Consider the following 115343-nt stretch of genomic DNA (forward strand, 5'->3'; position numbering starts at 1 on the left):
TCCAGGATTTTATTGGAAACAGGCGACTGGTAAAACTCTATTTTTATGGTGCATTAGCAGGGTCCGCTGCCTTTCTATTAGTGATGAATACGGTGAGTTTTTTCATTTCCAAAGGACCTACATTTCTAAACGGAGCATCCGCAGGTGTATTTGCCGTCGTGGTAGCTGCAGCAACTATACGACCGAACTACCAAGTTCATTTGTTGTTATTGGGACCAGTTCGCATCAAATATATTTCAGCATTTTATATCCTTTGGTCTTTCATTGAAACGACTGGGTCGAATGCGGGTGGGAACATTGCACATTTAGGTGGAGCGATTTTAGGATTTATTATTGCCAAAAACTTTTTAGCGGCCTACCGCCCACAAGCCATTTTTGAAATAAAAATAAAAGAGTTTGCGCAGGCTGTACACCAAAAAGTCCAACCTAGAAAAGAACCAGAAACCGTACCGGAGGAGGAACTGAATGCGATTTTGGACAAAATATCACAATCTGGTTACGACAGTTTATCAGACTACGAACAAAAAAGATTATTCAAAGCGAGTCAAAAAAATGACTAAGGCTTAAAAACATTTTTACCTTTGTAAGGTTAATCTTTCACTATACATCATCAAACGCGTCTATGCAATTTGAAGCCGGTCCTTTACTTAGCCAAATCAACACTCCGGAGGATTTGCGTAAGTTACCGAAATCAGACTTACCTCAAGTTTGTGACGAATTGCGGCAATTTATTATTGATAACGTATCGGTGAATGGGGGCCATTTTGGTGCCTCTTTGGGCGTAACCGAGTTAACGGTTGCCTTGCATTATGTGTTTAATACACCTGATGACCAATTAGTCTGGGATGTAGGACACCAAGCGTACGGGCACAAAATCCTAACCGGACGTAGAGAAAATTTCCATACAAATCGCTTAATGGGCGGTATTTCGGGCTTTCCAAAACGTTCCGAAAGCCCCTTTGACACCTTTGGCGTAGGGCACTCCTCTACTTCCATCTCAGCAGCGCTGGGGATGGCCGTAGCATCCGGTTACAAAAAAGAAACACATAGACAACACATCGCGGTAATCGGCGATGGCTCGATGACGGCGGGAATGGCTTTCGAAGCCATGAACCACGCAGGCGATATCCCGAATAACATGTTGATTATCCTGAACGATAACTGCATGGCGATCGACCCGAATGTAGGTGCCTTAAAAGAATACTTAACAGATATCACTACTTCGCACACCTACAACAAGGTGAAAGACGACGTGTGGAATCTGTTAGGCAAGATGTCCAAGTTCGGCAAAACGGCCCAAGAGATCGTTTCTAAGATCGAGAATGGGCTGAAAGCGACCTTATTAAAGCAAAGCAACCTGTTTGAATCCTTGAATTTGCGGTATTTTGGCCCTATCGACGGCCACGATATCGATAATTTAACAACGGTTTTAAACGACTTAAAAGATATTCCTGGCCCTAAAATTTTGCATTGCATTACGACTAAAGGCAAAGGATATTCGCTAGCCGAAAAAGATCAAACCTTGTGGCACGCTCCAGGCAAATTCGATAAGACGACCGGAGAAATACACAAAAAGACCTATGATGATCCTCAGCCCCCTAAATACCAGGAGGTTTTTGGCCATACCTTACTAGAATTAGCCGAGAAAAATCCGAAAATCATGGGCATCACCCCAGCGATGCCGTCAGGATCCTCTTTGAATATTATGATGCGGGCGATGCCTGATCGCGCTTTTGACGTAGGAATCGCGGAACAACATGCGGTCACTTTCTCTGCGGGATTAGCGACACAGGGCTTAACCGTTTTCTGTAATATCTATAGTTCGTTCATGCAACGCGGTTACGACCAAGTCGTACACGATGTCTGCTTGCAAAAATTACCCGTCATTTTCTGTTTAGACCGCGCTGGTTTAGCGGGAGCTGATGGCCCTACCCACCATGGATTATTAGATTTAGCTTTCATGCGCTGTGTGCCAAACATGATTGTGTCAGCTCCTCGCAACGAGCAAGAACTGCGTAATATCATGTACACCGCTTCTTTAGACTCTTTCAAAAACCACGAAAAAGCCATCACTATTCGCTATCCACGTGGTGAGGGCGTAATGCCAGCTTGGAGAACGGATTTTGAGGAAATCGAAATCGGGAAAGGGGTTCAATTGGTAGAGGGAGAAGAAATAGCCATTTTATCTATTGGACACATCGGAAATGAAGCAATAGCAGCTTGCGAAATGGCGCGTGAACAGGGACTGAAACCAGCCTTGTTCGATATGCGTTTTGTGAAGCCACTAGACGAGGAATTATTGCACCGCGTATTTACGCAATTCAAGAAGGTGATCACGGTAGAAGACGCAGCTATTCAGGGTGGATTTGGATCAGCGATCGCGGAATTTATGGTAGATCACAATTATACTTCACAACTTATTCGCCTCGGAATTGCAGATGAAATCGTCGAGCACGGCGAGCAAAAAGAATTGTATGCCCTATGTGGAATCGACGCAAACGGCATTTTAGCAAAAATCCAAGCGAACGTCTCCACGCAAACAGCGAAAAATAATCCGAAAGCACTTGTTTCTTAAAGTGTTAATAGTACTTTTCAAAGAAATAATCCCTACCTTTGCACCTTGAATTTCCCAATTAAAGGAATTTCGTTTCATTCAACGAATACATTTTTATGCAAAGCATTCGCAACATTGCCATTATTGCCCACGTTGACCACGGTAAAACGACCCTAGTTGACAAAATCATTCATGCATCCAAGATTTTTAGAGAAAATCAAGAATTTGGAGATTTGATCCTTGACAATAACGACTTAGAGAGAGAAAGAGGAATTACAATTACGTCTAAAAACGTATCTGTTCGTTACAACGGAGTAAAAATCAACATTATCGATACACCTGGTCACGCCGACTTTGGCGGTGAGGTAGAACGCGTTCTACGTATGGCTGATGGCGTTATCTTGTTAGTGGATGCTTTCGAAGGCCCGATGCCTCAAACACGTTTCGTACTTTCAAAAGCGATTGCGTTAGGATTAAAGCCTATCGTTATTGTAAACAAAGTAGATAAAGAGAACTGTCGTCCAGACGAAGTACACGAAAGTGTTTTCGACTTGATGTTTAACTTAGAAGCAACAGAAGATCAATTAGACTTCCCTTGTATTTATGGTTCATCTAAGCAAGGATGGATGAGTACTGATTGGAAACAACCAACAGATAACATCATTCCATTGTTAGATGCGATCATCGAGCACATTCCAGCTTCTAAAGTACAAGAAGGTACTCCTCAAATGCAGATTACGTCATTAGATTACTCTTCATTCGTAGGTCGTATCGCGATCGGACGTTTAGAGCGTGGTACGTTGACAGAAGGGATGCAAATCTCACTTTGCAAAGCGGATGGTACAACGAAGAAAATGCGTATTAAAGAACTTCAAGTTTTCGAAGGCCTAGGAAAAGTAAAAGTAGAGAAAGTAGAGTGTGGTGAAATTTGCGCGGTGACAGGTATCGAAGATTTCGAAATCGGTGACACGATTGCTGATGCAGAAAATCCAGAGGCATTAGCGCGTATCGCGATTGATGAGCCTACGATGAATATGTTGTTCACGATTAACAACTCTCCATTCTTTGGTAAAGAAGGTAAATTAGTTACGTCTCGTCACTTACGTGATCGTCTTTTCAAAGAGACAGAGAAAAACTTAGCCTTGAAAGTGGTTACAACGGAAAGCGAAGATAAATTCTTAGTATTTGGACGTGGTATTCTTCACTTATCTGTATTGATCGAAACGATGCGTCGTGAAGGGTATGAGTTACAAGTAGGTCAGCCTCAGGTTATCTTCAAAGAAGGAGAAAACGGCGAGCGTTTAGAACCAGTAGAATCATTAGTAGTAGACGTTCCAGCAGAGGTAGCAGGTAAAGTGATCGAATTAGCGACTCAAGGTAAAGGTGAGTTGTTGATTATGGAACCTAAAGGTGACTTACAACACTTAGAATTCAACATTCCATCTCGTGGTTTGATTGGTTTACGTTCTAAAGTATTGACGGCGACTTTTGGTGAGGCGATTATGGCTCACCGTTTCATCGCTTACGAACCATTCAAAGGAGCGATTCCAGGCCGTATCAACGGATCATTGATCTCCATGAACACAGGTCCTGCGATTCCTTACGCGATTGATAAATTACAAGATAGAGGGGTGTTCTTCATCGATCCAGGTGAAGAAGTATACACAGGGATGGTAGTAGGTGAGCACAATCGCCAAAACGACATCGAGGTGAACCTTCAAGCTGCGAAGCAATTAACGAATATGCGTGCTTCAGGTACGGATTCAAATACCAAAATTGCTCCTAAATTAAACTTCTCATTAGAAGAGTGTATGGAATTTATCCAAAAGGATGAATACTTAGAAATCACTCCTAAGTCTTTACGTATGCGTAAAATTTGGTTAGATCCAAGTGAGCGTAAGCGTAACGAAAAGAAGCCAAGCTAATAATCGAAAGGCTACCCTCACCGGTAGCCTTTTTTTATAGTACAACGGCGGGCCTCTCATCTAAAAAATAATAGTCCTTAGGCAAATAAGGCTTCAACTCTCCCAACCAATACGCCGATGGTTTCTGTAAAAAATACCAGGTGGCCTGTCGCCAACTTTTCAGCCATTCCTTATCTCGGTATTCCACTTCTTTTCCTAAGATCAGATGATGTTGCGCTCTACTTTCTGTAGGAATCCTAACATAAGCGTACGTTTCACTTCTGTATTTCCATTGTAGATTGCCCTTTAAAGGCCACCTACGCGTCAACGTATCTTTCACCCCTACGTTCGCCCACATGGGACTAAGGTGCGCCTGAATCCAGGCAGGATCCGTACTCGCTGGCAAAGAAGCGATGGATCTCGCCCCATCATTCTCTACCCAAACCGCTTCTCCCCTAAACGTACTTAAATAAGCCTGAGGTTTTGATTCCGGATTTTGCCAAAACAGTAGCGAGAGGCATGCCCCCACTTTCCAACGACGCGGCGCCCAAACGAGTAAGGCAATCGTCACGAAATAAATAGACATTTCAAGCGGCGAAATCCGCAAAAAAGGCATAACCGAAGTAACGCGTTCCACCCAACTAAACATTAGGCCATGTAGCAGTTGAAAGCTTGTTTTCAATAAAAAAGCCAACGGATGAAAAGCCCAATCAGGCAAAAAAGAGCCAATTGCCAGCAGCAAAAAACCTAAAAACAAAGCGATAGAAGAGCCTAAAATCAAGAAAGGGTTCAATAGAAAGAAAGACAGCGGATGGGGCAATTGATGAAAATAATAAACGATCAAGGGCCAGGTAAATACTTGCGCTGCTAAGGCGACGCAGGTCAATTCCCAGATTTGGGTCATCGGCCAGCTTAGCCAACCAGAGAACTTGAAAATAGAAGCCCAGCGTTGCTGAAACGCAATTAATCCCCAAACCGCTAAATAGGATAACTGAAAACCCGCATCAAATAAGGATGCAGGATGGAGAAACAACAAAACAAAAGCGCTAAAAGCTAGAGTATTCAGGCTCTGTTGTCTATGAAGAAAGGTTTTAGCAAATAAAATCACCGAAAACATCCAAGCGGACCTCAGCACAGGCAAAGAAAAGCCACTAATCCCTGCATAGCACCATAACAAAGCCATCATCAATCCAAAAAATACATAGGGTCCAGCCGGCCTCCGTTTAAGCAAAAAACCCAATAAAAGGCTTAATCCCATATACAAAAGCCCCACGTGCAAACCTGAAACAGACAAAATATGAATCGCCCCCAAGGCGGAATAGGCCGACAAGGTTTCAAAATCAATCTTCGTCTTCACTCCTAGCAGCATGGCCTCAGCCACATCACGATCTCTGCCAGGTTCAAAAGCTCTCTCCAATAAATGCACGAAATGAGATTGAGTCCGTTCGAAAAAAGAGGCCTCTTCCAGCCTTTTTTCAATCAGCTGAATTCGATCGAGTGGAACATAAGCGGATCCACCTATGCCCTTTTGGGTAAAATAGGCACCCCAATCCTTTTCAAAAGGGAAAAGGGGCAATGGAAATGATTTGACGGCTTGCCGCACGGCATACACATTACCAGCCTGGGGTTTAGGTAGTTGCTTAGCTAGGTATAAGCGTATCGAACTTGGTGTGGGAGTCCACACACCAGATGAATCTCTGAGCCCTATACACCTCGCTAATACAGACCAAGACTTAGGTTTAGCTTCCACCATGCCTTGCACGCGAATGACAAAACCATCAACTGGCAGTGCGGACTTCTCGGATTTGAGGTAGTTAGTCCAAGCCATCGCAAAAACAACCACCAAAGTGGATATGCCGATACTTTTAAAAATTCTCCCCGGTAGCATAAAGCCCAAGCAACCCAAAAGAGGCCAGTAGGGAAATGCTGAAAGCAGAATCCCGGTCATCCAAATAAGCAAAATTCGGACAAAAGGAAAACGAGAAAAATAGGAGATCATTGATTAGGCGGAAAGGCCTAAAGGTAGAATTTTTTGGACGAGATTAGGGCCTCCACCTCATCAGGAACTAGATATTTAATCGACTGCCCATGTTGTATACAAGATCTGATATACGTAGCTGAAATATGCAATACGGGCGCCTCAATGCGTTGAACGTTCTTATGTGCCCATAAATCCGATACCGGTTCTTCGCCCCGTGGATACACGTAGAGGCCATAATAATCAAGTATTTGGTGGTAGTTTTTCCAGCTCTTAAACTGCTCCAAATTATCCCCACCTATAATCAGCTTGAATTCAGTTTCGGGATGACGCTCAGCCAAATGCACTAGCGTATCAATCGTATAAGAAGGACGGGGTAATTGAAACTCAATATCAGATGACTTGAAAGAATAATTATCTGCGATAGCCCGATCTACGAGATCTAGGCGATCAAATTCATGCAACAGGGATTTACTTTTCTTCTGGGGATTTTGGGGAGAAACAACGAACCAGATTTGGTCTACTTCCATCTGATTCAGCACGGCCTGCGCAATAATCAAATGCCCCTGATGAATGGGGTTAAACGAACCAAAAAACAGGCCAACTTTCATTATTTCGTTAATTTATCAAACAACGCTTGGGCTTCTGCCACCGCAACATCTAATTTATCATTCACTAAAATAACATCAAATTGCTCTTGGAACGACCACTCAAATTTCATCTTGAAAATCCGTTTAGATAAGGCCTCCTCGTCTTCTGTACCACGAGAACGCAAACGTTCTTCGAGTATTTCCAAAGTAGGTACTTTGACGAAAACAGCCAGTGCTCGATCTCCATAATACTTCTTCAAGGCTAATCCTCCGCGCACATCTACATCAAAAATCACGTGTTTCCCTGAAGCCCAAATACGTTCAATCTCGGATTTCAACGTACCATAATAGGCACCAGCATATACCTCTTCCCACTCTACAAATTCATCATTTGCAATTCTTTCGCGGAAATCATCCGGCGTTAAAAAATAATAATCTTTCCCGTGTTCTTCGTGACGACCACGCTTATCACGCGTACAAGCTGAAATAGAGAAGCCTAAATTCGCATTACGCGCCAATAATTCTTTAACAATGGTGGTTTTACCTGAGCCCGATGGAGCTGAAAATATGATGAGTTTGCCTTCCAAAAATTTCGATGATTAAATGAACCAACAAAATAAGGGAATTAAGAGCAATATAAGCAGTAGAATCGACGATATTTTTGTGCGAATACTATCAATTAATCCGGACGGACAGCTAGAGGTACATTTGGATTTTAAGGCTTTACGAAGAGCGAGTTCTAGTTCATACCCCTCTGTACATGGTAAACAGCTATTTTTATTCGCTAAAAAACGGGCTTCTTCCTCCGTGGACGCTTCCTTGTCCAAGATGCGTTGGATCAGCTTCATGCATTCGGGTTGATGGGAACAATTCGTCTTCATAGTTTTTTTAACAGCGATAGTCGTAAAATAGTTCCGAGCTAAGCTGACAACATGTCAGTTTTATAGCCTTTTTTAGCCGCATAGGTAGCTAAGGTTTCTTTTAACATGGTACGCGCACGGTGCAAGCGGGACCGCACAGTTCCGATGGGAATATTGAGAATTTTGGCCATTTCTTCGTAGCTAAATTCCTCTAAATCACATAGTATGATGATCATTCTAAAATCTACCGGTAAAGCTTGAATCGCCGAGGTGATTTCATCCCCTAACATGTCATTGACTGTTTCGGCTTGTAAATCTGCTTGAAAAGCTGGTTCCGGATCGTCATCCCCTGCGAAAGATTGCTCCACCCATTCAAATTCGACTTTTGCTGGGCCCCGGGATTTTTTACGATAATCGTTGATGAAATTATTCTTGAGAATGCGAAACAACCACGCTTTGGCATACGTCCCTGGCTCAAAAGAACCGATAAAACGGAATGCGCGAACACAGGTATCCTGAACTAAATCATGTGCATCGTCCACGTCATTCGTTAATCGAAGAGCAAAATTATACATCGCATCTAGATGCGGCACAAACTCCTTTTCGAAGAGTGCTTTGGCTTGGGCTTCAGTCAAAGCGGTGGATGAACTAGTTTCTGTACTCATGGCGGTTTATCTATTAGATACCACTATGCTTACAATTTAAACGCCAAAAATGAAAGATGACAAAAAGGCTTATTTACCCTTATTGAATAATTCCAATAAGGTAAACACGATTGCGCCTAAGATAGTGCTCAAAAAGGCTTTCCATAGACTAAGCCCGAATAAACTTGACTCACTTGCTTCTAACTGAAATAATACGAAATGGTGCGTAAACAACATTAAACCGAGATACGGAAAAAACCACATCCATTTCATCTCAGCTAAGCTAATGGTAGATCGCTCATCGTAGCCATTCGCAGGAGTTAAGATTTTAAAGAAAGTAGGACGAAGCCAAGCTACTAATACCGTTGAAAAGGCATGCATTCCGTGGGTATTGTAAAACATATCCAATAACCAACCCAGGGCAAAACCACCTAGAATTAAGTAAACAGGAGGTGTGTCTATCGGAGCCTTGAAAATCGCCCATAAATAGATGAAGCAGAAACCATAATAGAATAGGGCCAAATCGCGTAAAAACAATAATTGTATAACGACGGCCAAAACACCACTTATCAACCATTTATATTGAAAATTACTTCCCATTTTAGTCAATTTTAGGTTTAGCCTGTTCCAATTTTGCCTGTTGGCCAGCAAATTTATTCTCAATTACATAGACATAGCGCAGGGTAGAAAAATGAGTTAATAACATCACTTTAATGTCATGAAAGGTGCCATCGTCTTGTAATCCTACTTTAGCCACAATTCCAATAGGTACGTTAGGGGGGTAAACTGCATTATAATCAGAGGTGACGATCGTGTCGCCTTTCGCTACTTTTTTGTATTTAGAAACATCCATTAACTCAGCGACCTCCGGCTGGTAACCAGGCCATTTGATGTAACCAAGCTCGCCAGAAGATTTGATTTTGGCAGAAACCGTATTACCCGTATGCAATACGGAAACAATGAGAGCTAAATTTTCTGTACAAGATATAACCTTTCCTACCACGCCCGTCGAGGAAATAACAGCCATTCCAGGCTTAATCCCGTCTTGGGAACCTTTCTCGATCGTTAAATAATTCTGGGAATTTCGGGTACTCTGATCAATGACTTTACAAGCGATAGGCTTGTAACGATCGAGGGATGATTTGCTGAAAAAGAGAGGTAAATCCGCTTTCTGTTGAACCTGCGCCTGTAGTTGAAAAACTTGCTGATGCAGCTTTTGATTCTCTAAAGCTAATTCGCCATTAATTTCCCGCAATTGATGGTAGGTTGCCACTTCTTTACGAGTGGACAAAATAGACGCCGCCCAAGCATTTGTGGTATTGAAATAGAGGGTATGTTGGTAATTATTGTACGTAAACACAGACCAAAGACTGATCAACTGCAGCAGAACAAACAATAGCAGGTTTCGCTGACGCAATAAGAACTCAAACAGTTGATTCATCCCCTACTAGGTAATCAATACCGGACGGTATTTCTCTAAGTTTTTCAAGATTTCGCCCGTACCACGGATAACGGCTTTCAACGGATCGTCAGCCACGTGTACTTTTAACTGAGTCTTCTTCTCAATACGCTTATCTAATCCGTGCAACATCGCGCCACCACCGGCTAAGTGAATACCGTTATGGAAGATATCTCCTGATAATTCCGCTGGAGCTCTTTGCAAAGTCTCCATAATCGCCACCTCAATTTTCGTAATTGAGCTATCTAAAGCATAAGCGATTTCTGAATAGTTAATCAAGATTTCTTTCGGGATACCTGTCATTTGATCACGTCCACGGATCTCGAAGTCAGCAGGAGGATTCTCTAATTCTGGCAAAGCAGATCCTACTTGAATTTTAATTTGCTCCGCTGAACGCTCCCCAATAACCAGCTTGTGCTCACGTAGCAAATAATCTTTAATATCACGCGTAAACTCATCTCCAGCCACACGAATCGAGTTTTCAACCACAATTCCACTTAAAGAAATGATAGCTACTTCGGTAGTACCACCCCCAATATCCACTACTAAGGATCCATTCGGTTGTTCAATATCAATTCCGATACCGATTGCGGCAGCAATGGGTTCGTGTACCATATACACTTCACGTGCTCCAGCATGTTCTGCGGAGTCTTTTACGGCTCTTTTTTCTACCTCTGTAATACCTGATGGAATACAAATCACCATTCTTAACGCCGGAGAAAAGAATGAATTTCCTTTGTCCATCATTTTAATCAAACCACGCATCATCAATTCGGCAGCGGTAAAATCCGCAATTACACCGTCTTTTAGTGGGCGAATAGTCTTGATATTGTCATTTGTTTTCTCGTGCATCATCATGGCTTGGCGACCTACGGCTAATACTTTATTCGTATTGCGGTCCAAAGCAATGATCGATGGTTCGTCTACAACAACCTGATCTTTGTGAATAATCAAGGTATTTGCCGTACCTAAGTCCATGGCAATATCCTTCGAAAGAAAATTAAATAAGCCCATCTGATTTTGTGATAGTAAAACACAAATTTACATAAAATTTGAGGTAAAATTTGAAAAAAAATGAATTTTACTATTTCCTCGAAATAATTATAAAATTGACCAAAGAACTTACTTCCATTTACTTCCTTTAAAGTATCCGCTTCTTATTGATATATTACAAATAAATACCTGAAAAAAAACAGCTTTAATTCCTCAAATTAATCGACGAAATAATTTGGAATTATTATCTGATTTATTAGTTTTGTCCAAGTTTATTTGGAAAATCGTATTAATTACTCCGTTTGGCGATAAATTATGGAAGATTACAACAAGATCATCGAGTCCTTAGGTGTTAAATTCATCAAAGCGCGAAACATTAGAATATTACAACCAATACGTATCAAGAATTTCTATGACGTAGAAAATTCACTCTTGATATTGTACAAAGGGGAGGTTTCTTTTGGTGAAGAGGAGACTCCGGTCGAAGAGGGCGATATGCTTTTTATTCCAGGAGGCAAAATGATCAGCGTAACTTACGGAAACGCAGAAAAACCGAAAGCGGTGAACAATGAAGAGTTCATGACACATCGGGAATTATATTTTGACCAAAACACAGATGCTTCACTTATAGGAACACAACCGAACTCCTTCGGAATGGTAGCCTTCGAAGCGAAAGTTTTCGATTCAGTGAACTTCTTTACTTCGCTAGACATTCCTCCGTTCTTAATCAAACGGGACGATAAATTAGCGGCAACTATCCGCGAAATCTTAGAAGAAGATTTATCAGACGCGATCGGTAAAGGACGTATCATTAAGATCAAAACAGAAGAGATCGTCATTGAAGTGATTCGTTACATCATTGAGAACCGTTTATTCGTAGAGCAATTAGCGACTAACTCGACTTACTTTAAAGATCCACGCTTAATCGATATCTTCGCTTACATCAAGGATCATTTGGGTGGTGATTTATCTAATAAGGTTTTGGCAAACGTTGCTAATGTATCTGAAGATTACGTAGGTCAATATTTCAAGATGCTAACGGGTATCAACCCACAAGATTATATCGAGTACCAACGCATGGAAGCAGCGGTAGGTTTACTTCGCACGACGAAGAAGTCTATCCGCGCCATCGGCTCCGAAGTGGGCTACAAAGACACGGCGTATTTCTGCCGTCGTTTCAAGATGATGTTTGGTATTCCAGCTGGAAAGATGAGACGCAGAGAGTCGTTGATGAATATTTAACAAAAAAGCCTGCTGAAATCAGCAGGCTTTTTTGTTAGTAGACAGTCGGCAGTGGTCAGTCGACAGTCAAAGCGATTTATAAACCGTAAGAGACTAAGTCCGAAGGACGACTAAGCGACGAAGTCGCGACTCTTTGACGAAATCGCGAAGCGATGACTGAGCCGCCGAAGGCGGCGACTACATCAAATACTTCAACTTCACTAATTCTCTTTCCGTCAAGAATCTCCAGCTTCCGCGTGGAAGATCTTTCTTCGTTAAGCCAGCGAAAGTAGTGCGGTCTAGTTTAGTCACTTCGTAACCCAAGTGTTCGAAAATACGACGAACGATGCGGTTTTTACCTGAGTGAATTTTCACACCGATGACATAACCATCTGGAGTTACTTTAGCTAAATCATCTACTTTAATTTCGCCATCCTCCAGGGTTAAACCCTCTTTGATTTTCTCGAAATCTTCGTCCGTCAATGGCTTATCTAATTCCGCTTGGTAAATCTTCTCGATTTCGTTCGATGGGTGCGTCAATTTATCCGCTAATTCACCATCATTCGTAATTAACAATAAACCAGTCGTGTTTCTATCCAAACGTCCTACCGGATAAATGCGCGATTCTGTCGCATTCTTCACTAATTCCATCACGGTCTTGCGATCGTTTGGATCTTCGGTCGTTGTTAAGAAATCTTTAGGCTTATTTAATAATAAGTAAACGGGTTTTTCGCGGTTCAACTTGCGGTTACCGTATTTCACGATGTCCGTAGGATTCACCTGGTAGCCCATTTCGGTTACCACCTTGTTATTTACCTTGATTTCGCCTGCCTCAATCAATTTATCGGCGTCACGACGAGAACAAATTCCCGCGTTAGCGATGTAGCGATTTAGACGAATAACGTCAGAACGACGATCGGTTTGGGCGATTTTCTTTTGAATTTTAGAAGGAGCGCGCTCCTTGTAACGATCTAATTTGTATTGTGGTTCGTAAGCAGGACCGGCATCAAAACGCGAGCGACTTTTAAAGGTCTCACGATCTGAATAACGTGGATTGCGAGCACCTTCTGGGCGCTCTTCACGGTCTGCAAAACGTTCTGTACGCTCCTCGTAACGACGCTCGATGCGCGCTGTTGGATTCTCATCACGCGGTGTCGTCGATTCTTCCGAACCTTCTACCTTAGGGGCCGCATTGCGATCCCAGCGATTATCTCCTTTATAGGGTGTACGTGTTGGGTTTTCAGTTCTGCCAAAAGGCTTGCGTTCGCCGCCTTGATACGGTTTGCGTTCTCCACCTTGGTATGGCTTGCGCTCGCCATCAAATGGCTTACGATCCCCGAATGAACGACGCTCTCCGCCACCTTCGCGGTTATCCCGATTGAATGGTTTGCGTTCTCCACCTTGATATGGCTTGCGCTCTCCATCAAATGGTTTGCGTTCTCCTGAAAAACGATTGGATGATTCTGAACGTGGTGCACGTGGGGCACCTGAATCGTTGCGTGGGCCTCTGAACTCACGTGGAGCTCCTGAGTCACTACGTGTTCCTCTAAACTCGCGAGGGCTATCTGATCTGCCGGCAGATCTTCCTGTGGATGCACGACCTTCTGAAGGTCGGCTGTCACGACGGTTATCGTCGTTTGAAATTCTTTTTCTCATAATGGTACAACATCACTGCTGGAATAAAAGAGGACGAACGTTTGTCATCTTGGTTTCGATTGTCGAAATTTAGGCAAAGGTACAGAAAATAATCCGGTTTGTATTTATTTTTACGTTACATTAGTCCACTATGAAATTCGTAAAGCCATTTAATTCAAGCATTTACCTCTTTTTGATCGTAATCACAGGCATGCTAAGCGGCTGTAATTATGACGCCCGATTGTTCAAAAAGGCGAAGCAAAATTTTGAATTGGGGGAATATGAGTGGACAATTCGAGAGGTGAAGCCTTTGGCACAACGCTACTATAGAGCCAAAGAAACGAACTACTTCGTGGCGGAATCCTACCGCCTTTCGAACCGCATTCAATACGCGACACCCTATTATTTGATTGCCAAAGAAAAGGGCTATGACGACAAAAACATTAATCTACACCTCGCATACGCGGCAAAAGCGAACGGAAAATACGCCGATGCGCGTAAATACCTGAAAGAATTTATCGATTCAAAACCCTCTCGGGAGCTCGTAGTCAAAGCAGAAATTGAATTAGAGAATTTACCGGCGGTGGAAGAATACAGCAAAAAGCCGAGTCCAGTGAAGATTCAAGGATTGGTCGGGAATACGAATCAGGCGGAATTTGGTCCTATTAAAATAGGCGACGAGCTGATTTTGACGAGTTCGAAGAAACCGTTGATTTATAAAAATAATGGTTTGCCTTTTTTAGGCTTGTATAAGGCACGCCTGAAGAGTCCTGGGGAAATTGAAAAACTAGAATTATTTAGTGCGAATTTGCTAGATGCAAATGCAAATGAGGGAACGCCCGCCTTTTCAAAGGATGGCAATACCATGGTTTTTGCGCGCGGAAATTCAGGGAAAAGCAAGGACCCCTCACCTGATGTGGATTTGTATATTTCGACTAAAAGAGATGGCAACTGGTCTACTCCTGAACGATTAGCGATCTCTGACTCGATTGGCTGGGATGGAAGTCCGGCGTTCTCGAGAGATGGCAAGACTTTGTATTTTGCCTCGAATAGACGAGGAGGAAAAGGGGGATTGGATTTGTACCGAGCGCCCATGGATAATTCGGGGCGTTTTGGCAGACCTATCAATTTAGGTTCTACTATTAATACGCGTGGTAACGAACTCTTTCCCTATGTTTCTGAAGATGGGAAGTTGTACTTCTCCTCAGACGGCCATCCAAGTCTGGGAGGCTTAGATATGTTTGTGGCGAGCCGTAGTGGTGATGATATCCAAATCGAACATTTAGGGATTCCGATAAACTCTGTAGGGGATGATTTTGGCCTTTTCTTATCGGACGTTAGCCAGGGATATTTTAGTTCAAACCGAGTAGGCGGCAAAGGCGACGACGATATCTATTATTTCGAATCAACAGGTGCTGAGGATCGCTGGTGGTCGAATGAAATAATGATCTCAGAGAGCGGCGAGCCGGCAAAAGTTGCCTTGTATCACCTAAGAACACAAATTGTCAATGCGCGTAATAAGCCGATTGCGAATGTAAAAGTGGGAGTTAAGCGTAACGGAGAGATTCAACCAGTCCAATTTAGTGATGCAGAGGGCTATATCGACATGATGGATTTAAATCCAGCCGACCAAATCAGCTTCAACGCCAGCAAAGAGAAATACTTGACCAAGCGCAGTGAATTCTTGATGGATGGCCGCGAGATTCCGAAGCAATTATTAAAAAAGGAATTAACCGACACGACTTTTGACCACACCATCACGTTAAATCAAGCCGAGGTGGGGGAAGAGTTAGGCGCCTTATTTGACGTAAATCCGATTTATTATGATTTAGACAAGTCGAATATTCGTCCAGACGCAGCGGCAGAATTAGACAAAATCGTTCAAGTGTTAAAGGACAATCCAGACATTTCGATCGAATTAGGATCGCACACGGATGCCCGGGCAAGTGCAAGTTATAACCTGAAATTATCCCAAAGAAGAGCTGAATCAGCCGTAAAATACATCATCGAGCACGGAATCGAGGCGTCACGCATTAAGGCCAAAGGCTATGGCGAAACGCAACTCATCAACGGTTGCTCCGATGGCGTCGATTGCAGCGAAGAAGCGCACCAAGAAAACCGCCGAACTGAATTTAAAATCACTGATCTGAATGACTAATTACGTCTTAAAAAATGCCCAAATCGTTAATGAGGGGCGCATCATTTCCTCCGACATACGTATCGAAAATGGCCGCATAGCTAAAATTGCGGCAGACATTAGCCCTGCTGTTGGGGATGTTGTTTTAGACCTACATGGGAAACACGTTTTTCCTGGGATGATTGACGATCAAGTCCATTTTAGAGAGCCAGGTTTAACCCACAAAGCGACGATTGCCAGCGAGGCGCGGGCAGCTGTGGCGGGTGGTGTGACAAGTTTTATGGAAATGCCGAACACGGTGCCTAACGCATTAACGCAAGAATTACTGGCGGATAAATACGCGATAGCGGCGGCTGGATCTTTGGCCAACTACTCCTTCTTTATGGGCGCCGGCAACGACAACCTAGAAGAGGTGTTAAAAACCAATTCCCGCGACGTGTGCGGCATCAAAATTTTTATGGGATCGTCCACCGGAAATATGCTCGTGGACAATACCCAAACCTTAGAAAAACTATTTTCTAGCTGCGAAATGTTGATCGCAACGCACTGCGAAGATGAGCCTACTGTACGCGCACGCACAGAACTTTTCAAGGAAAAATACCCAGAAGACGCCCCTGCCTACATCCACCCATTGGTGCGAAATGAAGAGGCTTGCTATCTTTCATCTTCGATGGCGGTCGATTTAGCGAAGAAAAACAACACGCGCTTGCACATCTTGCACATTTCGACAGAGGAAGAATTAGCCTTGTTCGAGACCGGTAAAGCGGTGAAAGACAAGAAAATCACGGCAGAAGTTTGTGTACACCACTTGTGGTTCGATGCGGCACAATATGACACGCTGGGCAATCAAATTAAATGCAATCCGGCCATCAAAGATGCGCGTCACAAGACGGCATTGCGCAAGGCTTTAGTGACGGGAGAATTGGATATTATTGCAACGGATCACGCGCCACACACCTGGGAGGAGAAATCTCAAGGTTTTTGGAAGTCGCCGTCGGGCCTGCCTTTAGTCCAGCATCCTTTATTGTTGATGATTGATTTGGCCAAAGAGGGTCACATCAGCCTCGAGCTCATCGCTGAAAAAACGGCGCATGCAGTGGCGGATTGTTTCCAAATTGAGGAGCGCGGGTATATCCGAGAAGGGTATTGGGCAGATTTAGCGATCGTAGATCTGAACAAACCATTGACTGTATCAAAAGAGAATATTCTATATCAATGTGGTTGGTCTCCTTTAGAGGGACACACGTTGTCAGCTTCAGTGGAACACACGTTTGTTTCTGGTCATTTGGCTTATTCACAGGGTTCTTTCGACGAGAGCAAAACGGGTAAGCGCTTATTATTTAACCGCTAAGATGTCGACGCTCCTCCCCTTTTATGCGCCTGTCGGGCTGGAAGCTGGCTTAGATGAAGCAGGGAGAGGTTGTTTAGCGGGGCCCGTTGTGGCGGCGGCAGTGATTTTACCCCGGGATTTTCACCATCCGTTCTTGACGGATTCGAAGCAGATGACGCTGCGCCAACGCAACGAACTAAAACGTTTAGTGCGGGAATATGCGATTGATTATGCCATCGCAGAAGTGGATGCGGCAAAAATTGATGAAATCAATATTTTAAAGGCGAGTATTTTGGCGATGCATCTGGCGGTGGATCAATTGACACATCGTCCGGAGCACTTATTGGTCGATGGGAACCGCTTTTACAGCTATCCCTTAACTCCGCATACGTGTATCGTGAAAGGGGATTCGAAATATTTCTCGATTGCAGCGGCCTCCATTCTTGCTAAAACATACCGAGATGAACTGATGGAAAAGATGGCGCAAGAACACCCAGGCTATGGTTGGGAACGAAATGCGGGCTATCCCACCTTGCAACACCGCAAAGCCATTCTCGAAAAAGGTTTAACAAATTACCACCGAAAAACGTTTAAGGTAGAGATTAAATAATTGCGTAAATTGAACGCTATATGAAAGGTAAACTAGTACTTCTTTTCTTGTTAAGTTTTTCCACTTGGGCACAAGATGCTTTCAGGAAAGAGCGCGCCTTGCGATTTGGAATGCAACAAGATTCCATCTACCGCGGGGCTCAAGCCTTAGCAAAAAAAAGAGGTATTCCGCTTCAGTTGAATTTAGGCAAAGACAAAACCCTCCAATTTCAAGGATTTTCTGAAATAGGCGAAGCACTGTATTTAAAAACAGAATCCAATGCACAAGCCGCTAAGATGACGAAAACAAATCTGCTCTATCCTGGCGCCTCATTAAATTTGGGGTTGACTGGAAAATCAGACTCTATTAAAGGAAAACTAGGTATGTGGGACGGTGGTGGCGTTTTAGCGAGTCACCAGGAGTTTGGGGGGAGAGCAACGGCCGCACAAACCATTACGAGCACGAATGACCACGCGACGCACGTAGCCGGCATTTTAGTGGCTGCAGGCATTAGTCCAACCGCTAGAGGAATGGCGTATGAGGCGGATCTGAAGTTTTGGGATTATTCAAACGATAACTCTGAAATGAGTACTGCTTCCACCTCCCTGTTAATTAGTAATCATTCCTATGGGTACCAAGCGGGCTGGGTCTACGATGAAACCAAGAAAAAATGGCAATGGTGGGGAAATGATGCTGTCAGTACAGAGGAAGATTACAAGTTTGGACTTTATGATGCTAATACCCAAACCTGGGATCGAATCGCTTACACCGCGCCTAATTACCTAATTATCAAATCAGCGGGCAATAGCCGAAATCAAAATGGGCCCGCGTCCGGAGAATATTATTTATTGCGTTCCACAAGTGATTCTTCCAATAAAGCAAGGGCAAAAAATGATGGATTTGATATTATTTCAACGTCAGGAACTGCTAAAAACATCTTAACCGTAGGGGCTGCGACTCTTTCTTCCCTGATTCCGACCAAAGGTTCCGATGTAGGCATTTCGAATTTTACGAGCTGGGGCCCTACCGATGATGGAAGGGTAAAACCGGATGTAATGGCGATAGGCACGAGTATGTTTTCCACGACTAATTCAAACGATAAAGCATATGCCACCCAGAGCGGCACTTCGATGTCTTCTCCCCAGGCGGCTGGATCGCTATATTTAATTCAACAATTATATAATCGTCTAAATAGAAATACCTTTATGCTCTCGTCCACCCTAAAAGCGGTGGCCATTCATACCGCGATGGATATGGATGCAGCTGGACCTGATTACAAAACTGGGTATGGATTGATTCAACTAGATAGGGCTGCGGCACTCGTAAAAAATGAAGGAAATCTCCATTTATTAAAAGAAGAAAAATTGAACCAAGCAGAGACTAAAACGTACACGTTCACAAGTTCTGGTAACGGCCCCTTAAAGGCCACCATCGCTTGGACAGACCCTGAGGCGACCACATCCTCTGCTCTAAACGACCGAACACCTCGCTTAGTTAATGACCTAGATATTCGTTTAACAAGTGGTTCCTCTACCTTTTTGCCATTTACGTTGAATCCAGCTGCTCCTGATGCCCTGGCTGTTCCTGGGGACAATATTCGAGATAATGTGGAACAAATCGTCATCAACAACACGATGCCGGGTCAAACATTTACGCTGACGGTAAGTCACAAAGGTGTCCTAAAAAATAGCATCCAGGATTACGGCTTAGCGGTTTCAGGAATAGGTGGATCAGCCTATTGTGCTTTGTCACCTAGTACAACTACCTCTAACTTTCAAAAATTAACGCTGGGGGCAACAAAAGATTCTACCGGACTTAGCCCTACTTTCACAGCAGAATTAGGAGCGACCCTACCGCTTGCCTTCCAATTTGCAGGATCTGGAACGAGAAATACTAGCCTTTACGCTGACTGGAATCAAGACGGTGATTTTACTGATGCGGGAGAAGAATTGTACAGCTCGTCGACCGGCGCAACATCTATCAGCATTCCAAGCACCTTAAAACAAGACAACTTCTACCGTATCAGATGGGTATCGTCCTCAGGAGCAACCACATCCTGTGGAAGCGTTTCTTCCGGTGAAACAAAGGATTATGCCTTGCAAATCTTGCAGGCCTCAAAAGACTTCTCTTCTACGTCAATCTCCCAATCAAATACTGGAATTTGCGCAAACTCTGGGAGCGCTAGCTTTGTGGCAAGAGTAAAAAATGTGGGTTCATTGACACAGACAAATGTTCCCGTTCTACTAGAAATCAAATCTGGCACGGCAATAGTAGGCACGGCAACTGGGACCATAACAACGTTAGCGTCCGGAAGAGAAATGGATGTCAATTTGAGTGGAAATGCTGATTTAATTGCTGGAGCTAGTTATTCATTTGTATTGAAAACACAATTAACAGGGGACCAAAACTCCGGCAACGATGCTTTGACCGTTAACAAAACGATCGAAAACCCGGCTGCCCCTGTTGTAACGGGCACGATATGTAGTGGAGCATCAGAGTTAAGTTTAGCCTCGACGAATGGAAGTCCGCTGTGGTATAATGGAACTACACTATTAGGCGCTGGAGCTTCGTTGAAGACTCCATCTACAGGCACTTTTTATGCTGCATTTGACAATTTGAGTACAACGATGGGACCTGCGACAAAGGCGGCGTTTGGCGGGGGAACTTATTACTCCAATTTTGGCCCAGAACCCATCTTCGTTGTAACGCAACCAACAATATTAGAATCTGCAACCGTATATATCGGAACCTCCGGAACCGTGACTTTCGGAATTTTTGACAAAGACACTGGCGAGTTAATTGCCTCCGTTTCTAAAGACCTAACTGCGACCAGAACCTCGGCAAATTCCACTACGGTCAACAGCCAATTAATAGACGACAAAAATGACCCCGGTCAAAAAGTGATCTTAAACCTACCCTTTCCAAAGGCTGGAAATTATATCCTTTCCCACGCCTGCTCTAATGGAGCGTCGATTTTCCGCAGCAATCGAACAGCTGCTGATACTGTCAATGCACCGACCAACATAGGATACCCCTATTCAATTCCGGGGGTATTAAAATTGACGGGGGCCTTATTTAGTGGCGCTGAAATACAATCTGGCTACTACTATTTGTATGGAATGAAATTCAAATCTTACGCCTGCCCTAGCCCGAAAGTACAAGTGAACGTAACAACAGGCCAAAGCCCAGTCGTAGCCGTTAGCCCTACAGGTTCTACAACCCTTTGTGCCGGAGACAAAATTACGCTAACGGGCACTCCTGCCTCCGGAACTCCTACCTACCAATGGTTCAAAAATGGGTCCGCCATCACAGGGGCGACTACCAACAAACTAGAAGTCAGCACATCTGGTTCTTATATGCTGAATTCGAGCTTTGATGGTATTTGTCCCGTTGAATCACCCGCGGCTTCGGTGACAACGACTAACCCCTTAGAACCTTTAATTACCTTTAATCAAGGTACGCTAACTACATCCGCTGGAAATGACATCCAATGGTACTTTAATGACGTGGCAATTTCTGGCGCAACTGGCACCACCTACAAACCCACAGCCAATGGCGTTTACAAAGTAAAATTAAAAGACATCAACGGGTGCTTGGCTACAGCGAGTTATGGCATTACTATTCTAGCAGCCACAGCAGACAATCCGTATTCGACTTTCTTTGCGTTCCCTAACCCGGCGACTGACGTGTTGCATATTGGAATTCCTAGTGCTTTTCAGGCTGCTAAGATTCGAGTTCGCCTGAGTGATATGCAAGGAAAGGAGATAAGAGATGTTAGAGCAGAGTGTAGAGAGAATCGATTATCGCTCGATATTTCGACACTTCCGACAGGTAATTATGTGATCAGTTTTCCAGAATTAGAGAACCAAGTAAGCATTAAATTTCAGAAGAATTAATTCGATTTTTTAGTCCAGGTAAAGATCATACGAGGCGAAGTTGCCTCGTCGAAAGAAGCTAAGGAGTAATCGCCTTGCAGATCAACTAAACTTAGACCAGCCTGTGCGGCGTAAGATATGAAGTCGTTCTTCGCGACCAATTCCACCTTTTCTATGAAAGAAAAATCCTTACCCTGATCGCTGAAATCAATGGATTTGTACAAGTAACCCGCCGCTGACCAACGTTTGATTTGGAACGAAATACCTTGGCGTTCCACTCGTTCAGTTGGCACCAAATTCGCAACTACATAGGTGGGATTAAAAAAGTCTAAAACGAGCAGTCCATTTTCCTTAAGGCCTCCAGCGAATGTATTAAAGGCTTTTTGATTGTCTTGTTGATCATCAAAATACCCGAAACTGGTAAAGAAATTAAAAATCGCATCGTACTTATTTTGTAAGGGCAAGGGCTCCCGCAAATCATGTACAAAAAATAGCAAATCCTTATTTTCAAAAGCCTGAGCAGCCTCAATATTGGAGGGGGATAAGTCAAACGCGTCCACCATAAACCCTAACTGCTGTAGCGTAATAGCGTGACGCCCTTTTCCACAGGCTGCATCTAAAACGCGGGAGCCTAGGGCTAAATGCAACTTTTGCTGCAGAGAGGCGATGAAATCCGCCGCTTCACTCTCATCCCGCTTCGCATATAGGATATGGTAATAAGGGGAATCAAACCAGGTACTAAACCACTCTTTTCCCTCCATTATTTGCGAATACTAACATTCGTTAAGAAATCTTGGTATGCGAGCGCGATCCCCTCTTTCAATTCAATTTTATGTTTCCAACCCAAGGAATGTAATTTAGATACATCCATCAATTTACGAGGTGTGCCGTCAGGTCGTGAGGTATCCCATTGGATAGAGCCCGTAAAACCCACAATTTCTTTCACGGTCTCCGCTAATTCTTTAATTGTCACGTCGATTCCTGTACCGATATTTACCAGTTCTGAGTCGCTATACGTTTCCATTAAATAGACGCATGCCTCCGCTAAGTCATCTGCATGCAAGAATTCACGCATCGGAGAGCCTGAGCCCCAAAGTGTCATCGATCCATCCCCGCGTTCTTTGGCCTCCTGAAACTTGCGGATCATGGCGGGTAAAACATGGGAATTTTCTAAATCGTAATTATCGTTCGGGCCATACAGATTTGTAGGCATCACAGAAATGAAATCACAACCATATTGTGCGCGATAGGCCTCGCACATTTTAATGCCCGCGATCTTCGCAATGGCATAGGGCTCATTCGTTTCTTCTAAGTATCCACTTAATAAATAGGACTCCTTCAAAGGCTGAGGGGCTAATTTAGGGTATATACACGAAGATCCTAAGAACTGCAGTTTCTTTACCTTGTTTACAAAGGAGGAATGGATGATGTTGTTTTGGATAGCCAAATTCTCATATAAGAAATCAGCGCGGTACGTATTATTCGCCACGATTCCCCCTACTTTAGCTGCTGCCAAAAAGACGTAGGCTGGTTTCTCTGCCGCAAAAAAGTCGGCCACTTTTACCTGGTCACGTAAATCTAATTCCGCTGAAGTTTTCAGCACTAAATTCGTGTACCCCTCTTTCTGTAATTTCCGAACGATAGCAGAACCCACCATTCCGCGGTGTCCGGCTACATATATTTTTGCTTGTTTTTCCAATGAATAAATCAAATAAGGCCTCAAAAAATCCTTGCAAAAATACACAAAGTCCGTCAGGTAATAAGTTTAATTCGTAGTTTTGGGAAATATTTTTAGTACTCCACTATGCGTATATGTGTTGCCCTTTTCTGTTTATTCCTTTGTTTGAACCTAGCGGTCCATGCACAGAATAGGGCTATCTCCACCAATAAGCCGCTGATAGACACCTCTGTTCATGAAAACGGTTTATTTAACGGACGCCTCTCCACTGGCTTAGAAAGTAAGGCAGCTGAAGCGAAAAAATTTAAAGAGGATAGCAAGGCCTTTATTGAGAGTTTAGGCGTCAAGGATTTGGGCAAAAAAATCGTCAAAACAACGAAGAAAAAACTTCAACCCCGAGACGAATATGCCGGCATCAAAACGGAACACAAACTAGGCAATTATGGAAGTGGTGTTCGCATGACCGTGGAAGAAGTGAACGTCGTAAAATATGTCGAAGACGAGGCCTTAAGTCCCTATGCTGCGGAAATTTTCATCTTTGACCCCTCGCAATCCCGAGTTGTTTCTATCCCCACGAAAGACGCCAAAAATGCACAAATCTGTCATGGCCCTTTCAAGAAATATGTCAACCAAAAACTTATCGAAGAGGGCTTCTATTTTATGGGGGTAAAAGATGGGCGCTGGGAAACCTATGGTCCAGAAAATGAATTAGAGAACAAGGTATATTACGAGAAAGGCTATACCACTGGCTCCACTATTCACTATTACGACACTACTAATAAGAAGATCAAAGAGATCATTCCTCGTTTATATGGCAAGGTACGCGGCACTTATTTCGCCTTTTACCCGAGTGGGAGTTTGAAAGAAGATGGACGCTTGGACGATAGCGTGAAAGTGGGCCGTTGGAGAGAATACCACGAGTTTGGGAGTGGTGGACGATTAAAAAAAGAATGGAAATACGGTAAGGACAAATTCGATCCGACGGAGCCTTTGTTGATTCAGGAAAGAGATCAACAATCAAAGGTAATTTTCCAGGCTAAAGAACCCATTTCACAACGTAAGCCTTTACAGGTTCCCCCAATGGACTCCGATGACGAAGATTCTGAAGATGAGGATTCAACAGAGGATGCAGATATCATTCGCCATACCTCATTTAATGTACTGACCCATTACTTTGGGCTAACAAAAGCGCCCGACCTGCGATTCGATCTTTCTGCAGGGTATTTCAATATTCCCTTAACGCCGCCCGATTTAGATGTTTAATTTGACCTACATAACTCATTAATTAAACAACCTTATGAAACAATCAGAATACATTCAATCCTTTCTAAAAGGGGATTGGAAATCAGGAATAGCGGTCTTTTTAGTCGCATTACCCCTATGTTTGGGAATTGCATTAGCTTCAGGTGCTCCATTATTAGCAGGTCTTGTCGCAGGAATTGTGGGCGGAACGCTCGTTTCGTTTTTATCCGGATCAGAACTTTCAGTGAGCGGCCCTGCAGCAGGCTTAACCATTATTGTCGCCACGGCTATTGGTGACTTAGGATCTTTTCCAGGATTTTTAGTAGCTGTTATCGTTGCCGGTCTTATTCAAGTCGCCTTAGGATTTTTAAAAATGGGAAAAATTGGCGGTTTTTTCCCCTCATCGGTTATACGAGGAATGTTAGTGGCAATTGGAATCGTCATTATTTTGAAACAAATTCCGCATGCGATCGGAGATGATTTAGACTTTATAGGAGAATTTGAATTTGACCAAAAAGATGGAGAAAATACCTTTACCGAAATTTTAAAGTCGCTCGCTTCTATCAAAATGGGCGCACTACTTATTTCCGTTATAGGGCTTGTTATTTTATTTTCTTGGACAAAATTAGGCCAAAAATTCTCCTGGATGAATGCCCTACCAGCTTCTTTATTTGTGGTTTTGGCTGGTGTTGGAATTAACGAGGGATTAGCACTTTGGAACCCAGCCTGGTATTTGGGTGATTCGAAAGACCACATGGTTAACTTGCCCATTTTTGCTTCAAGTAGCGAAATATTGAGCGGTTTGGTTTCCCCTGACTGGAGTTTTATTACGAATCCCAAAGTGTATTCAGTCGCCATCACTTTGGCCATCGTAGCCTCTTTAGAATCCTTATTGTCGTTAGAAGCGACAGATTCTTTGGACCCCTTAAAACGAATTTCATCGCCAGATAGAGAGCTATTAGCGCAAGGAATAGGAAACATAACTAGTGGATTACTCGGTGGAATCCCTATCACTTCTGTGATCGTTCGATCATCCACGAACATTTATGCCGGTGGAAAGACCCGTATGTCTGGATTTTTTCATGGTGTCTTATTACTCGTAGCGGTACTAGCTTTGCCATTCTATTTAAACAGAATTCCACTTTCCTGCCTAGCGAGTATTTTATTATATACAGGATATAAATTAGCACATCCTAAGGAGTTCAAAAAAGTATTTGCGGAGGGTTGGAAGCAATGGGTTCCCTTTTTAGTGACCGTGGCCGTGGTGGTTGGTGTCGATTTATTGTGGGGAATATTCGTAGGAACCTTAGTAGGTTTGGCATTTGTAGTCATTACAAATTATTCTTCCGTGTTTACCGTTTTCAAAAATGGCAATGAAATTTTAATTAAATTCCAGAAAGATGTGACGTTCTTGCATAAAATGCAGCTAAAAGAAACCTTGCGTAAAATACCTGTGGGATCAGAAGTCTATATCGATACCACGAAGGTGCATTTTATGGACCATGACATTAACTTATTGATTCAAGAGTTTATCAGTACAGCACAGGAGCGCGGCATCGAAGTCGACCTTAAAAAGAAATAAGATGAAAGAATATAAAAAATTACTGCTAAGCAATAAAGCTTGGGCAAGCGAGCGCCTCGAATTAGATCCTAGCTATTTTGACAATTTATCGAAAGACCAAAATCCACTTTTTCTTTGGATCGGCTGTGCTGATAGCCGCGTTCCAGCAGAAGAAATTACACATGCGGATCCAGGTGATATTTTTGTGCACCGCAATGTGGCCAATATGGTCGTGCATACGGACATCAATTTACTATCTGTTTTGCAATATGCGGTGGAAGTTTTAGAGGTAAAACACATCATCGTTTGCGGCCACTATAACTGTGGAGGGGTAAAGGCAGCGATGACGAACCATGATTTTGGATTAATCAACAAGTGGCTTCGTAATATTAAAGAGGTATACGAGAAGCACTATACCGACTTACATGAAATTGCGGATGAGACGGCGCGATTCAATCGCTTAGTTGAGTTGAATGTGGCGGAACAGATTCAGAATTTGGCTAAAACGACCATCGTTCAAAAGGCCTGGGAAAAACGCAAGTTCCCTCATTTACATGGCTGGGTTTTTGATATTCACCACGGTGAAATCAAGGAGGTATTGAATATTAACGCGGGCGAATGGACGAGTCCCGTTTTTCATTACGATTTTTAAGCTTACAAGTTTGCATAAAAAAAGGGGGCCGCTGCGCGGCCCCCCTTTTTTTTCCTATCTAATCGACTAAACCGTCGTCTTAATCTTCAATTCATCTAACTGCGCTTGCGCTAGTGGAGATGGTGAATCGATCATCACGTCGCGCCCAGCGTTGTTCTTAGGGAAAGCGATATAATCACGAATTGAATCTGTTCCTCCAAATAAAGAGCAAAGACGGTCAAAACCAAAGGCCAAACCACCATGCGGCGGCGCCCCATATTCAAAGGCATCTAATAAGAATCCGAATTGTGCTTGCGCCTCTTCTGGAGTGAATCCAAGGACTTCGAACATTTTGGATTGTAGGTCTTTTTGGAAGATACGAATCGAACCTCCTCCTACTTCTACACCATTCACGACTAAATCGTAAGCGTTTGCGCGAACCTTGCCGAATTCTCCGGCTAACATCAATGGAATATCTTCTGGCTTAGGGCTCGTGAACGGATGGTGCATCGCAAACCAACGATCCTCTTCCTCTCCGTACTCTAATAATGGGAAATCCACTACCCAGTGTACGGTATAATTATTAGGGTCACGTAAACCCATACGCGTTCCCATCTCTAAACGAAGTTCGTTTAATTGCTTGCGCACTTTATCTCCGTCTCCTGAAAGCACTAAAATTAAGTCTCCTAGCTCTGCATTAAATGCCGCAGCCCAAGTAGCTAAATCTGCTTCTGAGTAGAATTTATCTACAGATGATTTCACTACGCCGTCCGCTTGAACGCGTGCGTAAATCAATCCTTTCGCACCGATTTGTGGGCGGCGAACGAAATCAGTTAATTCATCGATTTGCTTGCGGGTGTATTCGGCTGCGCCTTTCACGCAAATACCTACCACCGTGTTCGCTGCATCGAAAACTTGGAAATCTTTGCCAGACGTCAAATCCACGCCCTCGCCTTTCAATTCCACGAATTTCATATCGAAACGAATGTCTGGCTTATCAGAACCGTAGTATTTCATCGCGTCCGCATAAGTCATGCGAGGCACTTCGCCGATGTCGAGGCCTTTCACGTTTTGGAACAAATGGCGAATCAATCCCTCAAACATATTCAGGATATCTTCTTGCTCCACGAACGACATTTCGCAGTCGATTTGGGTAAATTCTGGCTGGCGATCTGCACGCAAATCTTCGTCACGGAAACACTTTACAATTTGGTAGTAACGGTCAAAACCGGATACCATCAATAATTGCTTAAAGGTTTGTGGAGATTGCGGCAAGGCATAAAATTCGCCTGGATTCATCCGAGAAGGAACCACGAAATCGCGCGCACCCTCTGGCGTTGATTTAATTAAAACGGGTGTTTCCACCTCGATAAAATCTTGCTTATCTAAGTAATTACGCACTTCACGGCCCACGTGGTGGCGCAATTGCAAACTTTCGCGAATGGGATTACGGCGCAAGTCTAAATAACGGTATTTCATACGGATATCATCGCCGCCATCTGTCTCGTCCTCGATCAAGAAAGGAGGCAATTTTGCCGGATTCAATACGCGCAATTCTTTTACTTTGATTTCGATGTCGCCAGTGGGCATTTTGTCGTTTTTGGACAAACGCTCTACCACGATTCCTTTCGCTTCTACGACGAATTCACGGCCTAATCCTCTCGCTAATGCCAAAGCCTCCGCAGACGATTTCCCCTCTTCTAACATCAATTGAGTGACCCCGTAACGATCCCGAAGATCCACCCAAATCATCCCCCCTTTATCACGTGAACGCTGAACCCAGCCACAAAGAGTTACCTCGGTGCCCGCGTGTTCGATGCGCAATTCGCCATTTGTATGTGTACGTAGCATAGAAAATTTTAAAATTCGGGCAAAATTACGGAAAAGCGCAGGGAGAGAAAAACATTTAGGGCTTTATTCTTTTTTACTTAATTTTGAATTATGTCAAAAATTGGGATTGTTGGATCAGGAATGGGTAGTTTGGGCTTTGCCATTCGCAGCGCGGTGGCGGGCCACCAAGTCAGCGTTTTCGATGCGAATTCTTATCCTGGAGGCAAATTAGCCCAAATCGAAACGAACGGATTTCGTTTTGACGCCGGCCCCTCCCTTTTCACGATGCCGCATTTAGTGGACGAATTGTTCACGCTGGCAGGCAAAAATCCCCGCGATTATTTCAGTTATGAGCGATTGCCGGAGATTTGCCGTTACTTTTGGGAAGATGGCACACGCTTGCAAACGAACGCAGCGCCTGCAGAAACAGCCGCGGCGATTGCTTCGGAACTGGGCGAATCGGAGGAGAACGTAGCCCGTTTTTTACGCGAAATCGGAGAAAACTACCATATTATCAGCGATCTATTTCTCGATAATTCCTTACATTCTTTGTCGACTTGGACAGGGCGGAAAGCCCTGAAAGGCTACCTGAATATTCCGCGCCTAGGACTTTTCAACACGATGCACCGCTCCCACGCGAAGCGTTTTACTAACCCGAAAACGGTCCAACTTTTTGACCGCTACGCCACCTACAACGGCTCGGATCCTTACCAAACGCCCGCGACTTTATCGATCATTCCCCATTTAGAATACAACCTTGGTGCCTTTTTCCCAAAAGGCGGTATCATCAGTATCCCTCGAGCACTCCACCGCCTCGCCGAAGAACTAGGTGTGGACTTTCACTTCAACGAGAAAGTGTCCCGCATCACCACCGAAAATCATACCGCGACTGGATTGGAGACCGAAAAAGGAAATTACACCTTTGACTACATCGCCTGCAACGCAGACATTCGCCCGAGTTACACGAAACTGCTGGCACAGGAACCACAACCGAAAAAGCTCTTAACCCAACCCAAATCAAGCTCCGGCATCATCTTCTACTGGGGTATGAACCGCAGCTTCGACGAATTAGGTGTTCACAACATCTTCTTTTCTGACGATTATCAGGGCGAATTCAAGGCCATCTTTGAAGACAATACGATTAACGACGACCCGACCATTTACCTACATATTTCTTCGAAAGTAGAGAAATCAGATGCGCCTGCAGGTGGCGAAAACTGGTTTATCTTGATGAACGTTCCGGCGAACGAGGGACAGGATTGGGATGCGCTGGTGGCAAAAATGAGAAAAAATGTAATCGAAAAACTTTCGAGAAACTTAGGCGTAGACATCGAGCAACACATCGTCGCAGAAGACCTATTAGACCCACGCAGCATCGAGGCTAGAACTTCGTCAGCCGGTGGAGCCTTGTACGGAAATGCGTCGAACAACCGTTTCGCGGCGTTTTTGCGCCACCCGAATTACCGCAAGGCCATCAAAAACCTGTATTGGGTGGGCGGCAGCGTCCATCCGGGCGGAGGAATTCCGCTTTGTTTATCTTCGGCAAAAATTGCAGCGAAGCTTTTTGCAGAAAATGCGTAATTTCGCCTATTCATTGATATAAAATTATGATTCAAAGACCACAAACCCTTTTCTTAGCCTTAGCGATTATTGGCAATGCCATCGCAACATCGGGCATATCTATTTGGCAAAAAATAGGCTCTTCAGGCCAAAAAGCTGAGCTTTTCTCGAACCAATGGCAATTATTCCAAAATGGAAAAGAAGTAGCCGCGCACAGTAACATTGCGATTGCCCTTTTAGTGACTTTATCGACGGTTATCACGTTAGTGACGATCTTCTCATATAAAAACCGCATGCGTCAAATGATGCTAGGCCTAGTCAATTCGCTAGTTTTAGCTGGAGCGATGGGCTATGCTTTTTGGGTGATCTTTAAGGAGGCGGTGCCTACATTTGAACCAGAAATTCAGGGAAAATATGGCTACGGATTCTACGCGCTAGTGGTTTCCCTACTAGCGAATATGATTGCGAACCGCCTCATCCGCAAGGACGAGATGCTGGTGCAATCGTCGAACCGTATGCGCTAAGTTTTAGACGATACCCTCTTTCAACAGGTCGTGGAGATGCACAAATCCCACGGCCTTTTTATTTGCCGTCACCACCAGTTGTGTGATATTTTTGCTTTGCATGATGGCCAAAGCCTCCGTCGCAAATGCCTCCGCCTCAATCGTCTTCGGTGTGGTATTCATCATGTCCGCTAACACAATCGCAGACCAATCTTTCGAGTTTTCTAAAGTGCGACGAACGTCGCCATCCGTAATGATTCCGGCTAATTCTCCTTGCGCATCCAATACTGCCGTTGCACCTAGGCGCTTCGAGGAAATTTCGTGGATCGCTTCCTGGATGGAGGACGTGTGGGAGATGGCTGGGAATTCGTGAGTGGGATAAATGTCGCCCACTTTTAAATAAAGGCGTTTGCCTAGGGCGCCGCCTGGATGGTATTTGGCAAAATCCTGTGCCGTAAATCCTTTGCATTCTAACAAACAAACCGCTAACGCATCGCCTAAAGCCAAAGCCACCGTCGTCGATGTCGTAGGTGCCAGATTCAACAAATCCGCCTCTTGCTCCGCCAAAGCGTGCAAAATATAATCTGATTGCTGGCCTAAATACGAATGCTTATTCGATACCATCGCAATCAATTTCACCTGCAAACGCTTGATCAAAGGAACTAACACCTTGATTTCCGGCGTATCGCCTGACTTCGAAATACAGATCACCGCATCACCGTCCTGAATCATCCCCAAATCCCCGTGAATCGCATCCGCCGCGTGCATAAACAAGGCCGGCGTTCCGGTGGAATTCATCGTCGCTACAATTTTCTGGGCAATAATGGCCGATTTACCGATTCCCGTGAAGACAATGCGCCCCGGGATGCTCAACAAATGTTCTACACAAGCCTCAAAATCCGAATTAATTCCGGCGCTCACTTGCAGAATGGCCTCTGCTTCCTGTGTCAAAACTTTTTTTGCTGTGGATTGGATATTTTTGCTTAATTTCAATGTTAGAAGAATTTGTAGGGCAAAGATAAGTAGAAGCCCGCAGAATCTAATCATCGCCGAAACAACCCATTAATCAAATTATGCCCCATCCAATTACGATCGATAGCTTAAAGGAACAGCTAAAAAAAACCTTTGGATTTAGCCAATTTCGGGGTGAACAAGAAGCCATTATTCTAAATACCGTTCAAGGAAAGAATAGTTTCGTTCTGATGCCTACTGGGGCAGGCAAATCGCTTTGCTATCAATTACCGGCGATTGTAATGGAAGGAACAGCGATTGTTATCTCGCCTTTGATCGCATTGATGAAGAATCAGGTAGATCAAATGTTGGCTTTTGGCATCAATGCTCAATTCTTAAATTCCTCTTTAACCCGTGCTGAAATCAACCGGGTAAAGGCCGAAGTGATCTCTGGAGCCGTGAAATTATTGTACATCGCCCCGGAATCACTAAACAAACAAGAGAACCTGAACTTCTTAAAACAGGCTAAAATCTCCTTTGTCGCGATCGACGAGGCTCACTGTATCTCCGAATGGGGACACGATTTTAGACCGGAATACCGCAAGATTCGTACCATCATCGAGACAATCGATGAGAAAATGCCCATCATTGCTTTAACAGCGACGGCTACGCCTAAGGTACAAATCGACATCCAAAAGACCTTAAATCTGGAAGATGCGACTGTTTTCAAATCCTCTTTCAACCGCAAAAATCTCTATTATGAGATCCGCTCGAAGAAAGATATCGATAAGCAATTAATCCGTTTCATTAAGTCGCATAACGGTAAGGCGGGGATTATTTATTGCCTTTCCAGAAAGCGCGTCGAGGAAATTGCGGAATTATTACACGTGAACAGCGTGAAAGCGCTTCCTTACCACGCTGGTTTAGAACCGCAGGTACGAATGGCAAATCAAGAAGCTTTCTTGAATGAGGAAGTGGATGTGATGGTGGCGACTATCGCTTTTGGAATGGGAATCGATAAACCAGATGTGCGTTTTGTCATTCACTATGATGCTCCTAAGTCGCTAGAGGGTTATTACCAGGAAACAGGTCGCGCGGGTCGCGATGGCTTGGATGGAACATGTATCTTGTTCTATACCTACGATGACATATTGAAATTAGATAAGTTTAATAAAGATAAGGCCGTTACGGAGAAAGAGAATGCGAAAATTCTCTTGTCTGAAATGGTTTATTACACGAATTTAGGTGTTTGCCGTCGCAAGCAATTGCTTCACTATTTTGGGGAGCATATGGCTGAAAACTGCGGTTTCTGCGACAATTGCATGCATCCTACGCCTACGTTTAAGGCCGAAGAAGAGGTTAGCCTTGTGCTGAAAGCGGCGCAACAAACCGGCGAACAATTCGATGCAGAACATATCGCTGATTTCTTAGAGGGTAAATCGAATTCCTTTATTGCGAGCCACGAACAGGAGAAATTATCGCTGTTTGGCGCTGGAAAAACGGTTTCTTGGATTGCCCCAGAGGTAGACGAAGAGGAGGATGAGGACGAGGATGAAGACGGAGACGAGGATACGCCTAAGAAGCCGAAGATGCGCAAAACGCCATCAAAGCCGGTGCCTATCGAAGATGAAAAGTCCCCTTGGATCTCCTTTATCAAGCAAATGGCCATTTATGGCCTGCTAGAAAAAGACATTGAGAATTACGGAGTTCTGCGTTTAAGTGAGGCTGGACAAGCTTTCTTGAAGGAATCCTTCCCGATTACTTTCTACAAAGACCACGATTACGAAAAAGAAGCGGAGCCTGCTGAAAATGAGGATGAGGGAGCTGCTTTAGGGGCCAAAGCCTATGACGACGCCCTCTTCGACATTCTTAAAACCCTGCGTAAGAAAATCGCTAAAGAGAAAAATTTACCTCCCTATGTGATTTTCCAAGATCCATCTTTGGAAGAAATGGCGACTACTTATCCGACCACACAGGATGAAATGGCCCAAATCAACGGCGTGGGAATGGGAAAAGTCGTGAAATTTGGCAAGCCATTCCTCGATGTGATCAATCGCTACGTGGAAGAAAACGAAATCGAGACAGCGAAAGAGGTAGTGGTGAAATCGACCGTCAACAAGTCAAAAATCAAGATTTACATCATCCAACAGGTCGATCGCAAAATCGATTTAGACCTGATTGCTGAGCAAAAAGAAGTGAGCATGGCGGAATTGATCGAAGAGATCGAGACCATCTGCTTCTCGGGCACTAAACTAAACCTTGATTATTATATTAATCAAGTGATGGAACTAGATAAACAAGAAGAAATCTACGAATACTTCATGTCTGCGGACACGGATGACATCGCAGAGGCCTTGGAAACGTGTGATATCGAAGACGTGACAGAAGAAGAGCTTCGATTAATGCGCATTAAATTTTTGAGTGAATTAGCCAATTAATACATATATGAACGTTTTAATATTAGGTGCTGGAGGCCGTGAACACGCCTTTTCTTGGAAGATTAGCCAAAGCCCTATCCTAGGTAACTTATACATTGCTCCGGGTAATCCGGGAACCGCACAATGCGGCACTAATTTAGCGATTGGCGTGACCGATTTTGAGGGAATTGCTGCGGCGATTCGTAGGCATGACATAGGTTTAGTAGTTGTGGGCCCAGAAGAGCCGTTAGTAAAAGGGGTGCGTGATTTCATCGAATCACAAGCTGACCTGAAACACGTAGGAATCGTGGGACCAGGCGCAGAAGGTGCCCAAATCGAAGGAAGCAAAGACTTCTCAAAGAACTTTATGCACAAATATGGCATCCCAACAGCCGCATCGAAAACTTTCACAAAGGACACGATCGCTGATGGATTAGCCTATTTACAGACGCAATCTTTACCGATTGTATTAAAAGCGGATGGCTTAGCGGCGGGTAAAGGAGTGATTATCGCCCTGACTTTAGAGGAAGCAGAGACTGCCTTGAACGAAATGTTATTGGATGCAAAGTTCGGTGACGCCAGTTCTAAAGTGGTGATCGAGCAATTCTTACGCGGCATCGAATTATCTGTTTTCGTTCTAACAGATGGCGAAAACTATGTGGTATTACCAGAGGCGAAAGACTACAAGCGCATCGCAGAAAACGACGAAGGCTTGAATACCGGCGGTATGGGAGCCGTTTCTCCTGTTCCTTTCGCCAACGCGAAATTTATGGAAGCTGTGACACAAAAGGTGATCGAACCTACTGTTAAAGGCTTGAAAGCGGAAAATATTGACTACAAAGGATTCATCTTCATCGGTTTAATGAACCACGAAGGCGAGCCCTACGTCATCGAATACAATGCAAGAATGGGGGATCCGGAAACGGAGGTGGTTTTACCAAGAATCGAATCAGATTTCCTATCTTTGCTAATTGCAGCCTCCAATGGCACGTTGAGCGAACAAAAAATTTCTATTTTGGACCAATATGCTGTAACAACGATGTTAGTGGCAGGTGGATATCCTGAGGAATACCGCAAAGGCGATGTGTTAACTGGGATTGATAAAGTGGAAGACGCCATCGTTTTCCATGCAGGTACGACGTCAAGAGACGGCGATATTATCACCAGCGGTGGCCGTGTTATGGCGCTGACTGGAACTTCGAATACCTTGGAGCGAGCGATCCAGAAATCACAAAAGGCCGCTCAAACCATCCAATTCGAGGGTAAAAACTTTAGACGAGACATCGGATTAGATGTATTAAGATATGGCATGTAAATCGTGTTCCAGTGGGTCATGTGGCTCTACCAGCGCAGGCGGCGAAGTTAAAGGCTGTCAAAGCAATGGCGGTTGTGGCTCAGGTGGTTGCAATAAAATGAACGTGTTTGACTGGTTGTCAGATTTAGACGTTCCCTCTTTCCAGCGCTACCACATCGTGGAAGTGAAGTTCAAAGGAGGCAGAAAAGAATATTTCCGCAATGTAGATCAACTTGAATTACACACCGGAGATGCCGTTATGGTCGATTCCAGTAGCGGAACCCAGTTAGGTACTGTTTCCTTGCAAGGGGAACTTGTTCGTCTTCAATTATTAAAGAAGAATATCAAAGACGACGATAAGGTTAAAAACATCTTCCGTGTAGCGACAGAAAAAGACATCGAAAAGCACGAGCAGGCAATGGCACGTGACCTACCTACGATGTACCGTGGTCGTCAAATCATCAGCGACCTAAAACTAAATATGAAACTTTCGGATGTGGAATTCCAATCCGATGGGGCCAAAGCAATCTTCTACTATTCATCTGAAGACCGCGTCGATTTCCGCGAATTAATCAAGCTTCTAGCGACAGAATTCAAGATTCGCGTCGAAATGAAGCAGATATCTCTTCGTCAAGAGGCGGGAAGATTAGGCGGAATCGGGGTTTGCGGTCGCGAATTATGCTGCTCTACCTGGTTATCTGATTTCAAGAACGTAACTACTTCAGCGGCACGTTACCAAAACTTATCTTTGAATCCAGTCAAATTAAGTGGCCAATGTGGTCGTTTGAAATGCTGTTTGAATTACGAATTAGAAACCTATATGGATGCTTTGAAAAGCATCCCTACGATAGAGGGTAGATTAAAAACAAAACGCGGGGAAGCCATCTTGCAGAAGACGGACATTTTCAAGCGGATGATGTGGTTCGGGATTGTGGGCGAAGAGGCTATCTGGATTCCGGTGAGCTGTGATCGCGTGGCAGAAATTGTTGATTTAAATAAGAAAGGGATAATTCCAGAGTCGTTTGAAGATCTAAATCCAGATGCTCCAGCGGTGGAAAAACCTACCGTATCTGAGCTAAACTCTGATTTAGAGCGGATGGACAAGAAATACGGTGGGGTAAAATCCGGCAATCGCAACAACCGAAACAATCGAGGAAATCGCGATGGAGGAAATCGCGGACCACGCCCTGAAGGGCAAGATCGCGGGCCACGTCCAGAGAGAGGACCTCGTCCTGATCGTGGACCTCGTCCAGAGGGACAGAATAGAGTGCCACGCCCCGATGGGGAAAATCGTCCGCCTAGACCTCCAAGACCAGAAGGCGAAAACCGGGGACCGCGTCCTGAACGAGGACCTAGGCCAGAAGGCGAAAACCGTCCTCCAAGACCGGATGGAAGTGCACCTGCAACAGATGGGGCAACGGCTACACCGAAGCCATTCAAGAAGAAAAAGAAGTTTAAACCAAGACCTCCAAGAGATGGTGCAGCGCCTACCCCTGAAGCATAGTCTAGGAGTAATTTCCCTCTTGGGACTGTTGTTATTTGCCTGTAGCGATTCTAATGTGCTCTTGGATGAAACAACTAGTTTTAAAGAAGATCTGGGATGGGTTCAAAAGCAACCGATACAGTTTGCCCTAACTGTGGAGGATACGCTTTCTTCCTATGCTATGTATGTGATTGTTCGTCAAAACAACGCCTACCCCTTTTACAACTTGTATTTCAGCCCTAGTATCATCGATGGAAAAGGGAAAACCATTCAAAAAGGCTTAGCTGAAACCATTTTATACGATCCTGTTTCAGGAAAGCCTAAAGGAGATGGTTTTGGAGATATCTATGAGAAAAAATTCCTGATTTATGCTGATTTGAAATTTCCCCGTGCCGGGAAATACCAAATTCAACTAGAACAAGCGATGCGCGTTGACACATTAGCTGGAATGGTATCAATGGGACTATTGTTAGAAAAAAGAGCAAATGGCAAAAATTGATGACATCGATAAAAAGATCCTCGCATTTCTGCACGAAGATGCTTTTTTGTCCAATAAAGAAATGGCTACACGTCTAGGAATGAGTGCCACACCTATCCATGAGCGGATAAAACGGATGGAAAAAGAAGGCGTAATCACCGGATATCGGGCTATGATTAATCCCGCCAAGCTAGGAAAATCGTTGACGGTGTTTTGTGATATATCGCTTAAGGAACATGCGGCGGAGTATTTGAATCAGTTCGAAAAGGATGTAATGAATTTAGCCGAAGTGCAGGAATGTTATTGCGTGTCTGGACACAGCGATTTTCTACTTAAAATTGTTGTAACTGACATGGATGAATACAGGGAATTCATCCTGCATAAATTAGCTAGTATAAAAAATATTGGAAATGCTCAGAGTCATTTCGTTATGAATGAAGTGGAAAATGAACATTTTATGCCCTGGATTTCTAATTCTTTAACAAAATAAGCCTATAAATTAGGGTAAGCCTTTCCTCAGATTTGATTACCTTAGTATGAAAACCTAGTAACATGAATAAAATTACAAAGACGCTTCTGTCGGTATTGACCATTGCCCTGATCTTGGGTTTGGCATTTTATCCGAAAATCAAAAAGACTTTTTTCTCCGCTGAAACAAAAGAAAAAGGAAAAGAAAAAGGTGGCCCAGGTGGCAAGGGAGGCAAAACATCCGTTATAGTAACGGTGGTAAAATCGACACGTTTAGACGATATGATCAGCTCAACGGGTTCAATTTTGCCGAATGAAGAAGTCGAAATTCGTTCTGAAATAGCAGGTCGTATCATTCTATTGAATATCAAAGAGGGAGATGTGGTGGCAAAGGGGACCGTTTTACTTCGCATCAATGACGATGATTTGCAAGCACGTCTGCGCAAGCTAGGTTTTAACAAAAAATTAGCGGAGGATAATGAAGCCCGCCAAAAGGTGCTACTTCAAAAGGAAGCCATCTCTCAACGCGAATATGACATTGCGGTAAATTCAGTGAATACGATTTCAGCAGACATTGAAGACTTAAAAGCCCAGATCCTAAAAACGACGTTGCGCGCCCCATTTGCTGGTAGAATTGGCTTTCGCTATGTGAGTATGGGAAGCTACATTTCTCCTAGTACGCAAATCGCTACCTTAACAAACACAAATCCGGCTAAAATTGAATTCGCTATTCCCGCTAAATACGCTACCGAAGTAAAAAATGGAGGAACGATCGAATTTATGACGGAGAACGAGGAAAAGACGTTTATCGGTCGAGTTTATGCGATTGATCCTAAGATTGATCCACAAACAAGAACCTTGCAAATTCGGGCTCAAGCACCTAATCCGGGCAATCAATTAGTCCCAGGGGCCTTTGCTAAGGTGAATTTGATCTTAAAAACGAAAGGTTCAGCCATCATGATCCCTACAGAGGCTGTGATTCCTGAAGCGAAAGGCAATAAAGTATATGTAGTGAAAAATGGTAAATCGGTGTCGACGAAAGTGACTTTGGGAACGCGAGGCGACAAAACGGTGGAGATTCTAGATGGCCTTTCGATAGGAGACACCTTGATTACGAACGGTATTATTCAGGTAAAACCAGACGGTGACGTAGAAATTAAAGAAGTCGTAAAATAACCCCCCTATGGCATCTTTCTCAGAGATTAGTATAAAAAGACCGGTACTTTCGATTGTGATGTCCATCACGATTATCGTATTTGGCATCATCGGATATACCTATTTAGGGGTTCGTGAATATCCATCCGTTGATCCACCGGTAGTGAACGTGCAAACGTCCTATACAGGAGCAAACGCAGACATTATTGAATCCCAAATCACCGAGCCCTTAGAAGAATCGATTAACGGTATCGCTGGTATTCGTACCCTATCCAGTTCGAGTCGGGATGGCCGTTCAAGTATCACGGTAGAATTTGATCTTTCAGTAAATATAGAAGATGCTGCGAACGACGTGCGTGACCGCGTATCTCGTGCGATGGGTCAATTACCTAAAGACGTGGATCCGCCCATCGTAGCGAAAGCCGATGCGGATGCAAACCCAATTTACAACATTAACGTATTCTCTTCTACGCGTAACTTGCTTTCATTGAATGAATTAGCCACGCGAAATATCAAAGAGAAATTCCAAACGATTCCGGGCGTTAGTTCCGTACAATTGTGGGGAGAGCAGAAATATGCGATGCGTTTGCACATCGATCCGGAACGCTTAGCGTCTTTCCGTTTGACGGCGCCTGATATTGTGAACGCGTTAGCGAAACAAAACATCGAATTACCAAGTGGGAGTATCGAGGGAGCGAACACGGAATTAACCGTGAGAACTCAGGGTCGTATGACTACGGAGGAGGACTTCAATAATTTGATCATCAAGGAAGAGGGTGATCGTTCGGTAAAATTCTCTGATGTAGGGAGGGCAGAACTATCGCCAGAAAACAACAAAACATTCTTCAAGCGGGATTTAAAACCGATGATTTCCATCGCGGTAATTCCGCAACCTGGTTCGAACCAAATTCAAATCGTAGATGCCATCCACAAGAAAGTGGAGCAAATTCGCTTGACTCTGCCAGCAGATGTGGAAATGAAAGAAGGTTTCGATAATACGAAATATGTGCGTAAATCAATCGAAGAAGTGGAAGAAACCATCTTCACTGCGATTTTATTGGTAACCATTATCATCTTCTTGTTCTTGCGTGACTGGAGATCGACGATCATTCCATTGACGGCCATTCCGGTTAGTTTGATTGGGGTGTTCTTCTTTATGTATTTGGCTGGATTCTCCATCAATGTATTGACTTTATTAGGTATCGTACTTTCGATCGGACTTGTAGTGGATGATGCGATTGTGGTTTTAGAGAATATTTACACCAAAATCGAAGAGGGTCTCAGCCCCTGGGAAGCGGCCGTAGAAGGATCTAAAGAGATTTATTTTGCCGTTATTTCAACGACCGTTACATTAGCAGCCGTATTCTTGCCGGTGATTTTCTTACAAGGAATTACAGGACGTTTATTCCGGGAGTTCGGGATCGTAGTTGCTGGATCCGTGATTATTTCTGCTTTCGTTTCGTTGACTTTGACACCTATGTTGAGTTCGCGTTTATTGAAAGGAAGTCATACAAAACCTTGGTTTTACACCGTAACGGAACCATTCTTTGTAGCGTTGACAAAAGGATACGAAGACTCTTTAGCTGCCTTTATCAAAATTCGTTGGATGGCTTGGGTGATTATGTTCTCCTTATTTGGCATTATTTATGCCCTGTTTAAATTCGAAGCTATACCATCTGAATTAGCTCCTTTAGAGGATAGAGGGGGATTGCGTGTCAGTGCAACGGCCCCTGAAGGTGCGACTTTTGAGTATATGTTGAACTATACCGATGAAATGGCTAAGTTCTTGATGACGGATATTCCAGCGCACGAACGCTATGCCGTTTACTCCATTACGTCCCCACCATTTGGAAATGGCGGTTCGAATACGGGAACTATGCGCGTTATTTTAGCAGATCCGGAAGGACGTAGAACGCAGCAACAAATAGCGGATGAGATCCAGCCAAAGATCAAAAAATTCACTGGTGCTAGAGCGACCTTAATCCAAGAACCGACTCTGTCCACGGGACAACGTGGTGGCGGTGGTTTACCCGTGGCATTCGTTATTCAAGCATCAACTTTCGAGAGTTTGAAGAAGAATATTCCGTTATTTATGGCCAAAGTTCGGGAAAGTTCGAAGTTCGAGATGGCAGATGTAAACTTGAAGTTTACGAAACCAGAATTGCGCCTTGAAATCAACCGCGATAAAGCACAAAACCTAGGAGTTTCCATCCAAGATGTGGCGACGACCTTGCAATTAGGCCTTTCAGGCAGACGTTTTGGCTATTTCGTCATGGACGGAAAGCAATACCAAATCATCGGCCAGATCGACCGACCGATGCGGAATGACGTATCAGACTTGAAGTCCCTCTATGTGAAAAATAACCGGGGAGATTTGATCCAATTAGATAACCTGGTGAAGATTACAGAGCAAAGTACACCCCCTCAACTATTCCGTTACAACCGCTATGTTGCGGCTACCGTAACGGCACAAATGGCGAAAGGTGTGACCTTAGGGGAAGCTTTGAACGAAATGGACAAATTAGCGAAAGAGACGTTCGACGTATCATTCTCTACTGCGTATGATGGTCAAAGTAAGGAATTCAAAGAGTCTAGCTCTTCTCTACTTTTCGCTTTCGCTCTAGCCATTTTATTGATCTATTTGATCCTTTCAGCCCAATTCGAAAGCTTCGTAGATCCATTTATCATCTTGTTTACCGTTCCTTTAGCGGTAGCTGGAGCATTATTAACGCTTTGGGATTTCAGTCAAACGTTGAATATCTTCTCTCAAATCGGCATCATCGTTCTTATCGGTCTGGTGACGAAAAACGGTATCTTAATCGTGGAATTTGCAAACCAACGTAAAGAAGCTGGATCAGAGAAAGTAAAAGCCGTACAAGAAGCAGCTGTTGCTCGTTTCCGTCCCATCATTATGACTTCGCTTTGTACAATTTTAGGTATTTTACCAATCGCCTTAGCGTTAGGTTCTGGATCACAAAGTAGGGTTTCGATGGGTATAGCCGTTGTAGGTGGCATGTTATTCTCTACGACCTTAACATTATACATCATTCCTGCGATTTACAGCTATTTATCGAGTAACCGAAAACCAGTTAATGCCGAATAAAGAAATTTGGATGCAGCGCGCTTTCGACCTAGCCTTGTTAGGTTCAGGGCGCGTTGCCCCTAATCCTTTGGTCGGCTGTGTGATTGTCAAAGATGACCGCATCATTGGCGAAGGATATCACCAACAGTATGGAGGTCCGCATGCAGAAGTAAATGCAGTTGCGAATGCAACCACCTCTGTGAAAGGCGCAACGGCCTATGTGACCTTAGAGCCTTGCTCCCATTTTGGCAAAACCCCTCCTTGTGCTGATTTACTGATTCAATCTGGTATAACCACTATCTATATAGCAAACCTAGATCCTAATCCGCTCGTAGCAGGAAAAGGAGTAGAAAAACTAGAATCCGCGGGAATCACTTGTCACATCGGATTAGGCGCTAAAACAGGCGAATGGATTAACCGACACTTCTTCACTTTTCACCGCATGAAAAGGCCTTACATTACATTTAAATATGCCGTTAGCGCAGATGGATTCATCGCTGGCCTAAGGGGTGTGCCGGTTCAGTTGTCTACTGAATTATCGGCCATACGTGTACATCAAATGCGCGCTGAACACCAAGGAATTTTAGTGGGTGTCCAAACCATTATTAACGACAATCCAACGCTAACGACTCGATTAGTACCGGGTACAAATCCTGTACGCATTGTGCTAGATCCATCCGATAGAATTCCGGTGAAATCAAACGTTTTAACAGATGGCGGAGAGACAATCATTTTGCGTTCATCAGCGGAAGTAGCTGCCCTACCTCTTCAATCGATCCTAGTAGAAGGCGGTGCGAAAACGATGGAAATGTTGTTTGCCCACGGGCTTGTGGATGAAGTTTGGAAAATCAGAAGCCCCAAAACGCTTAATGAAGGAATCCCTGAACCTAAACTGCCGTTGAAATGGCGAGCTATTGACTACCTAGGTGACGATACTTGGTTTAAAGGAATCCTAAAACCTGCCCCAGCAAGTACATATTCAGACCCAAAATAATCGAGGTTATCACCCAAACAATTCCTTGCAATAGCGATGAATTCGCAAATTTCCCCATCTTCTGTTTATCCCCAGTAAATAATACCAGCGGAATCACCGCGAAACTTAACTGCATCGAAAGTACCACTTGAGAGAAGACCAACAGCTCCCCAATTTTCGATTCACCGTAGATCCAAGTGATGAAGAAAGCCGGAATAATGGCAATCAAGCGAGTAATCAACCGTCTCAACCAAGGGGCGATCCGTAGATCAAGGAATCCCTCCATCACGATTTGGCCGGCAAGCGTACCGGTCAACGTTGCATTTTGTCCAGATGCTAACAAGGCCACGGCAAATAAGATACTCGCTAATTTACTACCTAATACGGGGTCTAATAACTGATATGCATCACGTATATCCGCCACATGCTGCAAGTTGTTCCCGTGAAAGGCTGCCGCCGCTAAAATCAGAATACCGGCATTAATAAAAAAGGCTAAACCCAAAGATATGGTCGAATCCCAGGTGGCATATTTAATCGCTTTTTCTTTGTCTTCATCCGTATCTTTGATGGCACGGGTTTGAACAATACTCGAATGCAGATATAAATTATGTGGCATCACCGTTGCCCCTAAAATTCCGATAGCTACGTACAATTGGCTAGGGTTCATTACCACTGAAGTTTGCGGAACTAATCCACCTAGGATTCCAGCAATGGAAGGTTGTGAGATGAATAACTCGTAGGCAAAACAGCAAACGATGATAATCAAAAGGGACAAAACGATGGATTCGATGACTTTGAACCCTTTGTTTTGGAAATATAATATCAAGAAAACATCTAAAATCGTAATGACGATACCCGCTAAAATCGGGATACCAAACAACAATTGAAGTGCCAATGCTGAGCCTATCACCTCCGCTAAATCGCACGCAGCAATCGCTATCTCACAAACCAACCACAGAAAAATAGCGACTGGCTTCGAAAATGCATCTCCACAAGCCTGTGCTAAATCGCGTCCTGAAGCTACCCCCAATTTTAAAGCCAAATGCTGCAAAATGATAGCAAATATGCTCGAGACAAGAATGACAGACAATAGAGTGTAGCCGAAAGAGGCGCCTCCTGCTAAATCGGTTGCCCAATTACCTGGATCCATATAGCCCACAGCGACCAAAAAGCCTGGTCCCATAAAGGCGCGCAAGTTTTTCCAAAATCCGTTCCCAGAGGGTACAGGAATCGTCCCAAACACTTCGGAAAGGGATTTCATTTTCGGATTGGAACGCCAAGGACTCGACATAAGGTAAAATTTTACACAATTTAAAAATATTTTTTAGATTAACCTAAAAAATAAATTTACTACCTTTACCTTATGGCCATTTCATTCACAGAAGAAAACTACTTAAAGGTAATCCACCGACTCTCAGAGGCGACTTCGGAGGACATTTCTACGAACGCGGTAGCGGAATTGATGCAGACAAAAGCGGCATCGGTGACCGACATGTTGCGGAAACTAGCCGAAAAAGGCTGGGTGAATTACCAAAAATACCAAGGCGTTCGCTTAAGTGCAGAGGGCGAGAAAATTGCGTTGTCGATTGTGCGTAAGCACCGACTTTGGGAGGTATTCTTAGTGGACAAAATGGACTTTAATTGGGACGAGGTGCACGAAATCGCGGAACAACTGGAGCATATAGAATCGGATCAATTAATCAATAAATTAGATGAATACCTGGGATTCCCTAAAACTGATCCACACGGCGATCCTATTCCAAACAAAGAGGGTGTTCTACCAGAATTAGCCTATTCTCATCTATCTGATATTAAGGAAAGCAAAACGTGTAAATTGATGGGGGTGGCACAGGATTCGGCGGTCTTCTTACAACTGCTAACGAAGTTGAATTTGAGTTTAGGCGCAAAACTAGACATCCAGGAGATCAACGAATTCGATCGATCCATCTTCGTTTCCATCAACGAAGCTGCGCCCATCTTCATCAGTCATGAAGTGGCAAAAAACATTTTGGTAAAAATCTTAGCTTAGTAAATCCAGTACTTCATCCTCGCTTAGAGCGCGTAGGATACTCTCATCAGAAGTCACTAGCTCTGAAGCTAAATCCTTTTTGCGTTGCTGCAACGCGAGGATCTTCTCTTCCACCGTTTCTTTCGAAATGAACTTATAGGTGAATACGGTTTTCTTTTGGCCGATCCGGTGCGCACGGTCGATAGCCTGAGCCTCCGCAGCTGGATTCCACCAAGGATCTAACAAGAATACATAATCTGCCGCGGTCAAGTTTAGACCTACCCCACCCGCTTTTAGGGAGATAAGGAAAACAGATTGCCCGTCCTCTTTTTGGAAACTTTCTACTTGACCCTTACGATCCACCGTACTTCCATCTAAATAGGCATACGGAATTTCGCGTTCCTCTAAGGCGGTTTTTATCAAGTTCAAATGCTGAACAAATTGACTAAAAATTAATACTTTGTGATGCTGCTCTAAAACGGTCTCTAATTTTTCTAACACAGCCTCCATCTTACCTGAATCGCCTGCATATCCCTCTTCACATAGCGATGGATGGTTCGCTAACTGACGTAATTTCGTCAAACCTTGTAACACTGAGAAGCGCGATTTCTGTAAACCCTCGTCCTTAATCTGTTTCAACAACACATCCCGGTAGAATGATTTAGTCTTATCATACAAGCGCTCTTGTTCCTCGGTCATCGAGCAATAGGTCACTGATTCCATTTTTTCTGGTAAATCAGCAGCTACTTGACGCTTCTCACGACGCAACAGATAGGGCTTAATTAGGAAATAAAGGCGCTTTTTCTTCTCCATATCCGCTTTCTTCTCGATAGGCAATTGGAAATGGTCTTTGAAATAGCGCTGCGTTCCTAATAGTCCACTGTTTACGAAATTCATTTGGGACCAAAGGTCCATCGTCGAATTCTCGAGCGGAGTCCCTGTCATCACGAGACGGAATTTCGCATTTAATTTCTGAACGGCTTTGGTAATATTCGCTAACGGATTCTTTATCGCCTGCGACTCATCTAAAATCACATAGGAAAATGCTTGCTTTTCGAACCATTCGATGTCCGAACGCACCATCCCGAAGGAACACAGAATCAAATCAACTTTCCCAATTTGCGCCTGCAACTTCTCTCTTTGAGGTCCGCTATAGACTAATACACGTAACTGCGGCGTAAATTTCTTCGCCTCCATTTCCCAGTTATATAACAAGGATGTAGGCATCACGAGCAAGGTAGGCAAGGTCTCGCCTTGCTCTTTCAAGCTCTGCAATAAACAAAGTGTTTGTACGGTCTTACCTAGACCCATATCATCCGCCAAACAAGCCCCTAAACCAGCAGCCTGACGTGTGCGCATCCAACGGTAGCCCTCTAATTGGTAAGGACGCAACGTTCCTTTGAAGTTCTTAGGCACCGGGTATTCCTTTGCCTCAAGGGCTAAATCGTTTACTGTTTTAGCTCTCAGTGCGGTTTTTACCAAATCTTGGTTCTCCCATTCCTGCACGAGCTGGTAATGCTGGCGACGTAAGAACACGCCCTCCTCGCCGGGACGCGTCTCAGAGAAGTAGAAAAGATCTTGATAATCGTGGAACCAGTTGTCTGGGATCATCGCGATGGAACCATCCGGCAAATGGAATTCTTTCTTCTTTTGTAAAATCAATTGGCGAATTTTCAAGAAAGGAATTTGAAATTCCCCAAACGAAATAACCGCCTGAATATCGAACCAGTCTAGTTTTTCACCTATACGAATCTTAATTTCTGGCTTTCCTAAGAAATAGCGTGGAGCTTGTCCGTCGCCCTTAAACTGTACCACAAAGCCTGCTTGATCTAGCGCTTCTTTATTCGCAGTTAACCATTGAACCGCATCACCACGTTGTAGAAAGGCACGACCATCCTGCTCCATCTTTAACCCTAAGGTTTTTAGCTGTTGGAATGCCCGTTTCTCTTTGACGTGGGAACGCATGATTTTTTGGAACGCATAGCTGTCCCCTTTTTTCTCAAAAAGGACATTTGCCTCGGACGATAATCCATCCCAGGGGAAACGGTTATTGCCATATTGAAATGATAACACGAAGTTCCAGCGATCCGCAGCCTCTAGTGCTGCTTTCTTTTTCAAGGTCTCTTCGTCCTCTATTTTAGGGGCCGTAGGGCCGTAGGAAAGCAAGAATTGAACTGGTTTTTCCGTATTCGTAATCTCGAATCCTTTTGCATGAACAGGATATCGTGCCACCATCGCCTTCACGAATTTGCGGAAGTAATCCTCCTCCATATTCTTCGGGATCGCGACAAACTTCTTGTTCAAGAATGGGCGCAATTTCTTGCCCTCCAGTTCAGGATTGAAGTGATATAACTTTTGGTTCATCAGCATCCAAGCCGGCTCATCACATAATACGACTGCGTCTTTGTACTGGAACTCTAGTTTATTGCCTAGGTATTTTAAGGTAGGAAAATAATGTGTGTTCTCGTCGTTTCGCATAAAGTGGAATAAGACATCCACCGCCTCCGCCTCGATTTGGACTGCCTGACGCATCGGATTTCCATCATTACCCATGATAAAAAGCGTCTTATCGGGACAAATTAAGCCAAAAACTTGGCCTCTCTTCTTCTCAATGACAGACATCACTGCCTCTTGAATCTCTTTCTCCCCTTTCTCCGCGTCCCACGTCTTTAAATAGAATTCCTCCATCGTCTTGCGCTTAGAGGTATTGAATTTTTCATACACCGCTACCGGCTTCATACTTTCAATTAACCCAACGGCCGTGCGATCACGATCATCTAAGACATGTTCAAATTCATGGAAATTACGGGAAGTAAGCGTTTGATACTCCCAAGTCAATTGACCTTTCTCATTTAACTGTACCACAAAGACGTCGAATAAATATCCGAGGCATTCATGAGACAACAAAGAATAAACAACCTGGAAAGGTTTGTTAGGGGAGATTTTCATTTTAATACGACCCGATTTCTCGGATTATAAGAGTCAAACCTTTAAAATTAAGGTTTTTTTCTCAATTGCAAGCAAGCCCAGTTGTTTTTTGATGCTTGCGCGACAAAATTAAGTTGCTGCTTTTCAGCGGATTCCAATAAAAGAGGAATGTCTTCTGTGTAAAAACCGCTTAAAAAAAGTAGTCCGCCGGGCTTAATGCGGGCACTATAATCAGCCATTTCGGCTAACAAGATATTGCGATTGATATTCGCTAAAAGCACATCATATTCCGTTTCATCTTCATCTGCGATGGTGCCTAGTCCAAAAGGAATTTCAGCGCAGTCATTCAATCCCGCATTTTCCACCGAGTTCTCCACCGACCATTCATCTATATCGAATCCTCGCACAAATCCAGCACCCCGTTTCTTGGCTACGAATGCCAAAAGTCCCGTACCTGTTCCGGCATCCAATACACTTTTACCTGTTAAATCGACATCAAATAAAGCCTTAGTCATCAGCGAAGTAGTTTCATGATGTCCAGTGCCAAATGACATTTTGGGATTAATCACCACCTCCAGCTGAAATCCTGGCTCAGACGGATGAAAACTCGCCCTAATTAACACGAGGTCTTCGATGCGAATGGGATCATAATTACTCTCCCACACTTCATTCCAGTTTTGCTTTTCAATACGATTCGTCTCGTAGGTTTCAAGACCGTAACGGGACATGATTTCAGTCAAAGCCTCTTCAGAAAAGTCTATTTCTGGGCAATAGGCGACAACACCTGTCTCAGAATCTTCAAAAATATCAAATTGAATCTCGCCTAGCTCAGCGACTAAAATTTCAGACAGCTCAGGACTGGCTGTAATTTTCACTTGAATCGTAGACATAGAAATTAATTAGATGGAGGCGTATTTTTCTTACCGAAAACAGAAATACCAATATAGCGCTTCGGTTGCAATCTAAAATCAAGCAATAGCTTATCTAGATCCAAAAGCGTTTTATTTAGGCCTAAGTAAAGGCTATCGTTTTTAATCAACTTACCTGCCGTTCCTTCGCCTCGCTCTAAACCTTGCACAATCTTTTTCAACGAAAGTACCGTCGCATCCACCTCTTTCAAGGTCTTGCCTATTTTTAATGCATTTAAGGAATCTGCCACCGTATTGAATTTGGTTAACAAGGGTCGCAATTGCTTCTCTGTCTCCACTAAATCCGCTGATAATACTTTCATATTAGCAGAGATTTGTGCCACATTTGTTCGGTTATCAGCTACGATTCCGTTAACAGAACCATTGATATTTGACACCGTTTCATTGGAGGTTTTTAACAACGTATTTAAATACGTACCTGTATGATCAAATTTGTCCGAGATTTGACGGAAAGATACTAGTAGAGAATCCGCATTTGCGATGACAGGAATAGCACGCTCTTTCAACAAGGCCGTTACCCCTACTTCCGTTTCGCCCTTTAAGAACGAATCCTCGGCTAAATTCCCTTTACCCTCTAAACGCAACCGAATAATTTTTCCGCCTAATAAGGCCCCATCCGAGAGAACAGCCACCGTTTTATCAGGAATGACTATGTCTTGGCTTAATCGCAGCGTAACTAGGATTTTATTCGCCTTAGTTGGTTGAATTTCGACTTTCTTCACTTTCCCCACCTCGATACCATTAACCATCACCTGGTTAGATACCATTAAACCATCCACATTTTCGTATTCCACATAATAAACTCGTGCGGACGAAAACACATCGTTTCCTTTCAGAAAATTAAACCCGAAATAGAGGATTAAGAAGGCTAACAATGCCAAAAACCCTACTTTCAATTCATTGCTTTTGAACATCGTATTTATTTTTCGATTTCGTCTTTGTATGATTTAAATGCGGTAGCGATTGCTGTCGCGACTTCTGACTGTCCATTTTCTGAAGCTAAATAGTTCTCTTCATCCGGGTTCGTTAAAAAGCCCGTTTCTACGAGAACACTGGGCATCGCCGTACGCCAGATCACTAAAAATCCCGCCTGCTTCACCCCAAAACTCTTACGTTTATAGGTTTTGGTAAACTGCTCTTCCACTTTAGAAGCAAATTTGACCGAACTGGCCATAAAGGCACTTTGGTAATTCGCCATCATAATATGCGCGAGCGGCGAGTTCGGATCAAAACCATCATAGGTCTTTTGGTAATCTTTCTCTTGCAAGATAACGGAGTTCTCGCGCTTCGCTACGTTCAAATTACCATCCGTTTTATGTAAACCCATGGTGTAGGTTTCTGTACCATAAGCGTTTTTGTTCAATGCGGCATTGCAATGAACAGATATAAACAAATCCGCTTTGTTGCGATTCGCTATAGCTGCCCGCTCATTTAATTCAATGAACGTATCCGTATCGCGGGTATAAATGATTTTCAGGTCAGGATGGGCTGCTTTTAACTTTCTACCCAACTCTAAAATAATTTTTAATGTCACAATACCCTCATGAGAACCTTTAGGGCCCATACAACCCGGATCTTTGCCGCCATGTCCGGCATCTAGGCAAACGACTTTAATGCGATTCTTCCCATCCGTTTTCTGAAAGCCACTCGGCGACCAAGCTGTTAGCAAGAATCCCAAGGCAAAAATTAAACTGATAGATTTTATCTGATTAAACATTATTTTGTAAATGTTACACGTTGATAACAAGCAAAAATGTAATTTTGTAGGCTTGTATTTATTAAGTACAAATATAATTTTTAAATTCCATTTGGTAAAGAAATCCACATATTACCTTTTTATTACCCTGCTTGTCCTTTTCGCTTCTATATTAGAGGCCAAAGCGCAACGCGTAATCTCGACGGATACTTTACAAAAATCTATCCCTAAGGACTCCGCAGCAGATTTACAGACGACTGTTTTCTATTCAGCGGTGGATTCTACGATTCTCGATGCAGATGCACAAGTGGTGAATTTGTATGGGGGCGCCAAAGTCAAATATGGGGAAATCTCCCTCGAAGCCAACTATATCCGCTTGGACTGGGCAAAAAACGAGGTCTACGCCATCGGAACTAAGGATACGCTCACCCAAAAGATGATCGGTTTGCCCGTATTTTTGCAAGGCAACGACAAATACGATTCGGACGAAATACGCTATAATTTTAAGACCAAACGAGCCATCATCAAAGGCATTGTGACGCAACAAGGCGAGGGCTTTGTCCAAGGTAAAAATGTCAAAAAAGACGAAGAGGAGAACCTTTACATCCGAAACGCGATCTATACCACTTGTAATTTAACCCATCCGCACTTTCACATTAAGGCAAACAAAATAAAAGTGGTAGGTAAAAAAGAGATCATCTCTGGGCCTTTTCACTTTGAGTTAAATGACATTCCATTACCCATCGGCTTGCCATTTGGCTTCTTCCCCTATTCACAGCCAAAGGAGGCCGGGAAATCCGGCATTATTATGCCCACTTATGGCGAGGAACCGAATGGACGAGGTTTCTATTTACGAGAGGGAGGCTATTATTGGGCAGCTAGCGAAAACATCGGCATTCGTTTTACTGGCCAAATCTATTCCAAAGGTGGCTGGGGTCTAGGCGCGAATTCTCAATACAATAAGCGCTATCGCTTTGCTGGAAGTTTCAATTTGGCTTTCAATCGCAATAGCAACGGGGATGAATTTGATCCTACGAAACGAACAGATTTTGCCCTACAATGGTCTCATACCCCGCGTAGCTCAGGGAATTCTAGCTTCTCCGCCTCTGTGAATATCGCCTCGAATTCCTACAATCAATACAATACATTCAATACGCAACAATACCTCTCGAATACGATTGGGTCATCCGTTCAGTATTCGCGCAATTTTGGTCAAACGGTCCGCACAAGTATTAACCTACGGATAAACCAAAATACGAGTACCCGGGTATTTGATGCCGGAACTGATTTTAACTTTGGCCTCAACCAAATCCAACCATTCAAAAAGAAAAACTCCCTAGGCGATCGCTTCATTGATCAATTCCGCATCGGCTTAGACTTTTCTGGAGGTATTTCGATGACGAATCAAGTGGGTGACCCTTATACACGTTATGAATTTGATGTCTATCCTCGATCGTCCAATTCCTTGCGAGGAACGATACAGAAACCATTTATACCGACGGGAGCAGATGATGTGCCGGCTGGGGTAATCCCGGTGGATGCGAGCACCTTGCCTATTTTATGGGAGAAAGCGCAGACAAAGTTCAACTACAGCATTCCGCTAGCTTTACCGAATTTAAAGCTAACGAAACACATTAACCTAACGCCAGGTGTTTCTTGGTCCGGGAACATGTACACGCGTTCCTATAAATACACGTATGTAGCAGCAGATTCAACGGTCCGAATAGATACAGTAGGCGGCTTGCCTAAATTCAATTCTCAGATCGCTTTTTCTGCTAGTATGAATACGCGCTTGTTTGGAACATTACGCTTCAAAAAAGGGCGTTTAGAAGCTATTCGCCACACCTTGGTTCCATCGGTTAGTTTAAGTTATACGCCGGATTATTCGGATCCAAGTTTTGGCTATTACCAAGATGTACGCATCAATAACCGTAAATTCATCAATACAGAAGGCAAAGAGCAGATTGGTGACATTCGCCGCATTAGCACATTTGATCCTCGCACAATGAGTTATGGGGGCGCATCCGGAGCTATTTCTTTTGGGTTCCAAAATACACTCGAAGCCAAGTTGAAGACTAAATCAGATACTGCTAGCGTATTGACAGAAAAGGTGCGCATCTTGGACAACTTCGGTTTGAACGGTAGCTACAATTTACTCGCAAAAGAATATGCGCTCTCGAATATCGGATTTAATTTGGCATCGCGAGTGAAAGATTTTGACATCAATATGGGAGGTAGTTTTGATCCGTATCTGTATGTGGAGGATCCCTTGTTTTTTGACATTGGACGTAGAACGCCAGACTATATGTTTAGCCAAGGCGCTGGTTTAGCCCGCTTACAAGGATTTAACTTTTCGATTGGTCGTCGTTTCTCCGCCGGAAAGCCCAAACCAAAAGAGAACAAGAATGCTAGCGAAGCACAAATGAATCAAATTAACCGAAACCTAGACGACTATGTCGACTGGAATGTGCCTTGGAATTTCTCTTTCTCCTACCAATACAGTATGAACAAGACGGGTTTAGCCTCGCCTCAAAACATCAGTGGTCTAAGCTTCCAAGGGGATTTAAGTCTATCTGAAAAATGGAAGTTCTCGGTAACGTCTGGCTTTGACTTTAAGTACAAAGGATTGACTTACACGAATATGTCCGTGCACCGCGACCTGCATTGCTGGGAAATGAACTTTAACTGGACGCCTATCGCGAGCCCATTCTATGGCCGCGCGAGTAATTATTCCTTTGATCTACGCGTAAAATCTACGCTTTTGCAAGACTTGAAATTATCTCGCAGACGGAGTTTCTACGACAAAGGAGGATTCTAGTTCAGTTTAGACTTGAACGCCTTTAAGAACTTATCCATCTTCGGTTTGATGACGATTTGGCAATAAGGCTCCGACCCATTCTCATTGAAATAGTTCTGGTGGTAATCTTCTGCGACGTAAAATTCTGATGCCGGCGTGATTTCTGTTACAATCGGATTAGGAAAAACGTGTTGTGCATTCAACTTTTGCTTCCAAGCCTCCGCTTCCTTTTGCTGCTCAGGTGTATGGAAAAACACCGCGCTACGGTATTGTGTACCCGTATCAGCTCCCTGTCTATTTAAGGTAGTGGGATCATGTGTTTGCCAAAATATCTCCAATAAGGTCGCCACATCCACTTCCTTCGGGTCATAAGCCAGCTGACATACCTCCGCGTGCCCCGTTAGTCCCGAACAAACCTCGCGATACGTCGGATTTTTTATCTTTCCGCCCATATAGCCAGAGGTCACGGTTTTCACGCCTTTCACGCGTTGAAATACCGCCTCTACACACCAGAAGCATCCCGCCCCAAACGTTATTTTATCTAATTTCTGATCCATCTTAGTTGTTTGATTTTTTTGACCTACTCCGCCTTTTTCGCCCGCACTTCCGCACGAAAAATGAAATGCACTTGTGATGATACTCAACACAATTACCGTAATTTTCGAGATCTTTTTCATCTTATTGTTTTTTAGCACTAATTTCGCTTCCCAAATTACCTAATTTTCGTTCAAACTTGAAACAAACCTGGAAAGCCGCCTTTAGTGACCGCACTTTCGCGCTTAAGTTCATTGGAGCCTTAGCTGTGTTCCTCATTTTCCCCTTTAAAGCGGATGATTATTTCCAATGGATTCAATTGCGTGAGGGCATCCAATGGAACGATCCACTACTTAACGCCATTCCGGCCCTAAATGTTTCCTATCCCATTTTTGGGATTATTTATTTGTCCGTCATTTACTTGCTATATCGACTACTACAAGATCCCAAAAGGTTCCTCTGGTTCGCCTGGGCATTCAATATAGAGACCGGGTTTCGATTTTTAACCATCTATTTCGTAGCCTTAAACCCGCCAGCAGGCTTAGTTGATTTACACGATCCATTAGCGGAAATTTTTATCTACGGGGAAAATATGGCCATCACGAAAGACCTATTCTTTTCAGGCCACACTGCCACAATGGTTTTTGTATGCTTCTTTTTGCCCAGCGTAAGAGAAAGAAGAATTGCCCTGGGCCTGAGTCTAGTCCTCGTGACCCTTTTGCTAATTCAGCACGTTCACTATAGCTTAGACATCCTAGCCGCTCCGCTCTTCACGTTAGCGGCCATCTGGATAGTAAAGAAAGCAGAGATTATTTAGTCGACTTTTTGTCTAGCGTCTCAAACACGGAATTGTTTGATTTGTATTCCGGAATGATCTCCTTGATTTTTGCGACAATAGAATTGTTATTTCCACTAGACAATAAGTGATTCAAATCATTCGTCGCTACCTCCATGTAGGCATACGATGGCGTATTAACCTCTGCGATTAAAATCTTCGGATGGTGCGTAGGAAGCGTATTTTCGTCATTATTCAATAACTCTTCATACAACTTCTCGCCTGGACGCAATCCGGTGTAACGAATCTCAATATCCTTGTCCACGCGCAAACCACTTAGGGTAATCATCTTCTTGGCTAAGTCAATAATCTTGACAGACTCACCCATATCAAAAACAAAGACTTCGCCGCCTTGCCCCATTGTCGCTGCCTCTAATACGAGTTCACATGCTTCTGGGATTGTCATGAAATAACGGGTAATTTCAGGGTGTGTCACTGTTACTGGACCACCCCGTTCAATTTGCTTCTTGAACAACGGAATAACAGAACCATTTGACCCTAATACGTTCCCAAAACGAGTCGCGATAAACTTCGTCTTCACCCCCTCTAATTGGTTCATTGACTGGGTATACATCTCAGCTAAACGCTTCGTCGCACCCATCACATTGGTTGGATTCACCGCTTTATCGGTAGAAACCATGACAAATTTCTCGACCCCTACTTCTGAAGCCAATTCCGCCAAAATTCGCGTGCCGATCACATTGGTTTTAATCGCTTCATAGGGGTTATTTTCCATCAACGGAACGTGCTTGTAGGCCGCCGCATGGAAGATAATATCCGGCCGGTGATTCTTGAAAATCTTACTCACCCTGCGCGTATCAGATACGTCCGCTACATTAACAATCAACTGAACATTAGTCGGAACCTTGCCTGCTAACTCATATTCTAAATCATACAAGGCTGATTCTGCCTGATCGACTAAGACAAGTTTAGACGGAAAATAAGCGATCAACTGGCGTACTATTTCGCTTCCAATCGATCCCGCAGCTCCTGTCACTAAAATGACTTTCCCAGATATCTCCTCCCCAATGCGCTTATTATTCATCTGAATCACTTCTCGACCCAATAAATCTTCAATCTTCACATTGTGAATCTGATTCATCGCAAACTCCCCCTCTACCCATTTATCCACTGGAGGCAACGCTTTCACCACCACACCTCTATCTAAAAAGATATCTGAAATTTTACGTTTGGATTTAGCGGACATATTATTAATGGCCATAATCACCTCTAAACCATCATTCGAGCCCACGAATTTGTCCAATACCTCAGGCAAACTGAATACTTTAATCCCCTCAATCGTCTTACCAATTTTTGATTCATTATCATCAATAAAACCTAAGATTTTATAGTTCGTGGAACGGTCTGTTTGGAATACATTCTTCGTCAACATTCCCGTATACCCTGCCCCATAAATGAGTACACCAATGGTTGGTTTAAACTGGTTGACAAAGGATTCATAGAAGCTCTTCACAAAAAAGCGAAGAATGACCATCCAGAATAGACAAATAAAGAAATCTATAATTAAGATGGAAGCAGAAAGATTAAATACGTGCTCAAAACCAAGGGTATTTCTTATTACGGCTGAGACGAGCACCGCCCCAAAAGACCCCGTAAATACCGCTTTTAAGATTAAAATAGCATCCTCAATACTCGTATGTCGAATAATACCCGCATATGACTGAAAATAGAGAAAAGCCAATAGGCGTAAGCCTAGTATAAAGATGAGTTGTGAGGCAAAAATAGAAAAATCAATTTCCAACACTTGGAAATTCATTCTTAATAACGTGGCAATCGAAAAAGAGAAGAGTACAATGAGCGAATCAAAGACTAATACGAGCCATCTAGATAGAAAGCGATTTGAATATTTCCGAATGAAGAATGATTTCGTCATAATGGGATTCTTCTAAAACACGGGTTAATAGGTAAAATTTTATCGGACAATTTCCAACATTCAAAATTACCAATTAAATCACTAAAACAAGCGCAAATTTATCAAACGGCGAATTTTGTCGACGAACGGTCTACGCTTTCCCAAAACCAGGTGCCGTCAAATCAACGATTGCATCCGATTTCATCACCATCACACGTTCATGGCTTACATTCGTCATATAACCAATGGCAGTCACATCGGCGATCTTCTCTACTTTGGGAAAATCCTCTTGAGAAACCGTAAATACTAATTCATAATCTTCACCCCCATTCAAGGCAGCCGTCAATGGACTCACATTAAATTCCGTGGCAGAAAGATAGGTCTCATCATCTATCGGTATGTTTTTCTCAAAAATACGCGCGCCTAGACCAGAGGCATTACATAAATGAATGATTTCAGAGGCTAATCCATCCGAACAATCAATCATAGAAGTAGGCACCACGCCCAAGTCCCTTAGTTCATGAATGATATCAAAGCGGGCCATCGGCTTCAGTTGACGTAAAACGACATAGCTTTTCCCCTCTAATTCTGGTTTCATATCAGGGTTAGCGAGAAACACTTGTTTTTCTCTTTCCAAAGAATGCAATCCCATCAGCGCCGCACCTAAATCGCCTGAAACACAAAGCACATCATTGGGCTTTGCAGTACCGCGTTGAACTAATTTCTCAGCTTCCGCTACACCCGTAGCTGTCATCGATATAATTAACCCCTGTGGACTAGAGGTTGTATCCCCTCCCACTAAATCCACTTTGTATTCCTCACAAGCTAGGCGAATTCCTTCATAAAGCGCGTCCACCGATTCTACAGAAAAGCGATTACTTAGGCCTAAGCCGATAGTAATTTGAGCAGGAATGGCATTCATCGCAGCGATATCAGAAAGCACAACCGAAACAACTTTAAATCCTAAATGCTGTAAGGGTGTATAACCCAAATCAAAATGAACACCCTCAATGAATAATTCTGTGGTGGTAACTACCTTATTTCCTTTAGGATCTAAAACTGCGGTATCATCTCCTATTCCCAAATCCGTCCAATCCTGTTTATCCTTAAATTGGGAGGCTATATGATTGATTAAACCAAACTCACCAATTTCTCCGATTTCTGTTCTCTTTTCCATATAACACAAAAAGCCGCCACGAGGACGGCTTCAAATTTTACTAATCAAATTAAGGATTTACCAAAGCTAACTTCACAATCGCACTGCTTGCTTTCACATACGCAGTTGTTTGCTGCAGGCTCAATGTTGTCGCCGTAGGAGTTACCAAGATGGTATAAATAATAGTTCCACCTGTACCTGTAGGAGCCCCATCAGCACTAGTCAAACCGTTTAATGTTAAGCTAAGACCATCCGTCGCCACAGTATACGTACCTGTAAAAATCTTCCCATCGAACTCTGTTAATGTCACAGAACCTGCGGTAGATAAATCTAATTTATATTGGGAATAGCCTTGAACAACGTTCGAAGTACTTGATTTTTCGTATTTAGTTACGCCATCCCATTGAGCAGAGCTGACCGTCCACACTTTCTTAACTAAAGTTGCCACGCTAACCGTAGGCGTAGGGGGCGTAGGCGTTGGGGTAGGTGCTGGATCTCCTCCACTTCCACATGCCATCACTGAAATAGTCAATAGTAATAAAATGAGGTGTTTCATCTTTGATTTTTTTGCAGTGTAAAATTAAAAATCTTTCTGAAATAAAGGCGGGTTTGGCCCTTTTTATTTAGCTTCGTATAAAATATGAAGACATATACTCGCGGACAATTAGCCCTCAGAAATGGGCAAGATAAACCTGAGATTTGGGTGGCTTTCCAGGGACTCATTTACGACATGACTCATTCCAAAATGTGGAAAAATGGGAAACATTATGAACATTGGGCTGGTCAAGATTTAACCCCAGAACTCGCAGATGCCCCTCACTCTGACAAAGTATTTGAAAAATTTACGCCCATTGGAATCTTAGCCTAGTATGATATTAATTGTTGAAAGTGGTTCGACTAAAACAGCTTGGAGACTGATAAAGGATCCAGTTTCTCCCTATGAAAGTTTCCATAGTGCGGGCATCAATCCCTACTATCAAAGCGCCGCAGAAATTAAGGAAGCACAAGAAGACGTTTTAGCTGGATTTGCGGGTCTACCTATTCAAGCCATCTATTATTATGGCACCGGAGTAACAAGCGAGGCACAATGTGAGCTAATTGCCGCCGCCTTTCGGCCCTATTTTCCCAGCACCTGTTCGCTAGAAATTCAGAACGACCTCATTGCTGCAGCCCGATCACTTTGTGGCAAAGAGGCTGGGATCGCCTGTATTTTAGGCACTGGATCTAATTCGGGGTATTGGGATGGAGGTCGTATCTCAGCCCAAATTCCACCATTAGGGTTTTGGTTAGGGGACGAGGGAAGCGGTGGACATTTAGGAAAATCCTTACTATTGAGTTATTTGCATGATCAAATGCCTGCTGAGATTCGTTCGGTTTTTGAGAAACGTTTTGGGGTACTGGATCGACTGACAGTTTTAGATAAAGCCTATAAACAAGCTTTTCCTAACCGTTGGTTTGCTGGCTTTTCCAAGTTTTTATTTGATCATCGCCGGGATGCCTTTTGTTATGGTTTGATTGAACAATCATTTGAGGCCTTTATTGCCCTCTATTTAAAACGCTACATGGAAGCACCGGTATTTCATTTTACCGGATCCGTGGCCTTTTATTACTCCGACATCTTAAAACAAGTGATGAAAAAAAAGGGTTTACCTGTTGGACATATCAGTGAGGGACCGATGGCGGGCCTTTGCTTGTATCACAAAGGGGAATTTTGGCCATAAATTCGTAAATTGCATCCATCTTCAGCAGCCTAAGACAACAAACAGAAATAATTGCCTATGACATCGCACATTAAATCCATAGGGACTAAACAAAAAGCACTTCAAATCAATTTAGACCGCAGTATTTACGGTTCCTTCGCGGAAATCGGTGCAGGTCAAGATGTAGCTGCTAATTTCTTCAAAGCAGGTGGTGCTTCAGGCACCATCGCCAAAACGATTTCTGCCTACGACATGGCCTTTTCGGATGCCATTTATGGTGAAGAGGCCTCTGGCAAGTATGTATGCGAGCCGCGTTTAATGAAAATGCTAAACCGCGAATTCAAATTATTGAATGTCCGCTTAACAGAATCTGCTTCTGAGAAACGCTTCTTTGCTTTCGCCGATACCGTTTCTGCGTTAAATTTTCAGAAAACAAATGACGCTCACGGTTGGATTGGACTTCGTTTCCAATTAACTCCGAACGGCGGCTTTAATGATGTGGTCATACACGTCAATATGCTAGATAATGACAATATCCTGCAACAACAGGCTTTAGGGGTGATTGGAGTAAATTTATTATTTGGTTGCTACCATTACCACGAAGATCCCGAGAAATTACTTTTATCTCTGTTAGATGATTTGTCGAAAGATCGGATCGAGATCGATATGATTCGATTTGAGGGTCCGGATTTTAAAGAAGTGGATAATCGCCTAATGTCGCTTTATTTAGTGAAGCACGGGTACACGCAGGCCGCGGTTTTTGGACCGGATGGTAAAGTGATGCAGCCCTATGATGCTTTGGCAAAAAAACACATCGTAGCGGTACGTGGACGTTTCCGTCCTGTGACGAATATCTTCTCGGATATGTTAAAGAAAGGCGTCGCACAGTTCGAGCAAGAGCCCGATGTGGATGATGATAAAATCTGTGTACTATCCGAATTGACGCTGAAAAGCTTAGAGAATGAGACGCACAAGATCGATGAGAAAGACTTCCTTGATCGCGTAGATATCTTGTGTTCTTTAGGCCAAACGGTATTGATCTCGAACTTCCACGAATACTTCAAATTAGTGGACTTCTTAAGTCAATTCTCTAAGTTAAAGATGGCTCTCGTAATGGGTATGCCTAATTTAGAATATATCTTTGAGGAAAAACATTACAAAGACGTTCCAGGTGGAATTATGACTGCTTTTGGTTGTTTATTTGGCCAAAATATCAAATTATATCTCTACCCCACTGTCGCCGAAAATGGAGATATTGTACAGTTAAAGAACTTCGAGCCTGAGACACATTTGAAAGGTTTATTCCAATATCTACTGGACAATGAAAAGTTAGCCGAAATCAAAAATTACGATGAAAAGCTGATGAATATTCGTACAGATCAGGTACTTGAGCTAATTCAAAGTGGAACGGATGAATGGGTTGATTATGTCCCTAAATCGGTCTCAAAACTAATTAAAGAGCATTCGCTCTTTGGCTACCAAGCCTAATAAAAAAGCCCTGATCTCTCAGGGCTTTTTTTTATTTCATTAGATCAATAAACTGATCAAATAAGTAACGAGAATCGTGTGGTCCAGGACTAGCCTCTGGGTGATGTTGCACAGAGAACGCTTTGCGTCCTTTTACGCGTAAACCTTCCACAGTTTGGTCATTCAAATTAATGTGCGTCAATTCTGCTTGATCCGATGACTTCAATTCGTCCATCTTCACGGCAAAACCGTGGTTTTGGGACGTAATTTCTGAAAGACCCGTCACTAAGTTTTTCACTGGGTGATTTAAACCGCGGTGTCCGTTGTGCATTTTGTAGGTAGATAAACCCACCACTTGTGCTAAGATTTGATGACCTAAGCAAATACCAAATACTGGTTTGTCGCTATTTAAGAATTGGGTTACCGTATCTATCGCATACGACATTACGGCAGGATCCCCTGGTCCATTCGAAACAAAGTATCCATCTGGATTCCAAGCGGAGATTTCCGCGAAAGAGGTCTTTGCTGGGAATACTTTTAAATAGCATCCACGCTCTGCGATATTTGACAAGATGCTTCTTTTCACACCTAAATCAAGCACAGCTACTTTGCGTTCCGCCTTCTCATCCCCTAAGAAGTAAGCTTCTTGCGTACATACCTGAGAAGATAATTCTAAACCCTCCATGGATGGAATTTTAGCTAGGGCAGCTTTTAAGGCTGCTTCATCAAAAATTTCTGATGATATCAAGCAGTTCATCACCCCTTTCGTACGAATGTGACGTACTAAAGCACGTGTATCAATACCTGAGATTCCTACGATTCCTGCATTCGCCAAATAGTCTTGTAAAGAACCATCTGCCGTTTCACGTGAGTGAACGCTAGCAAATTCATTACAAACCATACCGGCGATTTGAACCTTGTTCGATTCCGCCTCTTTCTCCTGCATCACCCCGTAGTTTCCGATGTGAGCCGTCGTATTAATGATAACCTGACCAGCGTAGGATGGGTCAGTATAAATTTCTTGATAACCCGTCATACCGGTGTTAAAACAGATCTCACCGCCGTGAGTACCTATTTTTCCTAGTGCTTTCCCGTGGAAAATAGTTCCGTCTTGTAAAAGTAAAACCGCTGGTGTGGACTCGGTAAATCTCATAAAAATCTGTTATAAAATAGGGGTCTAATCCTAATTGCCTAAAAAAAGGGCTTCAACGGAAAGTTGAAGCCCTTTAAAAAAATTGTAAGAGAAAGATTAAGCGTCTTCTCCTTTTTCTTCAGTGGACTCCTCAGTTGCAGGTGCTTCTGGAGCTGCTTCTTCAGCTGCTGGTGCAGCCTCTTCAGCTACAACTTCCGCTGCCGGAGCTTCTTCAACTACCTCTGCAGATGGTGCTTCAGCAGCAGCTACTGGAGCCGCAGCCTCAGTTGCTTTTGCAGCGCCACCACGACGGCTACGACGAGTTTTACCCGCTTTCTCCGCTGATGCAGCTAACATTGTTTCGTTGAAGTCAACTAATTCAATGAAGCAAATTTCTGCGTTATCACCTAAACGATTACCTAACTTGATAATACGTGTATATCCACCTGGACGATTCGCTACTTTCTCAGAAACGATAGAGAACAATTCTTTGATCGCATCCTTATTTTGTAAATAAGAGAATACCACACGACGATTGTTAGTGCTATCTGTTTTTGACTTTGTGATCATTGGCTCTACGTATTTACGTAATTCCTTAGCCTTAGCAACAGTCGTTTGAATACGCTTGTGTAAGATCAAAGATGAAGCCATGTTTGATAACAACGCTGCTCTGTGAGAGGCTGTTCTTCCTAGGTGATTAAATTTTTTACCGTGTCTCATTGTGTTATTTCGTAAGTTAAAAGCTCTTGCGAGCTGCGGTTAGTTTACCTCGCGGCATACCACCTATTACTTTGTTTAAATTATTAATTAATCTTCGTCTAAACGATATTTAGAAACATCCATTCCAAAGGTCAAACCTTTTTCCTCGATCAATTGCTCTAATTCAGTTAATGATTTCTTTCCGAAATTACGGAACTTCATCATATCAGAGATTTCTAATTTCGCTAATTCACCTAATGTGCGAACGTCAGCTGATTTCAAGCAGTTGTAAGCACGTACAGATAAATCTAAGTCGGCTAATGAAGTCTTCAATAACTTGCGCATGTGAAGTAATTCCTCATCTACTACATTATCTTCTTCTGCTTTAGGAGTTTCAAATGTCATTGTTTGATCAGAGAACAACATAAAGTGTTGGATCAAGATATACGCCGCACCTTTCAATGCATCTTCTGGGTGGATTGAACCATCCGTCTCGATATCTAAAACTAATTTCTCATAATCCGTCTTTTGCTCTACACGTGTATTCTCAATGCTGAACTTAACATTTTTGATTGGAGTGTAGATGGCATCGATAGCGATGTGACCGAATGGCAACTCGTTTGCACGAGGCTCATCAGCTGGTACATAACCACGACCTTTTTCGATTACTAAATCAATTTCAACTTCTTTCGAAGAATCTAAATTGCAAATAACCAATTCAGGGTTTAAAATTTGAAAATAAGGAGTGAACTTAGCGATGTCACCGGCAGTGATCGCTGTTTGTCCTTTAATTTTCATAGAAACTTTGTTATCCAAAATTTCTTGTGTCTTCTTGAAACGAATTTTTTTCAAGTTCAAGATGATCTCAGATACATCTTCGTGAACGCCTTCAATGGCAGAAAATTCGTGTAACACACCAGAAATCTTAACGCTTGTGATAGCATATCCTTCTAAAGAAGAAAGTAAGATTCTACGAAGTGCGTTACCAATGGTAACACCGTAACCTTTTTCGAGTGGCTTGAACTCAAATAACCCGTGGAAGTCTGTGGCTTTTTCCATCACAACTTTTTCGGGCATTTGGAATGCTAATATTGACATATTTCGTAGCTTAAAATGATACTGAAAAAACGTTATTGGTACTCTTAATAAACTCTAGCAATCTCGTTAGGAGATTACTTAGAGTATAATTCGACAATTGCTTGTTCGTTGAAGTTTTCAGGAATCTGATCTCTCTCTGGCATAGCAACAAATTTACCTACCAATTCAACACCATCCCACTCTAACCAGTTGAAGTTCTTAGGAGAACGAGCTGCTAAAGAGTTAGATACGACTTCTAGAGATTTTGATTTTGCACGAACACCTACTAATTGTCCTGGACGTAGAGAGTAAGATGGCACATTTACTACTTCGCCGTCTACAATGATGTGTTTGTGAATAACTAATTGACGCGCTGCACGACGAGTAGGAGCAATTCCTAAACGATATACTACGTTATCTAAACGAGCTTCACATAATTTGATCAAGTTTTCACCTGTGATCCCTGCCTTAACAGCAGCTTTGTGGAACAAGTTTTCGAATTGGCGCTCTAAAATACCATAGGTGTATTTTACTTTTTGCTTTTCTTTCAATTGCACTGCGTATTCAGAAACCTTTGAACGTTTTCCTTTACCGTGCATACCTGGTGCATAGTTTTTACGAGCTAATGCTTTGCTCGGACCTAGAATTGCTTCACCGAAACGACGTGCAATCTTGGATTTGGGACCTGTGTATCTAGCCATTTTTTCTTAAAAGTCATTGGACCTCTTATGCCCAATGAAGTAATTAAATTGTGAATAAAAGCGGGGGAAAATAATTACTAATTACCCCTGCATAAAAATTATTAAACGCGACGACGCTTCGGAGGACGACATCCATTGTGAGGCATTGGCGTAATATCTTTGATGATAGAAACTTCAATTCCTGAGTTTTGGATAGTACGGATAGCAGACTCACGTCCAGCTCCTGGTCCTTTTACGAAAACCTCCGCTTTCTTCATTCCTGCTTCAACAGCTACCGCTGCGCAGTTAGATGCTGCCATCTGTGCTGCGTAAGGAGTGTTTTTCTTAGACCCACGGAAACCCATCTTTCCTGCTGATGCCCAAGAGATCACTTGACCTGCTGAGTTAGTAATGGAGATAATAATGTTGTTAAAGGAAGCTTTGATGTGTACTTGACCGTTTTGTTCAACGACAACTACTCTCTTCTTCGCTTTATCTTTTCTTTTTGCTTGTGCCATAATTTGAAATGAAATACGAAGAGGTGTTACCCTCTAGTTATTATTTAGTTACTTTTTTCTTGTTAGCAACTGTTTTTCTACGCCCCTTACGAGTACGTGAGTTGTTCTTAGTGCGTTGACCACGTAATGGAAGACCTTTACGGTGACGTAATCCACGGTAGCAACCAATATCCATCAAACGCTTGATGTTTAATTGAACCTCAGATTTCAACTGACCTTCCGTTTTGAATTCAGCAGCGATGATCGCACGGATAGCGCTAGCCTCCGTATCGTTCCACTCACCAGCTTTCTTGTCAAACGAAACCGCAGCTTTCGTTAAAATTTTTTGAGCAGTGCTACGACCAATACCGAAAATATAAGTCAACGCAATTTCTCCTCTTTTTTTGTCGGGAATATCAACCCCTGCAATACGAGCCATATAGGTAATTAATTGTTGTTATTAATCAATTTAAAATTCTGTCGAATTATCCTTGTCTTTGTTTGAACTTAGGATTCTTCTTGTTGATTACGTAAAGCTTTCCGTGACGACGGATTACTTTGCAATCTGCACTACGTTTTTTGATAGATGCTTTAACTTTCATATTAACTGTATTTATAAAATCAAACCTTAAATTACTTGTATCTGTAAACAATTCTAGCCTTACTTAAATCATAAGGGGACATCTCTAACTTCACCTTATCTCCTGGTAAAATCTTGATGTAGTGCATCCGCATCTTGCCCGAAATGTGTGCAATGACTTGGTGCGTATTTTCCAATTCTACCCGAAACATCGCGTTCGAAAGAGCTTCCAAAATAATTCCGTCTACTTCTATCGAGGACTGTTTGGCCATAATTATTAATTTATATATTCAACAATACTGTTGATGTTTTAATCACTTCTTCAATCGGAGCAAAGGTCGTCAAAATAATCGGGCCTTCTTTCCCTACCGCTACCGTGTGTTCAAAGTGAGCACTTGGCTTGCGATCTTGTGTCCGGATAGTCCAACCATCCTTATCTACTGAGATTTGACGCTTCCCTAAGTTAATCATCGGTTCGATCGCAATGACCATTCCTTCTTTCAACTTAGCTCCTTCCCCGCGGCGACCATAATTAGGAACCTCTGGGCTTTCGTGAAGCTTCTTACCTACTCCGTGACCTACTAGCTCTCTCACGACACCGTATCCAAAAGATTCCGTGTATGATTGAACGGCGAAACCAATGTCGCCTACTCGTTTGCCTGGTGCGGCTTGATTCAAACCTAAATACAAAGACTCTTTCGTCCGTTGTAATAATTGAACTACATCCTCAGCGACATTCCCTATAGCATAGGTATAAGCACTATCGGCGTGGTAGCCATTTTTATAAACTCCTCCGTCTATCGAAATAATATCTCCCTCTTTCAGGATCAATTCTCCCGGTAAACCGTGAACAACCACATCATTCACCGAAATACACAAAGAATACGCATATTTCTGGCTTCCTACTTGGTAGTTCAAAAAGGATGGATGCGCTGCATTATCCTTAATGAATTCGTAAGCGATTTTATCTAGTGCTAAAGTACTCACTCCCGGCTGTATAGCCTTCGCAACTTCAGCGTGACATTTCCCTAGGATTTCGCCATTCTGTCGAATGAACTCTAATTCCGCGGGTGTCTTTAAATAAATCATCTTAGCGATTAATCAATTCAGAACGACCTTTTACTCGACCTGATTGCATTAAACCCTCGTACTTGCGCATCAACAAATAACTTTCTACTTGTTGTAATGTATCTAAAACAACTCCTACCAAGATTAAAAGAGATGTTCCTCCAAAGAAAGAAGCAAATCCTCTCGTCACGCCAAACAAGTTAGCGACAGCAGGAAGAATCGCGATTAACGATAACATCACCGCACCTGGTAAAGTAATACGATCTAAAATAGTCGCAATAAAACCGGCTGTTTCCTCACCTGGTTTCACTCCTGGCACAAAACCTCCACCACGCTTCATATCATCTGAGATTTGAGTCGGGTTAATCGAGATCGCTGTGTAGAAGAACGTGAACACAATGATTAAGAAAGCAAATAATAAATTGTATTGCCATGTCGTGAAATCACCGAAAGCAGAGGCAACCGAAGAAGCAAATTCTGATTTTTCAGCAAACGACTGAGCTACTAATCCTGGGATAAACATCAACGCCTGTGCAAAGATGATTGGCATTACACCTGAAGCGTTTAGCTTCAAAGGAATGTATTGACGCTCGCCACCTACAGCAGTCGCTTTGCTACCCACTACCTGTTTCGCATATTGAACTGGAATACGGCGAACTGCTTGAGTCACCATAATAGCTCCCATTACAACAAAGAACAAGGCAATAATTTCAATGATGAACATCAAAGCACCTGACATTCCACGTGAACCTGCTTCTTGTAAAATAGACGCTGGGAAACGAGAAACGATACCAATCATGATCAACATTGAGATACCGTTACCGATACCTTTATCTGTAATCTTCTCTCCTAACCACATACACAACATCGTACCACCGATTAAGATAGCCACGCCATATAAACGGAATAACGACGGATTTAAACCAGGTACGATCGCATCAGTAGGGATCGTTACTTGTAAGTAAGTAAACGCTTGAGCAGCTGTAACGAAAATGGTTAAGATACGCGTGATTTGATTTAACTTCTTACGACCTGACTCACCATCTTTCTGCATTTTTTGGAAATACGGAAGTGCAATGGTCAATAACTGAATCGCAATCGAAGCAGAGATGTACGGCATGATACCCAAAGCAAATACCGAAGCATTACTTAAAGCACCGCCTGAAAAGATATTTAATAAACCGAAAAGGCCACCCTCTCCTGTTTGTGTTAACTTAGTTGCGTCTACACCAGGCAAAGCAACATAGGAACCTAAACGGAAGAATGCAATGAAAAGAAGCGTATTAATAATACGACTTCTTAACTCCTCGATTGAGAAAATATGCTTGAAAGTTGTTATTAACTTGTTCATTCGATTAGAATAGAGGATTAACCAACAATTGCTTTACCGCCAGCTGCTTCAATAGCAGTTTTAGCAGCACCTGAGAAACCTTTCACAGTAACTTCTAAAGCAGATGTTACAGATCCACGAGATAAGATTTTCACTAAGTCAGACTTAGATACTAATCCATTCGTATAAAGTGTTTCAAAAGTGATCACCTTAGTTCCAATTGCGTCAGCTAATGCTTGCAATGTATCTAAGTTGATTGCTTTGTATTCCACACGGTTGTGGTTTTTAAAACCAAACTTAGGAACACGACGTTGTAATGGCATTTGACCACCTTCAAAACCTCTCTTACGAGAATAACCTGAACGTGATTGAGCACCTTTGTGACCACGAGCAGAAGTTCCGCCTAAACCAGAACCTTGACCACGACCAACTCTTTTTCTAACTTTTACTGAGCCTTCTGCAGGCTTTAATGACGATAATTTCATTCTAATTGGGGCTTAGCGCTGCTGTTGCCAGCAACTCGCATGTTAATTAAATATTTTCAACTACAATTAAGTGGTTTACGGCACGAATCATACCCGCAATCGCTGGATTCAATTCTACCTCAACACTCTTACGGATTTTACCTAATCCTAAAGCTGCGATCGTACGTTTTTGTACTTCAGGGCGCTTAATTGCACTTTTAACTTGAGTAATTTTAACTTTAGACATTGTATGTTCTATTAGAGAGGCTTACGCGCTCTGATTATCCATTAAATACTTTAGCAACAGAGATTCCACGTTGGAAAGCTACTGAGTGTGGAGCTCTCATCTTCACTAATGCATCGATGGTTGCCTTCACTACGTTGTGTGGGTTAGATGAACCTTTAGACTTAGCTAAGACATCATGAACACCTACTGATTCTAACACAGCACGCATCGCACCACCGGCGATCAATCCTGTACCCGGAGCAGCTGGCTTGATTAAAACGAAACCACCTGAGAATTTACCTAATTGCTCGTGAGGAACCGTGTTCTTCAACAAAGGAATTTGGAATAAGTTTTTCTTAGCGTCTTCGATACCTTTCGTGATAGCGTCAGTTACCTCGTTTGCTTTTCCTAAACCATATCCTACGATACCAGCACCGTCACCTACGACAACGATTGCTGAGAAACTAAAACGACGACCACCTTTAACTACTTTTGCAACACGGTTGATGGCTACTACTTTCTCCTTCAACTCACCTTCGTTAACCTTTATTGGTTTTGCTTGTAAATGCGACATATCTATTTCTTAAAATTGTAAGCCACCCTCGCGAGCACCTTCAGCTAATGATTTAATTCTTCCGTGATACAAATAACCGTTACGGTCAAAAACTACTTTCTCGATTCCAGCCGCTTTCGCCTTTGCAGCGATTGCTAAACCTACTGTCTTAGCAGCTTCAATATTGTTATTCACTTTATCTTTCTTGTAAGATGTAGCTGAGAATAAAGTCTTACCAGCTAAATCATCTACTAATTGCGCATATACTGCAGAATTAGAACGATATACAGTTAAACGCGGACGATCCGCTGTTCCTGCGATCTTAGCACGAATCGCACGTTTAATGCGGGTTCTGCGTAAATTTTTGGTTGTTGCCATTTGTTAACTTGTTTGTGTGGATTTCCGGCCCACGCTTATAATTTATTTTTTACCGCCCGCTTTACCAGCTTTGCGACGTACTTGCTCTCCTTGGAAACGAACACCTTTACCTTTGTATGGCTCAACTGGACGTAACGACTTAATTTTCGCAGCTACTTGACCGATTAATTGCTTATCAATCGAATTCAACGTAACCATTGGATTCTTACCTTTCTCCATTGCAGTTACAATAGATACTTCCGTAGGAATTGCCATGAAAATCGCGTGAGAGTAACCCAAGCTTAATTCTAAAATATTTCCTTGATTTGCGGCCTTGTATCCAACCCCGATGATTTCCAATACTTTCGTATAACCTTCACTCACACCCACGACCATATTGTTGATCAATGAACGATATAAACCGTGCATCGCTTTGTGACGTTTTTGTTCTGTCGGACGAGCCACAGTTAAAACACCCTCTTCAATAGCAATGATCATATCTTGATCAACTTGTTGTGACAAAGTTCCCTTAGGACCTTTTACTGTCACTAAATTACCAGCACTTACATCTACAGTAACTCCTGCAGGGATGGTGATAATCTTCTTTCCAATTCTTGACATTAGACTTTAATTATAGCTTAAATTTCGAGATCGCTCCCCTTTCAGCGTGAAACAATTATTAATATACGTAACAAAGTACTTCTCCACCTACGTGTAAAGTACGAGCCTCTTTATCTGTGATTACTCCCTTAGAAGTAGACAAGATAGCGATACCCAATCCGTTTAATACGCGTGGTAACTCTTCAGCACCATTGTATTTACGAAGACCTGGCTTAGAGATACGAGTCAAATTAACGATAGCAGGCTGCTTCGTAACTGAATTGTATTTCAACGCGATTTTGATGGTTCCCTGTACGGATGAATCATCGAATTTATAGTTTGAAATGTATCCTTTATCAAAAAGTACTTTCGTAATTTCCTTTTTAATGTTGGAAGCAGGAATTTCAACTACCCTATGGCGTGCCTTCAAGGCATTTCTCAATCGGGTTAAATAATCTGCTATTGGATCTGTCATTGTTTTTAAATTTGCCGCAGGTCTTTTAAAATGGGCCTGCAAAATTACAAAAATGAATTTAATTAATCAAATAATATTACCAGCTTGATTTCGTTACACCTGGAATCAAACCATTGGATGCCATTTCACGGAACGTAACACGGCTAATACCGAACTTACGCATATATCCACGAGGACGTCCTGTTAATTTACAACGGTTGTGTAAACGTACAGGAGATGCATTTTTTGGAAGTTTATCCAATCCAACGTAATCTCCAGCTGCTTTTAAAGCTGCGCGCTTCACTGCATATTTTGCAACTGCTGCTTCGCGTTTTCTTTCTCTTGCTTTTACTGACTCTTTAGCCATTTTGTAAAAATTTAAAGGTTTTTATGAAAGCCTAAAGGGCTATTTATTTTTTTTGATTTGCAAAAGGCATTCCAACCGCTGCTAATAAAGCATAAGCTTCTTCATCTGTTCCGGCAGTCGTCACAAACGTGATGTCCATACCAGAGATCTTGCTTACTTTATCGATTGAAATCTCAGGGAAGATGATTTGCTCTTTCACCCCTAAGGTATAGTTTCCACGACCATCAAATCCTTTTTCAGAGATTCCTTTAAAGTCACGTACACGTGCTAAAGAAACTGTTGTCAAACGATCTAAGAATTCGTACATCTTATCTCCACGTAACGTTACTTTAACACCGATAGGCATATCTTCACGTAACTTAAAGTTCGAGATAGCTTTCTTAGAAATCGTAGCAACCGCCTTTTGACCAGCGATTTGTGTGATTTCTTCGATTGCGATATCGATTAATTTTTTGTCCGACACTGCGGCTCCTACACCCTTGTTGATTACGATTTTAGTAATCTTAGGCACTTGCATGATAGACTTGTACTGAAACTTTTCTTTTAAGCTTGGTACAACCTCCTTAACAAAACGTTCTTTTAATCTAGGTACTGCCATTGTAGTATATTTTGTGGATTTCCGACCCACGGTTAAGTTCTAATTATGCGATAAATTTACCAGTCGCTTTAGAATAGCGTTGTAATTTACCTTTCTCGTTCAATTTACGACCTGTACGTACAGGTTTTCCATTTTCTACTACCATTAGGTTAGAGATGTGGATTGAACCTTCACGCTTTTCGATTCCTCCTTGAGGATTAGCTGCAGATGGCTTAACGTGCTTTGTTTGCAAGTTAGCTCCTTCTACGATTGCACGAGATTTTTCAACGATCACCTGAGTGATAACACCTGTTTTGCCTTTCGCATTACCTGCGATCACTTGAACAGTATCTCCTTTTTTAACGTGCAATTTTGCTGGTTTACTTGTATTTTTTTCCATTGTATGATTATTAAATTGGGTTCACCCAATATCTCATCTAATTATAAAACTTCAGGGGCTAGGGAAACAATTTTCATGAATCCTGCATCACGCAACTCACGCGCAACTGGCCCGAAAATACGAGTTCCTCTCGGCTCATCATTTGCGTTTAATAAAACGGCTGCGTTATCTTCGAAACGAATATAAGAACCATCTTTACGACGAATTTCTTTCTTCACACGAACAACTACTGCTCTTGAAACGGTTCCTTTCTTCATACTAGAAGAAGAAAGAGCTGACTTCACAGAAACGACAATTTTATCTCCAATAGAAGCGTATCTTTTGCCAGTACCGCCTAATACGCGAATGACTAAAACTTCTTTTGCTCCAGAATTATCCGCTACACCCAATCTTGATTCTTGCTGTAACATTATATTTGATCTTTAAATTTTAAATTTTGAATAACAATCTTAGAATTATTTCGCTTTAGCGATTACTTCTAATAATCTCCAACACTTGTTTTTAGAAAGAGGACGTGTTTCCATTACTTTCACTGTGTCACCGATTCCGCACTCGTTGTTCTCATCGTGTGCCATCAATTTTGTTGTTTTCTGTACGAACTTTCCGTACAGTGGGTGTTTTACCTTACGGTCAACGGTAATGGTGATAGACTTATCCATCTTGTTACTCACCACTTTCCCAATTCTTACTTTTCTCAGGTTTCTTTCTTCCATGGTTGTTGGATTACTTGTTAAACAATTGGCCGATAGCGTAGTTGAACCGGCCTATTAAAAATTAATACTTATGCTTTTGTTGCCGCGCTTAGAGCAGTTTCTAATTTCGCGATCAATTTACGGTTTTGACGAATACGCATTGGATTTTCAATCGGTGAAATAGCGTGAGCTAATTTCAAACGAGAGATGTTCTCTTGCTCAGCAGCGATCTGCTTCTTTAATTCTTCAACTCCTAATTTTTGTATTTCTGCGTTTTTCATAACAATGTTATTTGGATGTATTAAACTGTAGGTCTAATATCCTATTCTGAATAATCTCTACGAACTACAAACTTCGTACGCATTGGCAATTTCTGTGCCGCTAAACGTAAAGCTTCTTGAGCGATCGCCAAAGGAACCCCTGCCGATTCAAACAAAATAGTTCCTGGACGAACATTAGCTACCCAATATTCTGGAGCACCTTTACCCTTACCCATACGAACCTCTGCAGGCTTCTTTGTAATAGGTTTATCAGGGAAAACACGAATCCAAACTTGTCCTTCACGTTTCATAGCACGGGTTACCGAGATACGAGCTGCTTCAATTTGACGAGCTGTGATACGACCTGGCTCTAAAGATTTAATAGCGAATGATCCAAAATCAATCTCGTGGCCACGGGTTGCAACACCTCTAACGCGACCTTTTTGTTGCTTACGAAATTTCGTTCTTTTTGGTTGTAACATCTTCTTATAAGTCTAATATCTAATTCAAATATATTTTATCGCTTTCCACCACGGCCACGGTTCGCACCGCCAGCACCTGGTTTGTTACGGTCTCCACCTTGATCTGCTCCTTCTGGACGACGGCCACGACCACGGTCATCACCACGTCCACGAGGTCCACGATCACCACCGCGAGAATCCGCAGCAGTTGATTGTAATCCCATGTTTGCATTAGGAGATAAATCTGGCTTACCAAAAACTTCTCCACGGAATACCCATACTTTAATACCGATCTTTCCGTAAACAGTTAAAGCTTCAGAGATAGCGTAATCTACGTCAGCACGAAGTGTGTGAAGAGGAATACGTCCTTCTTTGTATCCTTCAGAACGTGCCATTTCAGCACCACCTAAACGACCTGATAATTTTAATTTAATTCCTTGTGCACCTACACGCATCGCTGACGCGATAGCTTGCTTCATTGCACGACGGAATGAAATACGAGCTTGTAATTGTTGAGCGATAGCCTCACCGATTAATTTCGCATCGATTTCTGGACGCTTAATCTCAAAGATGTTGATTTGAACATCTTTACCAGTGATTTTCTTTAACTCTTCTTTTACTTTATCTACCTCAGCACCTTGCTTACCGATAACCACACCAGCACGAGCTGTGTTGATCGTCAAAGTGATGCGCTTTAAGGTACGCTCAATAATAACCTTTGAGATAGATCCTTTTGGAATACGAGCGGCAACGTACTTTCTGATTTTCTCGTCTTCGACAAGTTTATCAGCGAAAGTTTTACCTCCGTACCAATTAGAATCCCAACCTCTCACGATACCTAATCTTAATCCAATAGGGTTAATTTTTTGTCCCATTTCTTGTTTTATCTAATAGTCTATTATTCTGCTGAACTGGTTACTAAAGCTGGAGCCTCAGAAGAAGCTACTACAATAGTGATGTGATTTGAACGCTTCAAGATGCGGTGACCTCTTCCTTGCGGAGCAGGGCGTAAACGCTTGATCGAAGCACCTCCATCTACGAAAATCGTCTTGATAAACAAGTCAGCTTCCTCAATTTTAGCATCGACATGCTTGTTTTGCCAGTTAGAAACCGCAGAGAGTAATAATTTCTCTATCGATTTAGCACCAACCTTGGGCTCAAATTTTAAGATACCCAACGCTTTGGATACTTTCTGTCCACGTACCATGTCTGCGACAATACGCATCTTCTGCGGCGACGTAGGAACATTTCTTAATTTAGCAATTGCTTCCATTTTCAATATTGATTAAGACCCGAGAGTCTATCTAATTACCTTTTACCTTTGTCTTTTTTCGCCACGTGACCACGGAAGTTACGTGTTGGAGAGAACTCACCTAATTTGTGACCCACCATATTCTCGGTTGCAAAAACAGGGATAAATTTATTCCCGTTGTGAACTGCGAATGTGTGACCTACGAAATCTGGAGAGATCATTGAACGTCTAGACCATGTTTTAATCACGGATTTCTTTCCGGATTCGTTCATAGCCTGAACCTTGTTATCAAGGCGGTAATCAATGTAAGGACCTTTTTTTAGTGAACGTGCCATCTAACTATTTTTTTCTTCTACTGATGATAAGACGATTTGTGTTTTTCTTTGGATTACGAGTTTTCTTACCCTTAGCCAATAAACCGTTACGAGAACGTGGGTGACCTCCTGAAGAGCGACCCTCACCACCACCCATAGGGTGATCGACTGGGTTCATTACAACACCACGAACACGTGGACGACGACCTAACCAACGGTGACGTCCTGCTTTACCTAAGTTCACGTTCATGTGATCCGAGTTAGATACTGTACCGATTGTCGCAAGACAACGAGCAAGTACCATACGCATCTCACCTGAAGGCAATTTCAAGGTTGCATATTTTCCATCACGTGCTAACAATTGAGCGTACGTTCCAGCAGAACGAGCCATTTCAGCTCCTTTACCAGGTTGTAATTCAATTGCGTGCACTAATGTACCTAATGGGATGTTTGCCAAAGGCAATGTATTTCCCACCTCTGGAGCTACTTTCTCTCCTGAGATAACTGTTTGGCCTACCTGGATACCAGCTGGTGCCAAGATATATGACTTTTGACCGTCTGTATACTCAATAAGAGCGATACGAGAAGTACGGTTTGGATCGTATTCTACTGTTAATACCGTTGCAGGAACATCAAATTTCGCACGAGTGAAATCAATCACACGGTAACGACGCTTGTGACCACCACCGATGTAACGCATCGAGCGACGACCATCTGCATTTCTACCACCCGTTCTTTTGATCGGTTCTAGTAAAGGCTTGTACGGTTTGTCCGTAGTAATCTCCTCGAACGTCGGCGCGATGCGGTGACGTTGTCCTGGAGTTGTTGGTTTAATTTTTTTAATTGCTGCCATTTAATTAGTTCAATTTATCGGGATGAACCCCCTTAGTTTTTTTAATTAGATTCCTTGGTAGAAGTCAATTACTTCACCCGGAGCTACTGTTACAATTGCTTTCTTGATCGTAGAAGTACGTCCAGAAGTGACTTTCGTACGTGTAGACTTGGATTTAACTTTTCCAATCTGACGCATTGTTCTCACATCTTGAACATCAACACCGTACATCTTCTTCACCTCTTTGGCAATCTCAATCTTATTTGCTGTCAACTCAACAACAAACGTGTATTGGCCTTTCTCTTGCATGGCTTGCGACTTTTCAGTCAAGGCCGGACGTTTAATAATGCCCATTTTTATTTTCGTTTATAACAGAAAATTTTCTGTCAATTAGTTACTGAATGATGACTCAATTTTTTCAATCGCTGCAGTCGTGATTAACAACTTACCTGCGTTCACTAAATCGTATGTGTTCACATCTCCTGCGGTTGTTACCTTAGTCTTAGGAACGTTACGACCAGATAATACTACATTCTTGTCTACTTCTGGAGTGATCAATAATGTTTTTGTGTTATCTAATTGAAGCGCTTTTAACATCGCTAAATACGCTTTAGTTTGTGGTGTTGCGAAAGAAACTGAATCCAAGATCGCGATATCTCCACTTTGAGCCTTAGCAGCTAAAGCTGATTGGCGAGCCAATGCTTTCACTTTCTTGTTCAATTTGAAGTGGTAATCACGTGGGCGTGGTCCGAAGATACGTCCACCACCTTTCATCAAAGGAGATTTCATTGAACCTGCACGCGCACCACCCGTACCTTTTTGTTTCTTAATCTTGCGAGTCGAGCGAGAAACTTCTGCACGCTCTTTCGCTTTGTGAGTTCCTTGACGTTGGTTAGCTAAATATTGCTTCACATCTAAGTAAACCACATGCTCGTTAGGAACGATACCAAAGATTTCATCAGAAAGAGTAATTTTCTTTCCGGTATCTTTTCCTGCTATGTTATATACTGATAATTCCATGTTTCAGAATGTCTATTGTTTAGGCTAGGCCCAATTTTTAATTTTCAATGATTACGTATGAGTTCTTAGCTCCAGGTACTGATCCAGAAACTACTAATAAGTTTTTCTCTGGATAGATTCTCAAAACTTGAAGGTTTTGAACCTTTACACGATTACCACCTGTACGACCCGCCATGCGTAAGCCTTTGAATACACGAGATGGGAATGAACACGCACCAATTGAACCTGGGTGACGACCGCGGTTATGCTGACCGTGAGTTTGACCACCCACACCGGCAAATCCGTGACGCTTAACAACACCCTGGAAACCTTTACCTTTAGAAGTACCCACTACGTCAACGTAAGTGTCTAGCTCTAACATCTCAACAGTTAAAACATCCCCTAATGCAAGAGGTTGCTCAAACGTGCGAAATTCTACCAATTTCTTCTTGGGAGTAGTATTTGCTTTCTTGAAGTGACCCAACAAAGATTTTGTTGTGTGCTTTTCTTTTTTCTCACCGTAGCCGATTTGAACAGCGTTATAGCCTTCTTTCTCTACAGTTTTCACTTGTGTAACCACACAAGGACCGGCTTCAATTAGCGTACATGGAACAGCTTTACCGTCTTCCATGTATAGGCTAGTCATACCGACTTTTTTACCAATAATTCCTGACATAATATGTTAATATTTAAAATATAAATATGCTTACAAGGCTAACTGGGCTTGTTGTAAGACTTTTATTCAAAATCATCGTTCAACTGAACGTGATATAGGAATCTAAACAATAAAAAAAGCAGAATTGGTATAAGGCGACAAGGTGGGCCCACTGTGGATAACAGTGAAAAAAACACCTTGTGTAGCTTAATATTTAATTAATGGGCTGGGCATTCAACGGTCATTAATCAATACCAGTTCTAACACAAAAATCAAGCTTTCCTCGATTTAAGACCTGTTTGACATGCATTTTATGTGTTTTAAATAAATTCGGGAAGTTCTGCCAACCTCTCTCTGAATAAAAAACTGCGTTTGTCGAACGGGAGTGCAAAGGTAGGAAAAAAAATAATACAAACAAGAGGGTGGGTAAAAATATTTTGAGAATCAAGCAATTAGTCAAATAGTCCGGAGGGAAATAGTCCGGAGGGAAATAGTCCGGAGGGAAATAGTCCGGAGGGAAATAGTCCGGAGGGAAATAGTCCGAAGAGAAATAGTCCGAAGAGAAATAGTCCGAAGAGATGGTAAATGGTTAATGGTGAATAGTAGATTATAAAATCCTCCGGACTCATTCCCTTCGGACTACCTCCGGACTACGGACTCATTCCCTTCGGACTACCTCCGGACTTCGGACTCATTCCCTCCGGACTAAATCGCAACGCGATGACTGCCGCCAGGCCCTAAAATTGGATTTTTCTCATATTACCCCTCGAAAAATCAATAATTGTTTGTATTTTTGGGCTTTAGTTGCTGAAAATCAGGCAGTTTTTATTTATTTCCCAAGAAAAAAAAGCATTATGTCAAGTTTATCCAATCAAACAGGAGTGTTGCACGGAGATGCGGTTCAAGAGTTATTTGAAATCGCTAAGAAAAATCAATTCGCTTTACCAGCGGTTAACGTAACAGGTACAGATACTGTAAATGCAGTATTAGAAGCAGCGAAAGCGGTGAATTCTCCGGTAATCATCCAATTCTCTAACGGTGGTGGTATTTTCTACGCTGGAAAGACGCTTTCTAACGAGAATCAAGCAGCGGCAATCGCTGGTTCGATCTCTGGCGCTTACCACGTTCACCAAATGGCGAAAGCATACGGTGTTCAAGTAGTATTGCACACTGACCACTGCGCGAAAAAATTATTGCCTTGGATCGACGGTTTATTAGATGCTGGTGAGAAATTCTTCGCTGAGACGGGACAACCTTTGTTCTCTTCTCATATGATTGATTTATCTGAGGAACCTTTGGAGGAAAACTTAGAAATCTGCGCAAAATATTTAGAGCGTATGTCTAAAATGGGCATGACGTTAGAAATCGAATTAGGCGTTACAGGTGGTGAAGAAGATGGCGTGGATAACTCTGACGTAGATTCATCTAAATTATATACACAACCGGAAGAGGTGGCTTATGCTTATGAAGTATTGTCCAAAATCTCTCACCGTTTCACGATCGCTGCGGCATTCGGTAACGTACACGGAGTTTACAAGCCGGGTAACGTGAAGTTGCAACCAGTGATTTTGAAGAACTCACAAGAATTCATTAAAGAGAAATATAGCTTAACAGCTGAGAAACCAATCAACTTCGTATTCCACGGTGGTTCTGGTTCATCTCGCGAGGAAATCCGTGAGGCATTATCTTACGGTGCGATCAAAATGAATATCGATACAGATACGCAATGGGCGTTCTGGGAAGGTATCTTAGGATTCTACAAAGCAAATGAGGCTTATTTACAAGGCCAAATCGGTAACCCAACAGGTGACGATTCTCCGAACAAGAAATATTATGACCCACGTGTTTGGTTACGTAAGGGCGAAGAGACTTTGGTGGCTCGTTTAAAAACTGCTTTCGAAGACTTGAACGCGACGAACGCGAATCAATATCTTTAGTCGACAGTCCGGAGGGAGCCGCAGAGCGGCAGTCCGAAAGAAACGAGTCTGAAGGGATTAAGTCCGAAGGGACTGAGTCCGAAGTAAGGAGTCGAAAAGGACTAAACAAAAAGGAGTCGGAACAATTGTTCCGACTTTTTTGTTGGACGAAAATAAAGAAATGATATTTGTATAAATTTTAACCCTCCGGACTAAAACCCTTCGGACTCTTTCCCTCCGGACTCCGGACTACCTTTATGAAAACCGAACTACACCCTGCCTCCTCCCGCGGAACAGCCGATCACGGCTGGTTGAAGACCGCTTTTAGTTTTAGCTTTGCTGGTTATTATAATCCGGCGCGCATTCATTTTGGTGCGTTGCGCGTGCTGAATGATGATTTTATTGCGGCGGGGATGGGTTTTGGCAAACATCCGCACGATAATATGGAGATAGTAACCATTCCGATGAAAGGCGCGGTGGCGCACGAGGATTCGATGGGAACGAATGGCATTATTAATGCGGGGGATGTGCAGATTATGTCTGCGGGTTCTGGGATTTACCATTCGGAGTTTAATGCGAGTCAAACAGAGGGTTTGGAGCTCTTCCAAATCTGGGTCATGCCCAAATTGAAAAATATCACTCCGCGCTACGATCAGCGCACCTACAATCCAGCGGATTTTAAAGGACAATGGAAGACGGTGGTTTCGCCACTGGGAACAGACATTGATTCTTTGCAAGTAAATCAAGATACGTATTTTAATATCACCGAAATCGCAGAGGGCGAAAGTCTAAGCTATGCGTTGCACGGGGCTCAGCAAGGGGCATTTGTCTTTGTGATTGAAGGCGGAATTGAAGTGGCTGGCGAGAAACTGGGACGCAGGGATGCCATCGGGATTTCCGAAACAGAAACCATTGAAGTAAAGGCTTCAACAGCGGGCACGAAGGCGTTGTTGATTGAGGTACCTATGGTTTGGTAGATTTAACAATAGAGTAATATTCTCTTAATAGGGAGGTTAAAGTGATAGCCTATTTTTGGTAAACCAAATAGGCAAACATGGGCCATCATTCTCAACCCACCTACAAAACGATCGTTATCTCAGACTTGCATTTAGGTAGCAAGGGAGCTAAAGCAGCCGAGGTAAACGAATTCTTACGCGCACATTCGTGCCACCAACTCATTTTAAACGGCGATATCATCGACGGCTGGCAACTGAAAAAAGGAGGCAGCTGGAAGAAGAAGCACACGGCCTTTTTTCGTTGTGTATTAAAGATGATGGACAAGTGGGATACGGAGGTGATTTATTTGCGCGGGAATCACGATGATTTCTTGGAGCAAGTGCTTCCGTTGAAGATTGGAAAGCAGTTTTCGATTCGCCAGGATTATATGTTGAAGAGTTTTGGCAAGAAATACTTCATCACTCACGGCGATATTTTCGACAGTATTACGAGTCAAATGAAGTGGTTAGCCTATTTAGGCGATATCGGCTACACGTTCTTGTTGTGGCTGAATAAATGGTATAATCAATACCGCGCGTGGCAAGGAAAGCCATACTACTCTCTATCACAGGTGATTAAGCAGAAAGTGAAAGCGGCGGTGAACTTCATCTCGGATTTTGAGGAAAAATTAGCGGAGTTAGCAAAGGCCAAAGGCGCAGATGGCATCATTTGTGGCCATATCCACAAGGCTGAAATCAAAATGATCGACGGAATCGCGTACATGAATTCTGGCGACTGGGTTGAATCACTGACGGCCTTAGTAGAAACACATCAAGGGGAATGGCAAATCATCGAATTCCCGAACTACGATTTAAAAGCAGAGTTAAACGAAATTTTAGGCGAGGCAATCGCTGTAAAAGCCGCATAAGATGGGAAAGTTCATATTTACCGTACAAGGCGAGGGTCGCGGACATTTAACGCAAGCGATCTCCTTCACACAAATCGCGCGCGAGGCGGGTCACGAAGTAATCGGATACGCTGTGGGATCTTTTCAGGGACGTAAAATCCCGTCCTTTTTTCTAGATTTTATTGGAGATACGCCGGTGCTGCAATATGAGAGCCCATCGATTATCTTCGGTAACGGCAAATCCGTTCAGCTTTTCAAAACAGCAGCGCAGGCCTTTACGAATTTCAAGACTTTCTGGCGGAGCGCTACACAACTAGAAGAATTCATCGAAGAATTACAGCCAGACGGGATTGTTAACTTCTACGAGTCCATTACAGGTTTATATAAGTTAAAATCGGGATCTAAAATCCCAACAATGTCCGTGGGACATCAATACTTGTTACTAAATAAGAACTTCGAAAGTATTCCAGAGAAGAAGATCGACCGGATGCTTTTAAATATGAATACAATGATTACGTCGATCGGTTCGAAGAAGCTGTTGGGCTTGTCTTTCCGTCCAATTGATAACGACGCGAAGATTGAGGTGGTTCCTCCACTTTTGCGTCAGCAAGTAAAAAGCATTATTCCCAAAGCAGGAGAGCGTTGGTTAGCGTATTTAACGCACTTCCGTTTATCAGAAGATATCATGGCCTGGTCAAATGCGAATCCAGAAGTAAAATTGGATTGCTTTTGGGATAATCCAGCACGTAAAGCGACGTATCACTATTCTGACTCATTGACTTTTCATCCGATTGATGCAGAGAATTATTTGGCCAAAATGACCGAATGCGCTGGCTTAATTTCTACCGCCGGTTTTGAGTCAGTAGCTGAGGCGATGTACCTAGGCAAACCGGCAATGATGGTTCCAGTACCTAATCACATTGAACAAATGATCAACGCCTTCGACGGAGAGATGTCAGGAGCGGGAATAGGTGCCACTTCTTTCGATCTAAGCATTTTCAAGAACTACCTACCCTCTCACGTTTCGGTGAAAGATCAATACCAGGAATGGGTTGGGAAATCCCAAAGCTTAATGGCCGGTCATTTAAGTGATTTAATTGCGCAGCCGGTTTATGTGGCAAACTTTGGCCAAAACCAAGGAACGGGTTTGTCCGGCATGCTGGGCAGACGGAGATTCCGCTGGTCGAGATAAATATAAAAGGCCAGCGAAATCGCTGGCCTCTCTCTATTAGAAGTTAACCTGTGCTTGCAAACGAAGCATATTTCCTGATTGCAAGTTTTCCTGTAATTTGAAATCCTCTGCTCTTCTAGTGGCCATGGTGTACATGGCAACTAACTCAAAGTTTTTGTTTGGTTGCCATTCTATCCCTAGTTCTGTTTCATCCACGCGGTAACTACGTGCATCTAATTCGTGCTTTTTCCCTCCCTCATAATGCTGAACACGTACGAATGGGATTATCACCTGTTTTTTCCAATCTATTTTATAGGATGCGGTAACGTAGCCCCCAGATAATTTTTGATTCTCAATAGCATCAGTTGCTTTGTTAAATTCTGGTCCTGTACCCACATTGTACTCAGCTTGAATTCCAAAGGGCTTAGGGTATAGCACAAAACTCGCAGCATAACGCTCATCTAAATACGCTTTATTAGATGTAGCCTTAACACCAGCACTTAATTGATCTGCTGCCATTACCCACTCACCTGAGTAACCTTGAATACCCGCTTCGATGATTTGATTTTTGATCTGAACCGGATAAGTAAGTCGTGCCACAATATGTGGTGCATCGTTTAATTCAGGCTTGTTCGCAGTTTGGCCATTGTAGGCCCCTAAACCAAAAACACCATAATCTCCTGACCCTTTTAATCCATCTGCTACTAATGAAGAATATAATTTACGAACAGATGCTGGCGCCCAGTAGAAGAATACTCCTAAATCACGTTCGTTAGATACGGCACTATTCAAGGCATCGTTACGGTCTAATGGCAAACGATTTTGAGAGGATTGCATGTTTTCAAAGCCAAAAGGAACCTTGCTTTGTCCTACTCTAAAACGAAATTCATTTTTAGCATCTAAACCTAGATCAAAATAAGCATCCCGAATCTGTCCAAAATGAAGAGAAGTAGAAGAGGCACTACTCGCAAAATCCGGTTGGATGTAGAAATAGACACGCTCACTTACTTGGCCACTAAATATGATTCGAAGACGACGAACAAAAAACCCTCCATTATCACCAATGCTTTTATCGCCTTGTTCTGATTTTAGATTCGGATTTGTTTCAAAAAGTCGGTTGTAGCGAACTTGTGCATACCCGCGAATGGAGAAAGAATCGTACCATTTTTTAGGGGCTGGAGCAGTTTGTGCCTGGGCAGAAATTAGGCAAAGGCAAGCCAAGACTCCTGTTAGGAGAAGATTTTTTTTCATGATATATTGGTGTTTGTAAAAAAGAGGGGGATCCTATTCGAATCCCCCAAGAATGTTTGTTATGCGGCTATCCAGCGGAATAAAACAAATAAGGTAGCAGATAAAATAATCGTTACAGGCAAGGTTAAAACCCAAGCTAAAACAATGCTCTTAACGGTTCCACCTTGTAAGTTTTTGATACCTTTCGAAGCTACCATCGTTCCAGCAATACCTGAAGACAAAACGTGTGTCGTAGAAACTGGCCACTTATAAGCAGTTGCTAAACCAATCGTTAAGGAAGCGATTAATTCTGCTGATGCACCTTGCGCATAGGTTAAGTGATTCTTTCCGATTTTCTCGCCTATCGTTACCACGATACGCTTCCAGCCCACCATTGTTCCTAGACCTAAGGATAAGGCAACCATCCACATCACCCAAGCTGGTGCGAAATCCGTAACTCCAGCAATTCCAGATGAAGAGGAATTTCCATAACTAAAGAATGGAGCCTTGTCACCTTGCGTAGCTTTCTTTAATGCTTTCTTATCTCCAGAAGATAAAGCCACTGATTCGCTTTCTAGTAATTTCTTTGATTGCTTATTGATCGTCAAAGCTGCATTACGAATGTCGAACTTTTGAGTTGTAGTCAATGTCTTAGGTGTTACTCCTGTAGCGATAATCGCGCTCAAAGCAGATGAAGACTTGACTAATTTGTGGTAGCTCTCCCGTTCTTTTTCAGATAAAGGAATGGTATCAATTTTAGCTGTAATAGTTTGCACTGTGGTTAAGCTTTCTTTCACTTGTACTAAGTCAAGGTTTGTATTAACAGCAAAATAGCCTGGTAAGAAAGCAATTAAGATAACCATTACTAGACCGATACCTTTTTGGCCATCATTACGACCATGAAAAAACGAAACTAAAGTACAAGTCGTAATTAAGATCGCCCGAATCCACATGGGTGGGGGTGATTTCTTCTTAGGCTCTTTGAAGATCTCTTTGTTTTTAACTGTTTTCTTTAAGATATACATCAAAATGATAGCCGCGGCAAAACCGAATAGAGGCGACAAAAGCAGTGCTTGACCTATTTCAATTGCTTTGTCCCAGTTAATAGATGAAATTCCTTTGTTTGAAGCTTCTGGCAATAAGGCATGTCCTACTCCGATACCAATAATGGAGCCGATAAGCGTGTGTGAGCTTGAAGCAGGGATACCAAAATACCAAGTTCCCACGTTCCAAAGAATCGCAGAAAGCAATAACGCTAATGCCATGGCCATGGAATGGTATACATCAGCGTCCATGAGGAGTTCGGTGGGCAATAGCCCAATAATACTCATGGTTACTCCTACCCCTCCCGTTAGAAGACCTAAGAAGTTCATGAAACCAGACCAAACTACGGCTTGAGTAGGTTGCAAAGAATGCGTGTAAATAACAGTGGCTACTGCATTTGCTGTATCGTGGAATCCGTTTACGAATTCAAAGGCACAGGCCGCAAAAAGGCAGAAAAACAGTAGAAATACGAGCGTTGGGTCTAATCCGAACATGTTTAAAGGTTTATATTGGTGCTAATTGCAATGCAAAAATAAGGAACCCTATTTAATCCAATGTTAAGGAATTGTTAATTGAATGTTACGTAATTATTAATCACGCCAAAAAGCCAATATTAAATTTTCTGTATTTGATTAAAACTTAATGCATTAAAGTTTCTTTTCCTGAAATCTTTACATAAGTTTGACGACAACTATAATCCCAATAAAATGAGTGAGGATAATAAAAAATTAACCGACCAACTAGTTCAAGCCATTCTTCCAAAGCTGAAAGGTTTAACTGAAAAAAACGCCAAAAAAGTCCTTAATGAGACGGAAAAGTCCATTACTTCGGTGGTCAAAAAATACAGTAAACTGATCGCAGAACAAGAGAAAGAAAAGGCTAAAGCGAAACACAAAGCGGAGAAAGACGCTAAAAAGAAAGCAGAAAAAGCAGCTAAAAAGAAAGAAAAGGAGGCTAAAAAACTAGCGAAAGCAAAATTACTTGCTGCTCTTATTGCAAAAGAGAGCCCAGCTAAACCAAAGGCCCCGGCAACTGCTACAAAGGCTAAGCCTAGAGCACGTACTCCCAAAGCTAAAAAATAAATAAAACAGCGTTTAAAGTTTAAAAGGCAGGATTTTCTGCCTTTTTTCGTTTAGTCTCATTCCGGAAATTCATAATAATTTGATGAATTAGGCTTAACATCTAGTTAATATGTAGATACTATTTTTGATACAAAGGAAGCAGCCTTATTGTACGCATAAGGATGCCTGAAATGCGCTAAAATGATCAAAAATAGAAAATACGATTTAGTTGTAGTTGGCGGAGGAATTATAGGTACTTTTTGTGCCTACCATGCTTTAAAAAAGGGCAAATCCGTTCTTTTATTAGAAAAAGACAGTCAACCACATGAAGCTAGCATACGCAACTTTGGCCAAATTATTCCCTCCGGACAATCGCTAGATACCTGGTTTCAATTAGGGAGAAAATCACTGAAAATTTACAAAGAACTTCAAGAGGAATCCGCTATTTCATTGACCAAAAATGGCTCTTGGTATATCGCGTCAGATGAGCAAGAAATGGCCGTTTTGGAGGAAATGGCTAGTCAATTTCAAGCCCTAGATTACGCTTCCAACGTATTCTCAGCCGAAGCTACGCTGGATAAAAACCCTGCATTAAATAAAGAATATGTAAAAGGTGGATTATTTCTACCCGAAGAGGCATCCATCAACCCCGTGTTATTAGTACATCAGTTGAGAGAATTTTTAATTAAACACCTGGGACTACACTACCATCCCTCTTGTCCTGTCATATCGGTAGAAAAAAAGCGGGGGATCGCGATGATTAGCACCTCTAAAAAACAAACGTTTTGGGGGGACCATGTGATTTTAGCCAATGGACATGACACCCAATTTTTATTACCTGAACATTATCCTACGACAGATTTAAAAATCTGTAAACTACAGATGATGCGTTTAGTCCCACAAAGAATACAATTCAGCGCTAATTTATTGTCAGGCCTTTCTATCAGACGATATGAAAGTTTCAAATCCTGTCCTTCCTATGCTACATTGAAGACCTCTGATGAACAAAAAGTACTTCAATCCAAGGGAATCCACATTTTATTAAAACAAGCAGAAGATGGATCTATTATCCTCGGGGATTCTCACGAATACGTTTCAGCTAGCGATGAGTCACCATTAGGCTTTGAAATTAGTGCTGAAATCAATGAGTTAATATTGAGCGAAGCGAAGAAAATAGTTACACTAGACTCTTGGGAATTAGACTCTAACTGGATTGGACACTACTTAGAGGCTAAACAGGCAGAGGTTTATACCAAAACGATAGACCAAGTCATACATATTGTAAATGGTATAGGCGGAAAAGGCGTTACCACCTCTCCCGGATTTACCTATGAGTACATTCAACAGTTATACTCGATTTAATCTATCCCGTAATCCAACGGAAGAATAAGAATAACAAGGCCGAAAGTATAATGGTTACGGGCAAGGTTAAAACCCAAGCCAATACGATACTTTTCACTGTTCCTCCTTGAAGATTTTTAATACCTCTTTGTGCTACCATTGTTCCCGCGATACCTGAACTTAATACGTGAGTCGTACTAACGGGCCACTTATATGCCGTAGCTAAACCAATCGTAAGAGAGGCAATTAATTCTGCCGAAGCCCCTTGTGCATACGTCAAGTGGTCTTTACCAATTTTCTCCCCAATCGTTACGACGATGCGTTTCCAGCCGATCATAGTCCCAAGACCCAATGACAAAGCTACCATCCACATCACCCAATTAGGGGCAAAATCAGTTACTCCTGCCATACCAGTACTGGAGGAAGCCCCTAAGGTGAAAAATGGCGCCTTAGATCCAGCAGTTGCCTTTTTCCAGGCTGCTTTGTCATTTTCAGATAAGGCAACCGATTCACTTTCAATTAACTTCTTGGAGAATTTATTAATGGTTAAAGCTGCTTTACGAATCGCGAATTTTTGATCTGTCGAAAGCGTAGATGGATTTAGATTTTGAGCTGTAATAACCGATAAATCTGCTGACGACTTCTTTAATTGGGCTAAGCCATCACGTTCTTTTTCAGACAACGGGATGGTATCAATTTTAGCAGATATTGTTTGTACCGTGGCAAGACTAGACTTCACCATTTGCATATCTAAAGTCGTATTGATGGCAAAATAACCTGGCAAGAAAGCGATCAAGATAACCATCACTAAACCGATTCCCTTTTGACCATCATTACGACCATGAAAGAATGAGACTAGAGTACACGTCGCGATTAACAAGGAGCGAATCCACATAGGTGGTGGTGACTTCTTTTTAGGTTCTTTGAAGATCTCTTTATTCGTAATCGTCTTTTTTAAGATGTACATCAAAATAATCGCTAAAGCAAAACCAAACAAAGGAGAAAGCAATAATGCCTGCCCTATTTCAATGACTTTATCCCAATTCAAAGCGGCAATACCTTTGTTCGAATCTTCAGGTAAGAGCGCATGTCCTACTCCGATACCGATAATCGAACCTATCAAGGTATGCGAACTAGAGGCAGGAATGCCTAAATACCAAGTTCCTAGGTTCCATAAAATCGCAGAAATCAACAAAGAAAGAGCCATAGCCATCGAATGGTAGACATTCGTATCCACGAGTAATTCCGTGGGGAGCAGTCCGATAATACTCATCGTCACACCTACGCCACCGGTTAATAGACCTAGGAAGTTCATGAATCCTGACCACACCACAGCTTGGGTAGGGCGCAAGGAATGGGTGTAAATGACTGTGGCAACGGCATTAGCCGTATCATGAAAACCATTCACAAATTCAAATGCACAGGCTGCGATTAAGCAAAAGCAAAGCAGGAAAAACAAAGTAGGATCTAATCCGAACATAGCCAATTGATGGTAAAAATATGATTACTCTAAGGTAAGGGACAATTAAAAAACACGTGTTAAGGAATTGTTAAATCCTTATTTCACTTCACTCTTAAACGAGACACCGATAGCCTTTGCTGCCTTATGAATTAAGTCTTTTTGATAGACCTGTTCTTTCGATTTCACTTCGCCTAAAGCAGAAACATTCGCCCCTATCATTGCATACCAAATCTGGTAGCAATCCTTTACACTATCGCCGTGGGATGTCCATTGCGTTTTAATCGCATCTCCGCGACCGTGGTCTGTCGTGATCAATAAGGTTGTTTTCCCCTTGTAATCTGGATCTGAGTTCACAAAATCCCAAATCTCCCCTACCCAAGCATCAAACTGGTGTGCGGCATCCAGGTAGTGATTATAAGCTCCCTCGTGTGCAAACTCATCTGTTTCACCATAAGAAATATAGAGTGCTTTAGGCTTGTTCTTTTTCAAATAATGCATCGCCTTGAAATGCGTAAATGCGTCTAGCGATTCTGCCATACCAAAAGGCTTAAACGATTCTTTTAACATCTTAGCCAACATCGTCATCTCTGGATCTTTCTCTAATTCAGGATACGAATCGAACGCATTCACCACAGGAAAACCAGCTCTTTTCTCATTTAAAATACGATCAAAAGCATCCCAAGCTCCGAATGCGGCTACCTTTCCTTTATAAGCTGGTAAGGAGTTCAAGTATTCAAAAAAGTTCGTATTCGGATTAGGTTTGTAGTCATTTGAATTCACCAAAGTATCCACCTGACCCGTTAAAATCTCACTATATCCAGGATATGAAAACCAATAGGGATTCGCATTGTCTACTTGGCTTCCAGCAGCTCTATTGCCGTGAATTTGGCCTGAAGCAGCTAATTTGCTCCAGAAAAAAGGCATTAGTTTTGTGCGTCTTTCTGCCAAAGTAGGTGCATAATATTGCTGAATTAAACGAGCAGAGTCTCCATGGTGAAAACGCTTCATTTTGACAATCGAAGTATCGATACCGTTGAATAATTCTTGCCAACGATAGCCGTCTGTCGTGATGACAATGACACGCGCATCAGAATTGGCTTGTTGGGCAAAAATGCAGGGAGAGCAAAGAAGGAAAAAAAGGACTAGTCGTTTCATCGTTTGGTTTAAAAGGCAAGGCTAAGTTAGACAAATAATTAGAATTTCATTCTTATACCATTTAAACAAGAAATGCCGAGGAGAATCCCCTCGGCATTTTCTGTATTACACCAATATATTATCTTATTGACCTTTTACTGGGAAACGAGTCCAACCTGTAGTCCAGCTTGGTTTTTCCAATTTCAAGATCTCTGCATCAGACGATTCAATTTCTGAGTTTCCATCTGCTAAAGCCTTAGTTTTTACATCAGCAGAGCTAATAACAGATGACTTACTGATGAAATTTAATGCCGTATTAGGCGTATAGGTGCCAATCTTGTTGTTCTTGAAAGTAGAAACTCCATCCTTATAGGCTTGTGCTGTTTCGTTACTTTCTAAACTGAAACCACCTTTCATATATCCAATGAATGTTGAATTGCTTACTTCGAATTGAGTAGCACGTCTCCAACGCATAGCTAAGTTATGGTTAGAAAGAGCCGCTGCATTATTTGGCCCAATTAACGTCATATTGTCTAAAACTGGACGTGTGAATGGAGTAGCGACAGAACCTGTTCCATCATTATCACATTCAATTCCGTTACCTGCATCTCCTGTATCTACAAACGCTGGATCGCGTCTTGATATAGAGAAAGATACTTTGCCAGTATAACCAAAGTCAAAGTCAAAATCATCATCCGCTGTTGCGTAAGCATATAAATATTTTGGAGAAACCGTTCCTCCGAAGAATTCAAATGCATCATCATTTGCATAGATCGTCTGCACGTTCTCGATGATCGTCTTGCTACCCACAGCTCCGAAAGTCAAGGCGTTGATTTCAGAGTTAGGCAATGCTGCGATACCTGCGTATTCAATACGTACATATTTCATCACGCCGCTGTTATCTTCATTATCTGTTCCACCATACGCACGACCAATACCACCCTCGATTGTAGGCTCAGATGTACGGTTCGTCTTAGCTCTTCCTAAGATGACGATTCCACCCCAATCTCCTGGAGCACGCTCGCCAGCTGCCTTACCTGAGGTAAAGACGATAGGCTTAGCAGCCGTTCCTTCAGCTTGAATTTTTGCACCTCTTTCGATACATAAAGCCCCTTTTTCTGAGATATCACTTTTGATAACAGTACCCGGTTGAATAATAAGGGTCGCTCCATCGGTTACATAAACGTATCCTTTTAATGTCCATTCCTTATCCGCAGTTAAGGTCGTAGTTGCCGTAATGTTTCCACTTAAAGTCGTAGTAGAGGGTACGTTAATAGGTGCTACATCGCCACCTAAATCCTTTGAACAGCCAAATGTTGCTAAAGCTGCTACGATAACTAGTAATTTTTTCATGTTAGAAATTGTAATTAACGGTGAGTGAAACGGATGTTTCGTTGTTTGTTTTAATTAAATCACGTGAAGGCTTTTGGTAGAAAGTAGTAGGCTGAGCTAGGATGTCGCTCACCGCCAATTTAATTTCTCCTTTATTGAATTTTCGTAAGAAAACGATATCAATAACGTCTCTTGAATTTTCAAAAATGTCTGGATAACCCTGGAAACCTACAGAGGCGATGCGATCGCCTACTCGGTTATAGGTTAGGTTTATTGTGTTATTTCCTTTGTGGAAGTTCAAACCTCCATTCAATGCATAATTAGATTGGCCTTGAAGCTGGCGTTTTACCCCTTGAACTTCTACCTCCGATTGAATCAACGCCATGTTAGAGTATAAATCTAACCAAGAGTTAATCGCTTTTCTAAATTCCATTTCCAAGCCATAGACTAGCGCCGATGGTGGATTCGTATACGTTAAAGCTAGATTAGAAGGAACAGAACCATCTGCTACAATTTGCTCGATAGGCTTAATGAATTTCTTACCAAAAACACCCACTGAGAAGATTTCGCCTGCTTTTGGATATAATTCCCACTTAAAATCAATGTTGTAGATATCTGACTTTTCTAAATCTTTATTACCCAATAACTGCGCATTACGAACAAAGTCATAGTATGCAAAATTAGCTACCTCACGGAACTCTGGTCTCGCTAAGGTTTTGCTAAGCGATGTTCTCCATTTTGTTTTTTCTGTAGCAGAGTAAGTTAAGTTTAAGGATGGCAAAAGATCTAAGTATTCTCTTTCCACATTCACTTTTTGACCACTAAAGTCAGCCGTTGCGATATTAAAGAGGTTATACTCTGTACGAAGACCCGTATTCAACTTGAATAATCCCATCTCTTTTTCATACATCACAAATCCATTCGCTAAGTCGAAATCAGCCGTATAACGATCCGTATTATTCGTCACCTCACCTAACATATCAATGGTTTCGTAACGGAATACACGCGCTTTGAAGTTTCTGTATTTCTTTAAGTAACCTGCACCTACTTTGAAATCCCCTAACGATTTATTAATCGCTGCATTTCCCGCATTTTCATCCATTACACTCCAGAAACGGTAAGTATCTCTCCAAGCAGTCAAGTAAGGATTGCCTGAATTCAAATAGGAAGCAGTAGGATTAACTCGGTAATCAGGTTGATCACGAAGCATTAAATTGTATCCGATGTTAAAATCCCAAGTCTTGATTTTGGCATCAAACTGCGTATTAACCACCATTTTACGGATGGCATTAGATGAATTACTGTAGATGTTCTGTACGTTATCGTAATTTTCACCCGTTCTATTCAAGAAATAATCTTCTGTTTGGTAGTTAGCTAGAGTCTTCCAGCTGTAACGGTTTTGGCCCAAATAAACCACATTCAATAAGCCACTTAGGGACTTCGTTTGCGAGAAATTGATATCCTTGTATTTGTAAGCTAAGTCAGTGGAAGATAAGTAATCAATACGCTCTGTCGTAGAGGATGAAAACGTGTTTCTCGCTGTAGAACTAAATAATACGTTCCAATTATTTCTTTTTACACCAAAAGCCACACTTCCATTGAAGTTAGGAAGGCTAGAAGACTCGGTAATACCAGGAGTCGCAATCAACTTCGTATATGCTCGCTTATCACCATTTCCACTAATTCTGAAAGCGTTTGTCGAAGGGAAAGTAGAAGGGAATTCAATAGATTCTATTAATTTAAAATCCTTGAAAGTAGAAAGAGAGCCATAGCTTACTCCTAGAGAAGCAGAGGCAAAATCACCTGAAACCTCTTTTGTAGTAATTTGAACTAATCCACCTGCAAAATCACCTGGTAAGTTTGCTGCTGCTCCTTTATTAATGATTATGTTATCAATTAAAGAAGTAGGGATAATGTCGAATGAGAAGGCACGACGATCTGGCTCTGTGGAAGGCAATTGCGTCTTATTTAATAAAGCAGAGTTATAACGATCCGCTAAACCACGTACTAATACGAATTTGTCATTTTGGATGGTTACACCACTCACACGCTTCAAGGCATCACTCACGTTTCTATCTGGTGTTTTCTTAATCGACTCGATGGAAAGACCATCCGCCACGATGAAACTAGATTTTAAGGTATTGATTAGGGCAGTAGCTGTTTCTTTTTTGGCAACGGTCTTAACCACTACATCCGCTAATAACTTACTGTCTTCTTCTAATTCTATTGTAACGACAACAGGTTCTGATCCAACCTTAAAAGCTGGATTGCTGTATTCCTTAAAACCTACATAACTAGAACTTAATGAATAGGTTCCTGGAGCCACGTTAGCAAAGGTAAACTTGCCATCGATATCTGTAGATGCTCCTTGATTTTTACCTGTTGATGGGTTTTTTAACCAAACGGTTACGCCTACTAATGTTTCTTTAGAAGACTTTACAACTCCGGAAACTTGAACTTGCGCAAAAGAGAAAAGTGGCAATAATAATAGGATGAATTGGTGCTTAAGTGAATTCATGATAGAATTGGTGTGAAATAATAGTTGACGTGATTTAATCATGCAACAAAATTAGATTTCACCCAATCCGAATTGGTTAAGCCATTGTTAGGCTTTTGTTATCTACTTGTTAAATAGAAGCTATTTTCTTAATAATTCGATAACATTGAGATTTTTCAACTAAAATTTCACTTTTCTACACTTTTTTATTGCATAATTTCAAGTTTTTGCATTTTTTATAGAAGAACTTTCTTAGAAAAGTGAAAATTTACGCGGATTTAATTTGGAGGTAATGTGAAAGGACTAGTTTTGGGTCAACAAACGGAAATCATTCCGCCTAAGTTTTAAAATCAAGCATTATGAAAAAGTACACATTTGCTGCCTTGTTTTTCGCAGCCAGCCTGTTTGTCGTTTCTGCCGCTAATGGAGCAGAATTAACTCTTCCCGTGAACATTGAATCTGTAGGTAAATTGAAATATAGGGTGTCTGCCAAAGCAGGAGCCACAGTCGTTATCTACGATGGAGAAAATAACGAGATTCACAAGGAAGGAATAGCATCGCAAAAATTGTTCAATTTGGCGGGATTATCTGATGGAAACTACCGAATGGTAGTCTTAGATGACCACAAAAACGTGTTGACTTCTAAGTCGTTTACGATCAAAACGGAAGTGAAGCGCGATATCGTCGCTATGAACTAATTTACCCAACATCAACAAATTATAGTGAAAGATTAAGGGGTAAAAAGGCGGACCAGTGGTTCGCCTTTTTCTTTTCAGCTGAGTTCTTTACTCTTGATTTTATGCAATAAAAACACGGCCACCAGAATCGGAAGCGAGAAAATCAGGAACCGACCTGCCACAGACATACCACTATCAGTGAGTAGACCAAAGACGGTGGGTCCCAGTATCGCCCCAAAACGCCCCGCTCCCATCGCTAATCCCACACCTGTCGAGCGGATCTCTGCTGGATAAATACGGGTTGCGGCCGGATAGAAACTATTGAATCCCCCTTGCACTAAAAAGCCGATGAAGAAGACTAGTATCAGATTTATCACATAATCTAACTTCACATTTCCATAGAAATTCATCAAGATAAAAGCGACGATGAAGAAGAGCGTCATCGTTTTCTTGATGCCTATTTTACTAATCGTTAATCCCATCACAAATACGCCAGTAAAGGCCCCAAAATTCAAGGTCATCCCCACGTAGGTGGCGAGCTCGAAGGGCATGCCGGATTGTTTAGCGAGAGTAGGTACCCAGCTGATCAAAGTATACAAAGTTAAAAATCCGAAGAAAATGGCCGCCCAAAGTAAGATTGTGGAGGTTCTGTATTCTGGGGTAAAGAGTTCATAAATCTTCGTTTTACTGTGTTTTGATTCCGGCACGAATCCCGGGGATTCTGGCAAAAAGAAATAAACCAGTAATAATAACGCAAACGAGAAAGCACTCGCAATCAAAAAGGTCGCGCGCCAGCCTAACAGGGGAAACACCCAAGCCACCATAAAACCTGTTAAAATCGCTCCCAAAGGCCAACCTCCTTGCACGATTCCCACATTGAAATCGCGGGTTTTATCGGTGGAAAACTCGGAGGCAACCGTGGCTAGATTAGGGAGGATTCCTCCAATGCCTAGACCAGTGATGAATCTAAAAATCAGCAATGCATTTAATGATGGAGCAAAATAAACGAGTAACATGCCCACACTGATCAGAAACAAAGATCCTAAAAAGACTTTGCGTCTACCCCATTGATCACCCAGTGGTGCTAAAACGAAACAGCCCGCCGTCATGCCCGCTAATCCAGCCGAAAAAACGTAACCTAATTCTGCGTTATTTAATCCCCACTCTTTCATGATGTGCTCACCTGCAAAGGAAACAAGCAAAACATCGATTCCGTCGTTGAAATTGAGCAAAAAGCAAAGGGAGACTACGCCTATTTGGAGCCAAGACATCGAGTTTTTCATACGATTTGAACGACTATTTTTCCCGGATGTCCATCTGTGGCAGCTTGTAAACCGGCTTGAACTTCCGCTAAAGGAATGTATTTTGAAATGATTTTATGGGGTTGAATTTTTCCGTCTTCGATGAGCTTGATAACCGCCTGAAAATCTTCGGGATGATCGTAAATCAAAGATCCTTGGATCGAAATACCGCGGCGAACTAAATCCAAGGGGGTAAAGCTAGCCTGCTTTTCAGATAAGCCTAGTAGAATCACATTGGCACCGCGCGGAGCATCAGCAATAAGCTGTGTAGTAGCAGCCGCAGAACCGGTGCATTCGAAAATCACGCGGATGTCTTGGGATTTCCAATCATCTTTTAGTGCCCCGAATTCATACGCTTTCTCCTGCAAAACAGGATTCAAATCAGTCGCATAAACTTTCAAGCCATGTTCCACCGCAAGGTGCGTAATTAACATTCCGATGGCTCCGAGGCCTAGGACGTAGATGGCATCGCCTTTGGTTAGTGATGCCTTTTTTAATGCGTTGTAAGCAACAGCCGTGGGTTCGATGGTAACGGCATCCTGTGCGGAAATGGAATCCGGGAGTTTATGGGCGAAATCAGCCGGAATCAGCACGTATTCCGCGAAACAACCAGGGGCGTTAAGGCCTATGGTGCGTTTATTCGGACAAACCGTGGCTTGGCCGCGTGCGCAATAGGTACAATTTCCGCACGGGGCATTCGGATCTACGACCACTCTTTCTCCTAGTTCGCGATTCACGCCCTCACCTAGCGCGTCGATGTAGCCCCAGCCCTCATGACCGATGATGGTGGGTTCAGGCAGCGGACGATGGCCCCCAAAATAATGCACATCCGATCCGCAAATGCCCACTTCCTGCAAGCGAATACGCAGCTGGCCTGGACCGGGGTTTGGGATAGGGTGATCGCCTAGCTCGATTTGCAAGGGTTTTACGAGAACGGCCGCTTTCATTAGAGGATCTGATTGAATTCGATGATCTCGCCGTTCGGGCCTTTGACATTAAAGAAACGCGTACCATTTTTCCAAAAAGCTAAAAACGTAGGTTCCTTTTCTACAATCTCAAAACCGGCTTGCTTTAAGGCTTCAAACGCGTAATCAACATCTTCCACATCTATTGCGAAATGGTCGATGTGACCGACTTTGCGCTGTTTGATTTCGGCTAATTGCTTTTCCGGCATTTGGTATAACTCCACGATGACCTCGTGATTTTTCATCATCACGCAAGTCCCAAAACCACCGTCAAACTCAAAGGGCGATTCCATCACATTCTCGAAACCAAGGCGTTCGTAAAAGGGAATGGAAATTTCCATGTTATGCACAGGAATCCCGATGTGTTGGATTTTATGGATAAAGTTGATTTTCATAGCTTTTGGTATTTGTTGCAAAATACTAAATTTTGAAAACTTAACACTGTTAATTAACTTTACGGTGTAATTTTACAACAATGGGAATAGTCGCGAGAAAAGAAAAACAAAAACAGGAGATTCGATCCTTAATTCTAGAGGAATCGATGAAATTGTTCGTGGAAGAGGGCTTCAGCAAAGTGTCCGTCCGAAAGATTGCTGAACGCATACAATATAGCCCTACGACGCTATATCTGTATTTTAAGGATAAAAACGAGATCTTGTTTTATTGCTGCGAGTCAGGATTTAAGAAGATGTTGGAGCAGAATATCGCTTTAGGGCTGATCAGCGATCCTATCGAACGCTTGCACCAGATGGGCGTGAATTACCTGAATTTTGGCCTAGAATATCCAGAATATTATGATTTGATGTTCATTCAGGAGGCCCCCATGTCCGCATTAATCGATATGGGCGCAGGCTGGTCGAGTGGCGATCAGGCGCTAGAGGCCTTGAAAATGATCGTGCAAGATGCGATGGACAAAGGATTAATTGTCCCTGCCAAAGTGGAAACGGTGGCGATGGCGGTTTGGAGTATGGTGCACGGCCTAGTTTCCCTCGCGATTCGCCAACGATTGGACAAATTAGTTCCAGCGGAAGACGTGGAAAAGACGATGCATGAGTCGCTGGATTGGTTATTGAAAACGATGAAAAAAGCCTAATATGAGATATTTATTACTCCTTTTTGCATTGCCGTTATACGGCCAAAAGTCCGTCCTCGACGAATACGTCGCGACGGCCTTTCAACAAAACATCACGCTACAACAAAAAACCATCCAGGTAGAAAAGGCGATGATTGCTTTGAAAACGGCACAAAGCCTCTACCAACCTAGCGTTGCTTTCCAAGGCGGTTACCAAAGTGGTGAGGGTGGTCGTAGCATCGCTTTCCCGGTGGGTGATTTATTAAATCCGGTCTATTCGACGCTGAATGCGCTGACAAAAAGTACTGCTTTCCCTCAGATTTCAAACGTGGAGACGAATTTCTTCCCCCGCGACTTCTACGATGTAAAGGTGCAAACGACGATGCCGCTTTACAATAAGGATATCAGCTACAACAAGCAAATTCAAGAGCAAACGCTCAGCCTGCAACGCGAAGATGTTTCACTTTACAAACGTGAATTAGTCAAGCAAATCAAGACGGCCTACTATAACTATTTGCTCAGTTTAGGTTTAGTAAAAGTCTATGAAAATAGCCTCAATCTAGCATTAGAGGGCAAAAAGGTAAACGAAAAGCTGTTAGCAAACGGCAAAGGATTACCCGCCTATTTATTGCGTTCAGACAGTGAAATCGCCACCATCCAAGCACAAATCGCGGATGCAGTGAAGCAAGAACAGGCGGCTCAATACTATTTCAATTTCTTGTTGAACCGAGAATTACGCGCTGAAATACGCATTGATTTCGAGGTTGAGAAAGCGGTGGCAGGTGTTTACTCGGTGGTGCCCGGCGTTCGTGAGGAATTATCGCTTCTTTCGAAATCAATCAACATTCAGGAGACCGTTTTGAAAATGAACGAGTCCTTTTACCTACCTAAGTTAAATGGTTTTGTGAATCTAGGATCTCAGTCAACGTTAAATAACATTAGCTCAAAGAGTGGCTATTATTTCTTTGGCCTACAAATGGACATTCCGATCTTCTCCGGGAAACGTAACTTGTACAAGGTGAAACAGACGCAATTAGATATCGCCTCCGCGAAAAATGCGTTGGATCTGAGTACGAAACAGTTTAATATGGCGACCGAAATCGCTCAGAAGAACGTACAATCTTCGATCGTTAGCTTTCAGGCCTCCACGAAATCCTACGAGGCGGCCGCCGCTTATTTACGCCTCATCGAAAAGGGCTATAAAGAGGGCGTGAGCACGTATTTAGAAACAGTGGACGCCAGAAATCAATGGATGAACGCCCAAATCAACTACCAATTAAAACAATTCAACGTATTAATCGCCGCTGCCGCTTACGAGCGCGAAGCCGCTAGCTACCCACTCTAATGAAAAAGATCTGCCTACTTATTTCCCTTATCACGGTATTTTCCGCTTGCTCTTCGAAGAAGAAAGAAGTGGCTGTGGTGACCAACGATGTCATTCCAGTTTCCGTGATTTCCTTGCAACAAGAATCTATCACCCGCCCCATCCAGGCTTCTGGCGTCTTCACGACGGAAGATGAGACCTATTTAGGTTTCAAAATAGGCGGCGTGATTCAGCACGTGTTTGTCAAAGAAGGCGATGCTGTAAAAGCGGGTCAACTAATCGCCAGCCTAAACCTGACCGAAATCAAGGCGCAGGTGCAGCAAGCCCAAATCATGCTCGAAAAAGCGCAACGCGATCACGCGAGAGCGAAGAACTTGTACCGCGATAGCGTGGCGACTTTGGAGCAATTCCAAAATGCCAAAACGGGCCTCGAAATCGCACAACAAGCCTATAATGCGGGTGCATTTAACCAAAGCTATGCCGAAATCAGAGCCGTAAAATCGGGTTTTGTTTTGAAGAAATTAGCTAACGATGGCCAAGTCGTGGGACCCGGAACGCCGGTCGTTTTATTGAATGGCGCGAACAAGGGTAATTGGGTGTTGAAAGTGGGTTTGAGCGATCGTGATTGGGCTGCGACGCAGGCGGGAGATCCGGCGGAGATTACGCTGGATGCGGCTGACGGGAAGACTTTTAACGCGTCTGTTTTAGCCAAATCCGAGGGAGTAGATCCGGTGACGGGGACACTTTGGGTGAGTTTGCGCATCAGTGGTGCGCCGACAGCGCAGCTGGCGGCGGGGCTTTTTGGGAAAGCGAAAATTCGTCCACGGAAGCAGATTAAATCCTGGGTGATTCCATACGATGCGATTCTGGATGGAAACGCGACAGAGGGTTATGTGTTCATCACAAAAGACGGGAAAACCGCGGAGAAAGTGAAGATCCAGATCGCGAGTATTGATCACGGAAAGGTATTTGTTTCTGGTGGTTTGGAAGACGCAACATCACTCATCACCAGCGGAAATGCCTATTTAGACGCAGGTTCAGCCATTAAAATCGTCCGTTAATTATGAAGATAGCTAACTACGCGGTAAAGAATTACCAATTTACGCTCACGATGTTTTTAATGGTCGTGGTCGTGGGGATTGTCACGATTATGACGATGCCCCGGGCGGAAGATCCGGATATGAATGCCCCTCAATTCCCCATTATCGCAGTTTATCCGGGAACGAGTCCGGACGATATGGAGGAGCTGGTGGTGAAGCCGGTCGAGAAAAGATTGTACGAACTGGAGAACGTGCGCAAGATCAACACGACGATTAGTGATGGCCTAGCGGTGTTCGCGGTCTATTATAAATACGGCGTGAACGTAGACGAGAAATACTCCGAGGTTGTTCGCGAATTGAACAGCATTAAAGGAGAATTACCTAAAGAGGTCATCAAACTTGAGGCTCAAAAAGCCACTCCATCCGGCACGAACGTGTTGCAGATGGCGTTGATTTCGAACAATGCGTCTTTGGACCAACTGAAAATCACGGCTGAACGCCTACAAGAGGATCTGGAGAAAGTAACCGCCTTGAAGAAAGTGACGATTTCTGGCTTGCCAGAATCGCAGGTGAAGATCGATTTGAACATCGAAAAGATGGCCCAGATGCAGGTCTCGCCAGAACGTGTTTTACAAGCAATCCAAAGCGAAATCGCGAACATTCCCGGCGGAAGTATCGTGGAAAATTCGAAGTCTTTTAATATCCTCACGTCCGGCAATTACCAGAACATCGACGAGATCAAAAACACGATCGTGTTCTCCTATCAAGGGAAAAACGTGCTGTTGTCGGATGTGGCCAAAGTCTATTTCGACTACGCCCCCGAAAATCACATCACGCGCTTGAACCAGAATCGCTGTCTATTTGTGACGGCCGCCCAAAAATCCGGCGAAAACATCGCGGAAACCCAGGCAGCTTACGAACCGGTGATCGCCCAATTCAAGAAAACCTTACCGAAGAACATCGACTTAGTCGTGAATTTCGACCAAGCCGAAAACGTCAACACCCGCCTCAGTGGCCTATTGAAAGACTTTATTATCGCCATTTTATTAGTGGCATTAACTTTATTGCCGCTCGGTTTACGCGCCGCTTCCATCGTGATGATTTCGATCCCGCTATCCTTAGCGATCGGAATTATCCTCTTGAACATCATGGGCTACAGCCTGAACCAGCTGAGTATTGTGGGTTTAGTCGTTGCACTGGGACTTCTAGTGGATGACAGCATCGTGGTGGTGGAGAATATTGAGCGCTGGATGCGCGAGGGACACAGCCGATTAGACGCAACTTTAAAGGCAACGAATCAGATAGGAATGGCGGTTTTGGGTTGCACGGTGACCTTGATTATTGCCTTTTTGCCTTTGGTCTTTTTACCGGAAGCGTCTGGCGAATTCATCCGCAGTCTTCCGATGGCGGTGATTTTCTGTATCGTTGCTTCATTGGTCGTTTCGCTGACGGTTGTTCCGTTTTTATCAAGCCGCATTCTGAAATCCCACCAAGGAAATCCAGAGGGAAATCTATTCATGCGGGTGTTGAAAAAACTGATTTCGGGGTCTTATTCCCGTTTGTTAGATTGGGCTATTACTCGCCCTAAAACGACTTTACTGATCGCCCTCGTCATCTTTGTGGCTTCGTTGCGACTCTTCCCAGTCGTAGGATTTAGCCTTTTCCCGGCGTCTGAAAAGCCACAATTCATGGTGAATATTTTCAGCCCCTTGCAGTCGAATATGGCCTACACGGATTCGGTTTCCAAACTGATCGAACGTGATCTGCGCAAGCTGCCCGAAGTAAAATACGTCTCTGCGAATGTAGGCAAAGGAAATCCTCGAATTTATTATAACGCGATTCCGCTGAATGACAGAACTGATTACGGCAACTTGTTCGTCCAATTGCAGGATGACCTAGGTGCTGACGAGAAAATCAACCTGATCGAGAAATTACGCACCAAATACACGAACTATCCTGCTGCGACCATCGAGGTGAAAAACTTCGAGCAAGGGCCGCCAGTGGTGGCCCCTGTGGAGGTGCGCATTTTAGGGGATAACGTAGATACCTTGCGCCAAATCGCCAGCCGCGTCGAAACGATGTTAAAGAACACGAAAGGCACGATTTACGTGAAAAACCCATTGAAAAACCTGAAATCGGACATCAAATTCGATATCAACAAGGAAAAAGCCAGCATGCTGGGCATCCCGACGGTCAGCATCGACCGCATGATACGCTTGGTGGTGGCCGGTTTTGATTTGGGCAAAATGACCGACAAAGAGGGCAAAGAATATGCCATCGTGGTTTCGAAGCCACATCCGAAACACCCGAGTCTAGAGGTATTCGATAACCTGTATGTAAATAACGTGCAAGGCACTGCGATTCCATTGAGTCAGGTGGCTTCGGTCAGATTGCAAACTTCCCCAGTCAGCATTAGTCACTTGAATAAGAATCGTTTGGTGTCTGTGAGTTCGTTTGTGGAGAAAGGATTTTTGAACAACGAGGTGATTGCAGAGACCGAAAAGAGTCTCGCGAAAATGGCACTTCCAGCAGGATATCATTTCGAAATGGGTGGAGAAGTAGAGAGCGCGAACGAGAGTTTCAGCGGTTTTGGGACGATCATTTTAGTGACGATCTTCTTCTTTATCGCAGTGTTAATTCTCGAGTTTGGGACTTTTAAAAGTACCTTGATCGTACTTTCTGTGATTCCATTGGGTATCGTGGGAGCACTTTTAGCGCTGTGGTTTACGGGAACCCCGCTTTCCTTTGTGGCGACGGTGGGACTGATTGCACTCGCAGGTATTGAGGTAAAAAATACCATCTTGTTGGTGGATTTCACAAACCAGCTACGCGCAGAGGGTATGCCGATGGAGCAAGCCATCCGCGAGGCCGGCGAAGTTCGTTTCTTACCGATTATCTTAACAACGTTGACGGCGATAGGTGGTCTAATTCCCATCGCCATTTCCACGAATCCCCTTATTTCACCACTTGCGATCGTGATGATCGGTGGACTGATTAGCTCCACCCTCCTCTCCCGAATCGTGACCCCGGTAGTTTACAAATTAATCCCTCCAGCGATATGACTTTGAGCACGATTTTACTGCTTCCGCAACTGATTATTGGTTCGTATACGTCCAAAGGTAATCCCGGCATCGAGGTGTTCAATTGGGATTCGAAGACCGGTAAAGCTTCCAAAAGCTATACTTTAAACTCCCCTGCGGCGTCCTACCAGGCTATTTCAGGCGACTACTTATTCTCCGTTTCGGAAGAAGGCGACGGCAAAGCGAGCGTTTCCTCTTTCCAAATGCGCAACGGAAAATACGAGGCCATCAACACGGAATTTAGCCGTGGCGATCACCCCTGCTTCATCCTGTACCGCGAAAAATCTCAAACGGTTTATACCGCAAACTATTCGGGCGGTAGTGTGAGCGTTTTCCAAACGGTAAATGGCAGACTGAAGCCCCTAGCTCAATACATCGCCTACACAGGTTCCAGCCTAAACAAGGACCGCCAAAATAGCGCCCACGCTCACATGGTCGCTCTTTCTCCTGATCAAAATACGTTATTTGTGACGGATTTAGGCTCGGATAAGATCTATGCGCATCGCATTTTGGCAAACGGGCTTTTAGCGGAAAGTCCCCAAGAAATAAACATCACCCCCGGCAACGGACCACGCCACATTCGCTTCAATACGAAAGGCGATCGTGCTTATTTGTTGAACGAGTTGAGTTCGGATGTGGACGTCTTCGCCTTGAAAGGTTCTCAATTAGAAAAGATCCAAAGCATCCCTGCAGATACTTCTTCCGCTACAGTGAAAGGCTCAGCGGACATCCATATTTCGCCGAACGGAAAATGGATGATGGCCTCTAACCGCATCTCTAGCAACCAAGTGGTGGTATTTAAGATCGAAAATGACGGGAAATTAACGCGGGTGTTTCACCAAAACGTAGCCAAAATCCCTCGTAACTTCACGTTCGATCCATCGGGCAAATTTGTGTTAGTCGCGAGCCAACAGGAAGACCGCGTGCAGGTGTTTCACTTTGACGACAAAACTGGATCACTAAAAGACAGCCACCAAGACATTTTGGTCAAAGCACCGGTTAGCTTGCTAATTCGCTAATCGCTTTCACTAATTCGTCCAGTTCTCTCGGGGTCGTGAAAACATTCGGGGTAATTCTGCAGCCGTGAATGTTGCCTCCATCGATCGCGACTGTGAAGATCTTATATTCTTTCATCAAGCGCTCAGCCAAAACCGATGGCTTAATACCCTCAATCCCCACATTCGCAATCGCGCACGATTTCGTGGGATCTGCCGGATGGTGCAATCGGACGCGCGGAATAGCGCGCACTTTCGTGGTCCAGTAATATTGTAAATAACGTAAGCGTTCTTCCTTTCTAGCAGGACCTAGTTTTTCGTAAAAATCGATGGCGTCATCTACGGCCAAATCCGTGTAAACCGGAATCGTTCCCACGTGATTCAAATGTTTAATGTCTGTCAAAGGAACTCCTTCCTCCGCTAACAAAGGCCAAATTTGGGCGATCTTTTCTTTTCGCACGTGCAAGATGCCTACCCCCAAAGGCACCGCCAGCCACTTGTGCAAACTCGCCCCATAATAGTCGCAATTCAGGTCGGAGATTTTGAATTGAATTTGTGCCACGGCGTGTGCACCGTCGACCATCACTTCGACTCCGCGGGCGTGAGCCATGTCACAGATTTGGCGAATGGGATTGATTTGGCCCGTCACATTCACCAGATGACAAACCATGATGAGCTTGGTTTTTTCGGTGATGGCTTTAGCATATAAATCGACAATTTCCTGATCAGAAGCGGGATTAATAGGTAATGAAATGACTTTTAAAACAATTCCCTGACGTCGAGCGACCTGCTTGAACATGTCTTGCATCGCTCCATAATCCTGGATCGCAAAGATGGCCTCATCTCCTGCTTTCCAAGGAAAACCACTAATAATGGTGTCGAGGGATTCGGTGGTGTTTCTCGTTAACACGAGGGTGTCTTCTGGGCAACCGACGAGTCGAGCAACGCGTGCCGCGATCCGTTTTTTATTATCAAATTGCACCGTCCGCATATAATAGGCACCTTGGGCGTTGACTTTGCGGATATGCTGAAAGTATTTCTCCAAAGTAGCCTCCGGCGTGATATTATAATAACCACTTTCTAGGTTAATAAAGTCTGGACTGAGCTTATATCCGCCGCGAATTCCCTCCCAAAAATCTTCGTCTGAAGCGAGTGATTCGACTGTTTGAGTTTTGGCATACGAAAACCAAGGCGCCGAAGCCCCCAAAAGTGTGCAGGCTTTAAGGAAAGTGCGTTTATTCATGGTAGAAAATTAGCAAAAAAATCACATTTTGCCCTTGAATAATGAAGAATGTGATTAAATTTGTTTTCCGCCTCATATTAGGCGAATACCTAGAACAATTTAACATTAAACTCATGATGAAAAGAAGAGATGCCATCTCTCAAATCGCCTTGTTGTTAGGGGGTGCTTTCACAGCACCAACTTTAATGGCCATGGATGTGAGAAAAGGCAATGCCTCCATCGTTGCAGCAGATTTCAGCCTAACAGATGCGCAACGTCAAATCGTCTCAGCTGTCGCTGAACATATTATTCCAAGAACGTCTACGCCAGGTGCTATCGATGCAGGTGTTCCCGCTTTCATCGAAATGATGTTAAAAGATTGCTACAAAAAACCAGAACACAACAGCTTCCTAAAAGGGGTGAATGACTTAGCGAAAGCTAATTTCTTAGCGCAACCTGCGGCAGGCCAAGTGGCGATGTTGACCTTACTAGAGGCAAACACAAAAGATTTAATGAAGAGCTATTCTCAAAAGCGAATCAAAGTGGGCGATAACGTAGATAAAGACACTTTAGAAGGCGCTAATGGTGTTCCTTTCTGGAGATTAATGAAAGAATTAACGCTTTTAGGATATTATACATCTGAAAAAGGCATTGAAGCTTCTTTCGTTTACGAGCCAGTTCCTGGCAAATTTGAGTTGATTACGGATATGAAGCCGACTCAAAAATCTTTCGTGTATTAATCTGAAAAATTAGAAAAAATGAATCTGAATATAGATGCAATTAAAGGCCAAACGTTTGACGCAATCGTCATCGGATCCGGTATCTCCGGAGGTTGGGCTGCAAAAGAATTAACAGAAAAAGGCTTAAAAGTAGCGGTTTTAGAGCGTGGTCGCGAGATCAAGCACATCGAAGGCTACGAAACGGCGAATAAAAACCCATGGGAATTCGATCACCGTGGTCGTCCTACGAATATGGCTGCTGAAGAGTATTGGGCAGGTATGCGTACAGGCTATACGGCAAACGAAGAGCACCGGTATTTGTTCGAAAATGATAAGCAAAACCCTTATTTAGAGAAAAGAGGCGGATTCGACTGGACTCGCGCTTACCACACGGGTGGTAAATCGTTGTTATGGGGTCGCCAAACGTACCGTTGGAACCGCGAGGATTTCTTAGCGAACGAAAAAGAAGGTGTCGGTACACCATGGCCAATCGGCTATGATGATTTAGCTCCTTGGTATTCGTATGTAGAGAAATTTGCAGGTATTTCAGGTCAAGCTGAAGGATTAGACGTATTACCGGATTCTGAATTCATGCCGGCGATGCAGATGACTGCTCCAGAAACTCACTTCAAAAATGCAGTGAATAAGAAATTAGGTCGTGCCGTAACCGTAGGTCGCGTAGCGCACTTAACTAACCCTGGAAAACAACATACTGCTTTAGGTCGTTCGTCTTGTAACTACCGTAACAAGTGTATGCGTGGTTGCCCGTATGGCGCATATTTTTCCTCTTTATCAGCGACTTTACCTGCAGCGATGCGCACAGGTCGTTTAACGATGGTTCACAATGCGATTGCCGCTGAGATCATTTATGACGAAGCTACGCAGAAGGCCAAAGGTGTTCGCGTGATCGACCAAAACACGAACGAGTCGAAAGAATATTTCGCTAAAATCATCTTCGTGAACGCAGGTGCTATCCAGTCTACTTCGATCTTAATGAACTCAAAATCTAATCGTTACCAAAACGGTTTAGGAAACGACTCAGATCAATTAGGCCGTAACATCATGGACCACCACTTAGGTGTAGGTGCAAGTGCGACTGTGGAAGGTTTTGAGAAAGATTACATGTTCGGAAATCGTCCGAATGGTTTATACATTCCTCGTTTCCAAAACTGGGGCAAAGACAAACGTGCTTATTCACGTGGTTTCGGATACCAAGGTGGCGCGAGCCGCGAGGGTTGGGGCCGTGGCGTGGGAGCAGATGGCTTCGGTGCAGATTTCAAAGAGAGCTTAACACACCCAGGACAATGGACGGTTGGTTTTGGTGGTTTTGGAGAAATTCTTCCAAACCCTGAGAACCGTTTCGTTCTAAGTGCACAAAAAGACAAGTGGGGCTTACCGGTATTGGAATTCTCTGCGGACTTTGGCCAAAACGAATTACAAATGCGCGAAGATATGATGAACGAGGCAGCGACTATGTTAGAGGCGGCTGGTTTCAAAAACATCAACGCATACAATAAGCAAGACACACACATCGGTTTAGGTATTCACGAAATGGGTACGGCTCGTATGGGTACGTCTGTGAAGAACTCAATCGTTAACAAGCACAACCAAGTTCACGAGGTGAAAAACGTGTTCATGACGGATGGTGCGGCAATGGCGTCTGCTTCTTGTGTTAATCCATCCTTAACTTACATGGCGATGACAGCTCGTGCAGCTGACTTTGCGGTAAGAGAGTTAAATAGGAAGAATTTATAGTTCGCTCCGCGAACAGTAGACAGTGGTCAGTGGCCAGTTGTCAGTATTTTAAAAAGGGAGGCAGATTCTGTCCCCCTTTTTTTATGGTATGTAGGTTTGCTGCTCTTTAGGGCACTTTTGAGTGAAAATAAGCGCGAGGCACTCAGGCGGCTTTTCGGGTATTGACAACTTTTGTCAAGAGTCGCTGCTTCGCAGCTCCAAAGAGCAAAGCAAAAAGCACAAAGAATAAAGTTTGATCTAGATTTACTTATATCATCGCTCCTCGATTTAGTCGCCTACAGCTGAGTCAAAGAGTCCTGAAAAGACATTCACCACTTACCATTCAATCACTATACTCGTCCCCTGCGGGGACTCCAACTTTATTCTTTGTGCTTTATGCTTTGTGCTTTCTTTTAAAGAATTGCTCGCATCAAAAAATACAACACCGACGGACACATCAAACAACCCAATCCGGTGTAGAAAGTAGCAGTCATGGCTCCATAAGGAACTAATTTAGGATCTGTGGCAGCGAGACCGGCAGCTGTTCCGCTGGTAGTTCCCATGAGTCCACCAAAAATCATCGCCGATTGGGGCGTCTTTAAACCAATGTATGGCGCGATTAATGGGGTTCCGATCGTGACCAAAATCGATTTTACTACACCAGCCGCGATACTGATGGCAATGATGTCTGAACTTGCCCCTAAGGCGGTTCCGGTTACGGGACCTACGACGAAAGTGCAGGCGCCGGCACCGATGGTGGTGAGGCTTTCGGCGTCTGTGATTCCCATGGCATAGGCGATGATGACGCCGGCTGCAAACGAGATGATGACACCTAAAAATAAAGATAGTACTCCGATGGGGCCGGTCTTTTTGATGATGGCGAAGCTCGCGCCCATCGCGGTAGAGACGATAGCAAAGTCGCGGAACATGGGGCCGCCCAAGAGATCAAAGCCGGAGAAGCCGGGGATGTCGGCGATGCCTTTTTTGCCCAAAGTTTCGAGGCCAGCGAAATAGGCCAAAACTAAGCCCATGAAGATGGAAATGGCGGAGCCGGGGATTTTGCCGCGGGTCAGGGTTTTAGAGATACCCTCTGAAAAAAACATGATAAAGCCCGTTACGAGGAACGCGAAGACTAGGCCGTTTTTGTCGAGGAAAGTGATGATGTATTCCATTAGTCTTTGGGCGCTAATTTGGATAAAAGGGGCATTAGAGCGAGGCAGGCGATGACGGGGATGATGCCTGCCAAAAGGGCGAGTAGGCCGTTAGAGAAGGCGACGCGGACGTTTTGGACGGATGACATGGCCACGATGATGGGGATGTACATTTTGGACCAAAAGTGTACGCCCTCACCCATTTCGAGGTGGAAGAGACCGCGTTTTTCGAGCTCGTTTTGGGATAAAATCAGGAAAAGCATCGCAAATCCGACACCTCCTACGTTTGCTTGGATCCCCAAAAGGCGACCGAGGGTTTCCCCTAGGATTTGGCCTGCAACGAAACAGGCGGCTAATAAGGCAACTCCGCGTAATAGCATATTAGTTTTTGATTAGGTTAACAACGTCTTTTTTGGTGACTTTTCCCATCGCGTTGCGTGGCAATTCAGGCAAACGGTGGTAGGCTCGAGGGGTTTTGTACGCGGGCATTTGCTCACGCATCCAGGCATTTAAGGCTTTTGTGTCGAAATCATCTTGGCAGACGATGGCGGCGCTTACGAGCTCGCCCCATTCGTCATTTTCGACTCCTACGACGCAGCAATCGTCGATTCCAGGGTAGGTGCGGAGGACTTCTTCGATTTCCAAAGCGGAAATTTTATAGCCTCCAGATTTAATAATGTCGACGGAGTTTCGGCCCAAAATCCGGTAGCCTCCCAGTTCGTCCATCGTCGCGATGTCGCCGGTTTTGAAGAAGCCATCCTTGGTAAATGACTCCGCGGTGGACTCTGGTTTTTGCCAGTATTCGTTGAAGACGTTTGGCCCTTTGACCTGAATCTCTCCTATCTCTGTACCCGGAATTACGTTATTCTCTTCGTCCGCTAAACGCACCTGAACGCCCGGAAGCGGATATCCCACGTGACCTGGCACACGAGGTCCATCGTAGGGATTGCTGAGTGCCATCCCGATTTCGGTCATGCCATAACGCTCCAAAAGGCTATGTTCGCTAATCGTCTTCCAGCGCTCCATCACCGAAACCGGCAACGCAGCAGATCCAGAGATCATGAGTCTGAATTTGGATAGGATGCGGGTCATCTCTTTTTGGTCTACATCTGCCAAAGACTCCCAATACGTAATCAGTTTATAATAAATCGTAGGCACGGCCATGAAGACGTTTAGCTTACCTTCTTTGAAAATATCGAACAACGCTTCCGCCGAAAAACTAGGCAAAAACTGGCAAGTCGCCCCCGCCCAAAGCGAGCAAGAAACGATATTAATCACCCCGTGAATGTGGTGAAGAGGCAAAATACAGATCGAATAATCTTTCTCGCTCCAATGCCAAGCATCGATCAAGGTCGAAATCTGGGCATTCAAATTCGCATGAGTAGACACCACACCTTTAGGCAAATTCGTCGTGCCAGAGGTATAGAGCATCATGGCGCGGCGGGAAGGAGGGAAAATAGGAAGAGAGTCCGAAGGGAGTGAGTCCGAAGTCGATAGGACGAGTATTCGCAAATTTAGCTCTTCGCATAATGGCTTCAAAAGTTCTTCAAATTCCGGGGAAACGACCACGATGCTCGAGCCAGAATTCTCAATCGTATAGCGCAAAGAGGGCAACGGATAGGTCAAACAAAGCGGAACGGCCACACCCCCAGCACGCCAAATCCCCCACTGCACCCGCACATAATCAAAACCCGGGTTCACCATGTAGGCAACTCGGACTTCATTTAGGTCCGTATTTTTATCTAATAAGGTCGAAGCGAAGGCTTTCGAGGCGTCTAAAAGCTGTGAATAAGTATAATTTGTACCATCAGAAATTATGGCAGTCTTCTCCAGGTGCTTTTCAGCTTGGGCAAAAATGGATATCATGTGGTTGAATAGGTTTGTTCAAAGATAGGAAATAAGTCGCGACTTTGTCGCTTAGTCGTCCTGCGGACTTAGTCAAAAGGTCGTCACTACGTGACTTAGTCGACTTCGCCTTAGTCGCGACTAAATCGCGAAGCGATGACTAAGCCGCAAAGCGGCGACTAAACGACACAGTCGTGACTAAATCGCGAAGCGATGACTAAGCCGCAAAGCGGCGACTAAAGCGAAATGTAATGAATATTCCCCTTCAAATCCTTCAGCAACTTCTTCGTCCTTTCCGGTCTGGCATCTGTGATGAAGACTTGGCCAAAGTGGTCTTCGGCCATCATTTGGACCAAACGCTGGATGCGGCGGTCATCGAGTTTGTCGAAGATGTCGTCGAGGAGCAAGAGGGGTTTGCGGGGTTTGGCGGCTACCAGGGAGTCGAATTGCGCGAGTTTTAGCGCGACGACGAAAGATTTTTGCTGTCCTTGAGAGCCAAACTTGCGCAAGGAGTAGCCATTGATTTTCAACTCAAATTCATCTCGATGAATTCCGATGGATGTCCGCTGCGCGGACAAATCCAGCGGTTCCGCGGCGCGAAGCGCCGCGTCAAAGCCCCCAGCTTCGAAAGTGGTTTCGAGCTGAATATCGACGTCCTCGCGGTCGTCTGAAAGTTTGGAATAATGAAATTTAAAACTAGGCAAAAAGACCTCCAAGAATTCTTTGCGGGCTTTTGCTAGCGATTCCCCCAGTTCTACTAAGGGCGCGTGGTAACTATCTAAATGTAGTCGATCGACCTGGCCGCGTTCTGCGAATTGCTTTAATAATACGTTGCGCTGCTGAACGATGCGGTTATAGCGTAATAATTGATCCAGGAAGTTGCGGTCAAGCTGGGACATCATCCCGTCAAAGAAACGGCGGCGCTCTTCACTTCCCTCGCGCACTAAATCCGTGTCATGTGGATCCATTAAAACCACCGGGAAGTGGCCGATGTGGTCCGCTAAGCGGGGATAGGGTTTGTCATCGCGGAGGAATTGCTTTTTGGCACCCTTCTGAAAAACACAGGTAATCTGGGTTTCGCGATCCTGCGTATCGACAAAATCTCCCTGCACTCTGAAAAATTCCTGCGTATGCTTGATGCAGAGCTGGTCCGAAATTCCCCGCGCACTTTTCGTCATCGAAAGGAAATGGATGGCGTCCAAGAGATTCGTTTTCCCAATCCCATTCTCCCCCACAATGCAATTAATCTCCGAAATAAAGCTAAATCTAGCCTCCTCATAGGATTTAAACTGATTTACCTGAAGAGATTTGAGATGCATGGAAGTAGGAATGCGATTAAAAGCGTGTAAAAATAAAGATTTTGTACTAATTTTGCAGGGATTAGCGCCGGAATTAACCCGGCATACCGCTTTAAAAATATTCTATCAAGAAGATGGCAAAGAAAAACGCAGACGCGCCCAAGTATTCTAAAGAGACTTATAAGTTTTGGTACGAATCCATGCAATTACAACGCAAATTCGAAGAGAAATGCGGTCAGTTGTACGGAATGCAGAAAATTAAAGGCTTTTGTCACCTATATATTGGACAAGAGGCTTGTTCTTCTGGTTCAAAATCTGCTCTAATTGAAGGTGATAAATACATCACAGCGTATCGTGATCACGGTATCCCTTTGGCCTTAGGAACCTCTCCTAACGCAATTATGGCGGAATTATACGGTAAAATCACCGGTGCTTCTAAAGGGAAAGGTGGCTCCATGCACATCTTCGACAAAGAAGTAGGTTTCGTAGGAGGCCACGGTATCGTAGGAGCCCAAATCCCGATGGGAGCTGGCCTTGCCTTTGCTGAAAAATATAAGAAATCAGGTAACGTATCTATCACGTATTTTGGTGACGGTGCGACACGCCAAGGTGCTTTACACGAGGCATTTAACATGGCGATGCTTTGGAAGTTACCAGCGATTTTCGTCGTTGAAAACAATGGTTACGCAATGGGTACTTCCGTAGAACGAACCTCTAACGTAACCGAATTATATAAAATCGGTGAGGCATATGATATGCCATCGGAGCCAGTAGACGCTATGAATGTGGAAGCGGTTCACGAGGCAGTTTCACGTGCTGCAGCTCGTGCTCGTGCAGGTGAAGGTCCTACTTTCTTAGAATTCAGAACCTACCGTTACAGAGGACACTCGATGTCTGATCCGCAGAAATATCGTTCTAAAGAAGAGGTAGAGGCTTACAAGGACCGTGACCCAATCGAACAGGTGAAACACACGATCTTAGAGCACAATATCTTAACGCAAGCAGAATTAGACGCGATCGATGCAAAAATCAAGGTTCAAGTTCAAGAATCAGTTGATTTCGCAGAAACATCTCCATTCCCAGATAAATCAGAGGCCTACAAAGATGTGTATGTCGAAGAAAATTATCCTTTTATCGAGGAATAGTCGTCACTGCGTGACTTAGTCATCGCTTCGCGATTTAGTCAAAAAGTCTTTGCTTCGCAGCTTAGTCATTAAGTCAAAAGCTCATTCGCATAGTCGGATGAGCTTTTTTATTGATTATCAATTAGTTGATAAAGTGAAAGTGGAGGATTGAAAGAAGGTGAAATTGGAATACCTTTGAAAAAATAACCACTATGAATTTTATCTTAAGTATCGCAGCAGGACTACTGTCGTCCTATTTGTTTTTAGTCTTCTTTTTACTCAATAAGAAACCTAAAATTCTCATTTCGAACCAGATCAGCCGAATCCGTTTTAATGGAGAACAAAATTACTTGTTCAAGTTCGTCAACTTAACGAACTCTGAAATTTTTGATGTGCACATCGAACTCACTTTCTATAAACCAGTAGGTACGTTTAACGGAAGCAATTTACAAGGTCGAGATATTAAGCTAAAAGACAATTTTATCGCTTATGTCCCACGCGAAAGAGATACAGATCAATTTTCTTTGCACGCAGTCCGTATCCGAACAATTGAGCCTTTAGAAGAAACCTGGTTAGATGAATCGTCCTTTATTAGATTAACGATTATTGCAAAACATGCCTTATCCGGCTTCAATAAGGTTTTTGTACAAGATTACCCTAGTAAAGATCGAATCAGTTCAGGTAAATTTTTATCTGGAAATAGTGTGGAATTAAAAGTGTAGTAGTGTAGATCAATTGATAAATTAATGATTACCTTTAAGGAAGGTTTACTAGTATTTAAAAACCCATATCATGAAAAAAGACATCATTTTAGGCTAGGCCTACCGGAATTTTAAATGAACGAGCTTGTGGAAACACAGGCTTTTTTTAAGTTGCTTCGCGACAGTCGTCCTACGGACTAAGTCGCTGCTACGCAGCTTAGTCAGGACTGCGTCAGTCGTGGCTTCGCGCTTAGTCGACTTCGTCTTAGTCATCGCTTCGCGATTTAGTCAATTCAATCGAGGCCCGCTTTTATCAAGAATTCGAATGAAGCCTTTAATTAGTAAAGAAATTTCAACTAAATCTTTTTGCAATTGATTAGACTCTTGTTGTGTTATATAATTTAACTGGCAAGCAATATAAAGCATCGATTTTACCTCACTAGATGACCCTAATGCAATAAACAAAAAGCGTCGAAAATCCGCATCTGAACCTCTTTCAAAACCCTCCGCTATATTATTTGAAATGGAGATTACAGCCCGATGGATCTGGTTTTTGAATCCATAATCTACATTTAACTGAAGCACTTTATAAATCTCAATCGCGACGATTTGAGACTTTTTCCAAGCCTCAATTTCTTCAAAGTGGTATATTCTCATAGTTCATCAAGATTACACGATTTTTAGCTATTATTGTAACAGCAACTTGATAAACGACTAAGTCCGAAAGACGACTAAATCGCGAAGCGATGACTCTTTGACTAAGCTGCGAAGCAGCGACTAAATATGACTCTAAACTGCGACCTCGGCGAAGGCATTGGAAATGATGCCACACTCATGCCCTACATCGACGAAGCAAATATTGCCTGTGGATTTCATGCCGGGGATGCGTTTACCATGCGCGAAACGGTAGCTTTGTGTATACGCTATGGCGTAAAAATGGGAGCACATCCGTCCTATTTAGATCGAGAGAATTTTGGGCGAAAAGAAATTGAACTGAGCCCAGAGGAGATCTATTTGCTGGTGAAAAAGCAGATAGAGACGCTGAATCAAATCGTAAAAACTGCAGGTGGAACGCTAAATCACGTGAAGCCACACGGTGCTTTGTATAATACTTCGGCTAAAAATCCTGATGTCGCAAAGGCTATTGCGAAAGCGGTAAAGGATGTGAGTGGAGACTTTATCTTATTCGGACTGAAAGGCAGCCAGTCGATCGAGGTAGCAAAGGCAATGGGTCTACAAACAGCAGAAGAGGCTTTCGCAGATCGCCGCTATGAGAACGATGGTTCCTTAACTCCGCGCAGTCAGCCTGGAGCTTGCTTTACAGACGTACAAGATGTCCTTAATCAGGTGGAAAAAATAAAGGCCGACACCTGGTGTATCCACGGTGATGGCCCTCATGCGTTGGAGTTCGCGAAAGCACTGAACGCGAAGCGCCTTTTATAAAACGAAGCGCTAATTACCTTTAAAACTCTACAATAAATCCAATCGTAGGCGTTACCTGCGCCTTGTCATTCAAGAATTGGGTAGGAATGGCGTTGCT

111 protein-coding genes (2 of these 111 cut by a window edge) are annotated in these 115343 nt (G+C 43.2%); 44 read left to right on the plus strand and 67 right to left on the minus strand.

Features of this window, described 5'->3' with window-relative positions; genetic code table 11:
- From SKC37_RS05735 to typA, 3 genes are all read left to right on the plus strand, one after another.
- Positions 1-560, plus strand: partial view of a rhomboid family intramembrane serine protease gene (locus SKC37_RS05735; protein ID WP_377980574.1) — the 3' portion only. It extends 295 nt beyond the left edge of the window; 560 of the gene's 855 nt are visible here — the last part of the coding sequence; the start codon falls outside the window, past its left edge; the stop codon is at positions 558-560.
- A gap of 62 nt (positions 561-622) precedes the next feature.
- Positions 623-2575, plus strand: a complete 1953-nt coding sequence (gene dxs, locus SKC37_RS05740; RefSeq protein WP_377980575.1) for a 1-deoxy-D-xylulose-5-phosphate synthase — start codon at positions 623-625, stop codon at positions 2573-2575.
- A gap of 95 nt (positions 2576-2670) precedes the next feature.
- Complete coding sequence (gene typA / locus SKC37_RS05745; protein ID WP_130895372.1) at positions 2671-4479, plus strand: translational GTPase TypA; 1809 nt, start codon at positions 2671-2673, stop codon at positions 4477-4479.
- A gap of 34 nt (positions 4480-4513) precedes the next feature.
- On the opposite strand, the gene SKC37_RS05750 is transcribed toward typA, so the two are convergent.
- The 7 genes from SKC37_RS05750 to SKC37_RS05780 form a co-directional block, all read right to left on the minus strand.
- The gene (locus SKC37_RS05750; RefSeq protein ID WP_377980576.1) at positions 4514-6457 is read right to left on the minus strand and encodes a ComEC/Rec2 family competence protein; all 1944 of its coding nucleotides are present in this window, start codon (positions 6455-6457) and stop codon (positions 4514-4516) included.
- Positions 6458-6474: 17 nt separating this feature from the next.
- Positions 6475-7047 carry a nicotinate (nicotinamide) nucleotide adenylyltransferase gene (gene nadD / locus SKC37_RS05755; protein WP_377980577.1) on the minus strand — a complete coding sequence of 191 codons (573 nt, stop codon included), beginning with the start codon at positions 7045-7047 and terminating at the stop codon, positions 6475-6477.
- Positions 7047-7613, minus strand: a complete 567-nt coding sequence (gene gmk, locus SKC37_RS05760; RefSeq protein ID WP_377980578.1) for a guanylate kinase — start codon at positions 7611-7613, stop codon at positions 7047-7049. Before gmk ends, nadD begins: the two co-directional genes overlap by 1 nt.
- 332 nt (positions 7614-7945) lie before the next feature.
- Positions 7946-8551 carry a sigma-70 family RNA polymerase sigma factor gene (locus tag SKC37_RS05765; protein ID WP_377980579.1) on the minus strand — a complete coding sequence of 202 codons (606 nt, stop codon included), beginning with the start codon at positions 8549-8551 and terminating at the stop codon, positions 7946-7948.
- 69 nt (positions 8552-8620) lie between these two features.
- Positions 8621-9130 carry a hypothetical protein gene (locus SKC37_RS05770; protein WP_377980580.1) on the minus strand — a complete coding sequence of 170 codons (510 nt, stop codon included), beginning with the start codon at positions 9128-9130 and terminating at the stop codon, positions 8621-8623.
- 1 nt (position 9131) lies between these two features.
- Positions 9132-9971, minus strand: coding sequence for a rod shape-determining protein MreC (mreC, locus tag SKC37_RS05775; protein WP_377980581.1), 840 nt, complete (start codon positions 9969-9971; stop codon positions 9132-9134).
- Between the two features lie 6 nt (positions 9972-9977).
- Complete coding sequence (locus tag SKC37_RS05780) at positions 9978-11003, minus strand: rod shape-determining protein (RefSeq protein WP_130895380.1); 1026 nt, start codon at positions 11001-11003, stop codon at positions 9978-9980.
- Between the two features lie 294 nt (positions 11004-11297).
- On the opposite strand from SKC37_RS05780, the gene SKC37_RS05785 reads away from it, so the two are divergent.
- Positions 11298-12224 carry a helix-turn-helix domain-containing protein gene (locus tag SKC37_RS05785; RefSeq protein ID WP_130922635.1) on the plus strand — a complete coding sequence of 309 codons (927 nt, stop codon included), beginning with the start codon at positions 11298-11300 and terminating at the stop codon, positions 12222-12224.
- A gap of 177 nt (positions 12225-12401) precedes the next feature.
- On the opposite strand, the gene SKC37_RS05790 is transcribed toward SKC37_RS05785, so the two are convergent.
- A complete protein-coding gene (locus SKC37_RS05790) occupies positions 12402-13859 on the minus strand; it encodes a pseudouridine synthase (protein WP_377980582.1) in 1458 nt (485 codons plus the stop codon).
- 130 nt (positions 13860-13989) lie between these two features.
- On the opposite strand from SKC37_RS05790, the gene SKC37_RS05795 reads away from it, so the two are divergent.
- From SKC37_RS05795 to SKC37_RS05810, 4 genes are read left to right on the plus strand one after another with little or no spacing between them, the layout of a single operon-like run.
- Positions 13990-15996 (plus strand): CHU_0125 family OmpA-like outer membrane integrity protein, encoded by a 2007-nt coding sequence (locus SKC37_RS05795; protein WP_377980583.1) that lies wholly within the window; start codon positions 13990-13992, stop codon positions 15994-15996.
- Complete coding sequence (locus SKC37_RS05800; protein ID WP_377980584.1) at positions 15989-17326, plus strand: dihydroorotase; 1338 nt, start codon at positions 15989-15991, stop codon at positions 17324-17326. Before SKC37_RS05795 ends, SKC37_RS05800 begins: the two co-directional genes overlap by 8 nt.
- A 1-nt stretch (position 17327) precedes the next feature.
- On the plus strand, positions 17328-17915 hold the full coding sequence (locus SKC37_RS05805; RefSeq protein WP_377980585.1) for a ribonuclease HII: 588 nt from the start codon (positions 17328-17330) through the stop codon (positions 17913-17915).
- A gap of 20 nt (positions 17916-17935) precedes the next feature.
- Positions 17936-21790 (plus strand): S8 family serine peptidase, encoded by a 3855-nt coding sequence (locus SKC37_RS05810; RefSeq protein ID WP_377980586.1) that lies wholly within the window; start codon positions 17936-17938, stop codon positions 21788-21790.
- Here SKC37_RS05810 and SKC37_RS05815 read toward each other — a convergent pair.
- Positions 21787-22530 (minus strand): class I SAM-dependent methyltransferase, encoded by a 744-nt coding sequence (locus tag SKC37_RS05815; RefSeq protein WP_377980587.1) that lies wholly within the window; start codon positions 22528-22530, stop codon positions 21787-21789. The two genes, SKC37_RS05810 and SKC37_RS05815, sit on opposite strands and share 4 nt — an antisense overlap.
- Positions 22530-23468 (minus strand): GDP-L-fucose synthase, encoded by a 939-nt coding sequence (gene fcl, locus SKC37_RS05820; RefSeq protein ID WP_377981074.1) that lies wholly within the window; start codon positions 23466-23468, stop codon positions 22530-22532. Before fcl ends, SKC37_RS05815 begins: the two co-directional genes overlap by 1 nt.
- A 105-nt stretch (positions 23469-23573) precedes the next feature.
- Here fcl and SKC37_RS05825 point away from each other — a divergent pair, with 105 nt between their 5' ends.
- Genes SKC37_RS05825 through SKC37_RS05835 form a run of 3 tightly spaced genes read left to right on the plus strand, consistent with a single transcriptional unit; the run spans position 23574 to position 26902 of the window.
- A complete protein-coding gene (locus SKC37_RS05825) occupies positions 23574-24710 on the plus strand; it encodes a toxin-antitoxin system YwqK family antitoxin (protein ID WP_377980588.1) in 1137 nt (378 codons plus the stop codon).
- A 34-nt stretch (positions 24711-24744) separates the two neighbouring features.
- Positions 24745-26271: a SulP family inorganic anion transporter gene (locus SKC37_RS05830; protein ID WP_377980589.1), complete on the plus strand. Its 1527-nt coding sequence runs from the start codon at positions 24745-24747 to the stop codon at positions 26269-26271.
- 1 nt (position 26272) lies between these two features.
- The gene (locus tag SKC37_RS05835) at positions 26273-26902 is read left to right on the plus strand and encodes a carbonic anhydrase (RefSeq protein ID WP_377980590.1); all 630 of its coding nucleotides are present in this window, start codon (positions 26273-26275) and stop codon (positions 26900-26902) included.
- Positions 26903-26968: 66 nt separating this feature from the next.
- Here SKC37_RS05835 and aspS read toward each other — a convergent pair whose 3' ends face one another.
- Positions 26969-28732, minus strand: a complete 1764-nt coding sequence (aspS, locus tag SKC37_RS05840; protein ID WP_377980591.1) for an aspartate--tRNA ligase — start codon at positions 28730-28732, stop codon at positions 26969-26971.
- Positions 28733-28822: 90 nt separating this feature from the next.
- Here aspS and crtD point away from each other — a divergent pair, with 90 nt between their 5' ends.
- Both crtD and SKC37_RS05850 read left to right on the plus strand, forming a co-directional pair.
- Positions 28823-30292, plus strand: coding sequence for a 1-hydroxycarotenoid 3,4-desaturase CrtD (gene crtD / locus SKC37_RS05845; protein ID WP_377980592.1), 1470 nt, complete (start codon positions 28823-28825; stop codon positions 30290-30292).
- 26 nt (positions 30293-30318) lie between these two features.
- Positions 30319-30795: a DUF4293 domain-containing protein gene (locus SKC37_RS05850; RefSeq protein WP_377980593.1), complete on the plus strand. Its 477-nt coding sequence runs from the start codon at positions 30319-30321 to the stop codon at positions 30793-30795.
- A gap of 3 nt (positions 30796-30798) precedes the next feature.
- Here SKC37_RS05850 and SKC37_RS05855 read toward each other — a convergent pair whose 3' ends face one another.
- A complete protein-coding gene (locus SKC37_RS05855; RefSeq protein WP_377980594.1) occupies positions 30799-31767 on the minus strand; it encodes a KpsF/GutQ family sugar-phosphate isomerase in 969 nt (322 codons plus the stop codon).
- Positions 31768-31847: 80 nt separating this feature from the next.
- Here SKC37_RS05855 and SKC37_RS05860 point away from each other — a divergent pair, with 80 nt between their 5' ends.
- The 8 genes from SKC37_RS05860 (at position 31848) to ribD (ending at position 43096) form a co-directional block, all read left to right on the plus strand.
- Positions 31848-34163 carry a RecQ family ATP-dependent DNA helicase gene (locus tag SKC37_RS05860; protein WP_377980595.1) on the plus strand — a complete coding sequence of 772 codons (2316 nt, stop codon included), beginning with the start codon at positions 31848-31850 and terminating at the stop codon, positions 34161-34163.
- A 7-nt stretch (positions 34164-34170) separates the two neighbouring features.
- Complete coding sequence (purD, locus tag SKC37_RS05865) at positions 34171-35457, plus strand: phosphoribosylamine--glycine ligase (protein ID WP_377980596.1); 1287 nt, start codon at positions 34171-34173, stop codon at positions 35455-35457.
- Positions 35447-36940, plus strand: coding sequence for a regulatory iron-sulfur-containing complex subunit RicT (ricT, locus tag SKC37_RS05870; protein WP_377980597.1), 1494 nt, complete (start codon positions 35447-35449; stop codon positions 36938-36940). The genes purD and ricT overlap by 11 nt, the downstream gene beginning before the upstream one ends.
- On the plus strand, positions 36912-37418 hold the full coding sequence (locus tag SKC37_RS05875) for a gliding motility lipoprotein GldH (RefSeq protein WP_377980598.1): 507 nt from the start codon (positions 36912-36914) through the stop codon (positions 37416-37418). Before ricT ends, SKC37_RS05875 begins: the two co-directional genes overlap by 29 nt.
- Complete coding sequence (locus SKC37_RS05880) at positions 37405-37887, plus strand: Lrp/AsnC family transcriptional regulator (protein ID WP_377980599.1); 483 nt, start codon at positions 37405-37407, stop codon at positions 37885-37887. Before SKC37_RS05875 ends, SKC37_RS05880 begins: the two co-directional genes overlap by 14 nt.
- Before the next feature lie 62 nt (positions 37888-37949).
- Entirely contained in the window at positions 37950-39041 is a 1092-nt protein-coding gene (locus SKC37_RS05885; RefSeq protein WP_377980600.1) for an efflux RND transporter periplasmic adaptor subunit, read from the plus strand.
- A 7-nt stretch (positions 39042-39048) separates the two neighbouring features.
- Positions 39049-42123 (plus strand): efflux RND transporter permease subunit, encoded by a 3075-nt coding sequence (locus SKC37_RS05890; RefSeq protein ID WP_377980601.1) that lies wholly within the window; start codon positions 39049-39051, stop codon positions 42121-42123.
- Positions 42113-43096 (plus strand): bifunctional diaminohydroxyphosphoribosylaminopyrimidine deaminase/5-amino-6-(5-phosphoribosylamino)uracil reductase RibD, encoded by a 984-nt coding sequence (gene ribD, locus SKC37_RS05895; protein WP_377980602.1) that lies wholly within the window; start codon positions 42113-42115, stop codon positions 43094-43096. Before SKC37_RS05890 ends, ribD begins: the two co-directional genes overlap by 11 nt.
- On the opposite strand, the gene SKC37_RS05900 is transcribed toward ribD, so the two are convergent.
- The gene (locus tag SKC37_RS05900) at positions 43044-44366 is read right to left on the minus strand and encodes an Nramp family divalent metal transporter (RefSeq protein WP_377980603.1); all 1323 of its coding nucleotides are present in this window, start codon (positions 44364-44366) and stop codon (positions 43044-43046) included. The two genes, ribD and SKC37_RS05900, sit on opposite strands and share 53 nt — an antisense overlap.
- Positions 44367-44438: 72 nt before the next feature.
- Here SKC37_RS05900 and SKC37_RS05905 point away from each other — a divergent pair, with 72 nt between their 5' ends.
- A complete protein-coding gene (locus tag SKC37_RS05905) occupies positions 44439-45104 on the plus strand; it encodes a metal-dependent transcriptional regulator (RefSeq protein ID WP_377980604.1) in 666 nt (221 codons plus the stop codon).
- On the opposite strand, the gene SKC37_RS05910 is transcribed toward SKC37_RS05905, so the two are convergent.
- Genes SKC37_RS05910 through SKC37_RS05925 form a run of 4 tightly spaced genes read right to left on the minus strand, consistent with a single transcriptional unit; the run spans position 45096 to position 50657 of the window.
- Positions 45096-48032, minus strand: coding sequence for a DEAD/DEAH box helicase (locus tag SKC37_RS05910; protein WP_377980605.1), 2937 nt, complete (start codon positions 48030-48032; stop codon positions 45096-45098). The genes SKC37_RS05905 and SKC37_RS05910 overlap by 9 nt on opposite strands.
- Positions 48033-48079: 47 nt before the next feature.
- Positions 48080-48901: a 50S ribosomal protein L11 methyltransferase gene (prmA, locus tag SKC37_RS05915; RefSeq protein ID WP_377980606.1), complete on the minus strand. Its 822-nt coding sequence runs from the start codon at positions 48899-48901 to the stop codon at positions 48080-48082.
- Positions 48902-48906: 5 nt separating this feature from the next.
- Positions 48907-49854, minus strand: a complete 948-nt coding sequence (locus tag SKC37_RS05920; RefSeq protein ID WP_377980607.1) for an MlaD family protein — start codon at positions 49852-49854, stop codon at positions 48907-48909.
- Between the two features lie 5 nt (positions 49855-49859).
- Positions 49860-50657, minus strand: coding sequence for an N-acetylmuramoyl-L-alanine amidase family protein (locus SKC37_RS05925; RefSeq protein ID WP_377980608.1), 798 nt, complete (start codon positions 50655-50657; stop codon positions 49860-49862).
- A gap of 91 nt (positions 50658-50748) precedes the next feature.
- On the opposite strand from SKC37_RS05925, the gene SKC37_RS05930 reads away from it, so the two are divergent.
- Entirely contained in the window at positions 50749-53454 is a 2706-nt protein-coding gene (locus SKC37_RS05930) for a putative LPS assembly protein LptD (RefSeq protein WP_377980609.1), read from the plus strand.
- On the opposite strand, the gene msrA is transcribed toward SKC37_RS05930, so the two are convergent.
- A complete protein-coding gene (gene msrA / locus SKC37_RS05935) occupies positions 53451-54110 on the minus strand; it encodes a peptide-methionine (S)-S-oxide reductase MsrA (RefSeq protein ID WP_377980610.1) in 660 nt (219 codons plus the stop codon). The genes SKC37_RS05930 and msrA overlap by 4 nt on opposite strands.
- A 56-nt stretch (positions 54111-54166) precedes the next feature.
- On the opposite strand from msrA, the gene SKC37_RS05940 reads away from it, so the two are divergent.
- Entirely contained in the window at positions 54167-54784 is a 618-nt protein-coding gene (locus SKC37_RS05940) for a phosphatase PAP2-related protein (protein WP_377980611.1), read from the plus strand.
- On the opposite strand, the gene SKC37_RS05945 is transcribed toward SKC37_RS05940, so the two are convergent.
- The 3 genes from SKC37_RS05945 to SKC37_RS05955 form a co-directional block, all read right to left on the minus strand.
- Entirely contained in the window at positions 54777-56696 is a 1920-nt protein-coding gene (locus SKC37_RS05945) for a polysaccharide biosynthesis protein (RefSeq protein WP_377980612.1), read from the minus strand. The two genes, SKC37_RS05940 and SKC37_RS05945, sit on opposite strands and share 8 nt — an antisense overlap.
- 130 nt (positions 56697-56826) lie before the next feature.
- On the minus strand, positions 56827-57852 hold the full coding sequence (thiL, locus tag SKC37_RS05950; RefSeq protein ID WP_377980613.1) for a thiamine-phosphate kinase: 1026 nt from the start codon (positions 57850-57852) through the stop codon (positions 56827-56829).
- Positions 57853-57901: 49 nt separating this feature from the next.
- Positions 57902-58387, minus strand: a complete 486-nt coding sequence (locus SKC37_RS05955; protein ID WP_377980614.1) for a hypothetical protein — start codon at positions 58385-58387, stop codon at positions 57902-57904.
- A gap of 84 nt (positions 58388-58471) precedes the next feature.
- Here SKC37_RS05955 and SKC37_RS05960 point away from each other — a divergent pair, with 84 nt between their 5' ends.
- From SKC37_RS05960 to SKC37_RS05970, 3 genes are read left to right on the plus strand one after another with little or no spacing between them, the layout of a single operon-like run.
- Positions 58472-58699 (plus strand): cytochrome b5 domain-containing protein, encoded by a 228-nt coding sequence (locus SKC37_RS05960; protein ID WP_377980615.1) that lies wholly within the window; start codon positions 58472-58474, stop codon positions 58697-58699.
- 1 nt (position 58700) lies between these two features.
- Positions 58701-59552, plus strand: a complete 852-nt coding sequence (locus tag SKC37_RS05965) for an N-acetylglucosamine kinase (RefSeq protein WP_377980616.1) — start codon at positions 58701-58703, stop codon at positions 59550-59552.
- Positions 59553-59609: 57 nt separating this feature from the next.
- Positions 59610-61019 (plus strand): TonB-dependent receptor, encoded by a 1410-nt coding sequence (locus SKC37_RS05970; protein ID WP_377980617.1) that lies wholly within the window; start codon positions 59610-59612, stop codon positions 61017-61019.
- Positions 61020-61050: 31 nt separating this feature from the next.
- On the opposite strand, the gene carA is transcribed toward SKC37_RS05970, so the two are convergent.
- The 30 genes from carA to rplC all read right to left on the minus strand — a co-directional run bounded on the left by carA (position 61051) and on the right by rplC (position 77545).
- A complete protein-coding gene (gene carA / locus SKC37_RS05975; protein WP_377980618.1) occupies positions 61051-62151 on the minus strand; it encodes a glutamine-hydrolyzing carbamoyl-phosphate synthase small subunit in 1101 nt (366 codons plus the stop codon).
- Positions 62152-62247: 96 nt separating this feature from the next.
- A complete protein-coding gene (rplQ, locus tag SKC37_RS05980) occupies positions 62248-62850 on the minus strand; it encodes a 50S ribosomal protein L17 (protein WP_377980619.1) in 603 nt (200 codons plus the stop codon).
- A gap of 87 nt (positions 62851-62937) precedes the next feature.
- Positions 62938-63927, minus strand: a complete 990-nt coding sequence (locus tag SKC37_RS05985; RefSeq protein ID WP_377980620.1) for a DNA-directed RNA polymerase subunit alpha — start codon at positions 63925-63927, stop codon at positions 62938-62940.
- 74 nt (positions 63928-64001) lie between these two features.
- Positions 64002-64607: a 30S ribosomal protein S4 gene (rpsD, locus tag SKC37_RS05990; protein WP_377980621.1), complete on the minus strand. Its 606-nt coding sequence runs from the start codon at positions 64605-64607 to the stop codon at positions 64002-64004.
- 101 nt (positions 64608-64708) lie between these two features.
- Positions 64709-65104 carry a 30S ribosomal protein S11 gene (rpsK, locus tag SKC37_RS05995; protein ID WP_130895422.1) on the minus strand — a complete coding sequence of 132 codons (396 nt, stop codon included), beginning with the start codon at positions 65102-65104 and terminating at the stop codon, positions 64709-64711.
- 40 nt (positions 65105-65144) lie between these two features.
- Positions 65145-65522, minus strand: a complete 378-nt coding sequence (gene rpsM / locus SKC37_RS06000) for a 30S ribosomal protein S13 (RefSeq protein ID WP_130895423.1) — start codon at positions 65520-65522, stop codon at positions 65145-65147.
- Between the two features lie 46 nt (positions 65523-65568).
- Positions 65569-65685, minus strand: coding sequence for a type B 50S ribosomal protein L36 (gene ykgO / locus SKC37_RS06005; protein WP_130895424.1), 117 nt, complete (start codon positions 65683-65685; stop codon positions 65569-65571).
- A 31-nt stretch (positions 65686-65716) separates the two neighbouring features.
- The gene (infA, locus tag SKC37_RS06010; protein WP_127803117.1) at positions 65717-65935 is read right to left on the minus strand and encodes a translation initiation factor IF-1; all 219 of its coding nucleotides are present in this window, start codon (positions 65933-65935) and stop codon (positions 65717-65719) included.
- 10 nt (positions 65936-65945) lie between these two features.
- Entirely contained in the window at positions 65946-66752 is an 807-nt protein-coding gene (gene map / locus SKC37_RS06015) for a type I methionyl aminopeptidase (protein WP_377980622.1), read from the minus strand.
- A 1-nt stretch (position 66753) separates the two neighbouring features.
- Positions 66754-68082 (minus strand): preprotein translocase subunit SecY, encoded by a 1329-nt coding sequence (gene secY / locus SKC37_RS06020; protein WP_377980623.1) that lies wholly within the window; start codon positions 68080-68082, stop codon positions 66754-66756.
- 17 nt (positions 68083-68099) lie between these two features.
- Positions 68100-68546: a 50S ribosomal protein L15 gene (rplO, locus tag SKC37_RS06025; RefSeq protein WP_377980624.1), complete on the minus strand. Its 447-nt coding sequence runs from the start codon at positions 68544-68546 to the stop codon at positions 68100-68102.
- A gap of 46 nt (positions 68547-68592) precedes the next feature.
- Positions 68593-68772 (minus strand): 50S ribosomal protein L30, encoded by a 180-nt coding sequence (rpmD, locus tag SKC37_RS06030; RefSeq protein ID WP_223131594.1) that lies wholly within the window; start codon positions 68770-68772, stop codon positions 68593-68595.
- A gap of 34 nt (positions 68773-68806) precedes the next feature.
- Positions 68807-69325, minus strand: a complete 519-nt coding sequence (gene rpsE / locus SKC37_RS06035) for a 30S ribosomal protein S5 (RefSeq protein WP_130895429.1) — start codon at positions 69323-69325, stop codon at positions 68807-68809.
- A gap of 9 nt (positions 69326-69334) precedes the next feature.
- Positions 69335-69682 carry a 50S ribosomal protein L18 gene (rplR, locus tag SKC37_RS06040; RefSeq protein ID WP_377980625.1) on the minus strand — a complete coding sequence of 116 codons (348 nt, stop codon included), beginning with the start codon at positions 69680-69682 and terminating at the stop codon, positions 69335-69337.
- Between the two features lie 42 nt (positions 69683-69724).
- Positions 69725-70282 (minus strand): 50S ribosomal protein L6, encoded by a 558-nt coding sequence (gene rplF / locus SKC37_RS06045; protein WP_377980626.1) that lies wholly within the window; start codon positions 70280-70282, stop codon positions 69725-69727.
- 58 nt (positions 70283-70340) lie between these two features.
- Positions 70341-70736: a 30S ribosomal protein S8 gene (gene rpsH / locus SKC37_RS06050; protein WP_130895432.1), complete on the minus strand. Its 396-nt coding sequence runs from the start codon at positions 70734-70736 to the stop codon at positions 70341-70343.
- Positions 70737-70812: 76 nt separating this feature from the next.
- Positions 70813-71082 carry a 30S ribosomal protein S14 gene (gene rpsN / locus SKC37_RS06055; RefSeq protein ID WP_130895433.1) on the minus strand — a complete coding sequence of 90 codons (270 nt, stop codon included), beginning with the start codon at positions 71080-71082 and terminating at the stop codon, positions 70813-70815.
- 43 nt (positions 71083-71125) lie between these two features.
- Positions 71126-71680: a 50S ribosomal protein L5 gene (gene rplE / locus SKC37_RS06060; RefSeq protein ID WP_130895434.1), complete on the minus strand. Its 555-nt coding sequence runs from the start codon at positions 71678-71680 to the stop codon at positions 71126-71128.
- A 43-nt stretch (positions 71681-71723) separates the two neighbouring features.
- A complete protein-coding gene (rplX, locus tag SKC37_RS06065) occupies positions 71724-72059 on the minus strand; it encodes a 50S ribosomal protein L24 (protein ID WP_130895435.1) in 336 nt (111 codons plus the stop codon).
- Between the two features lie 41 nt (positions 72060-72100).
- Positions 72101-72469, minus strand: coding sequence for a 50S ribosomal protein L14 (rplN, locus tag SKC37_RS06070; RefSeq protein WP_377978501.1), 369 nt, complete (start codon positions 72467-72469; stop codon positions 72101-72103).
- 45 nt (positions 72470-72514) lie between these two features.
- Positions 72515-72772, minus strand: coding sequence for a 30S ribosomal protein S17 (gene rpsQ / locus SKC37_RS06075; protein ID WP_130895437.1), 258 nt, complete (start codon positions 72770-72772; stop codon positions 72515-72517).
- Between the two features lie 68 nt (positions 72773-72840).
- Positions 72841-73032 carry a 50S ribosomal protein L29 gene (gene rpmC, locus SKC37_RS06080; protein WP_130895438.1) on the minus strand — a complete coding sequence of 64 codons (192 nt, stop codon included), beginning with the start codon at positions 73030-73032 and terminating at the stop codon, positions 72841-72843.
- Between the two features lie 41 nt (positions 73033-73073).
- The gene (gene rplP, locus SKC37_RS06085; RefSeq protein WP_377980627.1) at positions 73074-73493 is read right to left on the minus strand and encodes a 50S ribosomal protein L16; all 420 of its coding nucleotides are present in this window, start codon (positions 73491-73493) and stop codon (positions 73074-73076) included.
- 35 nt (positions 73494-73528) lie between these two features.
- Entirely contained in the window at positions 73529-74347 is an 819-nt protein-coding gene (gene rpsC, locus SKC37_RS06090) for a 30S ribosomal protein S3 (protein ID WP_130895440.1), read from the minus strand.
- 23 nt (positions 74348-74370) lie between these two features.
- Positions 74371-74745 (minus strand): 50S ribosomal protein L22, encoded by a 375-nt coding sequence (rplV, locus tag SKC37_RS06095; RefSeq protein ID WP_130895441.1) that lies wholly within the window; start codon positions 74743-74745, stop codon positions 74371-74373.
- Between the two features lie 35 nt (positions 74746-74780).
- Positions 74781-75059 carry a 30S ribosomal protein S19 gene (rpsS, locus tag SKC37_RS06100; RefSeq protein WP_130895442.1) on the minus strand — a complete coding sequence of 93 codons (279 nt, stop codon included), beginning with the start codon at positions 75057-75059 and terminating at the stop codon, positions 74781-74783.
- A 4-nt stretch (positions 75060-75063) separates the two neighbouring features.
- A complete protein-coding gene (gene rplB, locus SKC37_RS06105) occupies positions 75064-75891 on the minus strand; it encodes a 50S ribosomal protein L2 (RefSeq protein WP_377980628.1) in 828 nt (275 codons plus the stop codon).
- A 45-nt stretch (positions 75892-75936) separates the two neighbouring features.
- Positions 75937-76224, minus strand: coding sequence for a 50S ribosomal protein L23 (gene rplW, locus SKC37_RS06110; RefSeq protein ID WP_223131599.1), 288 nt, complete (start codon positions 76222-76224; stop codon positions 75937-75939).
- 36 nt (positions 76225-76260) lie between these two features.
- On the minus strand, positions 76261-76890 hold the full coding sequence (rplD, locus tag SKC37_RS06115) for a 50S ribosomal protein L4 (RefSeq protein WP_130895445.1): 630 nt from the start codon (positions 76888-76890) through the stop codon (positions 76261-76263).
- Between the two features lie 37 nt (positions 76891-76927).
- Entirely contained in the window at positions 76928-77545 is a 618-nt protein-coding gene (rplC, locus tag SKC37_RS06120) for a 50S ribosomal protein L3 (RefSeq protein WP_130895446.1), read from the minus strand.
- Between the two features lie 833 nt (positions 77546-78378).
- On the opposite strand from rplC, the gene fbaA reads away from it, so the two are divergent.
- The 4 genes from fbaA to SKC37_RS06140 all read left to right on the plus strand — a co-directional run bounded on the left by fbaA (position 78379) and on the right by SKC37_RS06140 (position 82475).
- Positions 78379-79461, plus strand: a complete 1083-nt coding sequence (gene fbaA / locus SKC37_RS06125) for a class II fructose-bisphosphate aldolase (protein WP_130895450.1) — start codon at positions 78379-78381, stop codon at positions 79459-79461.
- A 236-nt stretch (positions 79462-79697) separates the two neighbouring features.
- Positions 79698-80417, plus strand: coding sequence for a pirin family protein (locus tag SKC37_RS06130; RefSeq protein WP_377980629.1), 720 nt, complete (start codon positions 79698-79700; stop codon positions 80415-80417).
- A 77-nt stretch (positions 80418-80494) separates the two neighbouring features.
- Positions 80495-81304, plus strand: coding sequence for a UDP-2,3-diacylglucosamine diphosphatase (locus SKC37_RS06135; protein ID WP_377980630.1), 810 nt, complete (start codon positions 80495-80497; stop codon positions 81302-81304).
- A 1-nt stretch (position 81305) separates the two neighbouring features.
- Entirely contained in the window at positions 81306-82475 is a 1170-nt protein-coding gene (locus SKC37_RS06140) for a glycosyltransferase family protein (RefSeq protein ID WP_377980631.1), read from the plus strand.
- 36 nt (positions 82476-82511) lie between these two features.
- On the opposite strand, the gene SKC37_RS06145 is transcribed toward SKC37_RS06140, so the two are convergent.
- Positions 82512-83705, minus strand: a complete 1194-nt coding sequence (locus SKC37_RS06145) for a porin (RefSeq protein WP_377980632.1) — start codon at positions 83703-83705, stop codon at positions 82512-82514.
- 59 nt (positions 83706-83764) lie between these two features.
- The gene (locus SKC37_RS06150; RefSeq protein WP_377980633.1) at positions 83765-85222 is read right to left on the minus strand and encodes an inorganic phosphate transporter; all 1458 of its coding nucleotides are present in this window, start codon (positions 85220-85222) and stop codon (positions 83765-83767) included.
- Positions 85223-85435: 213 nt separating this feature from the next.
- On the opposite strand from SKC37_RS06150, the gene SKC37_RS06155 reads away from it, so the two are divergent.
- Together SKC37_RS06155 and SKC37_RS06160 are read left to right on the plus strand one after the other, a co-directional pair.
- A complete protein-coding gene (locus SKC37_RS06155; RefSeq protein WP_377980634.1) occupies positions 85436-85810 on the plus strand; it encodes a hypothetical protein in 375 nt (124 codons plus the stop codon).
- Between the two features lie 180 nt (positions 85811-85990).
- Positions 85991-87151: a TIGR03364 family FAD-dependent oxidoreductase gene (locus tag SKC37_RS06160; protein WP_377980635.1), complete on the plus strand. Its 1161-nt coding sequence runs from the start codon at positions 85991-85993 to the stop codon at positions 87149-87151.
- 1 nt (position 87152) lies between these two features.
- Here SKC37_RS06160 and SKC37_RS06165 read toward each other — a convergent pair whose 3' ends face one another.
- The 4 genes from SKC37_RS06165 to SKC37_RS06180 form a co-directional block, all read right to left on the minus strand.
- A complete protein-coding gene (locus SKC37_RS06165; protein ID WP_377980636.1) occupies positions 87153-88610 on the minus strand; it encodes an inorganic phosphate transporter in 1458 nt (485 codons plus the stop codon).
- 78 nt (positions 88611-88688) lie between these two features.
- Positions 88689-89747, minus strand: a complete 1059-nt coding sequence (locus tag SKC37_RS06170) for a phosphoglyceromutase (protein WP_377980637.1) — start codon at positions 89745-89747, stop codon at positions 88689-88691.
- Positions 89748-89870: 123 nt separating this feature from the next.
- Complete coding sequence (locus SKC37_RS06175) at positions 89871-91079, minus strand: T9SS C-terminal target domain-containing protein (protein WP_377980638.1); 1209 nt, start codon at positions 91077-91079, stop codon at positions 89871-89873.
- 1 nt (position 91080) lies between these two features.
- A complete protein-coding gene (locus SKC37_RS06180) occupies positions 91081-93618 on the minus strand; it encodes a TonB-dependent receptor (protein WP_377980639.1) in 2538 nt (845 codons plus the stop codon).
- Between the two features lie 296 nt (positions 93619-93914).
- Here SKC37_RS06180 and SKC37_RS06185 point away from each other — a divergent pair, with 296 nt between their 5' ends.
- On the plus strand, positions 93915-94253 hold the full coding sequence (locus tag SKC37_RS06185) for a hypothetical protein (protein ID WP_377980640.1): 339 nt from the start codon (positions 93915-93917) through the stop codon (positions 94251-94253).
- A gap of 74 nt (positions 94254-94327) precedes the next feature.
- Here the strand turns inward: SKC37_RS06185 and SKC37_RS06190 are convergent, their stop codons facing one another.
- The 3 genes from SKC37_RS06190 to SKC37_RS06200 are packed head-to-tail and all read right to left on the minus strand — an operon-like array spanning position 94328 to position 96893.
- A complete protein-coding gene (locus SKC37_RS06190; protein WP_377980641.1) occupies positions 94328-95515 on the minus strand; it encodes an MFS transporter in 1188 nt (395 codons plus the stop codon).
- Positions 95512-96480, minus strand: coding sequence for a zinc-dependent alcohol dehydrogenase (locus SKC37_RS06195; RefSeq protein WP_377980642.1), 969 nt, complete (start codon positions 96478-96480; stop codon positions 95512-95514). The genes SKC37_RS06190 and SKC37_RS06195 overlap by 4 nt, the downstream gene beginning before the upstream one ends.
- Complete coding sequence (locus SKC37_RS06200) at positions 96480-96893, minus strand: VOC family protein (RefSeq protein WP_377980643.1); 414 nt, start codon at positions 96891-96893, stop codon at positions 96480-96482. The genes SKC37_RS06195 and SKC37_RS06200 overlap by 1 nt, the downstream gene beginning before the upstream one ends.
- 80 nt (positions 96894-96973) lie before the next feature.
- On the opposite strand from SKC37_RS06200, the gene SKC37_RS06205 reads away from it, so the two are divergent.
- From SKC37_RS06205 to SKC37_RS06225, 5 genes are read left to right on the plus strand one after another with little or no spacing between them, the layout of a single operon-like run.
- Positions 96974-97591 (plus strand): TetR/AcrR family transcriptional regulator, encoded by a 618-nt coding sequence (locus SKC37_RS06205; protein ID WP_377980644.1) that lies wholly within the window; start codon positions 96974-96976, stop codon positions 97589-97591.
- A 1-nt stretch (position 97592) separates the two neighbouring features.
- Complete coding sequence (locus SKC37_RS06210) at positions 97593-98915, plus strand: TolC family protein (protein WP_377980645.1); 1323 nt, start codon at positions 97593-97595, stop codon at positions 98913-98915.
- Positions 98915-99955 (plus strand): efflux RND transporter periplasmic adaptor subunit, encoded by a 1041-nt coding sequence (locus SKC37_RS06215; protein WP_377980646.1) that lies wholly within the window; start codon positions 98915-98917, stop codon positions 99953-99955. The genes SKC37_RS06210 and SKC37_RS06215 overlap by 1 nt, the downstream gene beginning before the upstream one ends.
- Positions 99956-99957: 2 nt before the next feature.
- Positions 99958-102996: an efflux RND transporter permease subunit gene (locus SKC37_RS06220; RefSeq protein WP_377980647.1), complete on the plus strand. Its 3039-nt coding sequence runs from the start codon at positions 99958-99960 to the stop codon at positions 102994-102996.
- Positions 102993-104033, plus strand: a complete 1041-nt coding sequence (locus SKC37_RS06225; RefSeq protein WP_377980648.1) for a lactonase family protein — start codon at positions 102993-102995, stop codon at positions 104031-104033. The genes SKC37_RS06220 and SKC37_RS06225 overlap by 4 nt, the downstream gene beginning before the upstream one ends.
- Here the strand turns inward: SKC37_RS06225 and SKC37_RS06230 are convergent.
- Entirely contained in the window at positions 104014-105252 is a 1239-nt protein-coding gene (locus SKC37_RS06230) for an aminotransferase class V-fold PLP-dependent enzyme (protein WP_377980649.1), read from the minus strand. The two genes, SKC37_RS06225 and SKC37_RS06230, sit on opposite strands and share 20 nt — an antisense overlap.
- Positions 105253-105293: 41 nt before the next feature.
- On the opposite strand from SKC37_RS06230, the gene SKC37_RS06235 reads away from it, so the two are divergent.
- The gene (locus SKC37_RS06235; RefSeq protein WP_377980650.1) at positions 105294-105971 is read left to right on the plus strand and encodes a gluconate 2-dehydrogenase subunit 3 family protein; all 678 of its coding nucleotides are present in this window, start codon (positions 105294-105296) and stop codon (positions 105969-105971) included.
- A gap of 18 nt (positions 105972-105989) precedes the next feature.
- Positions 105990-107705, plus strand: coding sequence for a GMC oxidoreductase (locus tag SKC37_RS06240; protein ID WP_377980651.1), 1716 nt, complete (start codon positions 105990-105992; stop codon positions 107703-107705).
- Positions 107706-108097: 392 nt separating this feature from the next.
- On the opposite strand, the gene madM is transcribed toward SKC37_RS06240, so the two are convergent.
- The 4 genes from madM to recF all read right to left on the minus strand — a co-directional run bounded on the left by madM (position 108098) and on the right by recF (position 111999).
- Entirely contained in the window at positions 108098-108856 is a 759-nt protein-coding gene (gene madM, locus SKC37_RS06245; protein ID WP_377980652.1) for a malonate transporter subunit MadM, read from the minus strand.
- The gene (gene madL / locus SKC37_RS06250; RefSeq protein ID WP_269006769.1) at positions 108856-109215 is read right to left on the minus strand and encodes a malonate transporter subunit MadL; all 360 of its coding nucleotides are present in this window, start codon (positions 109213-109215) and stop codon (positions 108856-108858) included. The genes madM and madL overlap by 1 nt, the downstream gene beginning before the upstream one ends.
- A 1-nt stretch (position 109216) precedes the next feature.
- Positions 109217-110701 (minus strand): acyl-CoA synthetase, encoded by a 1485-nt coding sequence (locus SKC37_RS06255; RefSeq protein ID WP_377980653.1) that lies wholly within the window; start codon positions 110699-110701, stop codon positions 109217-109219.
- A 215-nt stretch (positions 110702-110916) separates the two neighbouring features.
- Positions 110917-111999, minus strand: a complete 1083-nt coding sequence (recF, locus tag SKC37_RS06260) for a DNA replication/repair protein RecF (RefSeq protein ID WP_377980654.1) — start codon at positions 111997-111999, stop codon at positions 110917-110919.
- A 113-nt stretch (positions 112000-112112) separates the two neighbouring features.
- On the opposite strand from recF, the gene pdhA reads away from it, so the two are divergent.
- Positions 112113-113123, plus strand: coding sequence for a pyruvate dehydrogenase (acetyl-transferring) E1 component subunit alpha (pdhA, locus tag SKC37_RS06265; protein ID WP_377980655.1), 1011 nt, complete (start codon positions 112113-112115; stop codon positions 113121-113123).
- A gap of 191 nt (positions 113124-113314) precedes the next feature.
- Positions 113315-113824, plus strand: a complete 510-nt coding sequence (locus SKC37_RS06270) for a hypothetical protein (RefSeq protein ID WP_377980656.1) — start codon at positions 113315-113317, stop codon at positions 113822-113824.
- 267 nt (positions 113825-114091) lie between these two features.
- On the opposite strand, the gene SKC37_RS06275 is transcribed toward SKC37_RS06270, so the two are convergent.
- A complete protein-coding gene (locus SKC37_RS06275) occupies positions 114092-114460 on the minus strand; it encodes a four helix bundle protein (RefSeq protein WP_377980657.1) in 369 nt (122 codons plus the stop codon).
- Positions 114461-114586: 126 nt separating this feature from the next.
- On the opposite strand from SKC37_RS06275, the gene SKC37_RS06280 reads away from it, so the two are divergent.
- A complete protein-coding gene (locus SKC37_RS06280) occupies positions 114587-115246 on the plus strand; it encodes a 5-oxoprolinase subunit PxpA (protein ID WP_377980658.1) in 660 nt (219 codons plus the stop codon).
- A gap of 19 nt (positions 115247-115265) precedes the next feature.
- Here the strand turns inward: SKC37_RS06280 and SKC37_RS06285 are convergent, their stop codons facing one another.
- Positions 115266-115343 carry the 3' end of a TonB-dependent receptor gene (locus SKC37_RS06285; RefSeq protein ID WP_377980659.1) on the minus strand. Its footprint extends 2400 nt past the window's final position, so only the last 78 of its 2478 coding nucleotides appear in the window; its start codon lies off the right edge, out of view; its stop codon occupies positions 115266-115268.

The organism is Aquirufa esocilacus (genome assembly GCF_042715595.1).
Classification (GTDB): domain Bacteria; phylum Bacteroidota; class Bacteroidia; order Cytophagales; family Spirosomataceae; genus Aquirufa; species Aquirufa esocilacus.

Bases quoted from the DNA above. Each gene is read 5' to 3' on its own strand.
- fbaA (WP_130895450.1), top strand. From the start codon at position 78,379: ATGTCAAGTTTATCCAATCAAACAGGAGTGTTGCACGGAGATGCGGTT.
- SKC37_RS06220 (WP_377980647.1), top strand. From the start codon at position 99,958: ATGAAGATAGCTAACTACGCGGTAAAGAATTACCAATTTACGCTCACG.
- SKC37_RS06130 (WP_377980629.1), top strand. From the start codon at position 79,698: ATGAAAACCGAACTACACCCTGCCTCCTCCCGCGGAACAGCCGATCAC.
- madL (WP_269006769.1), bottom strand. From the start codon at position 109,215: ATGCTATTACGCGGAGTTGCCTTATTAGCCGCCTGTTTCGTTGCAGGC.
- SKC37_RS05880 (WP_377980599.1), top strand. From the start codon at position 37,405: ATGGCAAAAATTGATGACATCGATAAAAAGATCCTCGCATTTCTGCAC.
- mreC (WP_377980581.1), bottom strand. From the start codon at position 9,971: ATGAATCAACTGTTTGAGTTCTTATTGCGTCAGCGAAACCTGCTATTG.
- rpsE (WP_130895429.1), bottom strand. From the start codon at position 69,325: ATGTCGCATTTACAAGCAAAACCAATAAAGGTTAACGAAGGTGAGTTG.
- SKC37_RS05900 (WP_377980603.1), bottom strand. From the start codon at position 44,366: ATGTCGAGTCCTTGGCGTTCCAATCCGAAAATGAAATCCCTTTCCGAA.
- rpsM (WP_130895423.1), bottom strand. From the start codon at position 65,522: ATGGCTCGTATTGCAGGGGTTGATATTCCCGACAAAAAAAGAGGAGAA.
- rplC (WP_130895446.1), bottom strand. From the start codon at position 77,545: ATGTCAGGAATTATTGGTAAAAAAGTCGGTATGACTAGCCTATACATG.
- rplN (WP_377978501.1), bottom strand. From the start codon at position 72,469: ATGTTACAGCAAGAATCAAGATTGGGTGTAGCGGATAATTCTGGAGCA.
- SKC37_RS06180 (WP_377980639.1), bottom strand. From the start codon at position 93,618: ATGATTAAATCACGTCAACTATTATTTCACACCAATTCTATCATGAAT.
- carA (WP_377980618.1), bottom strand. From the start codon at position 62,151: ATGAGATTTACCGAGTCCACACCAGCGGTTTTACTTTTACAAGACGGA.
- SKC37_RS05960 (WP_377980615.1), top strand. From the start codon at position 58,472: ATGAAGACATATACTCGCGGACAATTAGCCCTCAGAAATGGGCAAGAT.
- SKC37_RS06270 (WP_377980656.1), top strand. From the start codon at position 113,315: ATGAATTTTATCTTAAGTATCGCAGCAGGACTACTGTCGTCCTATTTG.
- SKC37_RS06170 (WP_377980637.1), bottom strand. From the start codon at position 89,747: ATGAAACGACTAGTCCTTTTTTTCCTTCTTTGCTCTCCCTGCATTTTT.
- SKC37_RS05805 (WP_377980585.1), top strand. From the start codon at position 17,328: ATGTCGACGCTCCTCCCCTTTTATGCGCCTGTCGGGCTGGAAGCTGGC.
- rpsS (WP_130895442.1), bottom strand. From the start codon at position 75,059: ATGGCACGTTCACTAAAAAAAGGTCCTTACATTGATTACCGCCTTGAT.
- rplB (WP_377980628.1), bottom strand. From the start codon at position 75,891: ATGGCAGCAATTAAAAAAATTAAACCAACAACTCCAGGACAACGTCAC.
- rpsH (WP_130895432.1), bottom strand. From the start codon at position 70,736: ATGACAGATCCAATAGCAGATTATTTAACCCGATTGAGAAATGCCTTG.
- rplO (WP_377980624.1), bottom strand. From the start codon at position 68,546: ATGAAATTATCGTCATTAAAGCCTGCAGAAGGCTCAGTAAAAGTTAGA.
- rpsC (WP_130895440.1), bottom strand. From the start codon at position 74,347: ATGGGACAAAAAATTAACCCTATTGGATTAAGATTAGGTATCGTGAGA.
- SKC37_RS05800 (WP_377980584.1), top strand. From the start codon at position 15,989: ATGACTAATTACGTCTTAAAAAATGCCCAAATCGTTAATGAGGGGCGC.
- SKC37_RS06225 (WP_377980648.1), top strand. From the start codon at position 102,993: ATGACTTTGAGCACGATTTTACTGCTTCCGCAACTGATTATTGGTTCG.
- SKC37_RS06145 (WP_377980632.1), bottom strand. From the start codon at position 83,705: ATGAAAAAAAATCTTCTCCTAACAGGAGTCTTGGCTTGCCTTTGCCTA.
- SKC37_RS05970 (WP_377980617.1), top strand. From the start codon at position 59,610: ATGACATCGCACATTAAATCCATAGGGACTAAACAAAAAGCACTTCAA.
- SKC37_RS06235 (WP_377980650.1), top strand. From the start codon at position 105,294: ATGAAGAATGTGATTAAATTTGTTTTCCGCCTCATATTAGGCGAATAC.
- SKC37_RS05890 (WP_377980601.1), top strand. From the start codon at position 39,049: ATGGCATCTTTCTCAGAGATTAGTATAAAAAGACCGGTACTTTCGATT.
- rplP (WP_377980627.1), bottom strand. From the start codon at position 73,493: ATGTTACAACCAAAAAGAACGAAATTTCGTAAGCAACAAAAAGGTCGC.
- rplX (WP_130895435.1), bottom strand. From the start codon at position 72,059: ATGGAAAAAAATACAAGTAAACCAGCAAAATTGCACGTTAAAAAAGGA.
- SKC37_RS05835 (WP_377980590.1), top strand. From the start codon at position 26,273: ATGAAAGAATATAAAAAATTACTGCTAAGCAATAAAGCTTGGGCAAGC.
- SKC37_RS05830 (WP_377980589.1), top strand. From the start codon at position 24,745: ATGAAACAATCAGAATACATTCAATCCTTTCTAAAAGGGGATTGGAAA.
- SKC37_RS05815 (WP_377980587.1), bottom strand. From the start codon at position 22,530: ATGGAGGGAAAAGAGTGGTTTAGTACCTGGTTTGATTCCCCTTATTAC.
- rpsN (WP_130895433.1), bottom strand. From the start codon at position 71,082: ATGGCTAAAGAGTCAGTAAAAGCAAGAGAAAGAAAACGCGAAGCAGCA.
- crtD (WP_377980592.1), top strand. From the start codon at position 28,823: ATGTCAAAAATTGGGATTGTTGGATCAGGAATGGGTAGTTTGGGCTTT.
- rplV (WP_130895441.1), bottom strand. From the start codon at position 74,745: ATGGAAGCAATTGCTAAATTAAGAAATGTTCCTACGTCGCCGCAGAAG.
- SKC37_RS05955 (WP_377980614.1), bottom strand. From the start codon at position 58,387: ATGAAACACCTCATTTTATTACTATTGACTATTTCAGTGATGGCATGT.
- SKC37_RS06280 (WP_377980658.1), top strand. From the start codon at position 114,587: ATGACTCTAAACTGCGACCTCGGCGAAGGCATTGGAAATGATGCCACA.
- rpsD (WP_377980621.1), bottom strand. From the start codon at position 64,607: ATGGCTAGATACACAGGTCCCAAATCCAAGATTGCACGTCGTTTCGGT.
- SKC37_RS06215 (WP_377980646.1), top strand. From the start codon at position 98,915: ATGAAAAAGATCTGCCTACTTATTTCCCTTATCACGGTATTTTCCGCT.
- msrA (WP_377980610.1), bottom strand. From the start codon at position 54,110: ATGAAAAAGATCTCGAAAATTACGGTAATTGTGTTGAGTATCATCACA.
- SKC37_RS05905 (WP_377980604.1), top strand. From the start codon at position 44,439: ATGGCCATTTCATTCACAGAAGAAAACTACTTAAAGGTAATCCACCGA.
- SKC37_RS05850 (WP_377980593.1), top strand. From the start codon at position 30,319: ATGATTCAAAGACCACAAACCCTTTTCTTAGCCTTAGCGATTATTGGC.
- map (WP_377980622.1), bottom strand. From the start codon at position 66,752: ATGATTTATTTAAAGACACCCGCGGAATTAGAGTTCATTCGACAGAAT.
- SKC37_RS05785 (WP_130922635.1), top strand. From the start codon at position 11,298: ATGGAAGATTACAACAAGATCATCGAGTCCTTAGGTGTTAAATTCATC.
- infA (WP_127803117.1), bottom strand. From the start codon at position 65,935: ATGGCCAAACAGTCCTCGATAGAAGTAGACGGAATTATTTTGGAAGCT.
- SKC37_RS06155 (WP_377980634.1), top strand. From the start codon at position 85,436: ATGAGTGAGGATAATAAAAAATTAACCGACCAACTAGTTCAAGCCATT.
- SKC37_RS05810 (WP_377980586.1), top strand. From the start codon at position 17,936: ATGAAAGGTAAACTAGTACTTCTTTTCTTGTTAAGTTTTTCCACTTGG.
- prmA (WP_377980606.1), bottom strand. From the start codon at position 48,901: ATGTCTACGATTCAAGTGAAAATTACAGCCAGTCCTGAGCTGTCTGAA.
- SKC37_RS05875 (WP_377980598.1), top strand. From the start codon at position 36,912: ATGGTGCAGCGCCTACCCCTGAAGCATAGTCTAGGAGTAATTTCCCTC.
- SKC37_RS05825 (WP_377980588.1), top strand. From the start codon at position 23,574: ATGCGTATATGTGTTGCCCTTTTCTGTTTATTCCTTTGTTTGAACCTA.
- SKC37_RS05925 (WP_377980608.1), bottom strand. From the start codon at position 50,657: ATGTTTAATCAGATAAAATCTATCAGTTTAATTTTTGCCTTGGGATTC.
- SKC37_RS06185 (WP_377980640.1), top strand. From the start codon at position 93,915: ATGAAAAAGTACACATTTGCTGCCTTGTTTTTCGCAGCCAGCCTGTTT.
- SKC37_RS06205 (WP_377980644.1), top strand. From the start codon at position 96,974: ATGGGAATAGTCGCGAGAAAAGAAAAACAAAAACAGGAGATTCGATCC.
- rpmD (WP_223131594.1), bottom strand. From the start codon at position 68,772: ATGTCTAAAGTTAAAATTACTCAAGTTAAAAGTGCAATTAAGCGCCCT.
- SKC37_RS05765 (WP_377980579.1), bottom strand. From the start codon at position 8,551: ATGAGTACAGAAACTAGTTCATCCACCGCTTTGACTGAAGCCCAAGCC.
- rplR (WP_377980625.1), bottom strand. From the start codon at position 69,682: ATGGCAACAACCAAAAATTTACGCAGAACCCGCATTAAACGTGCGATT.
- SKC37_RS06200 (WP_377980643.1), bottom strand. From the start codon at position 96,893: ATGAAAATCAACTTTATCCATAAAATCCAACACATCGGGATTCCTGTG.
- SKC37_RS05945 (WP_377980612.1), bottom strand. From the start codon at position 56,696: ATGACGAAATCATTCTTCATTCGGAAATATTCAAATCGCTTTCTATCT.
- ribD (WP_377980602.1), top strand. From the start codon at position 42,113: ATGCCGAATAAAGAAATTTGGATGCAGCGCGCTTTCGACCTAGCCTTG.
- ykgO (WP_130895424.1), bottom strand. From the start codon at position 65,685: ATGAAAGTTAAAGCATCTATCAAAAAACGTAGTGCAGATTGCAAAGTA.
- typA (WP_130895372.1), top strand. From the start codon at position 2,671: ATGCAAAGCATTCGCAACATTGCCATTATTGCCCACGTTGACCACGGT.
- SKC37_RS06140 (WP_377980631.1), top strand. From the start codon at position 81,306: ATGGGAAAGTTCATATTTACCGTACAAGGCGAGGGTCGCGGACATTTA.
- rplW (WP_223131599.1), bottom strand. From the start codon at position 76,224: ATGGGCATTATTAAACGTCCGGCCTTGACTGAAAAGTCGCAAGCCATG.
- aspS (WP_377980591.1), bottom strand. From the start codon at position 28,732: ATGCTACGTACACATACAAATGGCGAATTGCGCATCGAACACGCGGGC.
- SKC37_RS06160 (WP_377980635.1), top strand. From the start codon at position 85,991: ATGATCAAAAATAGAAAATACGATTTAGTTGTAGTTGGCGGAGGAATT.
- SKC37_RS05780 (WP_130895380.1), bottom strand. From the start codon at position 11,003: ATGGGCTTATTTAATTTTCTTTCGAAGGATATTGCCATGGACTTAGGT.
- SKC37_RS05860 (WP_377980595.1), top strand. From the start codon at position 31,848: ATGCCCCATCCAATTACGATCGATAGCTTAAAGGAACAGCTAAAAAAA.
- SKC37_RS05885 (WP_377980600.1), top strand. From the start codon at position 37,950: ATGAATAAAATTACAAAGACGCTTCTGTCGGTATTGACCATTGCCCTG.
- rplD (WP_130895445.1), bottom strand. From the start codon at position 76,890: ATGGAATTATCAGTATATAACATAGCAGGAAAAGATACCGGAAAGAAA.
- SKC37_RS05750 (WP_377980576.1), bottom strand. From the start codon at position 6,457: ATGATCTCCTATTTTTCTCGTTTTCCTTTTGTCCGAATTTTGCTTATT.
- madM (WP_377980652.1), bottom strand. From the start codon at position 108,856: ATGGAATACATCATCACTTTCCTCGACAAAAACGGCCTAGTCTTCGCG.
- SKC37_RS05795 (WP_377980583.1), top strand. From the start codon at position 13,990: ATGAAATTCGTAAAGCCATTTAATTCAAGCATTTACCTCTTTTTGATC.
- SKC37_RS06255 (WP_377980653.1), bottom strand. From the start codon at position 110,701: ATGATATCCATTTTTGCCCAAGCTGAAAAGCACCTGGAGAAGACTGCC.
- dxs (WP_377980575.1), top strand. From the start codon at position 623: ATGCAATTTGAAGCCGGTCCTTTACTTAGCCAAATCAACACTCCGGAG.
- SKC37_RS05965 (WP_377980616.1), top strand. From the start codon at position 58,701: ATGATATTAATTGTTGAAAGTGGTTCGACTAAAACAGCTTGGAGACTG.
- SKC37_RS05790 (WP_377980582.1), bottom strand. From the start codon at position 13,859: ATGAGAAAAAGAATTTCAAACGACGATAACCGTCGTGACAGCCGACCT.
- SKC37_RS06190 (WP_377980641.1), bottom strand. From the start codon at position 95,515: ATGAAAAACTCGATGTCTTGGCTCCAAATAGGCGTAGTCTCCCTTTGC.
- pdhA (WP_377980655.1), top strand. From the start codon at position 112,113: ATGGCAAAGAAAAACGCAGACGCGCCCAAGTATTCTAAAGAGACTTAT.
- recF (WP_377980654.1), bottom strand. From the start codon at position 111,999: ATGCATCTCAAATCTCTTCAGGTAAATCAGTTTAAATCCTATGAGGAG.
- rpmC (WP_130895438.1), bottom strand. From the start codon at position 73,032: ATGAAAAACGCAGAAATACAAAAATTAGGAGTTGAAGAATTAAAGAAG.
- SKC37_RS06150 (WP_377980633.1), bottom strand. From the start codon at position 85,222: ATGTTCGGATTAGACCCAACGCTCGTATTTCTACTGTTTTTCTGCCTT.
- rplQ (WP_377980619.1), bottom strand. From the start codon at position 62,850: ATGAGACACGGTAAAAAATTTAATCACCTAGGAAGAACAGCCTCTCAC.
- SKC37_RS06275 (WP_377980657.1), bottom strand. From the start codon at position 114,460: ATGAGAATATACCACTTTGAAGAAATTGAGGCTTGGAAAAAGTCTCAA.
- nadD (WP_377980577.1), bottom strand. From the start codon at position 7,047: ATGAAAGTTGGCCTGTTTTTTGGTTCGTTTAACCCCATTCATCAGGGG.
- rplF (WP_377980626.1), bottom strand. From the start codon at position 70,282: ATGTCAAGAATTGGAAAGAAGATTATCACCATCCCTGCAGGAGTTACT.
- thiL (WP_377980613.1), bottom strand. From the start codon at position 57,852: ATGGAAAAGAGAACAGAAATCGGAGAAATTGGTGAGTTTGGTTTAATC.
- SKC37_RS05985 (WP_377980620.1), bottom strand. From the start codon at position 63,927: ATGTCAATATTAGCATTCCAAATGCCCGAAAAAGTTGTGATGGAAAAA.
- SKC37_RS05770 (WP_377980580.1), bottom strand. From the start codon at position 9,130: ATGGGAAGTAATTTTCAATATAAATGGTTGATAAGTGGTGTTTTGGCC.
- purD (WP_377980596.1), top strand. From the start codon at position 34,171: ATGAACGTTTTAATATTAGGTGCTGGAGGCCGTGAACACGCCTTTTCT.
- SKC37_RS06210 (WP_377980645.1), top strand. From the start codon at position 97,593: ATGAGATATTTATTACTCCTTTTTGCATTGCCGTTATACGGCCAAAAG.
- SKC37_RS05920 (WP_377980607.1), bottom strand. From the start codon at position 49,854: ATGTTCAAAAGCAATGAATTGAAAGTAGGGTTTTTGGCATTGTTAGCC.
- secY (WP_377980623.1), bottom strand. From the start codon at position 68,082: ATGAACAAGTTAATAACAACTTTCAAGCATATTTTCTCAATCGAGGAG.
- SKC37_RS06195 (WP_377980642.1), bottom strand. From the start codon at position 96,480: ATGAAAGCGGCCGTTCTCGTAAAACCCTTGCAAATCGAGCTAGGCGAT.
- SKC37_RS06135 (WP_377980630.1), top strand. From the start codon at position 80,495: ATGGGCCATCATTCTCAACCCACCTACAAAACGATCGTTATCTCAGAC.
- SKC37_RS06175 (WP_377980638.1), bottom strand. From the start codon at position 91,079: ATGAAAAAATTACTAGTTATCGTAGCAGCTTTAGCAACATTTGGCTGT.
- SKC37_RS06230 (WP_377980649.1), bottom strand. From the start codon at position 105,252: ATGAATAAACGCACTTTCCTTAAAGCCTGCACACTTTTGGGGGCTTCG.
- SKC37_RS06240 (WP_377980651.1), top strand. From the start codon at position 105,990: ATGAATCTGAATATAGATGCAATTAAAGGCCAAACGTTTGACGCAATC.
- rpsQ (WP_130895437.1), bottom strand. From the start codon at position 72,772: ATGGAAGAAAGAAACCTGAGAAAAGTAAGAATTGGGAAAGTGGTGAGT.
- rplE (WP_130895434.1), bottom strand. From the start codon at position 71,680: ATGGCAGTACCTAGATTAAAAGAACGTTTTGTTAAGGAGGTTGTACCA.
- SKC37_RS05910 (WP_377980605.1), bottom strand. From the start codon at position 48,032: ATGAAAATCTCCCCTAACAAACCTTTCCAGGTTGTTTATTCTTTGTTG.
- SKC37_RS06165 (WP_377980636.1), bottom strand. From the start codon at position 88,610: ATGTTCGGATTAGATCCTACTTTGTTTTTCCTGCTTTGCTTTTGCTTA.
- rpsK (WP_130895422.1), bottom strand. From the start codon at position 65,104: ATGGCACAAGCAAAAAGAAAAGATAAAGCGAAGAAGAGAGTAGTTGTC.
- ricT (WP_377980597.1), top strand. From the start codon at position 35,447: ATGGCATGTAAATCGTGTTCCAGTGGGTCATGTGGCTCTACCAGCGCA.